At 49.4% G+C, this 105,635-nt stretch carries 97 protein-coding genes, 1 tRNA gene and 1 pseudogene; 65 read left to right on the top strand and 34 right to left on the bottom strand.

From position 1 onward, the window contains the following. Window positions 1-258: 258 nt before the first annotated feature. The 6 genes from RDO88_RS08110 (at window position 259) to RDO88_RS08085 (ending at window position 8,987) form a co-directional block, all read left to right on the top strand. Complete coding sequence (locus RDO88_RS08110) at window positions 259-3,510, top strand: SusC/RagA family TonB-linked outer membrane protein (protein ID WP_374043924.1); 3,252 nt, start codon at window positions 259-261, stop codon at window positions 3,508-3,510. A 26-nt stretch (window positions 3,511-3,536) separates the two neighbouring features. Further along, entirely contained in the window at window positions 3,537-5,300 is a 1,764-nt protein-coding gene (locus RDO88_RS08105; protein ID WP_307758890.1) for a RagB/SusD family nutrient uptake outer membrane protein, read from the top strand. Between the two features lie 231 nt (window positions 5,301-5,531). After that, window positions 5,532-6,137 carry a Holliday junction branch migration protein RuvA gene (gene ruvA / locus RDO88_RS08100; protein WP_307758889.1) on the top strand — a complete coding sequence of 202 codons (606 nt, stop codon included), beginning with the start codon at window positions 5,532-5,534 and terminating at the stop codon, window positions 6,135-6,137. Window positions 6,138-6,152: 15 nt separating this feature from the next. Next, complete coding sequence (locus RDO88_RS08095; protein WP_307758888.1) at window positions 6,153-7,139, top strand: DUF3843 family protein; 987 nt, start codon at window positions 6,153-6,155, stop codon at window positions 7,137-7,139. 34 nt (window positions 7,140-7,173) lie between these two features. After that, a complete protein-coding gene (locus tag RDO88_RS08090; RefSeq protein WP_307758887.1) occupies window positions 7,174-7,749 on the top strand; it encodes a Crp/Fnr family transcriptional regulator in 576 nt (191 codons plus the stop codon). 98 nt (window positions 7,750-7,847) lie between these two features. After that, on the top strand, window positions 7,848-8,987 hold the full coding sequence (locus RDO88_RS08085; protein ID WP_307758886.1) for an acyltransferase family protein: 1,140 nt from the start codon (window positions 7,848-7,850) through the stop codon (window positions 8,985-8,987). 147 nt (window positions 8,988-9,134) lie between these two features. Here the strand turns inward: RDO88_RS08085 and RDO88_RS08080 are convergent, their stop codons facing one another. Continuing rightward, window positions 9,135-10,298: a M24 family metallopeptidase gene (locus RDO88_RS08080; protein ID WP_307758885.1), complete on the bottom strand. Its 1,164-nt coding sequence runs from the start codon at window positions 10,296-10,298 to the stop codon at window positions 9,135-9,137. Window positions 10,299-10,499: 201 nt separating this feature from the next. Beyond that, window positions 10,500-11,837, bottom strand: a complete 1,338-nt coding sequence (gene gdhA, locus RDO88_RS08075; RefSeq protein WP_307758884.1) for an NADP-specific glutamate dehydrogenase — start codon at window positions 11,835-11,837, stop codon at window positions 10,500-10,502. 276 nt (window positions 11,838-12,113) lie between these two features. On the opposite strand from gdhA, the gene RDO88_RS08070 reads away from it, so the two are divergent. From RDO88_RS08070 to menA, 10 genes are all read left to right on the top strand, one after another. Continuing rightward, window positions 12,114-13,445 carry a zinc-dependent metalloproteinase lipoprotein gene (locus RDO88_RS08070; protein WP_307758883.1) on the top strand — a complete coding sequence of 444 codons (1,332 nt, stop codon included), beginning with the start codon at window positions 12,114-12,116 and terminating at the stop codon, window positions 13,443-13,445. Between the two features lie 125 nt (window positions 13,446-13,570). Next, complete coding sequence (locus RDO88_RS08065; protein ID WP_307758882.1) at window positions 13,571-16,537, top strand: PEP/pyruvate-binding domain-containing protein; 2,967 nt, start codon at window positions 13,571-13,573, stop codon at window positions 16,535-16,537. A 370-nt stretch (window positions 16,538-16,907) separates the two neighbouring features. Further along, window positions 16,908-17,681: a DUF4493 domain-containing protein gene (locus RDO88_RS08060; protein WP_307758881.1), complete on the top strand. Its 774-nt coding sequence runs from the start codon at window positions 16,908-16,910 to the stop codon at window positions 17,679-17,681. A 36-nt stretch (window positions 17,682-17,717) separates the two neighbouring features. After that, a complete protein-coding gene (locus RDO88_RS08055) occupies window positions 17,718-19,028 on the top strand; it encodes a DUF4493 domain-containing protein (RefSeq protein WP_307758880.1) in 1,311 nt (436 codons plus the stop codon). Between the two features lie 6 nt (window positions 19,029-19,034). Next, window positions 19,035-20,837: a PCMD domain-containing protein gene (locus tag RDO88_RS08050; protein ID WP_307758879.1), complete on the top strand. Its 1,803-nt coding sequence runs from the start codon at window positions 19,035-19,037 to the stop codon at window positions 20,835-20,837. 77 nt (window positions 20,838-20,914) lie between these two features. After that, window positions 20,915-21,766, top strand: coding sequence for a hypothetical protein (locus RDO88_RS08045; RefSeq protein ID WP_307758878.1), 852 nt, complete (start codon window positions 20,915-20,917; stop codon window positions 21,764-21,766). Between the two features lie 30 nt (window positions 21,767-21,796). After that, on the top strand, window positions 21,797-23,452 hold the full coding sequence (locus tag RDO88_RS08040) for a PCMD domain-containing protein (protein ID WP_307758877.1): 1,656 nt from the start codon (window positions 21,797-21,799) through the stop codon (window positions 23,450-23,452). A gap of 17 nt (window positions 23,453-23,469) precedes the next feature. Next, window positions 23,470-25,272: a DUF4493 domain-containing protein gene (locus RDO88_RS08035; RefSeq protein ID WP_307758876.1), complete on the top strand. Its 1,803-nt coding sequence runs from the start codon at window positions 23,470-23,472 to the stop codon at window positions 25,270-25,272. Between the two features lie 10 nt (window positions 25,273-25,282). Continuing rightward, window positions 25,283-26,077, top strand: a complete 795-nt coding sequence (locus RDO88_RS08030) for a DUF4493 domain-containing protein (protein ID WP_307758875.1) — start codon at window positions 25,283-25,285, stop codon at window positions 26,075-26,077. A gap of 30 nt (window positions 26,078-26,107) precedes the next feature. Next, on the top strand, window positions 26,108-27,010 hold the full coding sequence (menA, locus tag RDO88_RS08025; protein WP_307758874.1) for a 1,4-dihydroxy-2-naphthoate octaprenyltransferase: 903 nt from the start codon (window positions 26,108-26,110) through the stop codon (window positions 27,008-27,010). Between the two features lie 53 nt (window positions 27,011-27,063). On the opposite strand, the gene RDO88_RS08020 is transcribed toward menA, so the two are convergent. Continuing rightward, window positions 27,064-27,555 (bottom strand): YfcE family phosphodiesterase, encoded by a 492-nt coding sequence (locus RDO88_RS08020; protein ID WP_307758873.1) that lies wholly within the window; start codon window positions 27,553-27,555, stop codon window positions 27,064-27,066. Between the two features lie 117 nt (window positions 27,556-27,672). On the opposite strand from RDO88_RS08020, the gene RDO88_RS08015 reads away from it, so the two are divergent. The 7 genes from RDO88_RS08015 (at window position 27,673) to RDO88_RS07985 (ending at window position 37,263) form a co-directional block, all read left to right on the top strand. After that, a complete protein-coding gene (locus RDO88_RS08015) occupies window positions 27,673-29,736 on the top strand; it encodes an RNA degradosome polyphosphate kinase (protein ID WP_307758872.1) in 2,064 nt (687 codons plus the stop codon). An 83-nt stretch (window positions 29,737-29,819) separates the two neighbouring features. Then, entirely contained in the window at window positions 29,820-32,066 is a 2,247-nt protein-coding gene (locus tag RDO88_RS08010; RefSeq protein WP_307758871.1) for an inorganic phosphate transporter, read from the top strand. A 404-nt stretch (window positions 32,067-32,470) separates the two neighbouring features. Next, window positions 32,471-32,543 (top strand) — tRNA-Thr (locus RDO88_RS08005). 81 nt (window positions 32,544-32,624) lie between these two features. Next, a complete protein-coding gene (gene mltG / locus RDO88_RS08000; RefSeq protein WP_307758870.1) occupies window positions 32,625-33,656 on the top strand; it encodes an endolytic transglycosylase MltG in 1,032 nt (343 codons plus the stop codon). Window positions 33,657-33,729: 73 nt separating this feature from the next. Beyond that, window positions 33,730-35,322: a thiamine pyrophosphate-dependent enzyme gene (locus RDO88_RS07995; RefSeq protein ID WP_307758869.1), complete on the top strand. Its 1,593-nt coding sequence runs from the start codon at window positions 33,730-33,732 to the stop codon at window positions 35,320-35,322. Window positions 35,323-35,336: 14 nt separating this feature from the next. Continuing rightward, on the top strand, window positions 35,337-35,918 hold the full coding sequence (locus RDO88_RS07990) for an indolepyruvate oxidoreductase subunit beta (protein WP_307758868.1): 582 nt from the start codon (window positions 35,337-35,339) through the stop codon (window positions 35,916-35,918). A gap of 37 nt (window positions 35,919-35,955) precedes the next feature. Continuing rightward, complete coding sequence (locus RDO88_RS07985; RefSeq protein WP_307758867.1) at window positions 35,956-37,263, top strand: AMP-binding protein; 1,308 nt, start codon at window positions 35,956-35,958, stop codon at window positions 37,261-37,263. Between the two features lie 396 nt (window positions 37,264-37,659). Here the strand turns inward: RDO88_RS07985 and rplT are convergent, their stop codons facing one another. From rplT to RDO88_RS07905, 16 genes are all read right to left on the bottom strand, one after another. Beyond that, window positions 37,660-38,010: a 50S ribosomal protein L20 gene (rplT, locus tag RDO88_RS07980; protein ID WP_022020876.1), complete on the bottom strand. Its 351-nt coding sequence runs from the start codon at window positions 38,008-38,010 to the stop codon at window positions 37,660-37,662. Between the two features lie 101 nt (window positions 38,011-38,111). Continuing rightward, a complete protein-coding gene (gene rpmI, locus RDO88_RS07975) occupies window positions 38,112-38,309 on the bottom strand; it encodes a 50S ribosomal protein L35 (protein WP_004289895.1) in 198 nt (65 codons plus the stop codon). Window positions 38,310-38,374: 65 nt separating this feature from the next. Continuing rightward, window positions 38,375-38,977 carry a translation initiation factor IF-3 gene (gene infC, locus RDO88_RS07970; protein ID WP_004294850.1) on the bottom strand — a complete coding sequence of 201 codons (603 nt, stop codon included), beginning with the start codon at window positions 38,975-38,977 and terminating at the stop codon, window positions 38,375-38,377. A 119-nt stretch (window positions 38,978-39,096) separates the two neighbouring features. Then, the gene (thrS, locus tag RDO88_RS07965; protein ID WP_307758866.1) at window positions 39,097-41,037 is read right to left on the bottom strand and encodes a threonine--tRNA ligase; all 1,941 of its coding nucleotides are present in this window, start codon (window positions 41,035-41,037) and stop codon (window positions 39,097-39,099) included. 74 nt (window positions 41,038-41,111) lie between these two features. Beyond that, window positions 41,112-43,154: a tetratricopeptide repeat protein gene (locus RDO88_RS07960; RefSeq protein ID WP_307758865.1), complete on the bottom strand. Its 2,043-nt coding sequence runs from the start codon at window positions 43,152-43,154 to the stop codon at window positions 41,112-41,114. Window positions 43,155-43,163: 9 nt separating this feature from the next. Next, window positions 43,164-43,718, bottom strand: coding sequence for a peptide deformylase (gene def / locus RDO88_RS07955; RefSeq protein ID WP_307758864.1), 555 nt, complete (start codon window positions 43,716-43,718; stop codon window positions 43,164-43,166). Window positions 43,719-43,758: 40 nt separating this feature from the next. Further along, window positions 43,759-44,181 carry a Holliday junction resolvase RuvX gene (ruvX, locus tag RDO88_RS07950; protein WP_307758863.1) on the bottom strand — a complete coding sequence of 141 codons (423 nt, stop codon included), beginning with the start codon at window positions 44,179-44,181 and terminating at the stop codon, window positions 43,759-43,761. A 43-nt stretch (window positions 44,182-44,224) separates the two neighbouring features. Beyond that, on the bottom strand, window positions 44,225-45,190 hold the full coding sequence (locus tag RDO88_RS07945) for a PCMD domain-containing protein (RefSeq protein WP_374043926.1): 966 nt from the start codon (window positions 45,188-45,190) through the stop codon (window positions 44,225-44,227). A gap of 22 nt (window positions 45,191-45,212) precedes the next feature. Continuing rightward, complete coding sequence (locus RDO88_RS07940; RefSeq protein ID WP_307758862.1) at window positions 45,213-46,319, bottom strand: sulfotransferase; 1,107 nt, start codon at window positions 46,317-46,319, stop codon at window positions 45,213-45,215. A 140-nt stretch (window positions 46,320-46,459) separates the two neighbouring features. Beyond that, the gene (gene cysN, locus RDO88_RS07935; RefSeq protein WP_021847612.1) at window positions 46,460-47,920 is read right to left on the bottom strand and encodes a sulfate adenylyltransferase subunit CysN; all 1,461 of its coding nucleotides are present in this window, start codon (window positions 47,918-47,920) and stop codon (window positions 46,460-46,462) included. A 26-nt stretch (window positions 47,921-47,946) separates the two neighbouring features. Further along, window positions 47,947-48,858, bottom strand: a complete 912-nt coding sequence (gene cysD / locus RDO88_RS07930) for a sulfate adenylyltransferase subunit CysD (RefSeq protein WP_021847613.1) — start codon at window positions 48,856-48,858, stop codon at window positions 47,947-47,949. 9 nt (window positions 48,859-48,867) lie between these two features. Then, entirely contained in the window at window positions 48,868-49,470 is a 603-nt protein-coding gene (gene cysC / locus RDO88_RS07925) for an adenylyl-sulfate kinase (RefSeq protein ID WP_204968853.1), read from the bottom strand. 26 nt (window positions 49,471-49,496) lie between these two features. Continuing rightward, window positions 49,497-51,050 carry an SLC13 family permease gene (locus tag RDO88_RS07920; protein WP_307758895.1) on the bottom strand — a complete coding sequence of 518 codons (1,554 nt, stop codon included), beginning with the start codon at window positions 51,048-51,050 and terminating at the stop codon, window positions 49,497-49,499. Window positions 51,051-51,060: 10 nt separating this feature from the next. Beyond that, window positions 51,061-51,885 (bottom strand): 3'(2'),5'-bisphosphate nucleotidase CysQ, encoded by an 825-nt coding sequence (gene cysQ / locus RDO88_RS07915; protein ID WP_307758861.1) that lies wholly within the window; start codon window positions 51,883-51,885, stop codon window positions 51,061-51,063. A gap of 178 nt (window positions 51,886-52,063) precedes the next feature. Beyond that, window positions 52,064-52,567 (bottom strand): SPOR domain-containing protein, encoded by a 504-nt coding sequence (locus tag RDO88_RS07910; RefSeq protein ID WP_307758894.1) that lies wholly within the window; start codon window positions 52,565-52,567, stop codon window positions 52,064-52,066. 33 nt (window positions 52,568-52,600) lie between these two features. Next, complete coding sequence (locus tag RDO88_RS07905; RefSeq protein ID WP_374043923.1) at window positions 52,601-53,017, bottom strand: lipocalin-like domain-containing protein; 417 nt, start codon at window positions 53,015-53,017, stop codon at window positions 52,601-52,603. A gap of 182 nt (window positions 53,018-53,199) precedes the next feature. Here RDO88_RS07905 and RDO88_RS07900 point away from each other — a divergent pair, with 182 nt between their 5' ends. From RDO88_RS07900 to RDO88_RS07890, 3 genes are read left to right on the top strand one after another with little or no spacing between them, the layout of a single operon-like run. Continuing rightward, entirely contained in the window at window positions 53,200-53,409 is a 210-nt protein-coding gene (locus RDO88_RS07900) for a YtxH domain-containing protein (protein ID WP_307758859.1), read from the top strand. A 35-nt stretch (window positions 53,410-53,444) separates the two neighbouring features. After that, complete coding sequence (locus RDO88_RS07895) at window positions 53,445-53,828, top strand: phage holin family protein (protein WP_307758858.1); 384 nt, start codon at window positions 53,445-53,447, stop codon at window positions 53,826-53,828. After that, window positions 53,818-54,069 (top strand): hypothetical protein, encoded by a 252-nt coding sequence (locus tag RDO88_RS07890; RefSeq protein ID WP_307758857.1) that lies wholly within the window; start codon window positions 53,818-53,820, stop codon window positions 54,067-54,069. Before RDO88_RS07895 ends, RDO88_RS07890 begins: the two co-directional genes overlap by 11 nt. 74 nt (window positions 54,070-54,143) lie before the next feature. Here RDO88_RS07890 and RDO88_RS07885 read toward each other — a convergent pair whose 3' ends face one another. Continuing rightward, window positions 54,144-55,115 (bottom strand): type I phosphomannose isomerase catalytic subunit, encoded by a 972-nt coding sequence (locus RDO88_RS07885; RefSeq protein WP_307758856.1) that lies wholly within the window; start codon window positions 55,113-55,115, stop codon window positions 54,144-54,146. 218 nt (window positions 55,116-55,333) lie between these two features. Here RDO88_RS07885 and RDO88_RS07880 point away from each other — a divergent pair, with 218 nt between their 5' ends. The 11 genes from RDO88_RS07880 (at window position 55,334) to RDO88_RS07830 (ending at window position 65,240) form a co-directional block, all read left to right on the top strand. Further along, on the top strand, window positions 55,334-56,431 hold the full coding sequence (locus RDO88_RS07880) for an aldose epimerase family protein (RefSeq protein ID WP_374043925.1): 1,098 nt from the start codon (window positions 55,334-55,336) through the stop codon (window positions 56,429-56,431). A 38-nt stretch (window positions 56,432-56,469) separates the two neighbouring features. Next, window positions 56,470-57,780 (top strand): MFS transporter, encoded by a 1,311-nt coding sequence (locus RDO88_RS07875; RefSeq protein ID WP_307758855.1) that lies wholly within the window; start codon window positions 56,470-56,472, stop codon window positions 57,778-57,780. 70 nt (window positions 57,781-57,850) lie between these two features. Beyond that, entirely contained in the window at window positions 57,851-59,005 is a 1,155-nt protein-coding gene (gene galK, locus RDO88_RS07870) for a galactokinase (protein ID WP_307758854.1), read from the top strand. Between the two features lie 180 nt (window positions 59,006-59,185). Further along, entirely contained in the window at window positions 59,186-61,195 is a 2,010-nt protein-coding gene (locus tag RDO88_RS07865) for a transketolase C-terminal domain-containing protein (RefSeq protein ID WP_307758853.1), read from the top strand. Window positions 61,196-61,200: 5 nt separating this feature from the next. Next, complete coding sequence (rpiB, locus tag RDO88_RS07860) at window positions 61,201-61,638, top strand: ribose 5-phosphate isomerase B (RefSeq protein ID WP_307758852.1); 438 nt, start codon at window positions 61,201-61,203, stop codon at window positions 61,636-61,638. Window positions 61,639-62,096: 458 nt separating this feature from the next. Next, window positions 62,097-62,372, top strand: a complete 276-nt coding sequence (locus RDO88_RS07855) for a tetratricopeptide repeat protein (protein WP_307758851.1) — start codon at window positions 62,097-62,099, stop codon at window positions 62,370-62,372. 18 nt (window positions 62,373-62,390) lie between these two features. Next, window positions 62,391-62,618: a 4Fe-4S binding protein gene (locus tag RDO88_RS07850; protein ID WP_307758850.1), complete on the top strand. Its 228-nt coding sequence runs from the start codon at window positions 62,391-62,393 to the stop codon at window positions 62,616-62,618. A 15-nt stretch (window positions 62,619-62,633) separates the two neighbouring features. Further along, entirely contained in the window at window positions 62,634-63,722 is a 1,089-nt protein-coding gene (locus RDO88_RS07845; RefSeq protein WP_307758849.1) for a 3-methyl-2-oxobutanoate dehydrogenase subunit VorB, read from the top strand. A gap of 12 nt (window positions 63,723-63,734) precedes the next feature. After that, window positions 63,735-63,902: a hypothetical protein gene (locus tag RDO88_RS07840; protein WP_307758848.1), complete on the top strand. Its 168-nt coding sequence runs from the start codon at window positions 63,735-63,737 to the stop codon at window positions 63,900-63,902. Window positions 63,903-63,914: 12 nt separating this feature from the next. Beyond that, window positions 63,915-64,676 (top strand): thiamine pyrophosphate-dependent enzyme, encoded by a 762-nt coding sequence (locus RDO88_RS07835; protein WP_307758847.1) that lies wholly within the window; start codon window positions 63,915-63,917, stop codon window positions 64,674-64,676. A gap of 21 nt (window positions 64,677-64,697) precedes the next feature. Further along, complete coding sequence (locus RDO88_RS07830) at window positions 64,698-65,240, top strand: 2-oxoacid:acceptor oxidoreductase family protein (RefSeq protein ID WP_307758846.1); 543 nt, start codon at window positions 64,698-64,700, stop codon at window positions 65,238-65,240. Between the two features lie 75 nt (window positions 65,241-65,315). Here RDO88_RS07830 and RDO88_RS07825 read toward each other — a convergent pair whose 3' ends face one another. From RDO88_RS07825 to RDO88_RS07815, 3 genes are all read right to left on the bottom strand, one after another. Then, complete coding sequence (locus tag RDO88_RS07825) at window positions 65,316-66,293, bottom strand: hypothetical protein (protein ID WP_307758845.1); 978 nt, start codon at window positions 66,291-66,293, stop codon at window positions 65,316-65,318. A 76-nt stretch (window positions 66,294-66,369) separates the two neighbouring features. Then, the gene (locus RDO88_RS07820) at window positions 66,370-67,023 is read right to left on the bottom strand and encodes a response regulator (protein WP_307758844.1); all 654 of its coding nucleotides are present in this window, start codon (window positions 67,021-67,023) and stop codon (window positions 66,370-66,372) included. Between the two features lie 110 nt (window positions 67,024-67,133). After that, window positions 67,134-69,050, bottom strand: coding sequence for a tetratricopeptide repeat protein (locus tag RDO88_RS07815; protein ID WP_307758843.1), 1,917 nt, complete (start codon window positions 69,048-69,050; stop codon window positions 67,134-67,136). Between the two features lie 500 nt (window positions 69,051-69,550). On the opposite strand from RDO88_RS07815, the gene RDO88_RS07810 reads away from it, so the two are divergent. Beyond that, on the top strand, window positions 69,551-71,686 hold the full coding sequence (locus RDO88_RS07810) for a putative porin (protein ID WP_307758842.1): 2,136 nt from the start codon (window positions 69,551-69,553) through the stop codon (window positions 71,684-71,686). Between the two features lie 36 nt (window positions 71,687-71,722). After that, window positions 71,723-72,553 (top strand): transporter substrate-binding domain-containing protein, encoded by an 831-nt coding sequence (locus RDO88_RS07805; protein ID WP_307758841.1) that lies wholly within the window; start codon window positions 71,723-71,725, stop codon window positions 72,551-72,553. 12 nt (window positions 72,554-72,565) lie between these two features. Here RDO88_RS07805 and RDO88_RS07800 read toward each other — a convergent pair whose 3' ends face one another. Continuing rightward, window positions 72,566-74,482, bottom strand: coding sequence for an NAD(+) synthase (locus RDO88_RS07800; protein ID WP_307758840.1), 1,917 nt, complete (start codon window positions 74,480-74,482; stop codon window positions 72,566-72,568). Between the two features lie 148 nt (window positions 74,483-74,630). Between RDO88_RS07800 and RDO88_RS07795 the strand changes: the two genes are divergently transcribed. From RDO88_RS07795 to RDO88_RS07770, 6 genes are all read left to right on the top strand, one after another. Further along, the gene (locus RDO88_RS07795; protein ID WP_307758839.1) at window positions 74,631-75,047 is read left to right on the top strand and encodes a transcriptional repressor; all 417 of its coding nucleotides are present in this window, start codon (window positions 74,631-74,633) and stop codon (window positions 75,045-75,047) included. A 54-nt stretch (window positions 75,048-75,101) separates the two neighbouring features. Next, entirely contained in the window at window positions 75,102-75,659 is a 558-nt protein-coding gene (locus tag RDO88_RS07790; protein ID WP_021847577.1) for an NADH peroxidase, read from the top strand. A gap of 334 nt (window positions 75,660-75,993) precedes the next feature. Next, window positions 75,994-76,512 (top strand): sigma-70 family RNA polymerase sigma factor, encoded by a 519-nt coding sequence (locus tag RDO88_RS07785; protein ID WP_307758838.1) that lies wholly within the window; start codon window positions 75,994-75,996, stop codon window positions 76,510-76,512. Then, the gene (locus RDO88_RS07780; RefSeq protein WP_307758837.1) at window positions 76,509-76,970 is read left to right on the top strand and encodes a hypothetical protein; all 462 of its coding nucleotides are present in this window, start codon (window positions 76,509-76,511) and stop codon (window positions 76,968-76,970) included. The genes RDO88_RS07785 and RDO88_RS07780 overlap by 4 nt, the downstream gene beginning before the upstream one ends. Window positions 76,971-76,976: 6 nt before the next feature. Then, window positions 76,977-77,450 (top strand): DUF6108 family protein, encoded by a 474-nt coding sequence (locus RDO88_RS07775; protein ID WP_307758836.1) that lies wholly within the window; start codon window positions 76,977-76,979, stop codon window positions 77,448-77,450. Window positions 77,451-77,519: 69 nt separating this feature from the next. Then, window positions 77,520-78,455 carry a hypothetical protein gene (locus tag RDO88_RS07770; RefSeq protein WP_307758835.1) on the top strand — a complete coding sequence of 312 codons (936 nt, stop codon included), beginning with the start codon at window positions 77,520-77,522 and terminating at the stop codon, window positions 78,453-78,455. Between the two features lie 93 nt (window positions 78,456-78,548). Here RDO88_RS07770 and RDO88_RS07765 read toward each other — a convergent pair whose 3' ends face one another. Next, window positions 78,549-80,237: an outer membrane protein transport protein gene (locus RDO88_RS07765; protein ID WP_307758834.1), complete on the bottom strand. Its 1,689-nt coding sequence runs from the start codon at window positions 80,235-80,237 to the stop codon at window positions 78,549-78,551. A 39-nt stretch (window positions 80,238-80,276) separates the two neighbouring features. After that, window positions 80,277-81,635 carry a hypothetical protein gene (locus RDO88_RS07760; RefSeq protein WP_307758833.1) on the bottom strand — a complete coding sequence of 453 codons (1,359 nt, stop codon included), beginning with the start codon at window positions 81,633-81,635 and terminating at the stop codon, window positions 80,277-80,279. A gap of 226 nt (window positions 81,636-81,861) precedes the next feature. Here RDO88_RS07760 and prmA point away from each other — a divergent pair, with 226 nt between their 5' ends. Further along, window positions 81,862-82,710, top strand: coding sequence for a 50S ribosomal protein L11 methyltransferase (gene prmA, locus RDO88_RS07755; RefSeq protein ID WP_307758832.1), 849 nt, complete (start codon window positions 81,862-81,864; stop codon window positions 82,708-82,710). A gap of 60 nt (window positions 82,711-82,770) precedes the next feature. Here prmA and RDO88_RS07750 read toward each other — a convergent pair whose 3' ends face one another. Next, window positions 82,771-83,649 carry a GH25 family lysozyme gene (locus tag RDO88_RS07750; protein ID WP_307758831.1) on the bottom strand — a complete coding sequence of 293 codons (879 nt, stop codon included), beginning with the start codon at window positions 83,647-83,649 and terminating at the stop codon, window positions 82,771-82,773. Window positions 83,650-83,941: 292 nt separating this feature from the next. Here RDO88_RS07750 and RDO88_RS07745 point away from each other — a divergent pair, with 292 nt between their 5' ends. The 5 genes from RDO88_RS07745 to RDO88_RS07725 all read left to right on the top strand — a co-directional run bounded on the left by RDO88_RS07745 (window position 83,942) and on the right by RDO88_RS07725 (window position 86,968). Then, the gene (locus RDO88_RS07745) at window positions 83,942-84,211 is read left to right on the top strand and encodes a hypothetical protein (RefSeq protein ID WP_307758830.1); all 270 of its coding nucleotides are present in this window, start codon (window positions 83,942-83,944) and stop codon (window positions 84,209-84,211) included. Window positions 84,212-84,224: 13 nt separating this feature from the next. Then, a complete protein-coding gene (locus RDO88_RS07740; RefSeq protein WP_307758829.1) occupies window positions 84,225-84,779 on the top strand; it encodes a 1-acyl-sn-glycerol-3-phosphate acyltransferase in 555 nt (184 codons plus the stop codon). 106 nt (window positions 84,780-84,885) lie between these two features. Beyond that, on the top strand, window positions 84,886-85,662 hold the full coding sequence (locus RDO88_RS07735; RefSeq protein ID WP_307758828.1) for an amidohydrolase: 777 nt from the start codon (window positions 84,886-84,888) through the stop codon (window positions 85,660-85,662). 64 nt (window positions 85,663-85,726) lie between these two features. After that, window positions 85,727-86,620 (top strand): helix-turn-helix domain-containing protein, encoded by an 894-nt coding sequence (locus tag RDO88_RS07730; RefSeq protein ID WP_307758827.1) that lies wholly within the window; start codon window positions 85,727-85,729, stop codon window positions 86,618-86,620. 15 nt (window positions 86,621-86,635) lie between these two features. Continuing rightward, the gene (locus RDO88_RS07725) at window positions 86,636-86,968 is read left to right on the top strand and encodes a nitrous oxide-stimulated promoter family protein (protein WP_307758826.1); all 333 of its coding nucleotides are present in this window, start codon (window positions 86,636-86,638) and stop codon (window positions 86,966-86,968) included. Between the two features lie 2 nt (window positions 86,969-86,970). On the opposite strand, the gene RDO88_RS07720 is transcribed toward RDO88_RS07725, so the two are convergent. Beyond that, window positions 86,971-87,177: a hypothetical protein gene (locus RDO88_RS07720; RefSeq protein WP_307758825.1), complete on the bottom strand. Its 207-nt coding sequence runs from the start codon at window positions 87,175-87,177 to the stop codon at window positions 86,971-86,973. A 9-nt stretch (window positions 87,178-87,186) separates the two neighbouring features. Then, a complete protein-coding gene (locus tag RDO88_RS07715; protein ID WP_307758824.1) occupies window positions 87,187-87,651 on the bottom strand; it encodes a MaoC/PaaZ C-terminal domain-containing protein in 465 nt (154 codons plus the stop codon). Window positions 87,652-87,799: 148 nt separating this feature from the next. On the opposite strand from RDO88_RS07715, the gene RDO88_RS07710 reads away from it, so the two are divergent. Together RDO88_RS07710 and RDO88_RS07705 are read left to right on the top strand one after the other, a co-directional pair. Beyond that, complete coding sequence (locus tag RDO88_RS07710) at window positions 87,800-88,531, top strand: SDR family NAD(P)-dependent oxidoreductase (protein ID WP_307758823.1); 732 nt, start codon at window positions 87,800-87,802, stop codon at window positions 88,529-88,531. Between the two features lie 36 nt (window positions 88,532-88,567). Beyond that, window positions 88,568-89,548 carry a transglycosylase SLT domain-containing protein gene (locus RDO88_RS07705; protein ID WP_307758892.1) on the top strand — a complete coding sequence of 327 codons (981 nt, stop codon included), beginning with the start codon at window positions 88,568-88,570 and terminating at the stop codon, window positions 89,546-89,548. 6 nt (window positions 89,549-89,554) lie between these two features. On the opposite strand, the gene RDO88_RS07700 is transcribed toward RDO88_RS07705, so the two are convergent. From RDO88_RS07700 to RDO88_RS07690, 3 genes are all read right to left on the bottom strand, one after another. Beyond that, entirely contained in the window at window positions 89,555-90,331 is a 777-nt protein-coding gene (locus RDO88_RS07700) for a TIGR03915 family putative DNA repair protein (RefSeq protein WP_307758822.1), read from the bottom strand. A 9-nt stretch (window positions 90,332-90,340) separates the two neighbouring features. Further along, the gene (locus RDO88_RS07695; RefSeq protein ID WP_307758821.1) at window positions 90,341-93,601 is read right to left on the bottom strand and encodes a S41 family peptidase; all 3,261 of its coding nucleotides are present in this window, start codon (window positions 93,599-93,601) and stop codon (window positions 90,341-90,343) included. Between the two features lie 110 nt (window positions 93,602-93,711). Continuing rightward, window positions 93,712-94,974, bottom strand: a complete 1,263-nt coding sequence (locus RDO88_RS07690) for a putative DNA modification/repair radical SAM protein (RefSeq protein WP_307758820.1) — start codon at window positions 94,972-94,974, stop codon at window positions 93,712-93,714. Between the two features lie 584 nt (window positions 94,975-95,558). Here RDO88_RS07690 and RDO88_RS07685 point away from each other — a divergent pair. The 7 genes from RDO88_RS07685 to RDO88_RS07655 all read left to right on the top strand — a co-directional run bounded on the left by RDO88_RS07685 (window position 95,559) and on the right by RDO88_RS07655 (window position 100,519). After that, a complete protein-coding gene (locus RDO88_RS07685) occupies window positions 95,559-95,765 on the top strand; it encodes a helix-turn-helix transcriptional regulator (protein WP_022019739.1) in 207 nt (68 codons plus the stop codon). Next, complete coding sequence (locus RDO88_RS07680; RefSeq protein WP_022019740.1) at window positions 95,762-96,100, top strand: HipA N-terminal domain-containing protein; 339 nt, start codon at window positions 95,762-95,764, stop codon at window positions 96,098-96,100. The genes RDO88_RS07685 and RDO88_RS07680 overlap by 4 nt, the downstream gene beginning before the upstream one ends. Next, window positions 96,093-97,025 (top strand): HipA domain-containing protein, encoded by a 933-nt coding sequence (locus tag RDO88_RS07675; protein WP_307758819.1) that lies wholly within the window; start codon window positions 96,093-96,095, stop codon window positions 97,023-97,025. Before RDO88_RS07680 ends, RDO88_RS07675 begins: the two co-directional genes overlap by 8 nt. Before the next feature lie 66 nt (window positions 97,026-97,091). Next, the gene (locus tag RDO88_RS07670; protein ID WP_022019742.1) at window positions 97,092-97,607 is read left to right on the top strand and encodes a very short patch repair endonuclease; all 516 of its coding nucleotides are present in this window, start codon (window positions 97,092-97,094) and stop codon (window positions 97,605-97,607) included. 180 nt (window positions 97,608-97,787) lie between these two features. Continuing rightward, window positions 97,788-98,027: a helix-turn-helix domain-containing protein gene (locus tag RDO88_RS07665; RefSeq protein WP_307758818.1), complete on the top strand. Its 240-nt coding sequence runs from the start codon at window positions 97,788-97,790 to the stop codon at window positions 98,025-98,027. A gap of 82 nt (window positions 98,028-98,109) precedes the next feature. Continuing rightward, window positions 98,110-99,456 carry a DNA (cytosine-5-)-methyltransferase gene (locus tag RDO88_RS07660; RefSeq protein WP_307758817.1) on the top strand — a complete coding sequence of 449 codons (1,347 nt, stop codon included), beginning with the start codon at window positions 98,110-98,112 and terminating at the stop codon, window positions 99,454-99,456. Beyond that, window positions 99,437-100,519 (top strand): HpaII family restriction endonuclease, encoded by a 1,083-nt coding sequence (locus tag RDO88_RS07655; protein ID WP_307758816.1) that lies wholly within the window; start codon window positions 99,437-99,439, stop codon window positions 100,517-100,519. The genes RDO88_RS07660 and RDO88_RS07655 overlap by 20 nt, the downstream gene beginning before the upstream one ends. A 162-nt stretch (window positions 100,520-100,681) precedes the next feature. Here RDO88_RS07655 and RDO88_RS07650 read toward each other — a convergent pair whose 3' ends face one another. Together RDO88_RS07650 and RDO88_RS07645 are read right to left on the bottom strand one after the other, a co-directional pair. Next, entirely contained in the window at window positions 100,682-100,777 is a 96-nt protein-coding gene (locus RDO88_RS07650) for a smalltalk protein (protein WP_154673570.1), read from the bottom strand. A gap of 158 nt (window positions 100,778-100,935) precedes the next feature. Next, window positions 100,936-101,430, bottom strand: coding sequence for a DNA-binding protein (locus RDO88_RS07645; protein WP_307758815.1), 495 nt, complete (start codon window positions 101,428-101,430; stop codon window positions 100,936-100,938). 688 nt (window positions 101,431-102,118) lie between these two features. Here RDO88_RS07645 and RDO88_RS07640 point away from each other — a divergent pair. The 5 genes and pseudogenes from RDO88_RS07640 to RDO88_RS07620 form a co-directional block, all read left to right on the top strand. Further along, window positions 102,119-103,408: a hypothetical protein gene (locus tag RDO88_RS07640; protein ID WP_307758814.1), complete on the top strand. Its 1,290-nt coding sequence runs from the start codon at window positions 102,119-102,121 to the stop codon at window positions 103,406-103,408. A gap of 7 nt (window positions 103,409-103,415) precedes the next feature. Continuing rightward, window positions 103,416-103,877, top strand: coding sequence for a hypothetical protein (locus RDO88_RS07635; RefSeq protein ID WP_307758813.1), 462 nt, complete (start codon window positions 103,416-103,418; stop codon window positions 103,875-103,877). 200 nt (window positions 103,878-104,077) lie between these two features. Next, on the top strand, window positions 104,078-104,356 hold the full coding sequence (locus RDO88_RS07630; RefSeq protein ID WP_072544931.1) for a hypothetical protein: 279 nt from the start codon (window positions 104,078-104,080) through the stop codon (window positions 104,354-104,356). A gap of 212 nt (window positions 104,357-104,568) precedes the next feature. Beyond that, complete coding sequence (locus tag RDO88_RS07625; protein WP_307758812.1) at window positions 104,569-104,958, top strand: hypothetical protein; 390 nt, start codon at window positions 104,569-104,571, stop codon at window positions 104,956-104,958. Window positions 104,959-105,052: 94 nt separating this feature from the next. Further along, window positions 105,053-105,635: pseudogene (locus RDO88_RS07620) on the top strand (hypothetical protein); the annotation flags it as partial.

Raw genomic sequence — 105,635 nt, 5'->3', positions numbered from 1 at the left:
TCTTCATGCTTAACCATTCGTTTTTGACAACATTTCAATGACCTCTTTAGTGTTTCCGAACCAGCTTTTGCCGGTTCTATTGTTTAACTTTTAATCTTTCGGTAAAAATTTACCGAAGTATTGTTTGTTTTATATCCAAAAATTATTATATTTGCAAAACCATTGGAGCTGATTCTATGAAAGCCTAGCGCAACCTTTGGAAAATTTATCTGTAAGAAACCTTAAATAGACTTTTATAAACATTTAAATTTTAAACTTATGTTAAACCGATTAAAGTCAATTAGTATGATGCTGCTTCTGTTAGGATTTTCTTCAGGAGTAGCCTATGCGGTCGGCGACCCAAGCGTGACCGATGTAAAAATCACTCAACAGAATGGTAAATGTACCGGTATTGTCAAAGATGCTACAGGAGAAACCATCATTGGTGCCTCTGTTTTGGTAAAAGGTACCTCCAATGGTGCCATAACAGGACTTGACGGTGATTTCACCTTAAACAATGTAAAGCATGGAGATGTCATTCAGATTTCATTCATCGGCTATGTAACTCAAGAAATCACTTGGAATGGACAACTTATCAATGTAATTCTCAAAGAAGACTCCCAGACTCTGGAAGAAGTGGTTGTTGTGGGATACGGTACCCAAAAAAAGGTAAACCTGACGGGTGCTGTAGCGGCAGTTGACGGTGAAGTATTGGAAAGCCGCCCCATCACCAATATCGGACAAGGATTACAGGGTGTAGTTCCTAACCTGAACGTTACAGTTTCAGGAGCTCCCGGACAAGGTTCTTCATTCAATGTACGTGGTACAACTTCTATCAACGGTGGTTCTCCGTTGGTACTGGTAGACAACGTGCAGATGGACCCCAACCTGGTAAACCCTGAAGATGTAGCTTCAATCTCTGTATTGAAAGATGCCGCTTCGGCTGCCATCTATGGTGCACGTGCCGCCTATGGCGTAATCTTGATTACCACCAAGAGCGGAAAGAAAAACACCAAGCCGCAGATTTCATTCAGTGCCAGTGGTTATTGGAGTTCACCGGCTGTACAGATGCACAATGTAAGCACCATGGATTACCTGACATGGCGCGATATTGCTTATCAAAATGGTGGCGGTAGCGGTTCATTGGCTACTCCTGCATTGTGGAAGTACGCCGAGGCATACGCAAACGGTACTTATAAATATACAGAATTCTTTGACGAATCACTGAGTGCCAACCAATGGCAGTATTGCGGTAGTACAGACTGGTTCAATGAGTTGTATAGAACCAGCTTCTCCCAGCAATACAATGTATCGATGAACGGCGGTGACGACAAGACTACCTATTATGTATCATTGGGCTTTGCCGACCAGACCGGTTTGCTGAAGATGATGGACGACAAGTACCGCAAGTTCAATGCCAACATCAGCGTATCTTCACAATTGACCAAATGGCTGAAAGTTTCCGGTAAGATCATGCATACCTATTCACTGGAAGACCACCCCACCGGCAGTGCCAATTCGGGTATTACAGCTTACGGCGGTATGTTGAAAAACGACTTGAGCCCGCTGATGCCTGTCAGCCACTCACACACCGGCCGCCTGGTACGTCAGGAAGGAGCTGCTCCCATCAATGACGAAGAACTGGGTATCAAGACAAATGGAAACTATGTCTATGTAGAAGAAAACCAGCATTATTACGCAGGTCAGGGTGGATATACCAACCCGTATGCAGTAGCCCAACAGGGAGGTACGAGCGAATACAAGACCAATGACTTGTGGATGACCGGAGCCGTACAAATCACCCCGCTGGAAGGACTGGTTATCAATGCCGACTATACATTCAACTTCTATAACCAAGGTACACAAGCTGTTGGAAAGGAATTTTATGAAATGAGAGCTGTAGCTGGTACAGAACTCGTATACCCTTGGACTACACCAAGTTATGTTCGGTTTGGCAACAGTGAGGATTACTACAATTCACTGAACCTGTTTGCTGAATACAGCAAGAGCTTCAATGATGCACACAACTTCAAGCTGACTGTAGGTTACAACCAGGAATACAAGCACAACAAATATTTTTACGGACAACGAAACGAACTCATATCCAGTTCTGTACCCGATATGGATATGGCAACCGGTGAAAAATATGTTGGTTCCAGCGAAACACACTGGGGTATCCAAGGTTATTTTGCCCGCTTGAACTACAACTATAAAGACCGTTATCTGTTCGAATTCAACGGACGATATGATGGTTCTTCGAAGTTCCCCAAAGGTGATCGTTTTGCTTTCTTCCCCTCATTCTCAGGCGCATGGCGTATTTCACAAGAAAACTTCTGGAGTCCGTTGAGCAACTGGTGGGACGACATGAAGATCCGTGCTTCTTACGGTACTTTGGGTAACCAGGCATTATCAAACAACTTCTCTTATCTGCCACTTTACGGAACAGGCGAATCAAGCTGGCTGCTCAACGGTAAAACGCATCAGGTAGTCAATCCTTATACTACACTGGTAGCCAGCAACTATACTTGGGAAACCGTCAAGCAGTTGAATCTAGGTTTCGATGCCGCTTTCTTAAATAACCGACTGACTACAAGTTTCGACTGGTATATCCGTGATACAGAAGATATGCTTACACCTGCTGACGAATTGCCAAGTGTAATCGGTGCTTCTCTTAGTAATATGAACAATGGTTCAATGCGCACCAAGGGCTGGGAAATCTCTCTCGGATGGAACGACCGTCTGGATAACGGTTTCTCTTATTGGGCCAAGCTTTCTTTGTCCGATTATCAAGCGGAAATCACAGCCTACAACGGCAACAAAGCACAAAAATTCAGTGGCTATTATGTAGGAAAGAAAATCGGTGAAATCTGGGGATTGACTTCATACGGCTTGTTCCAAAGCTATGAAGAAATAGAAAACTCTCTGTCACAAACCGGTCTGCAGGCCACTGACTATCGTCCGGGTGACGTTAAATACGAAGATATGAACGGCGACGGTAAACTGGCATGGTGCTCAGAGACACTGGATGATCCGGGTGACAAGACCATCATTGGTAACAATACGCCGCGCTACAACTTCGGTCTGACACTGGGTGGTGAATACAAGAACTTTGACTTGCAACTGTTCCTGCAGGGTACACTGAAACGTGACTATGCAGTAGGTGGTGCCCAGTTCTGGGGCTTTACCACCCAGTGGGATGTACCTTATCAGGCTTCTTTGGACTACTGGACAGAAGACAATACCGACGCTTACTTCCCGGCTCCGGACTGGAATAAATGGATTAACCGCGAAGTCAGCACACGTTACCTGCAGAATGCTGCATACTGCCGTCTGAAGAACGTTACACTTGGATACTCGTTGCCGAAATCCCTGTTGGCCAAAGTGGGTATCTCCAAGCTGAGACTCTACATTCAGGGCGAAAATCTGTTGACTTTCACCAAGCTGCATGATGCATTCGACCCCGAGACATTGAACAACCTGACCTACCCGATTTCAAAGAAAATCTCCATCGGTCTGAACCTGACACTCTAATTTCTAACAACTAAAACAATAAAAATATGAAACTGAAATATATATGGGCATTAGTCGGTGTGATGGGGCTTAATACCTCTTGCAATGACATCATTGACATTTCACCGATAGATAGTTTTACCGACGAATCCTATTGGAGATCGGTAGACGACCTTGAAAAGTACGCTAACCGCTTCTATACCAATTTGGGTGGAGCAGGCGTTGACGGAGATACTCAAAGTGACAACCGTGTAACAACGAGTTACAATACGTGGCTTTTCAACGAATACCTCGTTGAGAATGCAAGTGATTGGGATTGGACCAACATCCGTAATCTGAACTTCTTCATGACCCGCTACCAACGTGTATCAGGTACAGAAACTGATATCAACGAGCAGGTAGCCAAAGTCCGTTTCTTCCGCGCATTGGATTACTTCGGAAAGATTAAAACCTACGGAGATGTACCTTGGTATGAGAAAGACCTGAATACCGGCGATACAGAAGAATTGTACAAAGACCGTGATCCACGCGACTATGTACTCCAGAAAGTGATCGAAGACCTGGAATTTGCCATTACATGGTTGCCTGAACGTGAAGCGGCCGAAGAATGCGGACTCCACAAAGACGTTGCCCGCACACTGCTGAGCCGCGTGTGTCTATACTATGGTACATACAAGAAATATCATAACGAGACAGACGGAACAATATCCAGTACAGACTTGTTGCAGAAAGCAGTTGAAATGTGTGAAGCGATAATGAAGACCGGACGCTATGATATCGTGAAAGGTAGTAATTCAGGCGCAAGCATGGTTCCCGATGACGGATATCCGATGGACTATCAGAACCAATTTGTACAAGAAAGCTTAGAGGGTAACAAAGAAGCTATCCTGTATCGCGCTTACGTAAGTGGTGTGGTAACACACAATGCCGGACGTAGTAACGGATGCGGTTATTCTAAAGACTTCGCAGAATCATTCCTGTGCAAGGATGGAAAACCTATAGGTCTGAGCAATCTTTACCAAGGTGATGAGACACTGGATGACGAGATGATGAACCGCGATCCGCGTATGTACCAGATTATTGACAACATCCATCGCCCCTATACCATCCAGAGTGACGGAACAAAAGAATACAATCATGCGTACAATGACATCCATGCTTCCGGTCCGGACGTATCATCAGCAGGCAGTGTAACAGGATATGCCAATGTGAAGTGGACTTCGGCCAATCCTGACCAATGGACAGCCAATGCCGGTACTTTCGATTGGTTCATTTATCGTTATGCCGAAGTTTTGCTCAACTATGTAGAAGCTAAATATGAACTGGGACAATGCACCCAGGATGTACTCGACAAGACCATCAACAAACTGCGTGACCGAGTTGACATGCCTCATCTGACCGTAGAAGTAGGTTTTGTAGACCCCAATGCACCGGATTACGGTTATGAAGTTACCCCATTACTGAACGAGATACGCCGCGAACGACGTATTGAATTGGTTGGTGAGGGCTTCCGCTACGACGACATCATCCGTTGGAAAGCTACCAAGCTGTTCGAAAATCCGAAGACTTTCCTCGGTATGCGTGTAACCGATAAAGTGATTGCCTTGTATCAGGAAGGAACATTCGGCGGTGAGAAAGGTCGTGCACTGATTGAATACGAAGGAAAGACTTATATCCGCCCCTATGCCAAATCATTGAATGACCCGGGCCGTGTATGGACTGACGATGACAAGCGTTTCTTGAGCCCGCTGTCGAAGAATGTTCTTCTGATCAATCCGAATCTGAAACAGAATCCGGGTTGGAGTGAATAAAAAAAGACAAGCAGCATTCAGTCTCACTAAAAAGTGAGACGAACGCTTCCCCAATAAAAGGGTAGTGTATCAAAACAAAAGCTTTTGCATAAGTTTTGATGCACTACCTTTTTTATTTTAAACAGAAAAGACAAACAGACAACAAACAGACAACAGTTTTTTCATAAGCAATCCATATCCCGAGGATATTTCGTACATTTGCAGTCAACAACGAGTAAAACCTTTAAGTTTATGATAGAATACCTCCGGGGCGAACTGGCCGAACTCAGTCCGGCAACCGCCGTCATCGACTGCAACGGTGTAGGCTACCTGGCCAGTATCTCACTCAACACTTATTCGGCCATTCAGGGCAAGAAGTCCTGCAAGCTATACGTCTACGAAGCCATCCGTGAAGACGCCTACCAACTCTACGGATTTGCCGACAAGCAGGAACGCGAACTCTTCCTGCTGCTTATCTCCGTATCAGGTATCGGCGGAAATACGGCCCGTATGATACTCTCGGCCCTGTCACCATCCGAGCTCATTAACATCATCAGTACGGAAAACGCCAACCTGCTGAAGACAGTGAAAGGCATCGGGCTGAAGACTGCCCAGCGCATCATCGTGGACCTGAAGGACAAAATCAAGACAGGGGCCGTGGCTGCCGCCATGGGAGTCGAACCGGGCCTGCCGCTCCAGACAGCTGCCAGCAACGAAGTTATGGACGAAGCCGTAGCCGCCCTTACCATGCTGGGGTTTGCACAGGCTGCCTCGCAGAAAGTGGTACTGGCCATCCTCAAGGAAACCCCTGACGCCCCGGTGGAGCAAGTCATCAAACTGGCTTTAAAAAGACTTTAAAGTGTATTTAAACGCATGAAAACGACTTCTGTCTATATGAAACGCTGGCTGGAAGCAAACGGCCGTACACAGGTGCTGCCCGGAGATGCCTGGTACCTGAGCTTCGCCAATGAGACGCTACCCCTCATTACAGCCTCCCCGCTGTTTGCCGGCAGTACCACTGAAAAGAGAACTGCGGCAGCCGTGAACATTACCCTCTACTTTCAGGATGCCATTGCCCAAACAGGAGGCTGGAAGGTATTCACGACCCATTACGGCAAGATGTACGGACATCCGCTGCCGTTTTATGCCTGCGACGGATACATTGAGGACGAAATCAACCGGGACGATGTATGCTTTCTACTGTGGAAAAATCTGTCCGAAACATACCCTGCTTTTCGTTTCCAGAATCCGTATGACGGGATTCTCCTGACACTGGCCGGGCAACTCTACGACCGGATGGATGCCCTCTTTGAAGAAGCACCCATCAATGATGTCCCCTCACCGGAGGGATGGGTCATGGACCTCAGCCTGCTGGAAACGCCTGCCACCTCCTTGCCCGAGGTTACGCCCAGCTCCCGCCTGACCAAAGACGTGGAACGCTGCCTGCAATATAGCCACGGACACCCCCTACTCTATTTTGCCACGTACGAAACGTTGCGCAACTTTCTCATCGGCACACTGGAATGGCAAGACCACCCCGACGGCATACTGGCCGAACTGAAAGAAGAAAAGGATTTCGTAATCTACGCCAACGCCAAAGGTATGCTGCTCGCTCCCGGGGTAGCCTCCTGCTTCTTCGACTCCCGCAATCCGGCCTATAACGCCGCAGCTGCCTCGGTCAAAGGTTATGAGTTGTTCTGCCTGCCCGGCCGTTGTCCATTCGACCTGCTGAAGTATGGCATGTGCCACAACCTCCTGCCCGACGCGACCCTTCCTTTTGACGGAGGACGGGAAGTGCTGCAGCAGAATTGGGACTTCATCGCCCGTTACTTTTTGGGAGAATATTACGAAGGAGACTAAAAAACAAATACCAAAACACAGCAAACATAGCCCAATGACAAACATCATAGAAAAAATGAGAGCCGCTTATCCGGTGTCCGATGAAAGCATCCGGCTGTTGAAAGAACAACTGACCCTCTGCCACTTCCCCAAAAGATACCGGTTGATAGAAGCAGACAAATACTGCAAGGCTGCCTACTTCATAGAAAAAGGCATGACACGCTCTTTCTGGCTGGTCAACGGCGAAGAAATAACAACATCTTTTTCGTGTGAAGGAGGCATTGTCTTCAGCATGGACGAACTATATTACGGAAAACTCAGCGAAGAGTATGTGGAAACATTGGAAGAAGTAACCGCCTACCGGATATCGCTTACCAGCCTGCTCCACCTGTTCCAGACCAACATCGAACTGGCCAACTGGGGACGTGTAATCCATCAGGATGAATACCGACGGCTGCACCGTTCCCACAAGGAACGGCTCACACTGGCAGCCAAGGAACGGTATGAGGCTTTTCAGGAACAGTTTCCCCAAGTATGCCAAAGGGCACAGTTGGGCTATATCGCTTCCTACTTAGGAATAACCCTTCCCACACTCAGCCGCATCCGAAAGAACAGAAAAACATCCCAATAAGCTCATTTTTTGTTACAGGACAATTTTTTCCATAGTGAATCGGCGTAACTTTGCGCCATTATTAACCGGACAAAAGGTCCTAAACAACAAAAAATGCCATGACAAAAGTTTCTTCCGCCGCTTTCAGCGACACCAAACCCCATTATGAGCTACTTGACGGGCTGAGAGGAGTAGCCGCCCTGCTGGTCGTGTTCTACCATATCTTCGAAGGTCTGTCCTTTGCTGCCGGGGGTACCCTCATTACCGTCATCAACCACGGTTATTTGGCCGTAGACTTTTTCTTCATCCTGTCCGGTTTCGTCATCGGTTATGCTTACGACGACCGCTTGGGCAAAAGCATGAGTCTGGGCAACTTCTTCAAGCGTCGACTGATTCGACTTCACCCGATGATTGTAATGGGAGCTGTGCTGGGTGTGGTATTTTATCTGTTGCAAGGCTCGGTGCAATGGGACGGCACCCACATCAGCCTTTCACTGGTGATGCTTGCCCTGCTCTGTGCCATGTTCTTCATTCCGGCCGCCCCGGGAGCCTGTTATGACATACGCGGCAACGGCGAAATGTTTCCGCTGAACGGGCCGAGCTGGTCGCTCTTCTTCGAATACATCGGTAACATCCTCTATGCGCTCTTCATCCACCGCCTGAGCAACAAGATGCTGGCCCTGCTGACTGTCCTGTCGGGAGTAGGTTTGGCCTGGTTCGCCCTGTTCGACGTGGTGGGATACGGCATGATCGGTGTAGGATGGACACTGGATGGCGCCAACTTCCTGGGCGGACTGCTGCGCATGCTCTTCCCCTTCACACTGGGTATGCTGCTTTCGCGCCACTTCAAGCCCGTCAAAATCAAGGGGGCTTTCTGGATCTGTACAGCCGTGTTACTCGTACTGTTCTGCGTTCCTTATATAGAAGGTAAAGAGGGTGTCTGCCTGAACGGTCTGTACGAAGTGTTCTGCATCTTCCTCGTGTTCCCGCTGCTGGTGTGGCTGGCCGCTTCCGGAAAGACGACGGACAAACATTCCACCCGGATATGCCGGTTTGCAGGCGACATCTCCTACCCGCTCTACGCCGTCCACTACCCCGTGATGTATCTGTTCTACTCCTGGCTGATCGAACACAAATACTATACGTTCGGCGAAGTGTGGCCCACGGCTCTCACCGTCTATGCAGGCAGCATCCTGCTGGCCTGGCTCTGCCTGAAACTTTATGACGAGCCTGTGCGCCGGTGGTTGAGCAAAAAGTGAGCTTCCACCAACCACTCTGACGCAGTACTTTCTCAGAGTGTCATGCAGTGCTTCCTCAGAGTGTAAGGAAGCACTGCATGAGAGGGTAACGAAGCACAGCATCAGCAGCTCACGAAGCACTGCATGACATTCCCAAACAACCGCTTGTCAAAGCTCGATGATTTCTTCGGGAGCGGTAGTCAGCTTCTCCAAACCTTCGGCCGTCACTACCCAGGAATTCTCGATACCCAGCGGGCCGACTCCCGGCAATACGATTTTCGGCTCGAGGGCAAAGACCATACCCGGTTCCAGCTCCTGGCGGATACGAGGAGCGATAACAGGCGCCTCGTTAATCTCCAGCCCGATACCATGACCGATGAACTTCGCCTTCTGCCCTACTCCCATGAAATAGTCGGCAAAACCGGCCTTCGTCACCATCTCAATGGCCTTGTTGTACAAGTCCTCGCAGATGACGCCCGGCTTGGCCATGGACGATACGGCTTCCTGTATCTCCAGACAGGTCTGATGGGCAGCATAGGCCTGTTCGCTCAGCTTGCCAATGGAATATACACGGCTCATGTCACACATATAGCCATAAAAGTTGCCTCCCATGTCCACCATCAGACTTTGCCCCGGCTGCAAAAGCGTACCATTGGCACCGCCTGGCAGAGAGGGGTCCAACCCTTCACCACCCAAAGCAAAATCGTAGGGCGAAGGCGTGGCTGCATTGTCACCGGCCAGCAGACTGCCCATGAATATCTCCATACTCTGTCCGAACACACGGAAGATACCCAAGCAACCTTCCAGACGCATCAGACGCTCAATCTCAACGGAAAGCTGCAGGTCGGTCATACCGGGCTTGTAGACTGTGGGGATCTGCCCGTAAGCCTTGGCATGGGCAGCACCCGAACGACGGAAAAACTCAATCTCCATCTCGGTCTTTGTGGTGCGCGCCTGGCGTATCAGCGAAGAGCCGCATGACACCACTTCCGCTTCGGGAAAACAGGCGGCCAGCCGGTTGTATTCCTTGAAAGACAGTTCGTCACCTTCGAGCATCAGTTTTTGGGGCAAAGGCAACCCACATGCCTGAATCAGTTCCGGCAACTGCTCGGGTTTACGAATTGGCATAATGTGCTCACCTTCAATCGTATTGGGACGCTTCACGAACAAACGGGCGAAATCGTTCAACGGCAGATACAGATAGCCGCTGACCACACGTCCGTAAGTATAAATCAAATTCACATTACACGCGATAAGGGCAGCATCAATTCCCTGCTGGGCCATCAACACACGAATTTTATCGCGTCTTTGTTTCAATTCTGGAAATAACATTTTCTTTGTCGTTTATGGTTTTGCCTGCAAAGGTAGCATTTTAGGAATTAAGCATCAAGTCCCGGACGTCAAGTTGTCTTTCCGGGCAGACAGATTCGATGAAAATACCTACAAACAGGTAGAAAAAAACTGCCCCGTACCTTCGCAGGCACAGGGCAGTATAAACCACAAATACAAATACAACTAAACAAAGTTTCTCTCTTAAATTATACCTTGTCCCATCATGGCATGGGCAACTTTCATGAAACCGGCAATATTGGCGCCCTTCACGTAGTTGATGTAGCCATCGGGTTCTGTACCATACTTCACGCACTGTTCGTGGATGCCGTGCATGATGGCATGCAACTTCTCGTCCACTTCGGCAGCGCTCCAGCTAAGGTGCATGGCATTCTGCGACATTTCCAGTCCGCTGGTAGCCACACCACCTGCATTGACAGCCTTGCCCGGCGCATACATCATCTTGTGTTCGATGAAGAGGTCAATAGCCTCCGGCGTACATCCCATATTCGAGATTTCGCCTACACAGAGCACATTGTTGTCTATCAGATGACGGGCATCGTCACCGTTCAATTCATTCTGGGTTGCACACGGCAGCGCAATGTCCACCTTCACTTCCCAAGGACGTTTTCCGGCCACGAATGTAGCACCCAGGAACTGTTCGGCATACGGAGCTACGATATCGTTACCCGATGCACGGAGTTCCAGCATATAATCGATCTTCTCGCCACTGATACCGTCGGGATCATAAATGTAGCCGTCCGGACCAGAGATGGTTACCACCTTGGCACCCAGTTCAGTAGCCTTGGTAGCGGCACCCCATGCCACGTTTCCGAAACCAGAGATGGCCACCGTCTTACCCTTGATATCTATACCCTTGGTCTGCAACATCTGGTTTACGAAATACAGACCACCGAAACCGGTAGCCTCGGGACGAATCAGCGAACCGCCGAACTCCAGTCCCTTACCGGTAAAGGTACCTGTAAACTCACGGGTCAGTTTCTTGTACATACCGAACATATAGCCCACTTCACGGCCGCCTACACCGATATCACCGGCAGGAACATCCATATCGGGACCTACATGACGCCACAACTCCAACATAAAGGCCTGGCAGAAACGCATGATTTCAGCGTCGCTCTTGCCGCGCGGAGAGAAGTCCGAACCTCCCTTGCCGCCACCCATAGGCAACGTCGTCAGGGCATTCTTGAACGTCTGTTCAAATCCCAGGAACTTCAAGATAGACAGATTGACTGAAGCATGGAAACGAATACCGCCTTTGTACGGACCAATGGCATTGTTGAACTGTACGCGATAGCCCAAGTTGGTCTGAACCTCGCCCTTGTCGTCTACCCAAGTGACACGGAATGTGAAGATACGGTCGGGTTCCACCAGACGCTCGATAATCTTAGCCTTCTCGAATTCAGGATGCTGATTATAGATATCTTCGATAGAAAGAAGCACTTCCTTTACGGCTTGAAGATATTCAGACTCGCCGGGATGTTTTGCCTCCAGAGAGGCCATAATACGTTCAATATTCATAATATTACGTTTTAGAAGGTTTATCAATGGATTCCTTTCTCTTGCCGGCAGACAATTTGTCAACCAACAACACTGCAAATATAGTGATTCTTTTCAAACCACCTAAACTTTTTAGCGAAAAAATAAGCAAATAATAATAAAATGTCATTTCGATATCCTATAAGTAAAGATTATAAAAAGAAAATGCCACCGATATGATAAGAATTCAGATTTTATTCATATTTTTGCATTTATGACTTTAACATACCATTTTACATTTAACCAGTTTATCCAGACATGAAAACAAGATTGACTTATCTATTGACTGCTCTCTTCTGCCTGATATTGGCAAGTTGCAGTAGCGACGAACCCGTTTTCACCCTGTCGCAAGACAAATTCACCGATGTTCCCCCCGAAGGGAAAACCCTTTCCCTCCAGATTGAAACTGCCGGCGAATGGACAGCTACCAGCCTCAATAAAGACTGGTGTACCGTTTCACCCGGAAAAGGTACGGGCAACGCCACCATCACGATAGAAGTTGCAGGTAACATTGCCAAGGACCGTACCGGCACAGTGACCATCTACTGCAACGGCGCCCAAACCAACATCAGCATCACACAAAAAGCCCTTCCCGAAGGAGAGGAACTGACCTACAGAATCCCTGTCATCTTCCACGTATTATATAAGGATAAAAACGACCCGCACCAATACATTAGTGCCAACCGCATCAAGCAGGTATTGGACAAAGTGAACCAATATTACGACGGAAAGACTATTGCGACCGGTGGCGATGCAGGTCAGGACATCAACCTCGAATTCTATCTGCCCGAAACAGATGCTCAAGGCAATACGCTGGAAATACCGGGAGTAGAATACATTACTTGGGATGAAATGCCCATCGATTGCGAGAATTTCATGCAAAGCTCAAGCGAGAAAATCAAGAACCTGCTTTGGGACATGAACAAGTATATCAACATCATGCTCTATAACTTTACCCAAGTGGGAGATGGAGGCATCATCCTGGGCATCTCACACCTGCCCTTGTCTACACAGGGCAAGAACTACCTGGAAGGACTGCAAGCCGTGGAATACACCCACATGGATAACTCCAATCTGGGATATCCGCAATGCGTATCCATCAACAGCCTGTATTTTGACCAGGACACTCCCAGCGGCGGCTACAACTCGGGGGACGCCAATGTAACCCTTGCCCATGAACTGGGACACTACCTGGGCCTGCACCACGCCTTCAACGAAGACGATGATCCCAACGCCGACTCGGACTATTGTACAGACACCAAGCCCTACAACCGCGACATCTACCAAAACACAACAATGATTGAAGCCTACCGTGCCTATATGAAAAGTGGGAACTTCGCCGATCTGCTGCCCGGATTCGAACGTGTCAACAGCCTGGATCCTGACGATACTTTCACTTCCTACAATCTGATGGACTACGAAATCAGCTATGCAGACCGCTTCAGCCTGAACCAAAGGGAACGCATGCGCCACGTACTGGAATACAGCCCGCTGATTCCCGGACCCAAAAAGACTGCAAGCACACGCAGCGTCGCCCCTCAAGGTGTGCTCGACATACCTATTATATATAAGGTGTGCTATAAGCACTGATGCAGACAACGAACCGCAAGTAAGAGGATGCCTCAACAAAAGGGAGAGGCATCCTCTTTTTTTGTAACCGCACTTGCATATCCCAAGAAAAAACACGAATTTTGCCTTACTAATTTTGGAAAAACATGCTCAGCAAACTGAAACTCAATCTGCTTTATCTGAAAGATACGCAGTTCGCCAACCTGATGACCCGCCGTATCTTCAACGTGCTCCTGATAGCCAACCCCTATGATGCCTTCATGTTGGAAGACGACGGGCGCATCGACGAGAAGATATTCAACGAATACACCTCCCTGTCCCTGCGCTACCCGCCCCGCTTCACCCAGGTGAGCACCTGCGACGAGGCCCTGGCCCAGCTGAAGAACATGACCTACGACCTCATCATCTGCATGCCCGGCACGGGCGACAACGAAGGTTTCGACGTAGCCCGCACCATCAAGGCCGCCTGGCCCAGCATCCCCATGGTCATCCTGACACCCTTCAGCCACGGCATCACCAAGCGCATCGCCAACGAAGACCTCAGTGCCTTCGAGTACGTGTTCTGCTGGTTGGGCAACACAGACCTGCTGGTATCCATCATCAAGCTGATAGAAGACAAGATGAACCTGGAGCACGACGTCAAGGAAGTGGGCGTACAGGCCATCCTGCTGGTGGAAGACAGCATCCGCTTCTACTCATCCCTGCTGCCCAACCTCTACAAATTCGTACTGAAGCAGAGCCAGGAGTTCAGTACCGAAGCGCTGAATGCCCACCAGCGCACGCTGCGCATGCGCGGACGCCCCAAAATCGTGCTGGCCCGCACCTACGACGAGGCCATCTCCATCTACAGCAAGTATAAGAACAACATACTGGGTGTGGTGACCGACGTCCGCTTTCCCCGCACCGAACGCGGTGAGAAGGACGGTCTGGCAGGTATCCGACTCTGTGCCGCCATCCGCAAGGAAGACCCCTTCGTGCCGCTCATCATCCAGTCGTCCGAAACAGAAAACATGACCTATGCCAACAAATACGGAGCCGCCTTCATCGACAAGAACTCCAAGAAGATGGACGTGGACCTGCGCCGTATCGTTTCGGACAACTTCGGTTTCGGCGACTTCATCTTCCGTAATCCCGACACGATGGAAGAAATAGCCCGTGTGAAGAACCTCAAGGAGCTGCAGAACATTCTGTTTGCCGTCCCCTCGGAGTCGTTCCTCTACCATATCAGCCGAAACCACATCAGCCGCTGGCTCTACTCGCGCGCCATGTTCCCCATCGCCGAGTTCCTGAAGCCCATCACGTGGAACACACTCCAGGACGTGGATGCCCACCGCCAGATTATCTTCGAAGCCATCGTCAAATACCGCAAGATGAAGAATCAGGGCGTGGTGGCCGTCTTCAAGCGCGACCGCTTCGACCGCTACTCCAACTTTGCCCGCATCGGCGAAGGTTCGCTGGGAGGCAAAGGCCGTGGTCTGGCCTTCATCGACAACCTGGTGAAACGCCATCCCGAATTCGAGGAGTTCGACAACGCCCGTGTAGCCATCCCCAAGACCGTGGTGCTCTGTACCGACGTGTTCGACGAGTTTATGGACACCAACAATCTTTATCAGGTAGCCTTGTCGGACGCAGACGACCATACCATCCTGCGCTATTTCCTCAAGGCCAAGCTGCCCGACCGCCTGGTGGAAGACTTCTTCACCTTCTTCGACGTGGTGAAGTCGCCCATCGCCGTGCGCTCGTCGTCACTGCTCGAAGACTCACACTACCAGCCCTTCGCCGGCATCTACAACACGTATATGATACCCTATCTGGACGACAAGTACGAGATGCTCCGCATGCTGAGCGACGCCATCAAGGGTGTCTATGCCTCGGTATATTTCCGCGACTCCAAGGCCTACATGCAGGCCACGAGCAACGTCATCGACCAGGAGAAGATGGCTGTCATCCTGCAGGAAGTGGTGGGCAATCAGTACGGTCCCCGCTTCTATCCCAGCATGTCGGGTGTGGCACGTTCGCTCAACTATTATCCCCTGGGCGACGAGAAGGCCGAAGAAGGAATCGTCAACCTGGCCCTCGGACTGGGCAAGTACATCGTGGACGGCGGACTGACACTCCGCTTCTCGCCCTACCACCCCAACAAAGTATTGCAGACCAGCGAGATGGAGATAGCCCTGCGCGAGACACAGACCCGGTTCTACGCCCTCGACCTGAGCAACTCCGGCCACGACTTCTCCATCGACGACGGCTTCAACCTGCTGAAACTGCATGTCAAGGAAGCCGAGAAGGACGGGGCCCTCAACTACATCGCCTCGACCTACGACCCCTACGACCAGATTATCCGCGACGGCCTGTATCCGGGCGGACGCAAGGTCATCACTTTTGCCAACATCCTGCAGCACGACGTCTTCCCCCTGCCGCGCCTCCTGCAGCTGGCCCTGAAATATGGGCAGGAAGAGATGCGCCGGCCCGTAGAAATCGAGTTTGCCGCCACAATGAGCCGCGAGAAAGACAAGACGGGCACCTTCTACCTGCTGCAGATACGCCCCATCGTGGACAACAACGCCGTACTCGACGAAGACCTTGCCGCCATCCCCGACGAACGCCTGCTGCTTCGCTCCAACAACTCGCTGGGGCACGGCATCATGAACGACCTCTACGACATCGTCTACGTGAAAACCGACCACTACAGCGCATCGAACAACCAGAAGATTGCCTGGGAGATAGAGAAGCTAAACCAGCAGTTCCTGGACGAGGGACGCAACTACGTACTGGTAGGCCCCGGCCGCTGGGGCAGCAGTGACACGTGGCTGGGCATTCCCGTGAAGTGGCCCCACATCAGCGCGGCCCGCGTCATCGTGGAAGCCGGCCTGACCAACTACCGCGTAGACCCCAGCCAGGGCACCCACTTCTTCCAGAACCTGACGTCGTTCGGCGTGGGCTATTTCACCATCAACGCCTACATGAACGACGGCATCTACAACCAGGACTTCCTCAACGCACAGCCCGCCCTGCACGAAACGGAGTACCTGCGCCACATCCGCTTCGACCGCCCCATGACCGTCAAGATGGACGGCAAGAAGAAGCAGGGCGTCGTGATGATGCCGGAATAAAGCTTTCCTCCGCCCGTTTCCTCCCAGTGGAAACGGGCGTTACCTGTACTTGGGAACAACTGTTCCCCATAGTAGGAAACGCGCGTTACCCTTGAAGGGAACGGGCGTTACCCTTTAAAGGAAACAACCGTTCCCTTCAAAGGTAACAACCTTAACCCTTCGTATCGAGCTGTCGCAACTTTCAGTCTATTGTTCATTCTTTCCACCGTCCTTCTTTCCTATATCTTAAAAAAGAAACAGCCCTTGCAGGTTATTTTGTCCCTTTTAGCCTCAAATTCTTAAAAAAAGAACCTTTCTTCCTAAAAAAAGGACTTGCAGCATTTCGGGAAAAGTCGTTACTTTGCATCGGATTTTTATAGAAAAGACAAATATGAATACGAAATTGACGTTAGCGACATTGATTCTGAGTATCAGCGTGATACTTGGTTCCTGCGCTTCACAAAACGACGAGCCCGCCTTATCCGAAGGAACTGGTACAATTACTTTGGGCGTTTCCACCAGTACAGCCTTTACCAAAGCTGTCGACGAAAGTTCTTATAGCAACGTGGACAACTACACCGTACAGATATTGAACGATGCAGGAACTCCCGTAAAGGAATTCCTCTACTCGGAGAGAGAAGAGAAAATCACCCTGAGCAACGGTTCATACACCCTCAAGGCGTTCTATGGCACCGAGAGTAATGCTTCACGGGAAAGTTTCTATGTGGTGGGAAACACTAGTTTTCAGGTCAACGGCGAACCCGTTCAAGCTGTTGCAGTGACCTGTCAGCCTACCTGCGGAAAGGTAAAAGCCACTTTCGCGTCCAATATGGACGAATATTTCAGCGACTACTCGATTGTGTACGAAACCGCCGCACTGAAAGCCGCCGGCAGTACAGCCGTATGGGCCAAAGGAGACAAAGACCCCTGGTATCTGAAAGTTGACAATGCAGGCGAAACAGTAACCGCCACCATTCAATGTACCCGTTTGAGCGACAACAAAACGGCAACGGTGGAAAGGACATATACCCTGGCTCCCAACAAGTCGTGGACGCTCAACATTGCGCCCGCCGACGACAACGGCAGCTTGGGCATTGAAATCACGGTCGACGAAACGACTGACGATGAAACAATAGACATCGAAGTTCCTGCCGACTGGGTATAATCGTATATATAACAGATGTAAGAATCACACAAAATTATGAAACCTCTACATACATTCCTTTTAGGCACGGCCGCCATACTCAGTCTGGCATCGTGCGAACTGAAAAACGAGCTTTCAGGCAGTTTGGTGAACAAAGAAGATACCGGCGCCATAGAGCTGGGTGTCAGCGTGAAACAACCGGTATCGCAGACACGCGCAGACGCCAGTGAAATTGATACCAATACATATCCCGTCGTTATCCAGGGTACCAGCGACGGAGTGACGGATGTTATATACGAATACAACACGCTGTCCGAAATGCCGGCCAGCATTACCGTGCCGGTGGGACAATATACCATCTCCTCGCACACTCCGGGTACGCTGGAAAAACAGATGGCTACCCCCTACTATGCCGGCAGTACCGACCTCACGGTCAGCAAAGACATTGCCAGCAAAGCCGACATCGTATGCCGCATGGCCAACAGCCGCATCCAGTTGAACTATGGCGAAGACTTCAAGGAAGCCTTCAGCGAATGGACCATCACGATAGACGATGGCGGAGAGATGGCCATGGCGTTTACCCAAGACGAGCTGGAAGCTGCACCCGTCTATTGGGCATTCTCGGAGAATGCAACGGCCATTACGGTTAACATCCGGGCTAAAACCACAACCGGAAACACTGTAACCGACCGTCGTGTGTTCAAAAAAAGCGATGCTTCTGAAAATTACGAAGAGGTAGGCGACGTTTTCACAGGAGGAGATGCCTTGGAAATCAATATGGGTACCGTAACATCTTCTACGGGCGAACTGGAAGGTATTGACATCAGCACCAACATTACTTTTGAAGACAGCAACGAATCGGTAGAAATACCGACCATCGATCCGGAAGAGCCGACTGACCCCAGTGAACCGGGAGAAGGAGGAGAAGGGACAGAAGGTGCAGTGACTTTGAATCTGCCCGCAGACGTCACCTACTCCATCAGTGCAGGCGATGCACCAGCCAGTGCAGATGCCTATATTGCCTCCGAAGCTGGACTCGACAAGATTATCGTAACCATTACAGCCGGTAACGATGCTTTCCAAGCAATCTTGGTGGATCTGACAATGGACGGTCAAAGCTTCCTTGCCGAAAATGGAGGGGTGGATTTGATTGACAATGCCGACTTTGGAAACCTCGTTTCAACTGTAGGAAGTCAGGCACCAACAGATGGTACAAAAGAATACACCTTCCCGATTGGGGCATTCTTCACCTTCCTTGACATGACAGGTGCTACTGATCCAGGAAAATCCCACGAATTTCATATTACCGTAACCGATAAGAACGGAGAAACAGCCAATGGTGTGTTTAAAGTAACCATAAATGAATAAAAGGTCATGAAAAAAATATATTTATCCCTTATGATACTGCTGGCTCTAATGTCAGTAGTATCCTGTCAGCAAGAAGATTGGGAAAGTAATGTCGGTTACCTGCGTATCGAAGTAGGTACCAATGCGTATGTAGACACGAAAGCCATACCCGAGAACTACAATCCCCAGCAGATTGCCGTACAAATAGTAAACAGCAAAGGAGAAGTGGTAGAAAGTACCGACGACTGGGAGACGCTGAAAGGAACGCAGCTCCGTCTGGCCCCCGGCCAATATACCGTCAACGCTTCGTCCAACGGTTTCGACGGCTCTGAGTCGGGTTTCGATGTTCCCTACTATGCAGGAAGCCAGCAGATCACCGTAGAAACCGGCAAAGAAGTGACAGCCAACATCACCTGCACGCTGGCCAATGTAAAGGTAACCGTAAACTACGATGAGTCTTTCCAGAAGTTTGCCTCAGCCACTACGACTGTATCCTCAGCCTTGGAAGGCGTAGCGGCCCTGGACTTTGTGATGGGCAGCGAACTGAAGCCGGGTTATTTCCCGGTGGGCAACCTGACAGTGACCGTCAACGTAACCAACCAAGCCGGAGAACAACATTCACAAAGTACCTCCATCGCCGATGTAAAGGCCCGCAAGCACTACATCCTGAACTTCAAGGTGGCAGACGCAGGCTCCATTGAGAAGCCTACCATTTCCATCAATGGAGAAGAAATCATTTTCACCTTTACATTTGATGTTTCGACAGAGGCCAGCACCCAACTGGAAGCACAACCGGCCAACGCTTGGAGCAACTTTGCATATTTGGAAGGTGGCGTAGCATCATCCGAAGGGGAAATCGATCCGGCAGCCATGCGTTTCGAATACAAGACTACAGATACAGAAGAATGGCAAACCTGTAGTGCAACTTACAAGAATGAAAGCCAAAAGTACACAGCTACACTTACAGGCCTGACACCCGCTACCCAATATAATTATCGCCTTGTTTACGAAAAAGATGGAAGCGCTTATGCTAGCGATATCGTCACATTTACAACGGAAGATGCCCAAACGTTACCGAATGGTAACATGGACAATTGGTACAAGAGCGGTAAGACATGGTATCCTGTAACAGAAAACGAATATAACATCAATGGTTCTTTCTGGGATTCAAGTAATCCGGGTACTACCACAGGAGCCGGTGCATTGGTCAACGTAAACCCAACCCAAGGGAATAGTACCACGGTACATACAGCTGGCGGTCAATCGGCAGAACTGAAATCACAATATGCCAGTGCTTTCGGCATCGGTAAATTTGCAGCAGCCAGTCTTTATACCGGTAAGTTCAACAGTCTGGTGGGCACCAATGGTGCCAAGATAGACTTCGGACAAAAGTTTACAGCACGTCCTATAGGTCTGCACGGATGGTTCCATTATACCAACGGCAAAATAGATTACCGAGGAAATAATACCCCGGAAGGAGTGGCAGAAATAGGAAGTGATGACCTCTGTTCCATCTATATGGCCATAGCCAAGGCACCTCACCAACTTGACAATACGAACTTATCTACATTCTTTGACCTTGAGAATGATGAGAATATCATTGCCTACGGAGAACTGCCCGATGCAGAAGCAGTTTCCACCAACGGTGAATGGAAAGAGTTTACAATTACCATGAAGTATAAAGACATCACGCCACTTGCGGAATACTATCTGATTATTGTATGTTCATCCAGCAAGTATGGCGACTACTTCACCGGCAGTACGGGTAGTACGATGTATATTGACGACCTGGAACTGGTTTACGGGCAGCCTACTACCGCTCAAGAATAATGTAAGATTATAACCCCAACCGGAAGAGCAAGGACTATACTTTGCTCTTCCGGTTATACTTGTTTATAGAAGACCTTATGCAAAAACTGTTGCTATTCATATTATTGTTTGCCTTTGGCAACACCATTTGCGTACAAGCCTCAGGTATGCAACCCGAAGAGCTTTTGTCAGATACCACCTTAACAGAAAATCAGACTTCCACAGCATCCATTACGGAGAAGATTGTCGGAAAGAAGAAAAGAAAAAGAGTGGAACGCCCCGAACGTATTGACCGCGGCATCATGCAGGCCGTTTTCATTCCCAAAGGGCAATGGCTGGCAGGAGGAACCGTTTCCTACTCCGAACACGAAGAAAACAACCTGAACTTCCTCGTCATCAAGAATGTTGAAGCCCTGGGATATACTTTCAATGTAAGCCCATACGTAGGCTATTTTTTCAAGGATAATATGGCCGCCGGTCTGCGCTTCGGTTACAACCGCACCTATCTGGATATGGCCAACTTCGAACTGAACCTGGGTGAGGACTTCAACATCAACCTCAAAGACTTATATTATCTGGAACACGAATACCAAGTATCAGGCTTCCTGCGTACCTACATGCCCATCGGCAAAAGCAAAATCTTCGGCCTCTTCAACGAATTGCGCTTGACGTATGCCTACGGCGTCGGCAAAAACTCAACAGGGTCGAATACCGAATATGACGGTACTTATGAACAGGCTCACAACCTCCAGATAGGTATTGCTCCAGGTATGAGCGCATTCGTGACAAACTGGTCGGCTGTAGAAGTTTCAGTCGGTGTAATGGGATATAATTTCAAATGGCAGAATCAGAAAACCAACCAGATAGAAACCGGTACCAGAAGGACCTCATCGGGTAATTTCAAGATCAACTTGTTTTCCATCAACATTGGCATGACCTTTTACTTGTAAAATATCCCATAAACAAGAATTCGTAAGAATATGACAAATAAAATACTATATTACCTCTTTTGCCTTCTGCTGGTAACCGCCTGCAAGATTGAGAACGATATTCCCTACCCGATTGTGGATGGCAGCATCCAGACCTTTGAAGTAGAGGGACAATGCGATGCCAACGGAAACAGCAGTACGCAAACCACCATCAACAAAAACGATCGTACCATCTCACTCTACGTAAACGATACGGTGGACATCACTGAACTGCGCATCACCAAACTGACCGTTACCAACGACGCTACACTGGTCATCGATTCAACATTATGCAGCAACTACAGCAAGTTTCCTACCGCAGGTTTTGAATCACTGGAATCCCTTCCCGTATCAACCGACACCAGAGTCGACTTCTCCCAATCGGTACAGATGACGCTACGAACCTATCAGGACTATGTTTGGAAGATTGATGTCCAGCAGATTATCAACCGTGAGATAGAAGTGGAACAACAGCAAAAAGTTATCATAGACGAAATCAACCACAACGTGATTATCTATGTGGCTCCCGACCAGTCGCTAAGTCAGGTCAAAGTAAAGACATTCAATCTGGGCGGCACACACGGCAGCGTAGTTCCTGACCCGACCGAAACCGAAACCTTCAACTTTTCCCAACCGGTAGTATTCCAGGTAACCCAAGGATGGGAAGCACCAGAGACCTATACGGAATGGACTGTTTATGTATACCAATCGGAAGAAGAAATGAGTAACGAAGCCAGTGTCTTTGCCAGAGCTACCAGCGCAAGCCTTTCGGGAAACATTCAAAGCGGAAAACGACCGACCATCACCTACAAAAAAGAAACAGACAACGATTGGAATACTGTAGCAGATACAGAAATCGAAGTCAAAGGCACCAGCTATACAGCCGACATACAGGGACTGGAACCGGGTACCAATTATCAATATACCATTCAGATAAGCGGATCAGAGGATTATACCAGTACATTTACCACAGCACCGGCCACTCCGCTGACCGACGGGAGCTTTGACAACTGGCACCAGGTAGACAAGCTCTGGAACCCTTGGTTTTCGGGAGGAGAATCCTTTTGGGACACCGGAAACAAGGGAGCTGTCACCATCAGCGACAGCAACTCCATCCCAACCGAGGAAACCTGCAACGGAAGTGGTCTGGCAGCCTCTCTCGAATCGAAATATCTGGTCCTCAAGTTTGCGGCAGGCAATATTTTCACCGGCAGCTATGTGAAGACCGTAGGTACCAACGGTGTACTGAGTTTCGGACGGGAATTTTCTTCATTCCCTTCCAAACTGCGCATCAACTATAAATATACGTCGGCCACCATTGACAAAGTGGGCGAAGATGCTTTCACCTATCTGAAGGGACAACCCGACTCCTGCCACATTTATATCGCCCTGACCGATTGGGACGAACCACGGGAAATACGCACGCGCCCCAGCGAACGCCAACTGTTCGATAAAACAGACTCCCAGATCATTGCCTACGCAGAACTGATACAAGGATCATCCAACTCCAATTATCAGCAAAAAGATCTGGTGTTGGACTATCGCTATACAAACCGCACCCCAAAATATATTGTAGTTGTAGCTACAGCCAGCAAATACGGAGATTATTTCACTGGAGGTGTAGGGAGTAAACTGCTGATTGATAATTTTGAACTGATATACGAATAGAGATAAACCAAACCTATATGAACAAGATCATACACAAAGTCCTGACATTGATCACCCTTTGCGGAATGATGGCAGGCTGCTCCGGCGAATCCCTCATCCAGGAATACGGAGAAGGAACCGGCTGCCTATACCTGACATTGGGGAGTGTGGATGTAGAGCTTTCTTCCATGACCAGAGCAGAAACAAGCTCCCTTCCCGAAGAACTCATCCCGCAAGCAGAAGACTTCATGATTGACATCCAGATGGGTAATGAATCTGTGGAGGGTTTTCCCAAGAAATACAGTGAACTGACAACTGAAGGCGTCGAGCTGACGGCCGGTGGCTATACGGTAACCGCTTATTGCGGCGATAACAATCCGATACAAGCTACGCCCTACTTCTCCACATCTGTCCAGGTTCAGATTTTACCCGGAAAGGCGACGGAAACGACCCTCAATGCCGTTTTGGCAAACGCCATGCTAACGCCTGCCGTAAGCGAGAGTCTGCAAAACCATTATAAAGAATGGGCACTGACCATCAAGGTTGGAAACGCTTCTGAGACACTGGCGAACAACGAAAAAACAAATGACTATCTGTTCGTACAGGCCGGACAGCCGGTAAACGCAGTGTTCGAGGGAACAAACATATTGGGGAAAGAGACTTCGCATGAATGGGTAGTCGTTTCTCCGGCTGTTGCACAGACGAAGTATGTGATTCAATGTGATCCGGATATTCCTATATTTTCATTTGGGCTGAATGCTGTAACTGAACACACAGCCGACCAGTCCGGCTATGTAAACGGTACAAAAGTGTCACTGTCCTTTGGTGATTTATCCAATGTTCCTCTCACTTTAATCACAAATTGGAAAGCTACATTGGTCAATGAAGCAGGTGAAGTGGTACGCAGTTATAACACCAGCGATTTCAGCAGTACAGGAGAAATGGCGATAGAAAACGACTGGCCTTACCTGCCGCAGGGAAATTATACATTAAAATATAGTTATACCATCGACGGGAATGAGGTTAGTGAAGAGGCAACGGCGACCGAAGCAAAAACAATCACGATGCCTCTGCCAACTTTCAATGCCAAAGTTTCCGCTCAAACCAGCTATTCCGTATTTCAATCGCAGGGAGCGGCAGCTGCAAACGAAACAGATGGCTCTGGTATCTTTAATATCTCCCTGACCACAAATATCGCTCCAGATATTCTTGATAATGAAAAATATGCGGATTTATTAAATGCCACCTATTCATTGGATAGCGGAGAAAGCTCGACAGAAAAATCACCGGTGTTTCAAAACCTTCCATGGGGAAAACGGACTTTGACTGCTTCAGCCTCATTTGATGGCAGTAACAATTCAACTTCATCGGTAGAGTGTGAGGTGACGGGAATACCGTATTATATCAGCTTTAATGGAAATGCAAATCCCGAAAACTGGACTTTAAGCAATAATGGTAAATGTGGTGATAGACTTGTTTTAAAAAGAGGAGATGCTTATGCGCTTTCCCCTAAATTTTATATCACATTAGATAAAGATATAGACGTAAGTGTGACTTTGAATGCGTATGCGTATGGAGGAACAATCTATAGTTCATATAAACCTACCGTATCAATTCATCCTTCAGAAATTGGGCAAAACTCTTCTGTTATCACAACTTTATCGGGATCGAACTTACTTCCAGGAGGTGGTGCCACATATCATGATATAAGTACAACTTTTACGTTAACCAATACTATCGGTAAAGTGTGCATTTATACACAAGGAAATGGATCAAGTTGGTCTGTTGGAGTAGGTGACATGGGAGTTGTTTGTGACCATTTTTCCGTACAATATAAATAAGAATTAAATTATGACTATACATAACCTATACATCATCTCCCTAATAGGCCTGCTATCGTTCGTCGCCTGTACGAACGAAGACAGCCCTATACAGAACGAAGGAACCGGTGAAATCCGTTTCGCTGTAATGGATACGACGGGCGTAGAAATTCCTACCAAATCGTCACTCTATTTCGACGAGGAAGATATTAAAGAATTCCGGGTTAGCCTCAAGCGAGGAGATACCCCCCTCTTCACCAACAAGAGATATGGCGACATTGCAGGCACGACCTTTACCTGCACGGCCAGTCCGGATTACGTACTGACGGCAGAAAACTGTATGGAAGCCGAAGCAGAAAGCGCGAATCAAAGCTGGGGGCAAGTGCGTGTATACGGAGAAGAGGCTTTTGCAGTTACCGCCAATGAATCGAAAACCGTGACAGTGAACTGCGGCATGGCAAACTCGTCTGTAGAAGTGGATTTCAGCAACTTTATAGAAAGCACGTTCCCCACCTACTCCATCGAGCTGCACGCAACCGATGCGCCTGACCGGTCTCTTACCCTCGACCAAAGCAATTACCAATATAGAAAAGCCTATTTCAATGTAAGCGAAACGGGAAGGGAATTGTCATATACCGTCAACCTACCTTCTCCATATAAGGGACCTTACAACGGGACACTGGCCTTATCTCCCTCCAAATGCTATACCCTTTCGGTTAAAGTAAAAGGTGATACGACCAGTACGACTGTTACACTGGGCGTTACGGTGGACGGGACCCTGCTCGAAGAAATACCCCTGACGGAGAAAATCAATCCATATCAGTAAATCCACCCTCAATCAAAGCCATAACGACTTATGCGCCCCAACTCTCCCCGAGCCTGGCTCCTTGCCACCCGCCCCAAGACACTGACGGCTGCCCTCATTCCTGTAATGCTAGGCAGTGCGCTGGCCTTTGCCGACCGACACTTCCAAACGGAAGAAGCTGTATTGTGTCTGTTATTTGCCTGCTTGATGCAGGTAGCGGCCAATTTCATCAACGACCTGTTCGACTTCCGGAAGGGCAGCGACCGCAGTGACCGCCTCGGCCCCCAACGGGCCTGTGCAGAAGGATGGATTACGCCACATGCCATGACTATCGGCATCGGCGTCGTGCTGACCTTGGCCTGTGCATGCGGACTCGGTGCGTTGTACTTTGCCTGGGGAAGTCTGCCGCACGGCGGATGGGAACTGGTAGGGCTGGGAGTATTGTGTCTGTTGTTTGCGTTTCTCTACACCACCGTGCTCTCCTACAAAGGTTGGGGTGACGTGCTGGTACTGATGTTCTTCGGCTTTGTACCAGTGGGCGGGACTTATTATGTACAAGCAGGACAGATGAATTGGGACGTATGCCTGCTGTCGCTCGTTTCGGGACTGGTCATCGACACATTGCTGATAGTAAACAATTACAGGGACCGCGAACAGGACCTCGTCAGCGGCAAGCAGACATTGGTCGTAAAATACGGAGAACGGTTTGGAGCCAACATATATCTGGCTTTGGGACTGGCAGCCGTCTGCCTCTGCGCCGGCCTTATCGTTACCGCCCGACTCACGTGGCTGGAGTTCATCTGGGCACCCTGCATCTACCTGTATCTGCACATACTGACCTGGCGAAAGATGATACAAATAAGAAAAGGTAAGGAACTGAACAGGATACTGGGAGAAACCTCGCGCAACATGCTGCTCATGGGATTGCTGCTCTGCGCCGCCCTCCTCTCGTAAGGCCGCATCTTTTTTCTCCAACTGGGAAAAAAGATTTTCCCAACCGGAAAAAATTATCCGGCCAGCTCTACGACCTCCAAGTCCTTAAAGACGCCACCTTCGATAACAAAACGAACCAGGGTACGTACTTTATGAAAACCATATTTACCTGCCGCACCGGGATTGATGTGAAGCAAGTCGAGTGTCTTGTCATACTTTACCTTCAGAATATGCGAATGGCCGCTGATGAATAACTTGGGTGGCCGTGTAAGGATGCTGCCAGCTATCGACGGATCGTATTTGCCGGGGTATCCGCCAATATGCTTCATCAGCACTTCTGCCCCCTCCACCCGAAAACGGAGAGTCTGCGGATAGAGACGACGAATGTCCTGCCCGTCGATATTGCCATACACGGCACGGAAAGGCCGAAAAGCAGCCAGCCGTTCGGCAACCTCCAACGAGCCGATGTCACCGGCATGCCAGATTTCGTCGCACGGCTCAAAGTATTGCAAGTATTTCTCGTCCCAATATCCATGTGTATCGGACAACAGACCTATTTTTATCATCTTTTCATTTGTTTTTGTGTACAAAGGTAAGTACATTTGTCCTACATTCGCCAAAGGGGTCGGAATAAGTTAACATAATTACACCTATCCCACTCCTTTTGCCCTTAATCTACAATTATGGAATATCAATACTTCAAACGTGACATCAGCTGGCTGTCTTTCAACTATCGCGTCCTGCTCGAGGCGGACGACGATACGCTGCCGTTATACGAACGCATCAACTTCATCTCCATCTACTCGTCCAACCTCGAGGAATTCTACAAGGTACGTGTAGCCGACCACAAGGCCATCGCTACCGGCAAGACTCCCGAAGACGAGGAGAGTGTACAGTCGGCCATCGAACTGGTGGATGAAATCAATAATGAAGTAAACCGCCAGCTGGAGGACCGTATCCGAATCTACGAAACAAAGATATTGCCTGCTCTTCGCAAACACCACATCATTTTCTACCAGAATCAGGAAGTGGAACCTTTCCATCAAGAATTCATCCGCCGCTTCTTTCTGGAAGAGATATTCCCCTATCTGGCGCCGGTACCGGTGACCAAAGACCGCATCATCTCCTTTCTACGCGACAACCGCCTGTATCTGGCCGTGCGCCTCTATCGCAAAACAGAAGGAGAAAGCGAAGAATGCGTTCCCGAATACTTTGTGATGAAACTGCCCTACAGCAAGGTACCCCGTTTCATCGAATTGCCCAAAGAAGGAAAGGACTACTACCTGATGTTCATCGAAGACATCATCAAGGCCAACCTGCAAACCATTTTCCCCGGCTATCGGGTGGACAGCAGCTACTGCATCAAGATATCGCGCGACGCCGATATCCTGATAGATGACGCCACAAGCAGCAACGAAATCATCGAACAGCTGAAAACGAAAGTCAAAAAACGGAAAACGGGTGCCGTATGCCGTTTTGTCTACGACCGTGCCATGCCGCACGATTTTCTGGAATTTCTTGTTGACGCTTATCGGATAGACCGCAACGAGCTGGTGCCGGGCGACAAGCATCTCAATCTGGAGGACCTGCGTCACCTGCCCAATCCGAACCCGAACCTGCCCTCCATCCAAAAACCGCAACCGATGAAACTGACTTGTCTGGACGAACGTGAGTCAATATTCGATTACGTGGCAAAACAGGACCTGCTACTGCACTATCCCTATCACTCATTCGAACACTTCATCCATTTCCTCTATGAGGCCGTACACGAACCGACGGTCAAAGAAATCATGGTAACACAATATCGTGTGGCTGAGAACTCGGCGGTCATCAATACACTGATAGCTGCCGCACAAAACGGCAAGAAGGTGACCGTATTCGTAGAACTGAAAGCCCGATTCGATGAAGAGAACAACCTGGCTACAGCCGCCATGATGGAAGAAGCCGGCATCCGCATCATCTACAGCCTGCCCAAACTGAAGGTACACGCCAAGGTGGCCTTGGTGTTGCGCAAGGATGAAGAAGGGCACAAACTTCGCAGTTATGCCTACATCAGTACTGGAAATTTCAATGAGAAGACTGCCACTCTTTATGCCGACTGTGGCCTGTTCACCTGCAATCCGGTTATTGTAAACGACCTGCATACCCTTTTCCGTACTCTGAAGGGCAAACTGACCAACCCCACCTTCCACCGACTGCTGGTGGCACGCTTCAACCTGATACCCGAACTGAACAAACTGATTGACCAGGAAATCGCATTGGCACAGGCTGGAAGAGGCGGACGAATCATCCTGAAAATGAATGCTCTGCAAGATCCTGTCATGATAGGAAGACTTTACGAAGCTTCGGAAGCGGGAGTGGAGATAGACCTTATCGTACGAGGCATCTGTTGCCTCATACCCGGCCAACCCTACAGCCGCCACATCCGCATCACCCGTATCGTAGACACGTTTCTGGAACATGCGCGCGTCTGGTATTTCGGCAACGGAGGCAAGCCCCGTCTTTTCCTGGGGTCGCCCGACTGGATGCGCCGCAACCTGTACCGGCGCATAGAGGCTGTAGTACCTGTGCTCGACGAAAAACTGAAACAGGAGCTCACCGATATGCTCACAATCCAACTGGCCGACCGGCGAAAAGCCTGTTTTGTGGATGGAGAACTGCACAACTGCTGGAAATCAGCCCATCCGCAACGCGAAGAAGTACGCGCACAATATGCTTTCTACGAATATCTGAAGAGACGATTGTAACACGATTGTAACATGTATGACAATCACTTGTAACACAAACACCCGTTCTTTGCAAACGGAAATAAAATACACATTTATTGAATATGGAAACAATCTATTTAGGAATCGTTCTCTTCCTGTTCGTCCTCGCAATCTTCGATCTTGTGGTGGGCGTAAGCAACGATGCCGTCAACTTTCTGAACTCCGCCATCGGAGCCAAAGCGGCATCCTTCAAGACCATCATCTTCATTGCCGGTGTGGGCGTCTTTATCGGTGCGGCACTGAGCAACGGTATGATGGACATAGCCCGACATGGCATCTACCAGCCGCAGCACTTCTACTTTGCGGAAATCATGTGCATCCTGCTGGCTGTAATGCTGACAGACGTCGTACTGCTCGACGTATTCAACACGATGGGTATGCCAACCTCGACCACTGTCTCGATGGTATTCGAACTGCTGGGCGGTACGTTTGCACTGGCACTTATCAAGGTCTACAGCAGTGAAGGTACTTTAGGATTGGGCGACCTGATCAATACAGACAAAGCTCTGTCCGTCATCATGGCCATCTTTGTCTCCGTAGCCATAGCCTTCTTTTTCGGTATGCTGGTACAATGGCTGGCACGTATCGTATTCTCCTTCAATTACAAGAAAAACATGAAGTACAGCATCGGAATCTTCGGCGGTATCGCGGCTACGAGTATCATTTACTTCATGCTGATCAAGGGTCTGAAGGACAGCTCATTCATGACTGCCGAATACAAAGACTGGATACACAACAACACCTGGATGCTGATAGGAGCTTTCTTCGTGTTCTTCACCATTCTGATGCAGATTCTTCATATCTGCAAGGTCAACGTTTTCAAAGTTGTAGTATTGCTGGGAACCTTTGCGCTGGCACTGGCTTTTGCCGGTAACGACCTAGTAAACTTTATCGGTGTTCCCCTTGCCGGATATTCTTCGTTCATGGACTACACGGCCAACGGACAAGCTGCCGGCGCCGACGGTTACCTGATGACTTCCCTGTTAGGACCGGCCAAAACTCCCTGGTATTTTCTCTTCGGCTCAGGAGCCATTATGGTAATAGCCCTTGCCACTTCGAAAAAGGCACACAACGTTATCAAAACCTCGGTTGATCTTTCACGTCAGGATGAAGGAGAGGAAAACTTCGGAAGCACGCCGATTGCCCGTACATTGGTGCGTTTCAGCCTGACACTGGCCAACGGCATTTCCAAGGTTACTCCTGAAAGTACCAAACGTTGGATTGACACCCGTTTCCGCAAGGACGAAGCAATCATAGCCGACGGTGCCGCATTCGACCTTGTACGCGCATCAGTCAACTTGGTTCTGGCAGGTCTGCTCATTGCACTGGGTACGTCATTGAAACTTCCTCTCTCCACAACCTATGTCACATTCATGGTTGCCATGGGTACCTCACTGGCCGACCGTGCCTGGGGACGTGACTCTGCCGTATTCCGCATTACAGGTGTGCTGAGCGTCATTGGAGGATGGTTCATCACTGCCGGAGCGGCCTTTACCATCTGTTTCTTCGTGGCACTCGTCATCTATTATGGAGGTACAACCGCCATTGTTGTGCTCATTGCACTGGCTGTTTTCATGCTCATCCGCAGCCAAGTGATGTACAAGAAACGGAAAGAAAAAGAAAAAGGAAGCGAGACTCTGAAGCAATTGCTGAGCAGTACGGACAACAACGAAGTGTTGAAACTGCTGCAAGTCCACACACGCGAAGAGCTGGGCAAGGTTCTGGCTTTCACAGAAGAGAATTTCGAACGGACATCAACCTCCTTCCTGCATGAAAATCTGCGCGGCCTGCGCCGTTCCATGGGAGCCGTGAAGTTTGAAAAACAGCTCATCAAGCAAATGAAACGTACAGGCACATTGGCCATGAGCCACCTGGACAACAATACCATCTTGGAAAAAGGTCTTTACTACTATCAAGGCAACGACTTTGCCAGCGAACTGGTATATAGCGTAGGCCGTCTGTGCGAACCCTGTCTGGAGCATGTAGACAACAATTTTGTACCGCTCGACGCCATCCAGAAGGGTGAGTTTGCCGACGTTACAGAAGACATAACCTATCTGCTCCAGGTATGCCGCAACCGCATTACGAACAACGACTACGAAGGCATGGAAGCCGATATCCGCAAAGCCAACGAGCTGAACGGCCAACTGGCTCACCTGAAACGTGAAGAGCTTCAACGCATCCAAAGCCATACAGGCAGCATCAAGGTCAGCATGGTATACCTGACCATGGTACAAGAAGCACAAAACGTGGTGACCTATGCAAGCAATCTGCTGAAAGTAAGCCGCAAGTTCCAGGCAGAAGAATAAAAGTCACTATACAGAATGCAAATGCCCAGACTGAAGAATGGTGAAAAACGCCTTCAGTCTGGGCATTGGTGCTTCCATTCGATCAACAGCAATATGAATCAGAAGTCTAAATTTAAGTTTCAATCATCTATTATACAAAACAGTATCTTATCCAGTGTCGGAAAGAATTCCACAAACCTCATTATTCCTACTTGAGACTTTTGATATATTTATGCCTTCTGCATTTTTGTACATAATAAACTACTTCAAAAGGGTGACATGAGAACCAAAAGTTTTGAATTCTATATCAAAGATATTCAGCAGATTAAAGTACACCTATAAAAATAAAACAAAAAAAACAGCCTAAATGTTTTGGATATCCAAATAAAGCTGTACCTTTGCACGCCGTAAGCCAATCGGGACACGCCGATATAGCTCAGTTGGTAGAGCAACGCATTCGTAACGCGTAGGTCGCCGGTTCAAGTCCGGCTATCGGCTCAGAGAAAGAGATACTGATTACAGTATCTCTTTTTTCTTTTGGAACAAATTACTACATTTGCCATAAAAATATGGACTTTCATGAACAATAAAAAGAAACTTCTCATCATATTATGTATCCTGCTGGTAATAGGAAGTTGTTGCGCAGGGATAGTATATCATTTGATTTTTGCGCCACAATTCCATCCGCAAACAAAAGTCTACATCTATATAGACAGAGATGACAACATCGATTCGGTCTATCATAAGCTGAAAGTTACAGCATCTCCCGGCAGGATGTCAGGGCTATACTGGATGGCCCGATTGAAACAATATCCGGAGCACATTCATACCGGCCGTTATGCCATCTATCCGAAAGACAATGTATACCACGTATTCAGCCGATTGTCCAGAGGACATCAAGAGCCTATCAACCTCGTAATAGGAAGTGTGCGCACTTTAGACAAGCTGGCACGAAACGTAAGCAGGCAAATCATGGCTGATTCCATCGAAATAATGCAAGGATTATCAGACTCCGCCTATTGGGAAAAACAAGGATATACCCCAAAAACGCTGCCAGCTCTCTTCATTCCCAACACCTATCAGGTATATTGGGATATGAGTGCCGATGATTTCTTCAAACGAATGGTGAAAGAGCATAACCGCTTTTGGAACAAACACAGACTGGCACAGGCAGACTCTTTAGGAATGATTCCGGCACAAGTCATCACACTGGCCTCTATTGTAGAAGAAGAGACTAACAATGCCCAAGAGAAAGCTACAGTGGCAGGACTATACATAAACCGCCTGCGTGCCGGAATCCCTCTACAGGCTGACCCGACCGTCAAGTTTGCCTGGCAAGACTTCAGTCTGCGAAGAATCAGCAACGCACATCTTGAAATAGACTCTCCTTACAACACTTATCGGTATGCAGGCCTTCCGCCAGGCCCCATACGTATCCCTACTCCTGCCGGTATCGATGCCGTTCTGAACTATGAACACCACAAATATTTATATATGTGTGCCAAAGAGGATTTCTCGGGAACACACAATTTTGCATCAACCTACGCGGAACACATGCAGAATGCCAGAAAATACAGGAATGCACTGAACAAAAGAAAGATTTTTAAATAGATTTGATAAAATAAGAGTAAAAGCTTATATTTGCCTCCGTATAACCGAATCCAAACAAAATACGAAGAAAGATATGAGCAAACAACTACTCCTCGGTGACGAAGCAGTCGCCCAAGCGGCACTCGACGCAGGCTTGTCGGGTGTCTATGCCTATCCAGGTACTCCTTCAACGGAAATAACAGAATACATTCAGGCTGCACCGGAAACAGCAGAACGTAACATACACAACCATTGGTGCAGCAATGAAAAAACGGCAATGGAAGCCGCCTTGGGCATGTCGTTTGCCGGCAAACGTTCGCTGGTCTGTATGAAACACGTTGGAATGAACGTTGCGGCAGACTGTTTCATCAACTCGGCCATTACCGGCGTAAAAGGCGGCATGATAGTGGTTGCCGCAGATGACCCCAGTATGCACTCCTCACAAAACGAACAAGACAGCCGTTTCTATGGTGACTTCGCGCTGATACCCATGTATGAACCCAGTAACCAGCAAGAGGCATACGACATGATATACAACGGATTTAAATTTTCTGAAGAGATGGGCGAACCCATCCTGTTCCGCATCGTGACCCGCCTGGCACATTCCCGTTCTGGTGTAGAAAGAAAAACGGCACAACCCCAAAACCCTCTTTCGTTCAGTAAAGATCCACGTCAGTTCATCCTGCTGCCCGGCAATGCCCGCAAACGCTACAAAGCCCTACTCCAGCAACAAGAAGTCTTTGTACAAGCATCGGAAAATTCACCCTACAATCAATATATAGAAGGAAACAATAAGAAAATGGGTATCATAGCTTGTGGAATCGGCTACAATTATCTGATGGAAAACTATCCGGAAGGTTGTGAATACCCTGTATTGAAAATAGGCCAATATCCCCTTCCCAAGAAACAACTGATGAAACTGGTAGAAGAGTGTGACGAATTTCTGGTTTTGGAAGACGGACAGCCTTTCGTCGAAAAACAATTGAAAGGTTATTTGGGACTGGGCGTTCACGTAAAAGGAAGACTGGACGGCACATTATCGACCGATGGCGAACTGACCCCGGACAGTGTTGCCCATGCTTTGGGCAAAGACAACCGGCCAACATTCCAAACTCCCGCATTGGTAGAAATGAGACCACCTGCATTATGCGAAGGATGTGGACATCGTGACATGTACACCGTATTGACCCAAGTCTTGAAGGAAGAATATCCAACACACAAAGTATTCAGCGACATAGGTTGCTACACACTGGGAGCGAATGCACCTTTCCATGCCATCAATTCGTGTGTCGACATGGGAGCTTCCATTACGATGGCCAAAGGAGCAGCCGACTCAGGTTTGCATCCGGCCGTTGCCGTAATCGGTGATTCAACCTTCACACATTCGGGCATGACAGGCTTGCTGGATTGTGTAAACGAAAACGCCAACGTCACCATTGTTATTTCCGACAATGAAACCACCGCCATGACCGGCGGACAAGATTCGGCAGGTACAGGACGTTTGGAAAGTATCTGTCAGGGAATTGGCGTTACCCCCGAGCATATCCGTGTAGTAGTTCCCCTGAAAAAGAACTATGAAGAGATGAAACAAGTAATCCGCGAGGAAATTAATTACAAAGGTGTGTCAGTCATCATTCCCCGAAGAGAATGCATCCAAACGTTGGCACGTAAAAAACGTAACAAATAAAATCAAGAACAGCCATGAAGAAAGATATTATTTTGTCGGGTGTGGGAGGACAAGGCATCCTCTCAATAGCCACCGTTATCGGACAAGCCGCACTTAAATCAGGATTGTATATGAAACAAGCCGAAGTGCATGGGATGAGCCAGCGTGGAGGTGATGTACAATCCAATCTGCGTATAAGCGACCAGCCTATCGCATCCGATCTTATCCCTACAGGGAAATGTGACATCATTCTCTCACTGGAACCTATGGAAGCTCTGCGTTATCTGCCATACCTCAGCCCTGAAGGATGGCTCATTACTAATGAGACTCCGTTTGTCAATATACCAAATTATCCTACAGAAGAGAACCTCAGAGCAGAGCTGAATAAGCTGCCGCACAAAATCATACTCAACGTAAATGAGGTGGCCAAGCAAACAGGTTCTCTGCGAGTAGCCAACATTGTCCTTCTGGGAGCCACAATTCCTTTCTTAGGAATAGATTACGAAATCATGCAAGACAGCGTCCGGGAGATTTTCCAACGAAAAGGAGAAGACATTGTAGCTTTAAATCTCAAAGCATTGGCTGCCGGCAAGGAAATTGCAGAAAAAAGTATCTGATTCCAACTAATTGAAAGAACCAATAACCATTACAACCATGAATAGCAAATACTGGGAAGAAGACATAGAAACCATGCCACGCGAAAGGCTTCGTGAGTTGCAATTGCAAAAATTAAGGAAGACAATCGGCATCGCAGCTCATTCCCCTTTCTATAAGAAAATGTTTCAAGAACATGGCATTACAGCAGAAAGTATCCGGACACTGGACGACATCCGTAAGATACCATTTACGACCAAAGCAGATATGCGGGCCAATTATCCATTTGGATTGGTAGCTGGAGATATGCGGGAAGATGGAGTACGTATCCACTCATCAAGTGGAACGACAGGTACGCCAACCGTTATCGTACACTCCCAACACGATTTGGACTCTTGGGCCAACCTAGTGGCACGATGTCTGTATATGGTAGGAATTCGCAAAACAGATGTTTTCCAAAACAGTTCGGGCTATGGAATGTTTACTGGAGGATTAGGATTCCAATATGGAGCAGAACGATTGGGGGCATTAACGGTACCTGCCGCTGCCGGTAATAGTAAACGTCAAATAAAGTTTATCACAGATTTCCATACAACGGCTCTACACGCTATTCCCAGTTATGCTATTCGCTTGGCAGAAGTTTTCCAATCGGAAGGAATTGACCCTACTTCCACTAGTCTGAAGACATTGGTTATAGGTGCAGAACCTCATACAGACGAACAACGCAAAAAGATTGAACGTATGTTGGGCGTAAAAGCCTACAACAGTTTCGGTATGACGGAAATGAACGGACCGGGGGTAGCATTTGAATGTACAGAACAAAATGGCATGCACTTCTGGGAAGACTGCTATCTGGTTGAAATTATAAATCCTGAAACTGGTGAACCTGTACCTGACGGAGAAGTAGGCGAACTGGTACTAACAACTCTCGACCGTGAAATGATGCCGTTGATACGCTACCGCACACGTGACCTGACACGCATCCTGCCTGGAGAATGTCCATGCGGACGAACACATATACGTATCGACCGCATCAAAGGTCGCAGTGATGACATGTTCATCATCAAAGGCGTCAATATTTTCCCTATGCAGGTAGAGAAAATATTAGTACAATTCCCAGAACTGGGAAGCAATTACCTCATAACATTGGATACCATCGACAATCAAGATGAGATGATTGTGGAAGTAGAACTCAGCGACTTATCGACCGACAGCTACATCGAACTAGAGAAGATTCGAAAAGAAATCACCCGTCAGCTCAAGGACGAAATCCTGGTAACCCCTAAAGTTAAGCTGGTAAAAAAAGGTTCGCTGCCACAGAGTGAGGGAAAAGCTGTAAGAGTAAAAGATTTAAGAAATAACAAGTAAGCAGGTACCATTCCGTTCGTTTCTTTCCAAAGGAGACGAACGGAGGGACTTGAAATATACAAAAAGAGGGTACGTCTATTTTGACATACCCTCTTTTTGTATAGAAAGCCGCACCGATGATGTGATGAAACTCCGATAGACATGATTTGAGTGCTCGTCCTCTTTGTAATCCACCGACTCAAAGGTTACCCCGAAGGGCGTGGCCCGCCATTGAGAACTGAAGCTTGTCTCGGTATTTCGTATAATTTGATGAGTTTCCCGATCCAATCAATGCGGCTATTATTTTCTACACCAAAGGTAAGAAGATTATATGAAAGAAACAAGGAAAAATAAAAAAAAGTGCCGGAAACTTATATAAGTCCGGCACTTTCATAAATCTTCAGCTATTTAGATAGCTTATGCTGCTTTAGCCTTAGCAACGATAGCCTTGAATGCTTCGGGATGATTTACAGCCAAATCGGCCAAAACTTTACGATTGATTTCAATTCCAGCCTTATGCAAAGCACCCATCAGCTTAGAATAAGACAAACCTTCCAAACGTGCAGCAGCATTGATACGCTGAATCCACAATGCACGGAAGTTTCTCTTCTTGGCCTTACGGTCACGGAACGCATACGTCAAACCTTTCTCCCAAGTATTCTTGGCAACGGTCCAAACGTTCTTTCTTGCACCAAAGTAACCTCTGGTCAATTTCAAAATTTTCTTTCTTCTTGCTTTAGAAGCAACATGATTTACTGATCTTGGCATAGTTTTACTTGTTTTTGAATGTTAGCGCCAGTGCTTCACGCAGCGGACTTAAAGCTAATGCATTCGGTTAATAACTTTAATAATACTTCTTACGCTTTTGATTACTTCATAGCTAAGAGTTCCTTAACCTGGCTCACATTCGTTATATCAACGGTTGTAGAGTAACACAGATTTCTCTTTTGCTTCTTAGTTTTCTTAGTCAAAATGTGACTGTGAAAAGCGTGCTTTCTTTTGATTTTACCTGTTCCGGTAAGAGTAAATCTCTTTTTAGAACCGGAGTTAGTCTTCATCTTTGGCATCTTACTTATTTTTTAATTATTTAATTATATGGCAACGCACTATACCTGTGGCGTTACTCATTTCTTTAGTCTTCGCTTTGTTCTTCAGCCGGAGCAGCTTTTGAAGCCTCTGCCGGTTTCGGTGCAGCAGGTTTCTTGGGAGCAGCGCTCTTTTTCGGAGAAAGCTGAATAGTCATTCTCTTTCCTTCCAGAATCGGCATCTGATCTACTTTTGCATAGTCTTCCAAATCATTGGCAAAGCGCAACAGCAAAACCTCTCCCTGCTCCTTGAATAAGATAGAACGACCTTTAAAGAACACGTATGCCTTTACTTTGTCTCCATCTTCCAAAAAGCCTTTGGCATGCTTCAACTTGAAGTTATAGTCATGGTCGTCCGTTTGGGGACCGAAACGAATTTCCTTCACGTTTACTTTCACCTGCTTCGCCTTTTGTTCCTTCTGACGCTTCTTTAACTGATAAAGAAATTTAGAGTAATCAATAATACGACAAACAGGGGGTTGTGCATTTGGAGAAATCTCTACGAGATCCGCTTCCATCTCCTCGGCCATCTTTAAGGCCTGAGCTATCGGATATACTTTAGGTTCCACTTCATCGCCCACAATGCGGACTTCTTTGGCACGGATTTGCTCATTAATCCGATGTTGCCCTTTTAAGCTGTCATTCTTCATTAAATAACGTTTACTTCCAGTTTGTTTCTTGTTTATTACTACCAAATTATTTTTTTGTTAAGTAAAAGCGGTCTTTAGAACATCGTATGTATGCTATGCTTTTACAATTGGGCGCAAAGTTACCATTTATTTATCATATTTTGAACTTCTTCGTTCACTTTTTTAGCAAATTCTTCAAATTTCATGGTTCCCTGGTCGCCTTCGCCTTGTTTGCGGACGGAAACTTCTCTGTTTTCAGCCTCTTTCTCACCTACAATCAGCATATAGGGAATACGTTTCATTTCGTTATCACGAATCTTACGTCCGATCTTTTCGTTACGTTCATCCACAATGGCGCGAACATCGTATCTCTTCAGATAGTCTTTCACTTCCTGGGCATAGTCATTGAATTTCTCACTGATAGGCAGGATAGCTACTTGATCAGGAGTCAGCCACAACGGGAATTTACCGGCTGTATGCTCGATAAGTACGGCAACGAAACGTTCCATAGAACCGAACGGCGCACGATGAATCATTACCGGACGGTGCTTCTGGTTGTCAGCTCCCGTATATTCCAGCTGGAAGCGTTCGGGCAAGTTATAGTCTACTTGGATGGTTCCCAACTGCCAACGGCGACCGATAGCGTCTTTCACCATAAAGTCCAGCTTAGGACCATAGAAAGCTGCTTCACCATACTCAACTTTAGCTTTCAGCCCCTTTTCTTCACAAGCCTCGATAATGGCCTGTTCCGCCTTTTCCCAGTTTTCATCGCTACCGATATACTTTTCGCGGTTCACTTTATCGCGCAAAGAAATCTGTGCTTCGAAATTCTCAAAATGCATGGACTGGAACACAATCGAGATTATGTCCATCACACGCAGGAATTCATCCTTCACCTGATCGGGACGGCAGAAGATATGCGCATCATCTTGCGTGAAACTACGGACACGAGTCAACCCATGAAGCTCGCCACTCTGTTCGTAACGGCAAACCGTACCGAACTCTGCCAAGCGCAAAGGCAGATCTTTATAAGAACGGGGAGAGTTCTTGTAAATCATACAGTGATGAGGGCAGTTCATCGGCTTCAGGAAGTACTCCTCACCTTCTTCCGGCGTATGGATGGGCTGGAACGAATCTTTACCATATTTGGCATAGTGTCCGGAAGTGATATATAACAACTTATTTCCAATAGGCGGACACATCACTTCCTGATAATCGTAACGTGCCTGAATACGACGCAAGAACTCTTGCAGACGGATACGCAATGCGGCACCCTTCGGCAACCACATCGGAAGTCCCTTGCCTACCGTATCGGAGAACATGAACAAATCCATCTCCTTGCCAATTTTACGATGGTCGCGTTTCTTGGCTTCTTCCAGCAGCACAAGATATTCATCCAACATCTTCTTCTTCGGGAAAGTGATACCATAGATACGGGTCATCATCTTGCGGTCTTCCTGTCCACGCCAATAAGCGCCGGCAACAGAAGTCAGCTTAATGGCTTTGATAGGAGCAGTTGTCATCAAATGAGGACCGCGGCAAAGATCCGTAAATGCTCCTTGCGTATAAGTAGTAATGTGACCATCCTCCAATTCGGATATCAGTTCACATTTGTATGTTTCACCACGGTCACCAAACATCTTCAAGGCATCGGCTTTCGAAATGTCCTGACGAACAACAGCCTCTTTCTTGGCTACCAGTTCTGCCATTTTCTTCTCGATAGCGGGAAGATCGGCCTCCTTAATCGGAGTCTCACCCGGATCGACATCGTAATAAAAACCATTCTCAATAGCCGGACCGATACCAAACTGGATACCTGGATAAAGTTCCTGCAAAGCCTCGGCCAGCAAGTGGGCGCTGGTATGCCAAAAGGCATGTTTACCCTGCTCATCCTCCCATTTATAAAGGACGAAATCAGCGTCCTGCTGAATGGGGCGTCCCAAATCATAGGTTTCACCATTCACACCACAAGCCAAGACTTCTTGAGCCAGTCTTGAGCTAATACTTTCTGCAATTTGCAGTCCTGTCACTCCTTCGTTATATTCACGAACAGAGCCGTCTGGAAAAGTTATCTTTATCATAATGTTATGTATTTCGAATTCTGAACGCAAAAATAAAGATTTATTTTCTAAAATCACTCATTTCACAAAAAATGTTATTCGCGGACATCTGTAAAACGCTTGATAATGTTATAGGCCGAAACAATACCCAATTCGCCTGCCTTACTCAAATCCAAGATCCCCTGCTTGTTGTTCCCCAGGAAGATGTGTGTCAAGCCACGATTGAAGTAAGCTTCCGCAAATTCCGGATCTAACTCAAGGGCCTTATTATAATCTTCAAGGGCCGCACGATAATCTTTCAAGGCCGACGAGACATTTCCACGGTTGTAGTAACCATAAACGAAATCGGGTACCAACTCGATTACCTTATCCAAATCCTTCTTGACCACCTCATAATCGACTCCACTCACTTCCTTCCGGCCATCGTTCGACGACAAGGAAGTGGAAGAAGAATTTTCCTCTGACATGGCCTCAGCCTTTTTGTATTCGAGTTGTTTGCAACGCACCAACGCACGCATGAAATAAGCTGGGAAAAATTCACCGTCCAAAAGAATACTTTGTGTAAAGTCTTCTATCGAGCTGTCAAAATCCTGCACCAAATAAAAATCCATACCACGGGCAAAGCGTTTCAAAGCGTCCTGCGGATGAGCTACAATGTCCGACGTATGAGAATCTATCAATGCAAAGTGATATTTCACCTGTTCTTCGGTCAGCGGAGCCTCCATATTGGTAATCCGCAAAGGCTTTGGCAAGCGTTTTGCAAGGTTCAAAGCATCGATTGCCTTGTAGAAATGCACCGTTTTCTTCACCTCGCTGATTTTCTCGTAATAAGTCAAGGCATACATAGGCTCCAACTTGACTACCACATTGCGATCCTGCACACGGCCGCGATAATCACTCGTGTAGCGTTGTGTATTCTCTGAATCGTCGGCTATCACGATTTTCCGATAGTTTTCCATATTCTTGTCCGACTTCTTACGCGTCTTTTCCTCGCCAGCTTCGCCGTCACCCGCATCGGCCAGATCCTTCTGACTGCTACTCTGCTTGTTGTTCAGACGATCCAACTGTGCCTGCATCAACTTGAATTCATCTTGTTCGGCTCCCTTTCGGTCACCAATCTTCCGACGCGCTTCGGCACGATAGTGATATCCAGTCAGGAAGTTCGGATACTGTTCAATTACCTTCGAATAATCTTCAATGGCACCTTGATAATTTCCTGTCTGCGCACGCAACAAACCACGGTTGAAGGTAGCCATCATATTGTCCGGCTCCATCTTCAGCACAAAGTCGAAATCTTCAATAGCCCGGTTGTCGTCGCCGACCTGCGCACGAAGCAAACCTCGGTTGTAATGGCCGATAAAGTTATTGGGATCAATATCCAGAGCCAAATCATAGTCTTGCATGGCGCCACGAAGATTGTTCTGGTGGAAACGAGCCAAAGCACGATTGATGTAATTTCCTGCATTCTTGATACTCAGTCGGATAGCCTGGTTCAAGTCTTCTTCGGCCGACTTATAGTCCTTCAACTGGAGTTTCACCAACGCGCGTGCGCTCCAAGCATCGGCATCATAACGGTCCAGTTCCAGCGCCTTATCAAAATCGCGCAAGGCACCAACGGTATCTTTCTGTTGCAGATTCACCTCGCCCCTCATCAGATAGGCGCGTGTATAGCGGGGAGAGATGGACAGCAGTTTCTCCAGATCGTCTTCGGCCGCCGTATAGTCCTTCTTCTGCATGTGGCAAAGGGTCAGATTATGCCACAAGACCAGATTTTCAGGATCGTACTTCAAAGCCGCCCGATAGTCTTCAATGGCTCCATCAAAATTGTTCTGACGGATACGAGCCAGTCCTCTTATCTGATAGGCACCGACCACAAAAGGGTTACGTCGGATAGCTTCATCACAATCGGCCTCAGCTCCCTGATAGTCGTCGAGATTGATTTTGGCCAATCCACGGAAAAAATAAGGTTCGTACAAATAAGGCTTGGCGCTGATTACCTGATTGAAATACTGAATGGAAAGTACATAATCCTCGAAATACAATGCATTCCGGGCAATCATCATCACACGCTCCGTATTGATTTGGGCACACAAACACGCCGGCCACAACAGTATAGCTATCAGTAATCTCCTTATCATTTTCAACCCTTATTTCACGGTCTTCACCTTGTATGTACAATGAGCCTTTCCCTTGAGCAAGGCATTCAGTTTTCCTTTAATCATCTGCTTGCGCAAAGCCGACAAATGGTCGATGAACATTTTTCCCTCCAGATGGTCGAACTCATGCTGCATGACACGGGCCAGATATCCCTCGACTTCTTCTTCGTACTCCTTGAAATCCTCGTCCATGTACTTCACACGGATTTTGTCGCCACGCTTCACACTCTCATGAATGCCAGGCAAACTCAAGCAGCCTTCTTCCATCGATACTTCCTGGCCCGACACCTCTATGATATGAGGATTGATATAGGCCTTGCGGAATCCCTTGAATTCGGGCAAGTCATCGGACAAGACATCCAGATTGATTACAACCACACGGATAGGAAGTCCGATCTGAGGAGCAGCCAACCCTACTCCATCCGCACGATCCATCGTTTCGAACATATTTGCAATCAGTTCTTTCAGTTCAGGATACTCGGGGGTAATGTCTTCGGCAACTTTTCTCAAGACAGGTTGCCCGTATGTATAAATGGGTAAAATCATAATTCTATTCCTTTATTATATTACGTTGTTCAGTCTAAGTTTATCTCATCAGGCTTCGGTTCTCCAGGTAACTCTGCAGGATGATGGTGGCACTGATTTCATCGACCAGCGCCTTGTTCTGCCTGTCTTTCTTCTTCAGACCGGCCTCAAGCATGGTACGATGGGCCAGGACGGATGTAAACCGTTCGTCTACGTACTCCACCGGCATGTCAGGCAACTTCCTCTGCAAGGAGCGGACAAACGGCTCTATACGTTTCATGTTCTCCGAAGCCTCGTTGTTCATCTGTTTGGGAAGCCCCACCAGAATACGTTCGACTGGTTCTTTGGACACATAGTCAAGGATAAAGGCCAGCAACTCGTGTGTAGGCACCGTCGTCAGCCCGTTCGCTATCAGTTGCAGGGTATCGGTCACAGCAATCCCCGTGCGCTTCTTTCCATAATCTATAGCCAATAGTCTTCCCATATTCGGGCACAAAAATACAACTTTAATTGTTTCTGCCAAACAATCAGTAGATGAGTTTCACATTATCTATCCAAAGCGAATTGCCGGGCGAACCGATATAGGCACCTCCGTGGCTGGAGGTAAACTGAAGTACCATGTGGGTAGGTACGTCGTCTTCCGTTCCCCATGCCACCTCATGGATAGGTACGCTTTCACCCTTGCTGTTCATGGCATAACGCTCCTCTACCTGCAGGCGCATCATGTGGGCCTTGTAGTTGGGGTTACCCGTAATGTCGCCATACATGATGTCGTACGTAGCATTGTTTTTCCAATCAGGAGTAGTGGCATAATAACGCACCACCATCGTACCTACACGCTTGGCATAGATGTTGCCGTCCTTGTCTTCCCAACGCTTCTGCAACAACAGGATGGCGGCAGGGAAGTCTTTTCCATCAACATCGGTTATGCGACTGAAGCCTGTTGCACGGATACGTTTCTCGCGGTCGGACATCTTGACCTTGTAGTCGAACTGGATAGCTACCGGCTTCTTGGTGAAAGGGATGCCCGAGTTCAACATTTTCTGCGGGTTTTGCGTCCCTTTGATAGGTTCGTGCACGTCGCCCAAGAATACTGAACCTGCCGCAAGCACCGTGATGTTCACCAAACCGAAGACCTTGACACTCTCCATACGCGTATCAAGACGGGCACAGTAGCCGTCGCCTCTCTTCTCAGGAAATACAGAAGTGTTGGTTTTGGTGATACCTGCCACCTTGGCCATGACATTGGAAGTGGCCCAAGGGGAACCTCCCATATTGGTGTAGGGTTCGTCGCCTACGATGGTCTTTGTGGGGCCGATGGCATAGACATGCTTGGTAGCTCCACCGATAATACCTGATTCCTTAATCTGACGGTCCACCCACTGGTCCATATCCCCAAAAGCGATAGGCTCGGCATGAGGCTGGGCCATAGCCACCCCACTCCACAACGAGGCAATGGCAATCGCCATATATAATACAAATTTTCTACACATCATCTTTTTACCTTTTTCCTATTTATAACTCATATTTCCACTGCTCCAATGCAAAGCCCCAGTTCTCCTGAACCAAGTGCACCGTGCGGTCATCATACTTGTACTTGTTCTTCTTGTATCCCTTCTTGCCTCCCACATATTTCTCGATGTCGGCGCGAGCTTCCGCAAAGCCAGGGATGGACAATGCCTGATAAATATGCTCCGTCATACCCATAGCGTCGGCCTCGAAGTCCTCGAACTTCACCTCAATCAGGTTGCCGGCAGGGATACAACTCTTGTCGGCCTCGTACTTGTGATACAACTTGGCGTAGATGGAAAGGATGTTCTTTTCCAGCTCTTCGTTGCTGATGTCCTGAAGCTTCAAGGGCTGGATGGTATTGGTGAAGAAGCTGCGCGTACTCTCGAACACCGTATAGGGATTGCGCATCAGGTAGATAAACTTGGCGTTGGGGAACATCTTGACCAGCTCTTTCACGCGGCCCGTGTGGGGAGGGTTCTTGCTCAAGAACTGGGTGCCGTGCGTATTCCACAAGGATATCTTGATGAGTTTCACAAAGACTTCCTCGAACACCTTCAGTTCTTCGTCCGTAATGTCTTCGAAGAGGAGGTACTTGTCGGCATACTCCTGCATGTGCTTGGGCAGGAACCAGAAGTTGTAATAGGTGTAGGGCATCATGTTGGCCAGCGCGAACTCCTCTTCCTGAGGCAGGTCAACGGCCAGCTCCATGTTGTCGGTCGGACGCTTGTCGGGCATCAGCCAACTCATGTTCTTCTTGAAGAAGGGCTGCCCCCACATCATCAGGTGTGGAAAAACGGTCTGATAGGTGGTATTGTAGCCGAAGTGCTTGTCGCACGAAAAGACGTTGTGCACAAACGTCGTACCACTCCGCCAATGTCCCAAGATGAACACAGGGTCATGCTCCAACGGCTTGTCAGCCAGCAGTTTTTCGTATTTTCTGTCCTGCAACGACACCAGCGTGGAGAGCAGGCGGCACACGGCCTTCGTCAGCCGATACTTCCCTTTGTAGGAAGCGTCGATGGTGCGGCCGGCGGTTATCTGGTTGAAGGTTTTCCAATCGGCTCCCACCAGCGTATTGATGGGGAGCTTGCTAAATTCTAATAAACCCATATCTTTTTCTCAAATATTCACTCTGTTTTTTACTTCCGATACCATGCCTTGGAGAAAGCAATGTTTTCTCCACAAGAAAACAGCCTTTTCTCCAAGGGAAAGCATCCTTTTATTTTGTGCTACTCGGAGGAGCGTTTTCCTCATTTCACCACTTTCACGCCCAACCCCTGGCGTTCGAGCTCCTTCACGGCCTTCTCTATCGCCTCGTAATGTTCGGGAGCGATGCCCAGCTTCACAAGGTCGAGCACGGGCAATTCTTCGCCCTGATGCATATCCTTGCTCTCCACGCGGTCGATAATCATGCCGACGGCGCTGGTGTTGTTGGTGATAGGGTCAATCAGGATGAACGAACCCGTCGCCTTGTTCTGCTTGTAAGGGTCGAAGAACAATTCCTTGGCCGTGGTGAATACCACGCGAGCAATCTGGTTGAGCTGCATGGGGAGTGTCTCCCGCGTCAGCTTGCCATTCTCCAAAGAGAGGTGCTCCATGGTGTTGACATCCACCTTGTACTTGATGGTGTCGATATGCGTACGGCTCAAGTTGGTAGTTTGCTTGATGAAGAAGGACTTGTTGGCGTCCATCGGCTCCTCGTCCATCCACACGAGCATGGCCTCGAAGTTGCGGTCTTCCATCGGCAGGTTGTCGGGATGTACCAGCATCTCGCCTCTGGACACGTCAATCTCGTCTTCCAAAGTCAGCGTTACCGACTGGGGCGGGAAGGCATAATCCAACTCACCGTCGTAGGTCACGATGCTCTTGATGCGCGACTTCTTGCGTGAAGGCAATGCCATCACTTCATCGCCTTTGCGGATGACGCCCGAAGCGACCTTGCCACAGAAACCACGGAAGTCGAGGTTGGGGCGAAGTACGTATTGGACGGGGAAGCGGAAGTCGTTGAAGTTGTGGTCGTTGTCAATGTGGACGGTCTCCAGAAAGTCGAGCAGCGACGTACCTTTATACCAAGGTGTACGCTCCGACTTGGTCACCACGTTGTCGCCGTCGAGTGCAGACAAGGGGATGCAAGTCACATCGGGGATGCCCAACGGAGCGACAAATTCCTTGTAAACGGATACAATCTCGTTAAAACGCTCCTCGGAGAAATCCACCAAGTCCATCTTGTTCACGGCCAAAACGACGTGCTTGATACCCAGCAGAGATACCAGGAAGGTGTGTCTACGCGTCTGGGTGATGACACCCGTACGTGCATCCACGAGGATAATGGCCAGGTTGGCCGTCGAGCCGCCCGTAATCATGTTGCGCGTATATTGCTCGTGCCCCGGCGTGTCGGCAATGATGAACTTGCGGTTGTTGGTCGAGAAGTAGCGGTAGGCCACGTCGATGGTGATACCCTGCTCGCGTTCGGCTTTCAATCCGTCCAGCAGAAGGGCGTAGTCGATGTGATCGCCGGCGTTACCCATACGCTTGCTGTCGCGCTCCAAGGCGTCCAGCTGGTCTTCATACAATTTCTTGCTATCGAACAACAGGCGTCCTATCAGGGTGGACTTACCGTCGTCCACCGACCCTGCCGTCAGAAAGCGAAGCAAGTCTTTCTGTTCATCCTTGTCCAGAAAGGCCTTTATATCCAATTTATTGTTGTCCATTGTCTTCAAAATCCTTAATCGTTCGTTTAAAAATATCCTTCACGCTTCTTCTGCTCCATGCTGGCTTCCTGGTCGAAATCGATGACACGCGTGGTGCGTTCGCTCTTGGTAGTGGTCATCATCTCCTCCACAATCTTTTCGATGGTGTCGGCTTCGCTCTCCACGGCGCCTGTCAACGGCCAGCAGCCCAAGGTGCGGAAACGCACCATACGCATCTGTATCTTGTCGCGGTACTGCTCGGGCAGGCGGTCGTCATCGGCCATAATCAGATTGCCGTCTATCTCCACGCAAGGTCTTTCCTTGGCAAAGTAGAGCGGCACGATGGGGATATTCTCCAGGCGGATGTATTGCCAGATGTCCAGTTCCGTCCAGTTACTCAAAGGGAATACGCGGATGCTCTCGCCCTTGTGGACACGTGCGTTGTAGATGTCCCACAACTCAGGACGCTGGTTCTTGGGGTCCCATTGGTGGAAACGGTCGCGGAAAGAGAAGATACGTTCCTTGGCACGCGACTTTTCCTCGTCACGACGGGCGCCACCGAAGGCGGCATCGAACTTATACTTGTCGAGTGCGTGGAGCAGAGCCTGTGTCTTCATCAGGTCGGTATGCACCTTGCTGCCATGCGTAAAGGGGCCTACCCCCGCCTTGAAGGCTTCCATATTGCTCTCTACAATCAGGTTCCATCCGTATTTCTTGGCATATTCGTCGCGGAACTGAATCATTTCCTTAAACTTCCACTTGGAGTCGATGTGCATCAAGGGGAAGGGCACCTTGCCCGGATAGAAGGCCTTTTCGGCCAGACGCACCATCACGGACGAGTCCTTGCCGATGCTATAGAGCATCACAGGATTCTCGAACTCGGCCGCCACCTCACGAATGATATGAATGGACTCGGCTTCGAGTTCCTTCAAATGACTAAGTTTGTACTCTTCTTTCATCTTTCTATCTTATTTCTTCTGAATTCTGGGTAATATGAGTTCTAACAGTTTGTGAACGGATTCTTCCAAGGAAAGCACCGACGTGTCGAGCGTCAACGCAGGATGTTCAGGCGCTTCGAAAGGAGCGGAAATACCCGTAAAGTTCTTGATTTCGCCCCGACGCGCCTTGGCATAAAGGCCTTTCACGTCGCGACGTTCGCATTCCTCAATGGGAGTGCTGACATATACTTCCACAAAATCGTCCCTGCCGATGATATCGGCCGCCATCTCGCGGATGTCGTTGCTGGGGCTGATGAAGGCGGCAATGGTGATAATGCCTGTATCAACAAAGAGTTTGGACACTTCGGCTATGCGACGGATATTCTCCACACGGTCGGCTTCGGAAAAACCCAAGTTGTTATTGATGCCGCTACGGATGTTGTCTCCGTCCAAGATGCGGCACAGAAGTCCACGCTGATGCAGCTCGCGCTCCAAAGCGATGGCAATGGTACTCTTGCCCGAACCGCTCAGCCCTGTGAACCACACCATCAGGCTGTGTTGCCCCAACAAGGCTTCCTTGTCGCTTCGCGTCATCATTCGGTCAAATATCGGATATATGTTGTTATTTTCCATTCTTCTTATTCTTATATATTATACATTTAAAAAGGCCAGATTACAGGTATCAGAAAGACAGATATCAGGAAGGTAATGATGTTCAACGGCAGCCCGATACGAACAAAATCCGTGAACTTATAGTTACCGATACCTTGCACAATCAAGTTTGTCTGATAGCCGATGGGGGTAGAGAAACTGGCGGAAGCCGCCATACAAATCACCACAAAGAACGGCACAGGACTTACACCCAACTGTGTAGAAATGGAGAGCGCCAAGGGGAAAGCCAAAGCCGCCGCCGCGTTGTTCGTGATAAGTTCCGTGAACAGATTGGTAATGATAAACACGGCCGCCAGCAAGACATGAGGTCCGTAATGGTCGCTCAAGCCAATGATGTATTTGGCTACCATATCGGCCACACCCGAATTGACCATCGCCTTGCTGATAGCGAAGGCGCAGGCAATGGTAATAAGTACATCCCAAGAGATGTATTTGGTATATTTCCGCGCAGGGAAAATCTTCGTCCACGCCATGATGATGGTTGTTATCGAAACGAAGAAGAACATATCCAGCTGCATATTGGGGACAGCTTCCTTCACGAAAGGAAGTTCTCCGATGGTGGCGCCGGCAATCATCAACACCAGCAAGGCCAAAGCCAGCCAACGTTTACCTCGTCCGGGCACAGGCTCATTATCCTTGCCATTGGCCAGCATGACAAAAACTGAAGACTCGCCCCACGTCTGGATAAACGAATCGTCTGCCATCACTACCAGCGTATCGCCTTCACGCAAATAACGGTTTTCAAGATTCTCTGTGATACTTTGTCCACCCCTTTTGATTTCCTTCACTTCAGCGCCATAATGACGTTTGAAATTGAAGTCCTTCAACCGTTTGTTGATACCAGGGAAACGAGGTCCCAAAACGGCTTCCACCCGATGCAGATTCCCTTTTTCCTCCGTATCTTCCTCCACTTCCGCTGAATCCTTACGGACATCGGGCAACAATTTCGACGAAAAAATGAACAAATAAAGAATTCCTGCAATAGCTATAAAAATACCGACCTTACCCAATTCAAACATTGTAAACCCTTCATAACCGGCTTCCAATATCATGCCATGTACCACCAGATTGGTCGAAGTACCAATCAGGGTACAGATACCTCCCAAAATAGTAACGTATGACAAGGGAATAAGAAACTTCGTGGCCGGCAGCTTGACCGAATCGGCCCACCGCTTGATGATGGGAGCAAAGATTACTACTACAGGCGTATTGTTCAGAAAGGCAGAAATGAAAGAAATGGTTGGCAACATACGAAGCTGGGCCTTGAAAACCGTTGTTTTCTTCTGAGGCAGCAACTTCTTGATCAGCTGCCCCAAAGCACCCGACTGGCGGATACCCTCACTGACTAGATAAAGCAAAGCGACCGTTATCATACCTTTGTTGCTGAACCCTTCCAACATCTCTTTCGGAGTCAGAATACCAGCACACAAAAACAAGACCACGACCGAAAACAACACCATGCCCGGACGCATCTTGTCGAGTATCAAGGCGGCTACCATGCCTACCAATCCCAATAATACAAGTACAATCTCAAAAGTCATCATCCAGTCTTCATTTATGTCCGACACGCTTCGGCTCTACAATGAACCATGGATTCAGCAAGTCTTCCTTATTATAACTCAATGGTACATCCATTCCTGCCCGATAGACCTCCATACCAGCAGCACGCGCAATGGCATGTCCTGCAGCCGTGTCCCACTCCATTGTTGGGGCAAAACGCGGATAAACATCTGCTACTCCTTCGGCCACCAGGCATATCTTGATGGAACTTCCACTCGAAATCAATTCTACATTCGGATGAACGGTTTTGGCTTCTTCTACAAACCGTTCCGTCTCGGGCGTTGAGTGCGAACGCGAAGCGACAATCACATATTTATCATGTTCCGCTTCAATCGGCAAACGAACAGCCTTTGCAATCAATTCCTCCAATGAAGCGTCTCCACGCGATGTTACATCCGTCAATTTATAAGCGCCCAATCCTTCCATGGCAAAATAAAGGATATGCTTCACTGGCAAGTAAATAACGCCCATGCAGGGAATAGAATTTTGTACGAAAGCGATATTGACGGTAAATTCACCATTACGTTTGATAAACTCCTTCGTTCCGTCCAACGGGTCGACAATCCACAATTCTTGCCACGCCCTACGTTCCTCATACGATTTCGATTTACCCTCTTCACTCAAAACAGGATACGGAGTATCAGCCAACAGGCTACAAATGACTTCATGTGCCGCACGGTCAGCAATGGTCAAGGGAGAATTATCCGCTTTCTTTTCAACTTGAAAATCAGAATTCGGATCATTATAAATGGAAAGGATTTTCTCACCAGCTGCCAAAGCAGCATCGATAGCCTTCAATATGTATTTCTGCTCCATACTATTTTTAGAAAATGTGAGGCGTAAAATTAAAAACTATTTCCCTGAAAAAAGTTTTCAACTTTCGTTTTATAACTTCTTTTAAACGAAATTCACTCTTTGAGAAACGATAAAAGGCAGCGGCATCTACGCCACCACCTTTTTATTTATTTTCTCATGCAAATGCAGGCATGCCGCATCAGTTAATGCGATACAGCAGCCACGCTCCCTGAAAGTCTTTTCTGTTGGGATATTTGGCCTTGAAAGCATCACGTGCACTGGCAGCAGAAGCTCTGTCATGATAGGTACTTACAATTACACGATACATGGCAATTTCTGCATTGAAGGCTACCGTTGCATTATATCCTTCCTTATCAAGGAAATTCTTCAAGTTTTCTGCATTTGCTTTTACAGAAAAACTACCGGCTACTACATTATAGTCTTTCAAATCAGAACCAGATACAACCGAAACCTTCTCTTCACGTACACCAGCCTGTGCACTTTCCACTACCTTCGGAGCTTCTACCGGTGCACTTACCACAGGAGCAGCTTCTTCAACCACAGTTGCTTCCTGCGTTGTTTCAGCCAATTCCTGCTTCTTTGCATTTTCATACGCTTTTTTATAAGCACTTTCACTTGACTTACAAGACGAGAATGCCAGTGCCACGCAAACACCCACTCCCAATACTGCAAATTTTTTCATTTTCATATCGTTTTTAAAGTTTATAATTGTCAATCAATAACTACGAAAAACATAAATTGTATCATGATAGTTCAATCTGATTCTATCAGAATTCAACTCCTCAACCTTAAAAGTCCGGGCATCATTCTCCCATCCGAACCATTTTTGATAAGTATAGTCGTCCACTTCAGGTTGCCACAGATGGATGGTAATTTCATCATTTTCCTCCTCATAATATCCATACATCGAACGGTATCCACCATCGGTACCCATATAATAAGTAAGGAACGAACCTTTCTGAAATCCATAAAATACACTGTCCACCTTAGTAGTAGTCCCATCCGGATACTGATACTCACGCAACTGCCACTTCCCTACCCAAGGAGAATCCCCTCCATTCATACAGGAAATGCAGCAAAACAAGACTATACAAAGCGACAAAATATTTATACTTTTCTTCAGTCCTTTCATACGTTTCTCTATAATTAGCGACAAAAGTACACCTAACCAATTATCCGACGCCATCCATAGCCGTTAAATATATTTAAAACACAGAAGATACCTCCGAAAAGAACAATATTTCCAACTAAAAAAGAAGTGAAAATAAAAGTATATTTGTAGTTTTGCAGATAAACCATAAAAATATAGATATTATGAAAGGATTAAATGTTTTGGCCGCCTTTTTAGGCGGAGCCGCCATCGGCGCCACTTTAGGTATTCTGTTTGCTCCCGAAAAAGGAGAAGACACTCGTGCTAAAATAGCAGATATTCTGCGTAAAAAGGGTATCCGTCTGAACAGAAACGAAATGGAAGATCTGGTAGACGAAATTGCAGCAGAAATCAAAAACGAACCTGCTGAATAAGTAAGAATGTAAAAATCAAATAAAACAGAGCTACAATGTTTGCCAATGACCAAAGTATAGAAACAATTCAGCAGCTGTTTGTTGAAGTCAAGAAATATATAAGTCTTCAAAAACGGTATACCCAACTGGAAATAGCAGAAAAACTGACTATTCTTTTATCTACCCTCATACTGGTGCTGATAGTCATTATCTTAAGCATGGTGGCTCTGTTTTATTTATCCTTTACGATAGCTTATTGGCTTGCGCCTGTACTGGGAAGTGTCGTTGCCAGTTTTGCCTTGATTACGGCTTTTATCATATTATTGGCCATCCTAATCATTACCTTCCGCCAAAAATTCATCATCAACCCCATGGCCAAATTTATCGCAAGCCTATTTATTCAGGAATCTAATAATAAAGAAGAAAACCATGAATCCTAAAAACGACCTCCCCGTCACTTTGGACGAAATCCGTGCCTTGAAAGAGAAAGCACTACAGGATGTCAGACAACAAAAAAAAGTCGTGAATGCCACTACACGAAAGTTGTTCGCTCCGCTTGCGCCTGCCGCCAACAAAGACAATGTCATCATGAGAGCTTTTCACACAGGCATGGCTGCCTTCGACGGAGTCATGATTGGCATACGCCTCATCAAGAAGTTCCAAAAAGCATTCAGAAGATAGGTTTCAACAAAAACAGACGCCACATAAAAATCATGCAGCGCCTGTCACCATTTATTTATTGAAATACAAAAACATCAGACATAAGCTTCCAGTAGCTTCACTTTTCCGTCAGGTATAATATTGACGGATTGCGTAACAGCAGGGAAAAGTACCGTCTCACCCGCACATACAGTAATTTCATTCTGCATGTCGTCCGTCATACGACAGGAACCTTCGATACAGACAAAAATCACAAAAGAATCGAGTTCCGAATAATCGCATGTAATTTCCTCCGTCATGTCATACAAGGACACAGAAAAATAAGGAGTCGTCAGAATCTCTACTGGTTCATTAGGAGTAGCTTCATATTCCGTTCTGAAATCATCTTGTACATCGGCAAAATTAATCGCATCCAGTGCCTGGCTGACATGCAACTCGCGAAGTTTACCATCTTTATCTTTTCTGTTGTAGTCATAAATCCGGTAAGTAACATCCGATGATTGCTGCACCTCTACTACAAAAGCGCCGGCGCCAATACCATGAACGCGACCAGCAGGTACATAGAACACATCACCTGGTTGGATGGCACACGTCTGAAGCACTTCATCGAAAGTGCCATTATGTACGCGTTCCTTATATTCTTTTGGAGTAATCTGCCGTGAAAAGCCAGATATCAACGTAGCACCTTCATCGGCAGAAACCACATACCACATTTCATTCTTGCCAAAACTGTTATGCCTCTTCTTGGCCAGTTCATCACCTGGATGAACTTGGATGGACAATTTCTGGCGGGCATCGATAAACTTGACCAACAAAGGGAATTTATTCCCGAAACGGGCATAGTTAGCTTCACCAACCAATTCCTCACGATATCGGCGTACCATTTCAGGAAGAGTAAGCCCTTTATCGGAACCATTGGCCACAACCGATTCGCTGCCTTCTACCGCAGATACCTCCCAACTTTCACCGACGTTGGGTAAAGTTTCATTCAAATGTTTGAAAGGAATAATCTTGTCGCCTCCCCAAAGCGTCTGCTTCAGGACAGGCTCAAATTTCAAAGGATACATTTAATAATTTGTTATGTTAAAAAATAGTTTTTCATATAGTATACTCTATAAAAGCGCTATTTCCACCTCATCGAGCACGGGCACATTCTCCCTACTTCATGCACAAAGCTGCGGTTAAGCAATTTTATGGCGACAAACATACAAAAATTATTTGTGATTGCTTGGGAGAACAAAAGAAATTCTGTTTATTTGCAAGAAATTTAATGAATACCATGGATATGACAACGTCTAATATTTACGAAAGTAACCTTTCAGGACTGGAAAGGAAAAACTTTCAAAAAGAAGTGAACAACAAAAAAACAGACCTGTTTTTCCTGAAAAACAAGCAGGGTATGGAAGTGGCAGTAACCAATTATGGATGTGCCATCCTTTCGATTATGGTACCGGACAAAGAAGGTAAATATGCCAATGTCATATTAGGACATGACAGTATCGACCATGTCATAAACAGTCCGGAGCCATTCCTCAGTACAACAATCGGCCGTTATGGTAACCGAATAGCCAAAGGACACTTTACATTGTACGGTGAAGAGCATCAGCTCACCATCAACAATGGCCCCAATTCACTCCACGGCGGTCCTACAGGATTCCACGCCAGAGTATGGGATGCAGTACAACCCAATCCGGCAACCATCATCTTCAACTACACTTCTGCTGATGGCGAAGAAGGTTTTCCTGGAAAATTGGAAGTAGAAATGACCTATCGCCTTGAAGAAGAAATCAACGCATTGGTTATCGAATACCGTGCAACAACCGATAAGGCTACGGTTGTCAATCTGACAAATCATGGTTTCTTCAATCTGGCCGGCATTGCCAACCCTACTCCTACTGTTCTTGATCAAACAATTACCATCAACGCAGACTTCTATGTTCCTATCGATGAAGTTTCCATTCCTACAGGAGAAATATTAAAGGTTGAAGGAACTCCTATGGATTTCCGTACCCCTCACACCATCGGCGAACGAATTGACGAACCATTCCAGCAGTTGGTTCACGGAGCAGGTTATGACCATTGTTATGTACTGAACAAAACTGAAGCCGGCGAACTGAGCTTAGCAGCAACCTGCAGTGATCCGGCCAGCGGACGTCTTATGGAAGTTTATACAACCGAAAATGGCGTTCAGCTCTATACAGGTAACTGGCTCAACGGCTTTACAGGAGCACATGGAGCAACATTCCCTGCCAGAAGTGCAGTATGTTTCGAAGCTCAATGTTTCCCTGACACACCCAACAAAACACATTTCCCATCAGCCATCCTGCTTCCTGGTGATGAATACCAACAGGTGACAATTTACAAATTCGGAATTGCAGAATAAATTAATCAACCTCTTTATAAACACTAAAAACTAAAAAAATGACACAACAACAAAAGAACGGTAACATTATTGCCATCATTACTATGATTTTCCTTTTTGGTATGATTGCATTTGTTACGAATCTCGCAGCCCCGATGGGGATTGTATTAAAGAATCAATTTTCCGTATCCAATGCTTTAGGTATGTTGGGTAACTTAGGAAACTTCATTGCCTACGCAGTAATGGGTATCCCCAGCGGTATTCTTTTAACCAGAGTCGGTTACAAGAAAACAGCTCTCATTGCAGTTGCTATCGGATTTGTCGGCGTAGGAGTACAATATCTTTCCGGCCATGCCAGTCCATCATCAGCATTTGCCGTTTACTTGTGCGGAGCTTTCATTTCAGGTTTTTCCATGTGTTTGCTCAATACGGTAGTAAACCCGATGTTGAACAAGTTGGGTGGTGAAGGTAACAAGGGTAACCAGCTCATCCAAGTTGGTGGTTCGTTCAACTCTGTCATGGCAACCATCACCCCGATGTTTGTAGGTATTCTCATTGCCGGTTCAGTAGAAAAAGCTACCATTTCACAGATCTTCCCTGTAATGTATACCGCAATGGCCGTATTTGCTTTTGCATTCTTTGTACTCTTGTTCGTCAACATCCCTGAACCCAGCCAAACTAAATCGACTGAATCTATCGGTACCTTAATGAAAGGTGCACTGAAGTTTCGTCACTTTGTATTGGGAGCCATCGCCATTTTTGTATACGTAGGTGTTGAAGTTGGTGTACCGGGTACATTGAACCTGTTCCTCACCGACCCTGTTGAGAAAGGTGGTGCAGGTATTTCATCCACCATCTCTGGATTTGTTGTAGGAACATATTGGTTACTGATGTTGGTAGGTCGTCTGGCCGGAGCATCGTTGGGTGCCAAGATTTCAAGTCGTGTCATGATGATTTTCACTTCAGGCTTGGGATTGATTTTAGTATTGTTGGCTATCTTCTCTTCCACAGAAACTTTGGTAAACCTGCCCGTATTGCAGCAGGGTGAAACAGGAGGTCTTTCATTTGGTATGGCCGAAGTGCCTGTCAACGCCATGTATCTGGTACTGGTAGGTCTGTGTACCTCCATCATGTGGGGCGGTATCTTCAATTTGGCAGTCGAAGGTTTAGGCAAATATCTGGCAGCAGCTTCTGGCTTGTTCATGGTATTGGTATGCGGTGGCGGTATCCTGCCCGTTATCCAGGGATGGCTGGCCGACGTTGCCGGATTTATGAACAGCTATTGGGTTATCATCATAGCTTTAGCCTATCTGCTTTATTACGGCCTTATCGGTTGCAAGAATGTCAACAAGGACATTCCTGTAGATTAAATAAAGAAGACTTTAATACAAAAGAAATAACAGGTAATTTTTATTATTCACCTAATAAATTATAAGTATCATGGATATAGAACACGTAAGAAGTCGTTTCATCAAACATTTTGACGGAACAACAGGAGCTGTATATGCATCTCCGGGTCGTATCAACCTCATTGGTGAACATACCGACTATAATGGTGGATTTGTATTTCCCGGAGCTATCGACAAGGGAATGATTGCTGAAATCAAGCCCAATGGAACCAACATAGTAAAAGCTTACTCCATTGACCTGAAGGATTATGTGGAATTTGGCTTGAATGAAGAAGACGCTCCGCGCGCCAGCTGGGCCCGTTACATTTTCGGTGTATGTCGCGAAATGATCAAACGTGGTGTAGAAGTCAAGGGATTCAATACTGCTTTTGCAGGTGATGTACCTCTCGGCGCCGGCATGTCATCTTCTGCAGCATTAGAGAGTACGTATGCATATGCGCTGAACGACCTCTTCGGTGACAATAAGATTGATAAATTCGAACTTGCCAAGGTAGGACAAGCTACGGAACACAATTATTGCGGTGTCAACTGTGGTATCATGGACCAGTTCGCGTCTGTATTTGGCAAGAAAGGAAGCCTTATCCGCCTGGACTGCCGTTCCTTGGAATACCAGTACTTCCCCTTCGATCCGAAAGGATATCGCCTCGTATTGGTTGATTCGGTAGTAAAACACGAATTGGCTTCATCGGCCTACAACAAGCGTCGCCAGAGCTGTGAAGCTGTCGTTGCAGCCATTCAAAAGAATCATCCTCATGTAGAATTCCTTCGCGATTGTACCATGGAAATGCTTGAAGCTGTAAAGGCCGACGTTTCAGAAGAAGACTACAAACGCGCAGAATATGTCATCGAAGAAATCCAACGCGTACTCGACGTTTGCGATGCTCTCGAAAAAGGTGATTATGAAACCGTCGGACAGAAGATGTACGAGACCCACCATGGCATGAGCAAACTCTACGAAGTAAGCTGTGAGGAACTGGACTTCCTAAACGATCTAGCCTTCGATTGTGGTGTAACAGGATCACGAGTAATGGGTGGCGGTTTCGGTGGATGTACCATCAATCTGGTTAAAGATGAACTATACAGCACTTTTGTAGAAAAGGCAAAAGAAGAATTCAAGAACAAGTTCGGTAGAAGCCCGAAGATTTACGATGTAGTCATCGGAGACGGCGCTCGCCGACTGGAATAAGAGTTCCGGATTTCATCTGTATACAAAACCCAATCCCCTTCTCCAGACTTTACTGGAGAAGGGGATTTTTTCATATTTATCCCTCATACAGTAAAAAAGACAGGCAATCACGATGGATATTCACGCATAAAAGCCTATCTTTGTCCTATGAATAGAGCTAATCCTTTAAACTGTTAAAACATGAACGATAACAAGCTAATGAACCGCGCGGCAGACAATATCCGCATTCTTGCCGCCTCCATGGTAGAGAAAGCCAAGTCGGGACACCCCGGCGGCGCAATGGGCGGTGCCGACTTTGTAAACGTATTGTTTTCTGAATTTCTGATATACGATCCCGAAAGACCCGCATGGGAAGGTCGTGACCGTTTCTTTCTTGACCCAGGTCACATGTCTCCCATGCTCTATGCGCAATTAGCCCTGACAGGTAAGTTCACAATCGACGAACTGAAAGAATTCCGCCAATGGGGAAGCCCCACACCCGGACATCCTGAACGCGACATTATGCGTGGTATCGAAAACACTTCAGGTCCTCTGGGGCAAGGACATACTTTTGCGGTAGGTGCCGCAATCGCAGCCAAATTCCTGAAAGCACGCTTCGGAGAAGTCATGAACCAAACCATCTATGCTTTTATTTCCGATGGTGGCGTACAGGAAGAAATCTCACAAGGCAGCGGCCGCATTGCCGGCACCTTGGGACTTGACAATCTGATCATGTTCTACGATGCCAATGATATACAGCTTTCAACTGAAACCAAAGAGGTTACAACCGAAGATACAGCCAAGAAATATGAAGCGTGGGGATGGAAGGTCATCACCATCGACGGCAACAACCCTGACGAAATCCGCAAGGCACTGGTTGAAGCAAAAGCTGAAGACGAACGCCCCACCCTCATTATCGGACACACAGTAATGGGTAAAGGAGCACGCAGAGCAGACGGAAGCAGCTATGAATCCTGCTGCGCCACCCATGGCGCTCCTCTCGGCGGCGATGCCTACATCAATACTATAAAGAATCTGAATGGTGATCCTGAAAATCCGTTCGTCATTTTCCCTGAAGTAGCCGAACTCTATGCCCGTCGCGCCGAAGAACTGCGTAAGATTGTAGCCGAACGCTATGCAGCCAAGGCTCAGTGGGCCAAGGAAAATCCCGAACTGGCAGCCAAACTCGAAGATTTCTTCTCCGGGAAGATTCCCCCGATTGACTGGAACAGTATCACGCAAAAGCCGGATGTCGCTACACGTGCCGCATCGGCCATTGTATTGGGACTGCTGGCTACAAAGGTAGAAAACATGGTTGTCTCATCTGCCGATCTTTCCAACTCCGATAAAACAGACGGCTTCCTCAAAAAGACACATGCCTTCCAGAAAGGTGACTTCAGCGGAGCCTTCCTTCAAGCCGGTGTTTCCGAACTTACCATGGCATGCTGCTGCATCGGCATGGCACTGCATGGCGGTGTCATCCCTGCCTGCGGTACATTCTTCGTATTCTCCGACTATATGAAACCTGCCATCCGCATGGCTGCTCTGATGGAAGTGCCTATCAAATTCATCTGGAGCCACGATGCATTCCGTGTAGGTGAAGACGGACCGACTCACGAACCCGTAGAGCAAGAAGCCCAAATCCGTCTGATGGAAAAACTGAAGAACCATAAAGGACACAATTCCATGCTGGTACTCCGCCCTGCCGATGTCGAAGAGACAACCGAAGCTTGGCGTCTGGCAATGGAAAATACAGCCACTCCTACGGCTCTCATCCTTTCCAGACAAAACATTACCAACCTGCCTGCCGGCAACGACTATACACAAACCGCCCGTGGTGCCTATATTGTGACCGGCTCCGACGAGAATCCCGATGTTGTGTTGGTAGCATCCGGTTCCGAAGTTTCAACATTGGTTGCCGGAGCTGCACTGCTCCGGAAAGATGGTATCCGTGTACGTATTGTATCGGCCCCATCCGAAGGACTTTTCCGCAGCCAGCCCAAGGATTATCAGGAGAGTATCATTCCTACCGGAGCCAAGGTGTTCGGTCTCACGGCAGGACTTCCCGTCACACTTGAAGGACTCGTAGGAGCTCATGGCAAAGTATGGGGCCTTCCGTCATTCGGTTATTCGGCACCATACAAAGTTCTGGACGAAAAGCTGGGCTTCACCGCCGAAAACGTTTACAAACAAGTTAAAGAAATGATTTGAACGACATGAAAACAATAGGTTTAGCATCCGACCACGCAGGCTTCGAACTGAAGCAATACGTGAAGCAATGGCTTGACGCCCGCGGCTGGTCCTACAAAGACTTCGGTACCTACACCGCCGAAAGCTGTGATTATCCTGACTTCGCCCATCCGTTGGCACGGGCCGTTGAAGCAGGTGAGTGTTATCCGGGCATTGCCATCTGTGGCAGTGGTGAAGGAATAGGAATGACACTGAACAAGCACCAGGGGATACGTGCCGCCTTGTGCTGGATACCGGAGATAGCCCACCTGTCCCGCCAGCACAACGATGCCAACGTACTCGTCATGCCCGGCCGTTTCATCACTCCCGAAGAAGCCGACCGCATCATGACCGAGTTCTTCGCCACTCCCTTCGAAGGCGGACGACACCAGAAGCGGATAGACAAGATTCCTGTCAGAGAATAGGAATCGGCTCAACCCCATAACCCAAAGTGCGGGTGACTGTGTGACATCTTTGTCGATACGGTCACCCGCATTATTTTTCTGATGTGTACAAAGCCACTGGCATACCGCAATCCGACAAGGGGGGGGGGACACATTGGCCAAAGCACTGCAAAAGCTTTGCAGAAACACTGCAAAGTACTTGCAGAAACACTGCAAACGTTTTGCAGAGAAACTGCAAACGCTTTGCAGAGAAGTTGCAGACAAGATGCAGCAACATTACAGACCGCCTGAACTATAAATACCGCCCTACACATCACACAATTGTATCATCCTCCCTACCCCTCAAAAAATCACTTACAAAGCATCCGACCCTCACCTTGCTTGAGAAGAACCGCAGCATTTTCTTATTTTTCACACATAAGATGACCATTGTCCAAGATAAAAAGCTATCTTTGTAAGCCGAACCAAGGAATTGAAAAATGGAAAAGCTGGATCTCGTCAAAGAATACATCAGCCAAGGAAAAGTGGAAGAGGCCTGCCAGGAACTGGACGTCTTCCTTCAGACTTCTGAAACGAATCTCGATGAAGCCTATTACCTCTATGGCAACGCACGACGAAAACAAGGGAACTGGCAGCAGGCACTCAACAACTATCGCCGCGCCATGGACATCAATCCGGACAGCCCTGCCCGACACGCCTACGCGATGGTAATGGACATACTCAACTTCTATAACAAGGACATGTATAATCAATAACTATAAGGAATGTAAATTATGGCAAAAATCAAAGGAGCAATTGTAGTGGACACCGAGCGTTGCAAAGGGTGCAACTTGTGTGTCGTGGCTTGTCCCCTCCACGTGATAGCCCTCACCAAGGAGGTGAACATCAAAGGATATAATTATGCACACCAGATACTGGAGGATACTTGCAACGGCTGTACGTCGTGCGCTACGGTCTGCCCCGACGGATGTATCTCGGTTTATAAAGTTAAAGTCGAATAAAAACAATAGAGCAATATGGCAGAAGAAGTAGTTTTAATGAAAGGGAACGAAGCCATCGCCCACGCCGCCATCCGCTGCGGTGTCGACGGATACTTCGGCTACCCGATTACTCCCCAATCGGAAGTACTGGAAACTCTGGCCGAACTGAAGCCTTGGGAAACTACCGGCATGGTAGTGCTGCAGGCCGAAAGTGAAGTGGCCGCTATCAATATGGTGTACGGCGGTGCCGGAAGTGGAAAGATGGTAATGACTTCATCATCCAGCCCCGGCGTCAGCCTGAAACAGGAAGGCATCTCTTATCTGGCAGGTGCCGAATTGCCCTGCCTCATCGTAAACGTTATGCGCGGAGGTCCCGGCTTGGGTACCATCCAGCCCAGCCAGGCCGACTATTTCCAAACCGTGAAAGGTGGCGGACACGGTGACTACCGCCTCATCGCACTGGCTCCAGCATCGGTACAGGAAATGGCCGACTTCGTAGGACTGGCCTTCGAACTGGCTTTCAAATACCGCAATCCGGCCATCATCCTGGCCGACGGCGTCATCGGACAGATGATGGAGAAAGTGGTGCTGCCGCCTGCCAAACCACGCCGCACAGAAGCCGAAGTCATTGCCCAATGTCCTTGGGCAAGTACGGGCAAGACCAAGGACCGCAAGCCCAACATCATCACTTCGCTCGAACTGAAACCCGAAGAAATGGAAAAGAACAACCTCCGTTTCCAGGCCAAGTACCGCCAGATAGAGGAGAACGAAGTCCGTTTCGAAGAAATTAACTGCGAAGATGCCGACTACCTGATTGTAGCCTTCGGCTCCATGGCACGCATCGGACAGAAAGCCATGGAACTGGCCCGCGAAGAAGGTTTCAAAGTGGGTATTCTGCGCCCCATTACCCTCTGGCCCTTCCCCACAAAGGCCATTGCCGCCTATGCCGACAAGGTAAAAGGCATGCTGGTTACCGAACTGAATGCCGGACAGATGATTGAAGATGTCCGCCTGGCCGTCAACGGAAAGGTACGTGTCGAGCACTTCGGCCGTCTAGGAGGTATCGTCCCCGATCCGGACGAAATCGTTGCAGCCCTGAAGGAAAAGATAATCGTCAAAGAATAACACATTCGACTGATGGAAACGGATAAAATAAGAAGCGTACTGAACATCATCTTTCTCATACTGGCTGTAGCCGCCGTCATCACTTATTTCGTGTCCGACGACTTCATGGATTTCGTCTATGTATGTGCGGCAGCCATTTTCTTCAAGGTGATGGAATTCTTCGTACGATTTAACAGATAAGGAGGAGCAATTATGACAAAAGAAGATATCATCAAACCTGAAAACCTGGTTTACAAGAAACCGACGCTGATGAACGACAACCCGATGCACTATTGCCCGGGCTGCAGCCATGGCGTAGTACACAAGCTCATCGCCGAAGTCATTGAGGAAATGGGCATGGAAGACAAAGCAATCGGCATCTCGCCCGTAGGATGTGCCGTCTTTATTTACAACTATCTGGACATCGACTGGCAGGAAGCTGCCCACGGACGCGCACCCGCACTGGCCACTGCCATCAAGCGCCTCTGGCCGGACCGCCTCGTCTTCACTTATCAGGGCGACGGCGACTTGGCCTGCATCGGTACGGCGGAAACCATCCATGCCCTGAACCGTGGCGAAAACATCACCATCATCTTCATCAACAACGCCATCTATGGTATGACCGGCGGGCAGATGGCTCCCACCACACTGGTTGGCATGAAAACCGCTACTTGTCCCTACGGCCGCGATGTACACTTGCATGGCTACCCGCTGAAGATGGCCGACATTGCCGCCCAACTAGAAGGTACGGCCTACGTTACCCGCCAAAGCGTACACACTGTTCCTGCCATCCGCAAGGCCAAGAAAGCTATCCGCAAAGCTTTCGAAAACTCCATGGCAGGCAAAGGCAGCAATCTGGTAGAAATCGTCTCCACCTGCAACTCGGGCTGGAAGATGACACCTGCCGCAGCCAACAAATGGATGGAAGAAAACATGTTCCCCTTCTACCCTCTTGGCGATTTAAAAGACAAATAACCCTTTAGCACATCAATTCTTATGAAAGAAGAAATCATTATAGCAGGATTCGGCGGACAAGGAGTATTGTCCATGGGAAAGATTCTGGCCTATTCCGGACTGATGGAAGGCAAGGAAGTCACTTGGATGCCCGCCTATGGCCCCGAACAGCGAGGCGGAACGGCCAATGTGACCGTCATCGTGAGTGACGAGAAAATATCGTCCCCCATTCTCAGCAGATACGATGCCGCCATCATCCTCAACCAGCCTTCACTGGAAAAGTTTGAAAGTAAAGTAAAACCCGGTGGAGTACTTATCTATGACGGATATGGCATTATCAATCCGCCTACACGCAAGGATATCCACGTTTATCGCATCGACGCCATGGATGCAGCCAACGAAATGAACAATGCCAAGGCCTTCAACATGATTGTATTGGGCGGACTGCTCAAAATCAAGCCGATGGTCACACTGGAAAATGTCATCAAGGGGCTGAAAAAGACCCTTCCTGAGCGCCATCACCATCTCATCCCGATGAACGAGGAAGCTATTAAAAAAGGAATGGAACTTATCAAAGAAGTTTGATAAAAGTCCAAAAGAAATCCCCCTGGAGATACCTTCAGGGGGATTTCTTTTATTTGTTTTTCAAGTTTCGGAGCCTTATTGATAGGGACATACACCTGTGTCGCGCATCTTACAACGTGAATTCGTAATTTTACAGATGCCAGTTCCGTTTATTACGTCATCCGTCAGATTGTCACAAGTCACCTTATAACGGTCTCTGCCACTACCACCCGTATTGGCAAAAACAATTTTCAGAATCAGATAAAGTACCAACAATACCAACACTATCACTATCACCAGCCAAGTAAGGGTAAAAACAGCATAGGTAGTGAACAACATATAAGTATACATCCACTTTAAACGTTTCCTATCCTGTGGCGCAGCCTTGTACACGCGAAACACGATATATGCCAGAAAGAGGAGAAACGAAACAAAAAACAGACCAAAAATGAAATCTTCATTTTCTCTGCCGAAAAATTGGGATACTACTCCCAAGACACCCAAAGCACATCCTACAATATAATAGGTTATAGATTGTGGTACAACATCAACTCCCGAAATGTCACGTAAACGACTGGGTACAAACTGATTCCACTTGGTCAAAGACAGCAGGACTGCCACAAAAGACATGATCACGACAACCATCCAACCTCCGGAAAGAGCTACAAAATTCAAAAAAAGATCGTAAAACAAGCGCCACTTGCCAGCCCTACGATCATCCTCTTTACCAAACATGCGAACACGACGTATAATCCGGTATACCGGATAAGCCAAACCAGCCAAAAGGAACAATGAAACGAACAAAGCAAACTGATTGTCAGTCAACTGTTTGTCCGAATAGAACGGCATAGTGACAATTACTCCCACCATAGCCATTACCCACTCTAAAATCATCGTGATACACAATGTCTTGACATCTTTAAACCGAACAGTCGTCACAATCTCCTTACCGGCTTTGCTGTTGAACCAGCCCTTCACCTTTTCAAACCGTAAAAAGAAAATGAATGCAAACACCAGTCCTGCCCAGAAAAAGATCTGGAAGAACAAAAATAATCCCGTCAACGCAGTAATCATAAAAAAAGATATTATAGGTTATACAAATAATTCAACGACAGCTCACAGAAAGAACTATCTGTTTTCTCCAGCCGCTTCAACACTTTCGTATGGGAATTATCCCCTTGGCAATGGCCGTCATAATGAGGTCGGCCACATTACGCGCCCCCAGTTTATCGAGCAGATGCCTCCGGTGTGTATCGACCGTATTGGTAGACACACAAAGCTCGCGCGCTATCTCCTGTGTATTCTTTCCTTCCGAAATGCGTTTCAAGACATCCAGTTCACGCAGAGTCAAATCTTCCGGACGCTTTTCTTCCACCCGTTTCATCTGTCCCCGTATATGGTCGGCAAACGGACAATAATAAGTACCGCCTGCCAATACCTGACGGATAGCTTCTGTTATTTTACTGGAATCAGTAGATTTGAACAAAATGCCTTCCACTCCACTTTGAAGCAAGTTCTTGACATACCAGATTTCTTCGTGCATGGTATTTACCAGAATGCGGGCACGGGGATCCCGCCCACGCAAGGTCGCTATGAGGTCCATGCCGGAAACATCGGGCAGTTCCATATCCAATACAAAAAGGTCGAAATGCTGTGAAGCAGTCAGCAGCTCCACTTCGCGTCCCGAAGAAGCCGTACACACATTCTTTATCTCCGGAAGAGAGCACTCAACAATGCGCTTCAACCCCTGCAATACCAAATCGTGGTCATCAATCAGCAGAATCCGTATATCTCTTTCTTTCATCAGCCTTCTTTATACCTGTCTTGTTATGATAGTGCAAAGAAAAGCCATTTATCCTTATTCCGCATCATCAAAAATAGTGATTTTAACACCTATGTTGTAAAAAAACGAAATTAAACGGCCAATGGGACATCCAACGTTATCTGCTGCCAGCCATCTTCATTTTTCAGGACGAACGTTGCTCCTATCGACTTGACCCGCTCGCCTGTCGTACTCAGCCCGATACCATTCCCCAGCTTCGCTTCCGACGGACAAGGCTTGCCCCGATAGGCGATACGCAAAGTCAGCATACGCTCCGAAAGGTACAGATGAAGGTCAATCCGGCTGGCTCCAGCGTGTTTCAAAATATTGGAAAGCAGTTCCTGCAGAATACGGTAGACCTCATAAGCACAGTCCTCGGGCACACTGTCCCATTCACGCCCCTCTGCATCGGACGAAAACGTCCATTCGGCAGACTGCGTATCGAGCAAACGGGTCACATAGTCTTCAATCACCTCTTTCAAGGTGACACGCTGGAACTGTGGCGGCATCAGTTCATGAGAAATACAGCGTACATCGTTGCGCACCTTCTCAAGCATAGACCTTACCTCTTCTTTCCCCTCATCAGTCAGCGGAAGGCTTTGCATCTGCATGCTGATACCCAGCAGATCGTTGCACACACCGTCGTGCAGTTCCTTGGCCAAACGTTTCCGTTCGCGCTCCAGCCCTTCAATAAAATGTTGTGCCAGCTTCAACTCTTCCTCTTTCTTCAGACGGCGGCGGCGCAACACGTACCACACGCCCCATACCAGAATAACGGCCACCGCCACTACAGACACAATTCCCAGCTGCATGATACGGTTCTGCTGTTGCAAGTGCTGTTCGTTCAGACGGGCTATCTCCAGTTCCTTTTCCTTCGTATCATATTTTACGGTCAGTTCGGACAACTCGGCCTCAATCTGTGCCCCATGCAGACTGTCGGCCGCACTCATGGCACGTTCGTAATAGTCGGATGCCTGCGCATAGTCCTTCAGCTTCTGATTATTACGGGCCATGCTCAAATAGAGTTTGTCCAACGGCACGGCCATATTGACATCCTTCAACCCCAACAGCCGATGTTGGATGTCCAGGCTCTCGCGATAGCGCCCCATGGTGGTATATACATCAAACAATTTCTCATAATAGCCCAATACTTCGGTCGAATTTTCCGGCAGGACAGCCAGGAGCGGTTCCGCCCGGGCCACACACTTCATCAGTTCCGCCCGATTTCCCAAACGCCCGTAAGTACCGGCCAGATACGTCAGGCACCGCAAGACGAAAGCAGGTTTCTGCTGCCGTTCCGCCATATCCAAAGCCTGACGGATGGCCTGTATGCCGTCTTCTTCCTTGCCGCAAAGTCCCAGAATGACTCCCGCGGTAGAAGCCGCATGAATCACCATATCCATGTCACCGCACGTCGGTACAACCTCCATCGCACGACGGACATAAACTTCGGCCTCATCCAGGCGTGAGGTGTTGGCATATAGAACAGCAATGTTTGTCAGCAATTGTGTACGCGCACCGCTTTCGTCGGGTTTTGTGACGTCCAGCAGGTCGAGGGCACGGTTATAATAGGCCAAAGCCGAATCGGGCATGGACATCCTCCTGTAACACACACCCACCGACGCCAAGAGGCTCGCCTGCTCCTCAATCTCCCAATGCAGCCTCTCAGCCTCGCTCATGGCTTTTCTGAAAACCGTCATGGCTTCGTCCATACGTCCTTCATCCTCAAAGGTCACCGCCAAATTGACGAGCAGCACCAGATAAGGTTCCGCCTTTTTCCGGTCGGCATATTTCAGTCCTTCTTCACAATAATGGCACGTACTGTCCACGTCGCGGTAGGCATAATACTCCGTCAAACAACAATAAGCCGCCGCAATGCTGTCGCGGTCCGCACCGGCCCATGCGCGCGACAAGGCTTTCCGACAGTCTGTCAGCTCCGGGTCTTCCGTCTGCCCCCACACCGTAGACAGAGGCAGCAGCAGGCAAACCCACAAAATCAATCGTTTCATAAACTGCGAATAATGGTTAGGGTGCTGCAAAGATAAGAAAGTCAGGGCAAACTCCAAGCATACAGACGGCCTTCTTCATCGGGCAAGCCGAACAATACATACCTGCCTGTCCCTGATGGGGAAAGAAGGAAAAGACCCGTAAGGTTTTACCCTTGAAAGCATAAGATGCCGTGTCGTGATGCACAAGATGCCATCTTATGTTGCACAAGATGCCATCTCATGCTGCACAAGATGGCATCTCATGTTGTATAAGATGGCATCTTATGCAAAGTATCATTGAAACCTATACAGACCCGGATTATACCTTGTGCCCCGCAAGCCGGGATTTGGAAATGGGAAAAATGGATAAATCACATCTGAAACAAGTTTCAATATTTTGTTCTCCTCTCACCTTTCACTATCTTTTCATAAGACAGGATGCGGTTCGGGATAAAAAATATCTGAAACAAGTTTCAATATTTTGTTCTCCTCTCACCTTTCACTATCTTTGCCGCATGAAAATGAAACGAATCATACTGACATACATACTGCTTTGTGTGCTGGGAGCAGGCCTGGTACGAGCGCAGCAAACCCTTACTCCAGTCGGGGGGCAGACCCTGCGTGACCAGTACGGCAACCAGATAGACCCGGCCACGCAACCGGACAACTTGAACGACAGCACCAATGTAGACATCCAAAGCCTGCCGCCCAAACTCTACATGTGGCAACTGGAAGAACGGCTGGGAGAGCGCACCATCATCCCTGCCGATACAGCCAACCTGAATTTCCAGAACACCAATCTGGTGGAGGGTATGGAAGGGCATTACAATTATCTGGGCAATCTGGGCAGCCCGCGTATGTCACGCCTGTTCTTCGAACGGACCGATTATGGACACACCATGTTCATGACTCCCTTCTCGAGTTTCTATTTCCGCCCGAGCGACTTCAAGTTTACCAACAGTAACATTCCTTTCACCAATCTGACCTATTACAAGGCAGGCAGCAAGCAGAACGGTGAAGAACGTTTCAAGTCCTATTTCTCGGTAAATGCCAACAAACGGCTGGCCTTTGGCTTCAACATCGACTACCTGTACGGACGAGGCTACTACGCCAATCAGTCGACAGCCCATTTCAACGGAGGTGTTTTTGCCAGTTACATCGGCGAAAAGTATCAGATGCAGGCCATCTACAACAACTTCTTTCTGAAGATGAACGAAAACGGCGGTATCACAGACGACCGCTACATCACCCGACCGGAAGAAGTGGCAGAAACCGGCGGAAGTTCCTACATTCCCGTCAATCTGGAAGAAACCTCGAACCGCAACCACAATTTCTACGTACACCTGACTCACCGCTACCGGCTGGGATTCACACGCGAAACAACCGAAATCGTGGAGACCAAAGACGAGGCTCTCCGCCGCAAGGCGCTGCGCGACAGTACCGCCATCCCAACAGATACCATACAGACGGAAGAATTTGTACCGGTAACCAGCTTTATCCATACGTTCCACATCGAACGTTCCAGCCGCCGCTTCCGTTCGGGTGCCGAAGCAACCGGCGAAAACAGTCTCTACGAAAACACCTACCTGCAGGAAGGCATGAGTAACGACAGTACCGTGGCCCTGAGCGTGAAGAACGTCTTGGGCATTTCGCTGCTCGAAGGTTTCAACAAATATGCCAAGGCTGGACTGACGGCATACGCCTCCCATCAGGTGAGCCGCTATAACCTGATGAATCTCACCCCGGGAAGTACGACAACAGATCCGAACGGACAGACCGTCACAACCTATCTGCCCAACCAGATATTTACCGAACACGAAGTATATGTAGGCGGTGAACTGGCCAAACGGAAAGGAACATTGTTGCACTACCGTGCCAACGGTGAAGTGGGGCTGGCCGGAAAGGCAGTCGGGCAGTTCCGTGTAGACGGCGACCTGGACCTGAACTTCCGACTGGGCAAGGATACCGTCAATTTCTTCGCACGCGGTTATGTAAGCAATACACTCCCTTCTTTCTACATGCGCCATTACCATTCCAACCACTATGCATGGGACAACGACTTGAGTAAAGAGTTCCGCACACGGGTAGAAGGCGAACTGAACATCGACCGCTGGCGCACCAACCTGAAAGCCGGTGTGGAAAATATCAAAAACTATACCTACCTCAACTCCAGTGCCCTGCCACAGCAGCACAGCGGCAGCATTCAGGTGATATCGGCCATGCTGAAGCAAAACTTCAAGTTGGGCATCCTGCATCTGGACAACGAAGTGACGTGGCAGAAGTCGAGCAACGAGTCCGTACTGCCTTTGCCCGACCTTTCGCTCTACCACAACCTCTATATGCTGACCCGTCTGTTCAAGAAGGTGCTCACCGTACAGCTGGGTGCCGACGTGCGTTACTTCACCGAATACAATGCTCCTGCCTACCAGCCGGCTCTCCAGCAGTTCCACCTGCAACGTGAAGACGATCAGGTAAAGATAGGCGGTTATCCCATTGTCAACGTGTATGCCAACCTGCACCTGAAGCGCACGCGCATCTTCGTGATGATGTATCACATCAATTCAGGTATGGGCAACCGCAACTCATTCCTCGTCCCCCACTACCCCATCAATTCACGCCTGCTGAAAATCGGGGTTTCGTGGAACTTCTACGATTAATTGCATCTCATTCGTTCCATCTGCCTTATCCCAGCCATGACAAACAAACTTCATAGCAAAATCTGGAAATACGTAGCCGTAGCTCTGGCAGGCTCGCTTGTCACCACTTCCCTGCTGCAGCGGGAAGAGGTTCCTGACACGGCTGCAGCACGCGACTATGCCGACATTGCTGCCGAGGGTACTCTGCGTGCAGCACTGGAATACAATGCCATCAGCTTTTATGTAGACGACGACACACTGGCCGGTTTCGACTACGAACTGATCGAGATGTTCGCCCGCGACCATGGTCTTCAGGTAGCCATCACTCCTGAAATGGGCTTCGAACAACGGCTGGAAGGTCTGGACGCCGGGAAGTATGATCTGATAGCCAACGGCATTCTGGCCACCAGCCCGCTGAAAGATTCCCTGCTGCTCACCGTGCCCATCGCCCTGACCAAGGAAGTACTGGTACAGCGCAAGGCTACGTCGCCGGACGACCCGATGTTCATCCGCACCCAGCTCTCACTGGCCAAGCGCACCGTACATGTAGTCAAAGGTTCGCCTTCCATCCTCCGCATCCGCAACCTGGGCGACGAGATAGCCGATACCATCTATATTAAAGAGGTGGAGAAATACGGCCCCGAGCAACTGATAGCCATGGTGGCCCACGGCGACATCGACTATGCCGTATGCGACGAGAACATAGCCCGCGCCGCTGCCGACAGCATGCCACAAATAGACATCTCGACCGACATCAGCTTCACGCAATTCTATTCGTGGGCAGTAAGCAAAAAGTCGCCTGCCCTGCTCGACAGTCTCAACGCATGGCTCGAAGACTTCAAACAGGGCAGGGAATATCAGAAAATCTATCAGAAATACTATAAATAGAACGGCTGCCGGCTAACATTCCTTGAGCCATGCTTCGGACGAAGCGTCGCTCGGCATGCGCCAGTCACCTCGCGGACTGAGGGAAACGCTGCCCACTTTCGGTCCGTCGGGCAGGCAGGAGCGTTTGAACTGCTGGTTGAAGAAACGCCGCAGGAAAGTCTGCAACCATTTCCGGATGGTCTCTTCGTCGTACACCCCTTTAAAAGTTCTTGCCGCCAGATAGAAGATCTTCGACGGGCGGAACCCTCCGCGCAGGAAATGATAAAGAAAGAAGTCGTGCAATTCGTAAGGACCTACCAAGTCCTCGGTTATCTGACTGATGTTGCCGTTCTCGTCGGCCGGTATCAGCTCGGGGCTGATGGGAGTATCCACAATGTCGAGCAGCGTGCGGCGCGATGTCTCGTCCATACCGTTTTCGGCCACCCACTTCACCAGATGTTTTACCAACGTCTTGGGCACACTGGCATTCACACCATACATGGACATGTGATCGCCGTTGTACGTAGCCCATCCCAAAGCCAGTTCCGAAAGGTCGCCCGTACCGATGACCAGTCCCCACGTCTGGTTGGCAATGTCCATCAGAATCTGCGTACGCTCGCGCGCCTGCGAGTTTTCGTACACCACGTCGTGCACCGCTGCATCGTGACCGATGTCCTCGAAGTGCTGCAGGCAGGCCTTCCTGATGCTGACCTCGCGTACCGTCACACCGAGCGACGTCATCAGGTCGATTGCATTGGTATAGGTGCGGTCCGTCGTACCGAAACCGGGCATCGTCACACCGACAATTCCCTTGCGCGGCCATCCCAGCTTGTCGAACGTCTTGACACAGACCAGCAGCGCCAATGTCGAATCGAGTCCGCCAGAAATACCTACCACCGCACTCTTGGCCTTGGTATGCGTCAGGCGTTGCGCCAGTCCGGCTACCTGAATGGAAAAGATTTCCTCGCAACGTTCATCCAGCGTGGGTCCCTGCGGAACAAACGGATGCGGATCGTAAGTACGTGTCAAGCTCAGCTCACGGCTGTTGACCAGCTCCGTCGATATTCTGACCGCAGCCTCGGGAGCCACCCGCCTGCGGCAGGCAGCGAAGGTCGTGTTCACCCGGCGTTCCGTACGCAGAAATTCCACATCGATTTCGCTCACTACCAGCTGTTCTTCCAGCGAGAACCGCTCACTGGCTGCCAGCAATGTACCGTTCTCATAAATCAAACCGTTACCGGCAAACACGACATCGGTAGTCGATTCGCCAAACCCGCACGAGCTGAACACATATCCGGCCAGGCAACGGGCCGACTGCTGGCTCAGGAGTGAACGCAGGTAGGCATGCTTACCTATAGCCTCATTGTCGGCCGAAAGGTTAAAGATGATTTCCGCTCCCTGCAAGGCCAGAGACGAACTGGGTGGAACAGCCGCCCACACGTCTTCGCATATCTCGATGCCGAAAGTGGTGTCGGAGGTTTCGAAAAGCAAGTCATCGCCCATCGGCACTACCTGCCCACACAACCGTACCGACCGTGCCGATACATCGGAAGCCGATACAAACCAGCGCATCTCGTAGAATTCCTTGTAATTGGGCAGATAGGTCTTTGGCACGACACCCAATACCCGCCCCTTCTGGATGACAACCGCCGCATTCAGCAGCTGTCCTTCACAGACGACAGGCATGCCCACAATGGAAATGATGTCCAGCTGACGCGTCGTATTGAGCACCTGCATCAGCCCCAGCTCGGCTTCTTCCAGCAGAAGCTGCTGGGCAAACAGGTCGCCACAGGTATAGCCGGTGATACACAATTCCGGAAAAGCAATGATCTGCACACCTTTTCCGTCGGCAATGATGATTTCCTTCTCTATCTGTCCGGCGTTGAACTTACAGTCGGCCACATGGACACGGGGCACGGCTGCCGCCACTTTCACATATCCGTAATTCATATCCTAAAAAGTTTAACTACCGCAAAAATAAACCAATTTATCAATATGACCACGAAAAAAACGGGAAAACCTTTGGTAAATAGAAAGAAGTGACTATCTTTGCATCGGAATTAAAAATGTAATCATTACAACTTTGAAAAGAGCGAATATGGATGTTATTGAACGTTTGCAAAGCCACAGCATAAAGCCATCGGTACAGCGGATAGCCATCATGCAATATCTGATGGACCACCATACGCATCCTACCGTGGACGAAATCTACACGGCACTCGCTCCGGGTATGCCTACCCTGTCGAAAACAACGGTGTACAACACCCTGAAGTTGCTCGACGAGCATGCCGCTATCCAGACACTCACCATCGACGGACGAAATACCTGCTACGACGGCGACACCGCGCCACATGCCCATTTCCTCTGCAAGGTGTGCAACAAAGTGTACGATCTGCCTTGTCCGGACGGGCTCTCGGCCGAAGGCTGTACAGAGGTGGAAGGCCACGAAATACAGGAAATTCACTTATATTATAGAGGTGTCTGCAAACATTGTAAGGAAGAAAATTGTTATTGATTGAAACAATAAAAAGATAAGACTAATTAATTCAAACTAAAAAACTGAGTAAAAATGAAAAAGTTTAGATGTACAGTATGCGGTTACGTTTACGAAGGCGATGCCGCTCCCGAGAAGTGCCCCTTGTGTAAAGCTCCTGCCAGCAAGTTTGTTGAAGTGGAAGAAGCCGTAGCCGGCGGTCCTCTGACTTTCGCTGACGAGCACGTAATCGGCGTAGCCAAAGGTTGCGACGACGAAATGATTAAAGACCTGAACAACCACTTCATGGGCGAATGCACCGAAGTAGGTATGTACCTTGCCATGAGCCGCCAGGCCGACCGTGAAGGTTATCCCGAAGTAGCCGAAGCCTTCAAGCGTTATGCTTGGGAAGAAGCTGAGCACGCTGCCAAGTTTGCCGAACTGCTGGGCGACTGTGTATGGGATACCAAGACCAACCTGGAGAAGCGTATGAACGCCGAAAGTGGTGCTTGCGAAGACAAGAAGCGCATCGCTACCCGTGCCAAGGCTCTGAACCTGGATGCCATCCACGATACAGTTCACGAAATGGCTAAGGACGAAGCCCGTCACGGCAAAGGTTTCGAGGGTCTGTACAACCGCTACTTCAAGAAATAAGATTCTGAATATTCCCTGAACAAAGAGAGGATGTATCGCCAGAAGATACATCCTCTCTTCTTTTTTGCCCCTGCCGTTTCATCACCTCCCCACAAAACACTTTCTCACCCTCTCACGCAGTGCTTTGTCACCTCCTCACGAAGCACTTCGTCACACCCTCATGAAGCACTGTGTCGCAACCTCACGAAGCACCGTGTCGCAAGTCCATAAAGCACTGTCTCGTAGTGTCTTCAGGAACGGGTTCCCCGGAGCAACGCATTATTTTTGTCTTTTCTCCCATTTTTTTGCACCTTTGATGTCACGTTTGGCCTTTCCGAACGTCCTATAGGTGTAAATGGAACTCAAAGAATTCAAAACAACCGTCCTGCCGCTCCGTCCCAAACTGCTGAACTATGCACGCAAGCTGACCGAGAGCCCGGAGGATGCCGAAGATGCCGTACAGGAGGTACTGCTCAAGCTGTGGAACAACCGGCTGGAGTTGGACCAGTACCGAAGCATCGAGGCATTCGCCATGACCCTGACGCACCATGTCTGCATAGACTTGTGGCGGCGCAGCAGGGACAACAGTTCCATCGACCGGTTGCAGACCGAAGCCGACGGCCGCACACCAGACCATCTGCTTGAGCTGAAGGATGAAGCAAGGCTGATACGGGCCATCATCGATTCGCTGCCCCCGCTCCAACGCACCATTATGCGGATGAAAGACGTGGAGGAATACGAGAGCGAAGAGATTGCCCAGATTACCGGATGCAGTGCCGAGGCCATACGCAGCAACCTGTCGAGAGCACGAAAGAAAGTGAGGGATATATACCTGCAAACCATACAAGAACGTAAAAGGAGGAAACAGTCATGAAGACGGAAGAACTGCTTGAAAAATATTTCGACGGACAGACTACCTGCGAGGAAGAACGCGAATTGCGCCGTTTCTTCGCCTCGGACCAGGTACCCGAACACCTGGAGGTGTACCGCCCGCTCTTTGCCTGTATCGACCGGGAAGTCGAAGCCTTCCAGCAAATGCAGAAGGAAGAGAGCACTCCGGCCACACATCCGGCAGGTATCCGCAAATCTACCCGCCTGTACCGTCTGTACTATCTGACCACAGGCATTGCCGCCGCTCTGCTGCTCTGCATCGGCATCGCCGGCCTGCTGCCCCACGTCACACCCGCCCGTACCGGTTATGCCATCATCGACGGACACTACTGCGACGACCCGAAACTGGTACAGGCCAAGGCACTGGAAGCCCTGCAGAACGTGGGCTTCACCGACGAAGAACTGAAAGAAACCATCACACTACCCAACCTATTACCCTAAAGCATCATGAAGACAAGAGAAAACATCGCATACCGCCGCCTCGTCGGCATCTTGCTGCTGACCCTCTGCTTCGGTCTCACCGCATACGCCCAGGAGGGCCTGCAGATAGCCACCTTGTTCGAGAAATACAAGGACGAGAAAAACGTCACCTACGTGGAACTGAACGGAAGCATCCTACGCTCCTACCGCATGACGGCCTACAAGAGCCTGGTCTTTGAACAGGTAACTCCCTACAAACAGGAAATCGTGCAATGCCTCAAGCAGGCTGTTGACACCCATCAGGTACAGAAAACGCAGGAGGTGAACGAAAGCGGCGAACTGCGCAGCGCCTACTATCGCTTGAGCCGTGCTACCCGGAAGGGCAAGAAAGTGAATCGCTACATCCTCTACAAAGTCGGCAAGGAAGACAAGGCCACCCTGGTCTATATCGAGGGTCCGCTGGACGAGGACGAACTGATGGAAATGCTGTATAAACAATGAACAATGTATAATGAAGAATGAACAATTATCACTAATCACTAATCGCTAACCACTAACCGTTATATAAACATGAAAACAAAGACTATCCTCACAGCCGGCTGCCTGATACTGGCCACCGTCTGTACACAAGCCCAACAAACCACCGAACCCAAACGAGAGAAAGCCATCGTCGAAACGCAGGGCGACTCCATCATTATCCTGAGAGGAAAGGGAGACATGCGCATCAGGCTCTACGAACAGCAGACAGAAGACGACGAGCAGAAAGAAGTGGAAATCTTCGAAGGTGTATATCTGGAGAAGGTGGACGCCGACAGCCGGACCTTCCTCGACGCCCTTCCTTTCATCCCCAAAAAGAAGAAAGACAACCAATATGAGGCCCACGTCTCAGGAGTATTCGTGGGGTTCTCTCGCCTGGCAGACAACTTTATGGGCTTCGGTGCCAGCCCCAAGGCGCACCTCGACCTGTCGGAATCGTGGGAATTTGGTTTCAATGTCCTCGCTGCCTCTCACAACTTCAAGAAGAACCCGCACTGGGGCGTCAACATCGGTCTGAGCTGGGGTTACCGTTCGTTCAGCTTCGACGGCGACCTTGCCTTGTTGAAACAGGACGGAAGCAGCTACTTCCAGAACGGGCAGGACATGCAACCCGAAGGCAGCGACGCCTCAACTCCCTACTACAGCGACAGCCGCCTGCGCCATTTCTTCTTCCGTATCCCCGTACAGCTTGAGTGGCAGCAGCGTTGGAACAAGGGGCTCGTATTCTTCAACTTCGGCCCCGAATTTGAGATACGCCACGGGGTGAAGTCCTTCAGCCATGTAAACGGCGGCAAGAAACAGACCGTGGGCAAAGGCATGTATGTACGTCCCGTCGGAGCCAACCTCCTGCTTCAGGCCGGATATGGCAACCTCGGCGTTTACCTCCGCTACTCCATGAACACGATGTTCCAAGGTGGTAAAGGTCCCGACGTATCGCCCTACTCCTTCGGTATCGCCTGGTATTGGTAAAAAGCCCCCGACAGTACCTATGAAAAAAGAGGTCGTCTCAAAAAGCACGTATCTTTCTTTTTGAGACGACCTCTTTCTTTATACTATTGTATATCAAAAACGTATGCCTAATGTCATCAACACCTGGCTGCGGCTGAATTTCACCTTTGCAGGTTCCGAAAGAAGTTCTTTATAAGTTACATTTCCTGAATTGTCCATTTCACTATAGGCAAATGGATAGAAGTCAGCCTTTTGTGAAGTCAACTTATATGCCAAGTCTGCATAAAACAATGAACCCCGATAACCGATACCCAATGTATAGTTGTTCTGTGATTTCAAATTCATGAAATCCGTATCGGTTCGGATTGAATTGACAGGCAAAGCCTTGATAGCCTCATCCTTATAGGCAGAAGTCACCATATTGTAACCGGCACGAAGTGAGAACTGGGGAATCACTTTATACTCAGCTCCCACACGCAGCGTATGTACACCTTGCAAAAAATTCTGGGTCTGACGGTTTTCAAACTGCATAGCCATTCCATCGGGATAATTGAACTTGATATTCGAATAATCCTGATATTCGTATTCCGCTCCCAGTGCCAAACTACTGCCTACAGTATAACCCAAACTTACATTATACGTCCACGGCGTCTTCATCTGATATTCCATCTTCATGTCTCCACCATCCAAGTAATCATAGCTTCTGATTACTTGTTCCGAGAAATCTGAAGTCAGAATAGCCGATGTACTATGCGTCAGCTTATAGAATATCGGCGTATGAAAAGCCAATCCGACACGCAACGGTGAGTATTCAAACGGGCGGAAAATAGCACCGAACTTGAAGTCAACCCCCGCTCCGCTGATGTTATTGTGACTCTCAAGCATATATCCCGTACCATCACGTCCCTGGCTGTCTTCATTATATAAGGTATACTTGTTATAATTCAAATCATAGGCACCGACCGTTACTCCCAAATACACACGGTCATTCAAGTTGAAGGATACATTGAAATCATATTGGTCCAATCCGCCGCTTTCATGAGAACCGTACTCGCGAAGATAAGGCAAATCACCGGCTACCGTCGTATAAAAACCATAATCCTCGTATGCCAACCTGTTCGGTTTTCCATCCGGACCGACAGGATCGAAAGTCAAATTGTTATCCTTATCAATATAATATTGGTTACCGTCAGCATCCTGGTGCAAATAATCAGTTCTCTGGTCCGTTATGCTGGGTGATACAAGAAAACCTTCCCATCCCAATGCAGAAAGCCAACCAATATCCGGATCATCAAAAATGGCACTGTTATTCCAATACTCAGGCCCCAGTCCGTCTGTCATACCCGCAACCTGAAACAATTGGGATTGTCCCTGCAAGTCGCCAGCCATCATCATATTGCGGTTGAAAGTCTTTGCCTTGTGATAATTGAAGCCAAAATTCACATACCGCAACGTAGTCCGGTTACCAATCTTTGTAGAAAAGACAAGACCAATATTATCAAAGTTCCAACGATTCTTCGAAGCCGAATAGGTATTCCCCAAATAACCGGCATCGGCATTCAAAGCCGAATAACCGAAAGAAAACATCGCATCGTTACTCCGATAAATACCGATACCGGCCGGATTGGTTCCCATTGTTGAAATGTCACCTCCCAACGCACTCATAGCACCACCCATACCTACGAAACGGGCCGTACCATTCAAATCTTTGGCTGTAAAATCGGCAGCATCATAGATTGTCTGTGCATGCGTCTGTGTCCATGCCAACAAGGCTACAGACATTCCTATTATCAGTTTCTTCATATTTTCCATCTATTAAAATCTACAAACTTGTCAATTGTGTTATCTTCTACGGCTGGAACCTCCACCCGAACGAACGGCACTTCCACCACCCGATGAACGAGTACTGCTACTGCCACCGGAAGAGAAAGAAGAACGGCTAGTAGTCGTAGAACGGTTCGTATTAAAACTACGCGAACTGTTATTGTTGTCAGTATTAAAGGTACTGCGTCTTGACGATGACTGATAAGTTCGTGAAGGTGAAGTGGAACTTCCACGGTTATAGGTAGCTGAACCTCCACTCCGACTCGAACCGGTCGCGCCATTGATTCTTACACCTGAAGTCCGGCTACCGCTACTATAAGAATCACTCCGTGTACTGCTGGGTCTCGTATAAGTGCTGCGACGCGCATCGGTCGACCTGGTACGGACAGCAGAACCCGACCCTTGACGGGTAGAAGTAGTCGTACGAGTACCTACCACACGTCCGGTAGAAGTACCGGCTGTACGTCTGGCCTGCTGAGAAGTACGCTGACTTGTTGCAGGACGAGTAGTCGCACCGCCACGAACTGTAGTAGTACCCGAAGATATTCTGGATGATGAAGACACGTTACGCGTGCCATAAGAGCGGCGTGTAGTATACGTGTCGCGCGAAGCCCAGTAACCGGGTCCCGGATGATGCCAGCCCGGATAGTAGTGCGGATGGTGGTAATAGGGCCATCCCCAGCCACCGTACCAGCCTCCCCAGCCGGCATACCATCCACCGTACCAGCCGCTATACCAGCCGCTCCATCCCCAGTTCCATCCGTAGTAAGGCCAGCCCCAACCCCAGCCAAAGGAGTTATAGCGCCAATCCCACCACAGGCGGTTGCTGAATGTAGGGAATGCATAGGCATACAGCCCGTCGGTATAGACGTTCCAGTCCCACGAGTTCAAGCCATAGACCACATCCCAATAGAGCGGGCTGCTGATGCTGATGGCATAGCGCGGATTGCGGAAGCGGATGATGCGCATGGCATATTCATAGTCGTCCTGCGAACCATCGAATCCGTTCACCCACTCACCGTCGGGGTCGGGCACGGCTTTTTCTTCAATGTAGAGGGTATCTTCGTTCTGCGAGAAGTTATACTCCTTCGCGTCGTAGCGGCGGTTGTACTCGTCCACGTCGCGCACGTTGCCCTTCTTGTCCTTCACCACGACGGTGGTTGTCGTACCCGAGTTGGTACAAACCACAGGCTTCTGCGTCTCTACCACAATCACGTTCTCGGGAGCTTTCCGGACGGCCTGCTCCTCGGTCTTTTCGGTCTTCTCTTCGGCCTTCTTCTTCGAGGGTACATAATAGAGGTCGTCCACCACACTCTGTGCCGCGAGTGTCCACGGGAGGCACAGGGCTAAAAGTGATAAAAAAACAATCTTCTTCATATATCTGTCAGTTTATAGTTTACAAACGATTCTACCTTTCGGTACTGCAAAAATAGTGCCTCAGTTCCATTTTTCCCAAAGATTTTCCCCTTGCCTTTATAGGGATTTCCCTAAATCGGCCTATCTTTGCAGACAGAGGCTTTTGCCAACCTCATTCAAAGATATAACAAATTGTGCGACGGGATGCCACTGCGCCCCCGCATTTTAACAAAACCCCATTAAAACAATGAAATATTTAGAATTCACCTTCCACACCCAGCCCTGCACGGAGACAGCCAACGACGTGCTCTGTGCCGTCTTGGGCGAAGTGGGCTTCGAAAGCTTTGTAGAGCAGCCCGACGGCCTTGCTGCTTACATCCAGAAGGACCTGTACGACGAAGATGCCGTGCGGCAGGCAGTAGACGACTTCCCCCTGCCCGACACGACCGTGACCTACAGCTATGTGGAAGCCGAAGACAAGGACTGGAACGAGGAGTGGGAGAAGAATTTCTTCCAGCCCATCGTGATAGGCGACCGTTGTGTGGTTCACAGCACTTTCCACCACGACGTGCCACAGGTACCCTACGACATCGTCATCAATCCGCAGATGGCTTTCGGTACGGGTCATCACGAAACAACGAGCCTCATCATCGGCGAACTGCTGGACAGCGACCTGCAAGGCAAGTCGGTGCTAGACATGGGTTGCGGCACCTCCATCCTGGCCATCCTGGCACGCATGCGCGGCGCCGCCCGTTGTACCGCGGTGGACATCGACGACTGGTGTGTCCGCAATTCGCTGGAGAACATCACCCTGAACCACCTGGACAGCATCGACGTCTATCAGGGCGACGCCTCGTCGCTGGCCGACAAGGGACCTTTCGACGTGGTGATAGCCAACATCAACCGCAACATCCTGCTGGCCGACATGAAGCACTACACCGCCCGCATGAACCCCGGCGCCACCCTGCTGATGAGCGGCTTCTATACCGATGACATCGCCGCCATCCGTTCCGAAGCCGAAAGCCTCGGCCTGACGTTTGTAGAATACAGGGAGAAGAACCGCTGGGCAACGGTCAAGTTTGAATTGAAAAATTGATAATTGATAATTTAAAAATGAAGAAGCCATAATTTTCAATTCTCCATTCTCCATTTTCAATTATTTCAGTAAAAGTGAATCGAGCTGGGCCTGCGTGCCGTTGAACACGTTCAGGTCCACCTCTTTCTCGATGCCGGGCACGGTACCCACATCCGTATGCTGCCAAAAGTGCCACGGCCCGCGGTAGCGCACGGAATCTACGTAATAGTGGGCTATCCAGTAGGGATAGGCATCGAATTGCGGATCGTCCAGATAACGCATCTTGAATTTGTAGGAAGTATAGAGGATGGGCTTCACGCCATAGTGGGCCTCCACGCGGTCGAGCCACGTCTTGACGCAGGCCTGCAGTTCGTCCTTGTCTTTCTTGCCCGTCGTCTCCACATCGAGCACAGGAGGCAGGTCGCCCGCCGTGAGCGGCACGGTACGGATGAAAAAATCTGCCTGCTTCAGCGCATCGGTACGTGGCAGGAAGTAATGGTAAGCCCCGCGGATGAAACGGTAGGCCCTGGCCGAATCGAAATTCTGGCGGAACGTGTCGTCCTGATGGTCGCCGCCCTCGGTGGCCTTCATGAAGATGAAGCGGATGGGAAACTCGCCTGCCCGATGCTCCGCCAGACGGGGCCAGTCGATGCGCCCCTGATAGTGCGACATGTCCACCCCGTGCACTTCGAAGTCGCAGGGCATGCACACGCCGTACCCCTTCAACCCGTAACAGGGTTTCCAGCGGTAGGCATAAGGACGGATGAAGAACCAGTAGAAACCGGCCGAAAAAACGACAACGATGCAGAAGGCCAGCACGTTGCGCACCCACACGGGCATGGTACGTTCTTCCGCCTGCCGCCTGTTTCGGGCAGACTTGCCTCGCGGAGCAGCCGTGCGGCGGCGTACGGGTTTCTTTGTTTTGCCGTCGGTTTTCTTTCTTTGGGATGGTTCGGTCATAGCGTCGTTCTGAAATCGCGTGCAAAGTTAGCAGTTTTCCGAGACATTAGTCAGCTGGAGATTTTTTTTTGAACAACTGGGAAAAATATTTTTCCCGACTGGAGAAAAAAGCCGCCCTGAACAAGCCACGGAAAGCAATGCTTTGCCGAAGGCAACACAGTCTTTTCTTCCCGACAAAGCAATGCTTTTTCCACGAGGAAACAGAAAAAAACCCCCGCCGCTTGCCTTATCGCAAATAAAGCACTATCTTTAGCCCGAAAATCTAACTGATCTAACTTAAAAACGAAAGATTATGGCAAGTAGAAAAGCATTGAAGAAAAGTGTGAACTATATCGCAGGTGAACTCTTCACCGAGTGTCTGGTCAACAAACTATATGTTCCCGGTACCGATCCGCAGAAAGCCGACAACCTGATGGCCGATGTCCTGAAGATGCAGGATGAATTCGTGAGCCGCATCAGCCACACCGAACCGGGCAACGTGAAGGGCTTCTACAAGAAGTTCCGTGCGGACTTCAACGCACAGGTGAACGAGATTGTGGACCGCATGGGCCAGCTGAAGTAACCGCGACGGAGGAATGAAACAGCAGCTCTGCCGTTTTATCTACCACCGCCTGCTGGGCTGGAAAACGGTCGTCACGGTGCCCTTCCACGAGAAGTGTGTCATCTGTGCCGCCCCCCACACCTCCAACTGGGACCTGCTCATCGGCAAGCTCTTCTATGGCTCGCTGGGACGCAATGCCAGTTTCATGATGAAGAAGGAGTGGTTCTTCTTCCCGCTCAACCTGGTGTTCAAGGCCATGGGAGGCATCCCTGTGAACCGCGGCAAGAAGAATTCGCTGGTCGACCAGATGGCCCGCCGCTTTGCCGAAAGCAAGCAGTTCAACCTGGCCATCACGCCCGAAGGTACCCGCAAGGCCAACTCCGAGTGGAAGAAAGGTTTCTACTACATCGCCCTGCAGGCCCGTGTGCCCATCATGCTCTTCGGGATAGACTATCCGTCGAAGACCATCACATGTACCCGAAGCCTTGTGCCGACGGGCGACATCGAGAAGGATATGCGCGAAATAAAACTCTACTTCAAGCAGTTCAGAGGCCGCCATCCTGAAAACTTCTCCGTCGGTGAGGTCTGAGAAGCATCGAGAATTTACTTATTTTCGGACACGGATTGCACGGATGGTTCACAGATACCTTGTGAATCTTTCCATGCAATCCGTTTCTTTCTATACCCAAACAACCATGCGCATCACCCTGATACAAACCGACATCGCCTGGGAAGACAAGCAGGAGAACCTGCGCCGCCTGCAACGGCACCTCGAAGAACTGAAGGGACAGACGGACCTTGTGGTCTTGCCCGAAACCTTCACGACCGGCTTCAGCATGAACGCCGAACGCCTGGCCGAACCGCTTTCGGGGCCTACCGTCGGCCTTCTGCGGCAATGGGCTTCGCAATATGCCACCGCCCTGGCCGGCAGCTTCATTGCCCGCCACGACGACGGCAGCTGCCGCAACCGCTTCTTCTTCCTCACGCCCGAGGGAGAGGCCACCTATTACGACAAGCGTCACCTCTTCCGCATGGGGCACGAAAACGAATGCTTCGCCGCAGGCAGCGAACGCCCCATCATCCACTACCGCGGTTTCCGCATCCTGCCGCAAGTGTGCTACGACCTGCGCTTCCCCGTGTGGAGCCGCAACGTGGGCAACGAATACGACCTGGCTCTCTACGTGGCCTGCTGGCCCTCTGCTCGCCGCCACGTGTGGGATGTGCTGCTCCAGGCACGCGCCATGGAGAACCAATGCTACGTGTGTGGCGTCAATCGTACGGGTACGGACGGCAACCGCATCGCCCACGACGGAGGCAGTGCCCTCTACTCACCCAAAGGCGAACGTCTGGCTTCCCTGCCCGACGGACAGGAAGGCAGGGCTACCGTCAGTATCGACCTGGCTCCGCTACAACACCTGCGCGAGAAATTTCCGGTGGCTGCCGATGCCGACGCCTTTGTTTTACAGAAATAATGTGTATTTTTGCTGTACGAAAAACAGGAGGCCAGCTACCTGTCCGCATAATTTGTATACGCACATGGAAGAAATTGTAAAATTGGATACAGTAGAACAATACAACCAGCTCTTCGGCCTGAAAAGCCAACATCCGCTGGTCAGTGTCGTCGACCTGAACGAGGCGACCCGCTTCCCCTCGCACGTCACCATGAACTATGGCGTCTACGCCCTTTTCCTGAAACAGACCCGTTGCGGCGACATCCGCTACGGCCGTCAGACCTACGACTATCAGGAAGGTACCGTGACCAGCTTTGCCCCCGGTCAGGTTGTCGAGGTGCAGATGGAAGAACGCCCGAAGGCACAGGGTATCCTGTTCCACCCCGACCTGATCCGAGGCACGGCGCTGGGACGTGAAATCAGGCATTACTCCTTCTTCTCCTACAGCTCCAGCGAAGCGCTCCACTTGTCCGAAACCGAGAAAGGCATCTTCACCGACTGTCTGGACAAGATACGCCTGGAGGTGGAGCGCCCGGCCGACCGCCACAGCAAGCGGCTCATCGTGCGCAACATCGAACTGCTGCTCGATTACTGCATGCGTTTCTACGAACGCCAGTTCACCACCCGTTCGGCTGTCAATAAAAACGTCCTCAACAAATTCGAAGACCTGCTGGACGGTTACTTCCTGAACCACCTGGCTCAGGAACAAGGCCTGCCCACCGTGCGCTATTTTGCCGACAAGGTATGCCTCTCGCCCAACTACTTCGGCGACCTCATCAAAAAGGAAACGGGCAAGTCGCCCCAGGAATACATACAGGACAAAATCATCGACCTCTCCAAAGAAATGATAGCAGGCACGGACAAGACGGTGAGCCAGATTGCCTACGAACTGGGCTTCCAATATTCCCAGCACTTCAACCGTCTGTTCAAGAAACACGTGGGTCACACCCCCTGCGAATACCGCCGCAACCTGGCCTAAACGGACGAAAGCCCTATGAATGCCCGCCGCCATTCTTCCTGCCCGACACGCATCGAACGCGAAAAGCAAACCGTCGAGCAGATGATACGTCTATATTGCCGCCACAAGGAAGGCCACAGAAAACTGTGTCCTTCTTGTCGCGAATTGTTGGCCTATGCCCATGCACGCCTGTCCCGTTGCCGCTTCGGCGAAGGGAAACCCACCTGCCGCCTCTGCCCCATCCATTGCTACAAGCCGGAGATGAAGGAACGGATGCGCCTCGTGATGCGCTATGCAGGGCCGCGCATGCTGCTCTACCACCCGATAGCCGCCCTGCGGCACCTGTGGCAGGAGCATGCCAAAAGATAAGATCAATACTTCACCAGCCGTTTGGGGCTGCCATGCCACGAACAACCCAGACACCACACCTCAGACAGGTCATAGCCCTCCAGCGATGCCGTTTCGTCCTTCAGCACTATCTCGCCCTTGTCCGTTACATAAACCGGCAGACGGTTACCCTGCGCATCTTTTACGCAGAAGATACCTACCTTGCATTGCGGGCAAAGCATCTTTTTCATATTCCGATATCAATTGAAATAGTAGAGGAAAACGGCCACACCCTCGAGCGCTTTCTTCTTCTCACCCTCGATTTCGATGGCAAACTTGATTTCGGCCTTGGCTACACCACGCAGGTTGGTCAGCGACTGCATCGAAGCGACCAGACGGATGCTCTGACCCGACAAAACGGCCTGACCGAACTTCATCTTCTCGATGCCGTAGTTGATCATCATCTTCAGGTTGTTCACCTCGATAATCTGGTTCCACAAATAGGGAAGCATAGACAGGGTGAGGTAGCCATGCACGATGGTGCTCTTGAAGGGGCTCTCCACCTTGGCGCGCTCAGTGTCCACATGTATCCACTGATGATCCAGCGTAGCGTCGGCAAAGAGGTTGATGCGCTCCTGCGGAATCTGTACATACTCCGATACACCAATCTGCTGGCCTACCAGCTTCTCGAATTCTTCATACGAATTAATAATCACTTTTTCCATAGATGTTACTCTTTTTTTGTTCAATAGCATTTGTTTTGAGCAGACAAATATCGCACTTTCCCGACAAATGGCAAAGATTTTAACCAAGCTTATACCGTCGTTTCAGCAGGAATTGGCTATATTTGCCATTAAATCCAACAAAAAGAACATGAAAAGAGCCATCATCATAGGAGCCACTTCGGGCATCGGGCAGGAAGTGGCACGCATCTGGGCCTCAAGAGGCTGGAAGCTGGGCATCGCCGGCCGTCGCGAGGAAGTGCTCCTGCGCTTTCAGGCCGGTTATCCCGCCGGGCAGGTGGAAGTGCAACCGCTGGACGTGACCCATGACGACGCTCCCCAACGCCTGGACGAGCTCATCGCGCGGCTGGGCGGCATGGATTTCTTCTTCCTCAGTTCGGGCATCGGCTCGCAGAACCTGGAGCTGCAACCCGCCGTCGAACTGGCCACCGCCGCAACCAATACCGTCGGCTTCATCCGCCTGACGACCTCCGCCTTCCATTACTTCAAGGCACACGGAGGCGGCCACATCGCCGTCATCAGCTCCATTGCCGGCACCAAGGGATTGGGCTCTGCCCCTGCCTATTCGGCCACCAAGCGTTTCCAGAACACCTACATCGAAGCGCTCGATCAGCTGGCCCGCATGCAGAAACTACCCATCCGCTTCACCGACATCCGCCCCGGCTTCGTGGCCACGGATTTGCTGAAGGGCGGCCGCTACCCCATGCTGATGCAGGCACCACGTGTGGCAACCCACATCGTGAAGGCCATTGACCGCCGGCAGCCGGTAGCCGTCATCGACGGGCGCTACCGCTTGCTCGTCTTCTTCTGGCGGATCATCCCCCGATGGCTGTGGGTGCGCCTGCCTGTCAGAAACCGATAAATGAACAAGAAACAAACATAAACCCCAATGACCGATATGAAAAAGAACTTCATCCGACCGATACTGGCCTCGACGGCCACCCTTTGCATCGGCATCTCCCTGCCCTTCCTGCTGGGAAATGCCCGCTTCAATCCCGAGCAGAACTCCGTGCGCAGCGACGTATCCCACTTCACCGCCTCGCCCTCCGTCCCCGACCAGGTGACCTTCGCCGGGCAAACCATCCGCATGGACCGCTATGACCACCGCGAACGTATGGATCGCGAACTGATGGCTTTCACCTACATGCACTCGTCCACCATGCTCTCGCTGAAGCGCGCCAACCGCTACTTCCCCGTCATCGAACCCATCCTGAAGGAATGTGGCGTACCCGATGACTTCAAGTATCTGGCCGTCATCGAAAGCAGCCTGAACCACCTGGCTAAGTCGCCCGCCGGAGCCGCCGGCATGTGGCAGTTCATGCAAGCCTCGGGGCGCGAATACGGATTGGAAGTGAACCAGAACATCGACGAGCGCTACAACCTCGAGAAAGCCACCCGCGCCGCCTGCAAGTACCTCAAGGCCTCGTATGCCAAGTATGGCAACTGGCTCTGCGTGGCCGCCGCCTACAACGCCGGCCAGGGACGCATCACCCAGCAGCTCCAGCGGCAGATGGTCGACCAGGCCGCCGACCTGTGGCTGGTCGAGGAAACCTCGCGCTACATGTTCCGCCTGCTGGCCGCCAAGGCAGTCTTCACCGACCCGCAACGCTATGGCTTCATGCTGAAGCGCGAACAGCTCTATCCGCCCGTTGCCTGCACCACGGTGACCGTCACCAAGGGCATAGAAAACCTGGCTCAGTTCGCCAAAAGCAAAGGCATCACCTACGCCCAGCTCAAGGACTTCAACCCCTGGCTGCGCGACACCTCGCTGATGAACAAGAGCGGACGAACCTATGTGCTGAAGATTCCTACCCGCGCGGGCATGCACTACGACCCCAAGAAGACTGTACCCCACAACCGCCGCTGGGTCATCGACTGACGCTCCTCACTCCTGCTTCTCCGTCAGGTACTTCCAGTAGCGCACGGGCATGTCCTGACGGTGCTTGCGCGGGTTCCACCGCTCCTTGATGCAGATGGCCTTGAAGTATGTCTTCCACAGCTGTTGGAAGAGGCGTTCGTCCTTGTCCATCAGTTCCTCGTCCAGGCGTCCGTCCACCAGACGGACGACAGGGCTGTCGTCGGCAAAGGTGACGTGCCTCACCTCCTGCCCGTCGAAGTAAAAGCCATAGCCGCGCCCCACGTCGTACACCACCCAACGCTGGTCGCCCAGGCGGTCGCGGAAGTGGTCGATCACCAGCGGCAGGGCATTCTTTTCGGGCTCCACGGCGGCAAAGTAGGTACCATCGGCTGCCTTCTGAAAGCGGATGAACTGAATGAGGTGCCACCGCTCCCCACTCACCCGCTTCCACATGCGCGCAAACGCCAGCACATCGGGGTCGGCAAAGTTCGTCTCGATGGATCGGGGCGCGTCGACCACCTTGCGGATGTAGCGGAAGATCACCATCGGCGTCTCCGCCTCCTCGGCCAGCCAGCACTGGGTCAGGCAGCGCAAAGCACCCGCCGACAACTTCTTCTGCACCCCTTTCCACACCCTTTCTGCCTTCACTGTATCGGTTACCACCGTGAACACTTCGTCATGGAAAAGTGGAAGCGGCTCACCCTCCACCGACAGGACATCGGGGAAGGTGCGCCGCGAATAGGCCTCGAAGACGGCCGTCAACAGGCCGTCGAAGGTATTGTCAAACTGAAAAATAATCTGCATGAACGCCGCTTACTGTTTGTCCAGCTGCTTCAGCATCTCCTCAACGGCACGCTCCAGCTGGGTATCCTCGCCACGCAGTTGCGACTCGGGCGAATTGTAGACCTCGATGTCGGGTTGCAACTGGTGATTCTCCAGATACTGGCCGTTCTCGTCCTTCACACCCACCTGCGGAATGCCGAAGACGAGCGACGGATCGAGCTGGCGCTCCCACCACACGGCGGTCATCGTGCCCGGCACAGGCGCACCGATGAGCTTGCCCAAGCCCAACGTCTTGTAAACCACGGGGAAGCCATGGGCGTTCGAATAGTTGTTCTCGCACACCAGTACGCACGAAGGCTTCAGCCAGCGGTTGAAGGGGTCGCTGCCGATGTACTGTCCGCGCGGCTCGAAGCGTTGGTATTCCTTGCCACTGAGCAACACGGCCAAGTCTTCGTGCAGCCATCCGCCGCCGTTGTGGCGCACGTCCACGATGACGGCCTCCTTGTTGCGGCAACGCCCCAGCAGTTCGGAGTAGACCTCGCGGAAGCTCTGGCTGTCCATACCCTTGACGTGCACATAACCCAGGCGTCCGCCTGACAGGCGGTCCACCATCTCACGCCGCTGCTCCACCCAACGTTTGTAGAGGAGACCCGAAACGGCACCCGGCGATACAGGCTTCACCTGCTCGTCGAAGCGCTTGCCTGTGGCGGGGTCGTACACGGAGAGCATGACACGCTTGCCCACCTTGCCGGCCAGCAACGGGAAGTAATCCTCGCCGGCCTTCACCGGCTGTCCGTCTATCTGCTCGATGATGCAGCCGGCCTTCACGCGGCAACCAGCCTTGGACAGTGGCCCCTGCTTCAGCACTTCGGCCACCTTGAGGCCGTCGCCTTGATACTGTTCGTCGAAGAAGACACCCAGCTCGGCCACCGTCGGCGCCGACATCGGCGCGCTGTAGCGTGCACCCGTGTGCGAACCGTTCAGCTCGCCCAGCAGTTCGGACAGCATCTCCTGAAAGTCGTAGTTGTTGTTGATATGCGGCAGGTAGCGTTCGTAGGCCTTGCGATAGCCTTCCCAGTCGACACCATGCAGGTCGGGGTCATAGAACTTGTCCTTCACCTGGCGCCAGGCGTGGTCGAAGATGTAAGCACGCTCCTCGGCCGGGCGGTAATGGAAGTCGGCGGCAAAGCTCACACCCGTCACCTTGCTCTCGCCCACGGTGATTTTCTTGATGGCTCCGCCAGAGAGCAGGTAGATGTACTTGCCGTCCTTGTCGATGGACATGCTGCCGCCACCCACGTTCTTGATGAGCAGCTTGGTAGAGTTCTCGCGGAAGTTGCGCTCCCACAAGTCGAAGCCGCCCTCGAAAGCCGCGCAGTAGTACAACTTGTCGCCCTTGGGCGTCAGTACGGCATCACCCATGTGCGAGGAGTTGATGGTGAGGCGCTTGACGCGGTCCTTGCGGTTCTCCAGGTCGAAGACGAGGGGTTCCACGGCTTCGTCTTCCTTCCCGTCCTTGTCGGCCTTCTTCTTGTCTTTTTTCTTGTCCTTATCCTCTTTTCTGTCCTTTTCCTTGGCTTCCTTCTCCTCCTTTTCAGCCTCTTCCAGCAGGGCGAACTCTTCTTTGGAGAGGTTAAACTTGTCGTAGGCCTCGGCGTCGAAGAACATGATGTACACGTCGTCCTCCGCCCCCCAGCTGCCATGGCTGCGATAGCCGGCGCGGTCGGACGACCAGATCATGGCCTTGCCGCCCAACACCCACTTGGGGTTGTCGTCGGAGTATCCGCTCTCGGTCAGGTTGGTCATCTCACCGCTACCGTCGGCCTTCACCAGCACGATGTCGGTGTTGTTCCATCCGCCCACGCTGATGTACTTGGCCAGGAACCAGCGGCTGTCGGGCGACCACTGGTAGGTCTGGTCGCCGTCGGAGTAAGAGTAGTTGTACTTGCCGTCGAGCACCGTCCGCACCTGGCGCGACTTCAGGTTGATGACGCGCAGCGTGGTGCGGTCTTCGAGGAAGGCCACTTCCTTGCCGTCGGGCGAGAAGGTGGGTTGGAAGGACGTGCGTCCCGAAACCACCAGCGGCTCCTCCTCCACACTGACGGCGTAGGTGAAGAGCTTCTCGTCCTTGTCGGTGAGGCGCGCCAGGTAGACACCCCACACGCCGTCGCGTTCGGCCGAGTAAACCAGCGAACGGCCGTCGGGGCTGAAGCTCAGGTCGCGCTCCTGCTGGGGCGTGTCGGTGATGCGGCGGGTGGTTTCATACTCCATCGAGGTGACGTAGACGTCGCCATGCACGATGAAGGCCACCTCCTTGCCGCCGGGCGACACGGCAATGTCTCTTGCCCCGCTGCGCAACAGCTGGTTCACCACGTCGCGCTCCAGGCGGTCGGACACGATGGAGACGGGCACCTTCCGCGGGCTTTCGCCCTCGCGCAGGGTGTAGAGCTCGCCGTCGTAGGTGTAGCACATCAAGCCGTCGGCCGCCACGCTGAGCGAGCGCACGGGGTGGGTGGTGTGGTGCGTCAGCTGGCGTTTCGCCGAGCCGTCGGTCGCTGCCTTCCACACGTTGAAGCTGCCGCTCTCCTCGCTCAGGTAGTAGAAGGAGCGGCCGTCGGCCGACCACACGGGTTCGCGGTCTTCGCCGTCAAAGCGGGTGATCTTCTGATAGGTGCGCTCTCCGTCGAGGGTGCACAGCCAGATGTCTTTCGTGATGGACGAGCGGTGGTGCTTGCGCCAAGGGTCCTCATACCCCTTCTGATCCTGATAGAGCAGGCGGCTGCCGTCACGGCTGACCGAGAGTTCCTGCATGGCCAGCGACGAGAAGAGCACAGGGCGTCCGCCCTTGGTGCCCACCGCATAGATCTGCGGGAAGAGGGACGAGGGGAACTGGCTGTCCTTCACGTCGGGACGGATGGAGGCAGTAAAGAGTATTGTCTCATTGTCCTTGAAGGTCTCGGGATATTCGTTGCCCGAGTGGGTGGTGAGGCGTCGGGGCGTTCCTCCCTCACGAGCCATCAGATAGACGTCGAAGCTGCCTTCGCGGTCGGAGGCAAAGGCGATGTAGCGACCGTCGGGCGACCACACGGGGCGTGTGTCGTGACGCGGGTTCGTGGTGAGCTGTACAGCCCGTCCACCTTCGGCAGGCACGGTGTAGATGTCACCTTTGTAGGTGAAGGCTATCTCCCGTCCGTCGGGCGACAAGGCGGGGTAACGCAGCCACAGAGGCGCGTCTTCTGCCTGAACCCACAGCGAGCAACAGGCAAAAAGGGGTAACAGAAGTTTTTTCATAAATCAATAGATGGTAAACGAATTGTTATCAGGCTTCGAAAATACGCATTTTATTCCAATCGGCCGCACAAATGGGACACTTCTTTCAGGTTTCCCTGCTTCGGCCGCCCCTAACCGCCGAAATCCAGCGTCAGCTGTCCGTCGTCGCCGCCCTTCGCCTTGCGCTTCACCAGCAAGCGGCGCACGCCCTGTGGCGTCAACTCGTTCACCGTCAGCATGGGCAGTTCGCTGCAGGTGATGAAGTATTGCGCCTTCTTCATCACCGCCCCCATCTTCTTCAGCTGGTAGTAACCCAGCCGCCCGAAGCGGCGCGAAGCCACGATGAGGCGGGCAGACTTCACTCCTATGCCCGGCACGCGGAGCAGCATCTCGTAGTCGGCCCTGTTCACATCGACAGGAAACTGCTCGGGGTGGCGCAAGGCCCATGCCAGCTTGGGGTCCACCTCGAGGTCGAGGTCGGGATAGGCATCGTCCACAATCTCGTCCACCCGGAACTGGTAGAAGCGCATCAGCCAGTCGGCCTGGTAGAGGCGGTTCTCGCGCACCAGCGGCGGCTGCTTCAGGGCGGGCAGACGCGGGTCGTAGGCATTGACGGACACGTAACCCGAGTAGTAGACGCGGCGCATGGTGGGTTGGCTGTAGAGGGCCGACGACAGGCGCAGGATGTCCTTGTCCGTCTCCGCCGTGGCGCCCACAATCATCTGCGTGCTCTGCCCCGCGGGCACGAAGCGCGGCGCATGGCGGAACTTCTTCCGCTCCTCTCGGTTCTCCAGCACCCCCTGGCGGATGTAGCGCATGGGGGCGTACACGCTGCGGTGGTCCTTCTCGGGCGCCAGCAGCTTCAGGTTCTCCTCCTTGGGTATCTCGATGTTCACGCTCAGGCGGTCGGCATAGAGCCCCGCCTCGTGCACCAGCTCCTGGGAGGCGCCGGGGATGCTCTTCAGGTGGATGTATCCGTTGAAGCGGTGCACCGTCCGCAGGTCCTTGGCCACGCGCACCAGCCGCTCCATGGTGTAGTCGGGGTTGCGCACCACGCCGCTGCTCAGGAAGAGCCCCTCGATGTAGTTGCGGCGGTAGAACTCCATGGTGAGCTCCACCAGCTCGGTCACCGACAGCGTGGCGCGCGGTATGTCGTTGCTGCGGCGGTTGATGCAGTAGGCACAATCGTAGATGCAATAGTTGGTGAGCATCACCTTGAGCAGGGAGATGCACCGCCCGTCTTCGGCAAAGCTGTGGCAGATGCCCACGCCACCCACCGTGTTGCCCACCATGCCCGCCTTGCCCCGCCGCACGGTGCCGCTCGACGAGCACGACACGTCGTACTTGGCCGACTCGGCCAACACCTTCAGTTTATGGAGCACATTTTCGTTCATCGTTTGCAGGGATAGGAGTTGTGGGGACAAAGGTAATGAGAATCGGGTGGTTTCGGGTCAGTGGGAGGAGGATTTTTTTTGCGGAAAAACAACTATTTCCGAAGGAGACCTTGACACCCTGTCACGCATTTTTTCAACTTATTATAGAGGCGTGTTCCGCGTGACATGGTTAATGCATTTAACCATTGCTCTCCCCCGCGCGCGTAAGGGTTGCGTATATAGGTGTCAGGGTGTCACATTCCCGCCCCCAACTACCTACATTAGCGCCGTAACTATGGACTTTAGCGCGCTAACTATGGACTTTGGGAAACGTAAACAACCTGTCTGCCCGATGTGGACAACCTGTCTGGAGGATATACACAGGCAGCAGGCAGGAAATGCAGGTTCTGTTCGAACGCCTCATTTTTACCCAAGAACACAGAAAAACGGCATCTGCATAATTTTCTTTTGCGGTTCAAAATTCCATCAGATTATACCCTTTCTGATATAATATCGTGTATGAACAAATAAATTATACCCTTTGTGGTATAATATTAAATAAATACATTAACTTTGTACCCGAAAAGGTATAAAGGAAGAACTTTATGAATCATCTCCCTACTATAGTCAAGATGTTGAGAAAGCAGTACAATCTGACGCAAGAAGAACTGTCGTTGAAATCGGGTGTAGGATTGCGTTTTGTACGCGACCTTGAGCAAGGCAAGGAAACGTTGAGGCTTGATAAAGTAAATCAACTTCTTGACTTCTTCAATTATGAAATGGTTGCCACTCCCAAAACCGATCATCAATGAGACAAGCCCGTATATTTTATAAAGACCTGTTGGCTGGAATTCTGACAGAAAATGATGCCGGATATGAGTTCCGCTATTTGCCGGAGTATCTTTCTTTGGAAACGGCAAAGGCTGTCAGCCTGACATTGCCTTTGCAGGAAAAAGCATACACAAGTCCCGTGCTATTTCCTTTTTTTGACGGCTTGATTCCCGAAGGATGGTTGCTGGACGTTGCGTTGAGGAATACAGACATCAGCATTCTTGACCGGATGTCGTTGTTGCTGGCCTGCTGCAAGGATTGTATCGGAGCTGTAAGTGTTGTCCCTATTGAAGGAAAGGAGGAAAGACATGTGTAATTGTTTATATTGTTATCGCCCGCTTCGAAAAGGAGAAAAAGATATGCATCCGGCTTGCGTCAGAAAGTTCTTCGGAACAAGCACGTTGCCCGTTCTTGACTATACGACAGAACAACTTGACCAACTTGCCCTGCAAATCATTCAAGACCAAACTTCCTTGACCGGTGTCCAACCGAAATTGTCCTTACATTTGAATGAACACGAAGGCAGCAGACGATTGACTATTGTAGGACTATGGGGCAGTTATATATGTAAGCCCCAAACCTCACACTACACAATGATGCCCGAGGTAGAGGATTTGACGATGCACCTTGCAGAAGTGGCACATATTGATGTGGTTCCCCACACGTTAATGCGTATGGCAGACGGAACGCTTTGTTACCTTACCCGCCGGATAGACAGGACTCCTTCCGGAGAAAAGATTGCCATGGAAGACATGTGCCAATTGACAGAACGACAAACGGAACATAAGTACAAAAGCAGTTACGAGCGTATCGGCAAGACCATCCTGAAATACTCGTCTTTACCCAAAATGGACGTCACCAATTTCTTTGAGTTGGTACTTTTCTCATGGCTGACCGGAAATAACGATATGCATTTGAAGAACTTCTCCCTATATGAAGCTGCAGATAAGATACGTCTGACGCCAGCTTATGACTTGCTGAACGCAGCTATTATCAACCCCAAGGATAATGAAGAACTGGCATTGACATTGAATGGCCGGAAGAATAAGCTACAAAGGGAAGATTTTATTAAAACCGCAGCCAATCTAAGTATAGAAAATATCATTGTAGAACGACTGATAAATAAACATATCAAACTATTACCCAGGTTTGAAGCGGTCATTCAAAACTCTTTTTTAAATACTGAATTAAAAGAAAAGTATGACGAATTGTTGAGAGAACGGCTTGGCAGACTTTCGTAAAAGGAACTTTGAAACCAAGCAGAAGCATCCGTAAGTTTGCATCCTGTTGAAAAACCCTATCACCGCATGGCAGACAAGCTGACACCCGAACAGCGGCACAAGTGCATGTCCAGCATCCGCAGCCGTAACACCAAGCCCGAGGTCCTGGTGCGCAAATACCTGTTTGCCCAAGGATTCCGCTTCCGCATCAACGTCCGCCGCCTGCCCGGCACCCCCGACATCGTGCTCCGCAAGTACCGCACCGTCATCTTCGTGAACGGCTGCTTCTGGCATGGTCATGAAGGCTGCCGCTACTTTGTCCTTCCCAAGACCCGTACCGACTTCTGGCAAGCCAAAATTGAGCGCAACCGCGAACGCGACCTTGCCGAACGCCTCCAGCTGCGCCGCATGGGTTGGCACGTCATCCAGGTGTGGGAGTGCCAGCTCAAACCCAAGAACCGCGAACTTACCTTGCAGGGGCTTGCCCTTACGTTGAACCATATTTTCCTTCAGAACTGTTCCGTCTCCAAGGCGAAACCTTATGGAGAGCAGGAAGAAGGTGACGGCATGTCGATGGCGGCAGAGGAGAAAAGCGAATACTGACCATCTCCCCGCAAATTACCCACCCCTGTCAACAATCAGACAAATCTATCAGATTATTTCCTCTCCAACTTTTCTTTTCAAGACACCTACGATAACCCCTCGCGAGCAAAATGTGCACAATAGGCCGTTGTCTTAAACTAACAATAGGCCGATATTTGCAAAATAAACAACAGCAATATTATGTGCATCAGAAAGCAATTCGGAACAGCAATCATAAAGTTAAGAAAAGAGCGCGGCCTGTCGCAGGAACGCTTTGCCTTCGAAGCAGGCATAGACAGACGCTACATGAGCGACATCGAGAACGGTCGCCGCAATGTTTCACTGGACATCATCGAACGTATCGGCAACAATTTGAATCTGCCGTTGAGTGAGCTGTTCAGAGTGGTTGAACAAATTAAAGGAGAAAAAGAACACCTCTAAAGCCTATACTTACATTTACTAAGAGCAAATTCACATAGCCAATAACTGCCTGGTGTAAAACCTGCAAAATACCCAATAAATCATGAATAAAAACATTAGTTTTTCCTTGTTTGATTTTTGTAAAAAACAAGCAGGCAAGATAGAAATATATGGAAAAGAGACCATCGATGAAGAAGGAAATATTATCCCATTTATTGAACAAGCCGCATATATCACCCACTATCTGCTATTAAAAGATTCAACTGTCAACATACCTTATGAAAATAAAGCAAAAGACATTTTAAACCTATGGTATGAGTTTATAAAAGGGGATAAAACGTCTTCTAACAATACAGAAAAAGAAGGACTGTTGTCAGAAACATCTACAACTTTACAGCACTACCTTTTTCCTGATTTATACCAAGCTCCTTTTAAGGCTCCTCAAAAACCTAAATTCACATTTATAGATTTATTTGCAGGTATTGGAGGTTTTCGAATGGCACTACAAAATCTTGGTGGCGAATGTGTATTCTCTTCAGAATGGGATGAGCAAGCCAAAAAAACCTATTATGTCAATTATGGTGATGTACCTTTCGGAGACATCACAAAAGAAACTACAAAAAATAAAATCCCAAAAAAATTTGACATATTATGTGCTGGTTTTCCCTGTCAAGCTTTTTCGTTAGCAGGAAAACGATTGGGATTCGAAGAAACAAGAGGAACCCTTTTCTTCGATGTTGCAGAAATACTCCGCAGACATCAGCCTAAAGCTTTTTTTCTTGAAAACGTAAAAGGACTTGCTATACATGACAAGGGACGTACATTGAAAACTATACTAAACACACTGGATGAAGTTGGTTATATTGTACCTGATCCTCAAATTATAAACGCAATGTATTTTGGTGTTCCTCAACACCGGGAACGAATATATATTGTTGGTTTCCGTAAAGATTTGGGAATAAAAAAAGAAGACTACAATTATCCAGAGCAAAATGAAGTTACTAAAAAATGGATAGATGTTAGGGAAGAACAACCCGTCCCTGCAAAATACTATCTCTCCACACAATACATTAACACACTCATCAATCATAAAGCCAGACATGCGTCCAAAGGAAACGGATTTGGTTATGACATTATACCAGATGACGGTATCGCCCATGCACTTGTTGTCGGAGGTATGGGACGTGAATCCAACATCGTCATAGACTTTAGACAAACAGATTTGACTCCAACCACAAGAATCAAAGGTGAAGTCAACAAACAAGGTTGGAGAAAGATGACCCCCAGAGAATGGGCTCGTCTACAAGGCTATCCAGACAATTTTAAAATAGTAGTTGCAGATGCTTCCGCCTATAAACAATTTGGCAACAGCGTAGCTGTACCCGCTATACAAGCCACTGCTGAACAAATTCTTAATACATTAGACAAATATGGCATTATCAGGAAATAAAGGAGAATGGAGCGAAATTTATGCACTGTTTCGTCTTCTTGGTGAAGGGAAAATTCATGCAGGGGATGCCAACATGAACAAACTGGAATTGTATTATCCCATCCTCAACATCATTAGAGAAGAATCCAAAAGATATGAATATAAACCCAATATCCAGAAACATATTGTCATAATCAATGAAGAAGGAACAGAAATAACCCGTATCCCCATGAATAAATTCATTGAGGAATCAATGAATCTTTTACAAAATATTAAAGCAGCCCGAAAACCAGCTTTTGAAATTCCCGATGCAGAGATTTTCATGAATTCAATCGGCTGTACAAAACTTAAAGCTCCATCAAGAGACAAATCTGACATTCATATTGTCATTCATGATTTGCGGACAAACATGACTCCTTTACTCGGATTCAGTATAAAGTCACAATTAGGTAAAGCCTCAACCCTACTCAATCCAGGCGAAACAACCAATATACTCTACCGAGTAGAAGGGTACGAACTCTCTGACGAACAAATTATCTCCATCAATAGCATTGAGGATCACCTGCCCAGAATGAAAGCAATCTATGAATCAGGATGTTACCTACAATACGAGAATATGATACATGAAACTTTCAAGAACAATCTTTTGTTTCTTGACAGTAGCATGCCACAATTTATCGCAGATTGTCTTCTTATATCAAGCTTACCTGATTCAACATTGCAAATACATGAAATTGTAGAAAAAGTGGCAGAAAAGAATCCGCTACACTTCACAGGAAGAAACGTACAGACATTCTATGAGCATAAGATGAAAGTCTTATTGATAGACGTAGCGCTTGGTATGACACCAGCTAAAGAATGGAATGGTCGCTATGATGCCAACGGGGGATATATTGTTGTAAGAAAAGATGGAGAAATCGTTTGCTATCATTTCTATAATCGAAATGATATCGAAGATTATCTATATTACAACACCCGTTTTGACCGAGCAAGTAGAGGAAGATACAATTTTGGAAGTCTGTTTCGTGATAAAGACGGAAAAGTATATATCAAGCTAAACTTACAAATCAGATTCATAAAGTAAGTCTATTGACTGACAATATTACAAATTCTCAAAATCCGTTCAAAAACAAATCACCCGCTCCTCATCCTTTTTGTTATGCAAGGTTCACGAGGTGGCGGGTGCTTTTTTTATTTCGGAATTCAAATTTTCAGAGTTCAGAAATCAGAAATCAAATCTGAATCTTTACAAGCAGCTGGTAACGCCCAGCGTAGTTCCAATGGCGGTCAGGATGGTGACCAGCGTCTGGATGATGGTTTTCCAAATAGTTTTCTTGTCCATGTTTTTTTAGTGGTTAGTGATTAACGGTTAGTGGTTAGTGGTGAGCGGTTGGTGGCGTTGATTAGTGGTCAGTGATTAGTGGTTAGTGGTGAGCATACTAACCGCTAACCGTTCATCGCTCACCGCTAAATCTCCACCGTTCCCCGCTCACCGCTGTGTTACAACGGGCTCTCGTCCTGTCCGTCGCCGCCGCTGCCGCCGGGTTCGGGCTCCGTGCCGTCGTCCGTCAGCGTGCCGCCGGCGGTGTAGACGGCCAGCTCGGTGACGCGGGTGCACTTGCGCAGCTCGGTGTTGCTCCAGTTCTTGGTGTTGCGCACGTTCAGGTGGACGCCGGTGATGAGACTCGTGTCCCAGGCGTCGGCCGTGTCGGCACCCTTCGAGGAGATGCCCACGGAGAAGAGGCCCAGGTCGCCCAGGCGGACGGACTTGCCGTCGAGCACCAGCTCCTTGAGGCACGAGAGCATGTCGATGAGCACGCCGTGGATGACGCCGCGGGAGTAGGGCGAGTTGTGTTCCGAAATGTGGGTGACGAAGTCTTCGAATTCCACCGTGCGGTCCTGCACGGCGCGGGCGTACCACTTGGCGGGTGCGTCGGGGTTCTGAGGCGACTTGGCCTGATAACGTCTGTACTTCAATGTTCCGATTGTTGACATAGCTTTGTTGTTTTAAATTTGTGTTTGGTTAATTGGGAATGGATAATTGAGAATTGATAATTGATAGTGCCCCGGCCGCTGGCTCATTATCCATTTTCCATTGTCTATTATCCATTGACGAAGGCAAAGATAAGGGGTATTCTCCGGCCGGCCAAAAAATTCGGGCCGCTGGGAAGTGAAAACATGTTAACGGATTATAGAATTGCGTTAATAAAAATAATGCGTTGATTTACAGGTAGTAAAACGGTGTTTTCGCGCGCGGAAGACACTGTTTTCTGTTGTCGAAGACAAAAAGGACTTCAAAAGGAGACAGATGCCCAGACATCTGAAATGAGATTTCACTTACTGTTGAACTGTTGACTGTTGAACGTTGAATCTTCATCGCTCTGCCTGCATTCAACAGTCAACAGTCAACAGTTCAACAGTAAGCTAAAATGAGAAAAAAAGTGTGACCTCAAATTTTATATTATATATATATTTATATATATAATATAACTTATTTTCGGTATCTCGCAAATTGATTTTGGGTTACTGTTGAACTGTTGACTGTTGAATGTTGAATGTAAAAAAAGAAAGCCGATAAAATAAGCCCGACATTCGTCTTTATTACAATAAAATCGTTATTTTTGTAATCGTTACCTGTTGGCATGTGCAGAGAGAATAAAAGAAAATTCAAAATAAAAACGATATGAAAAAATACCAGTTATACCGCCCCCTGTTGTATCAAGACCGCCGTTCGATTGACGAATTTATCAAGGAAGACCCCATGTGGGAGGAGCTGTACCGCCTTTATCTGCAAATGGAAAAAAAGCAGTACAGGGACCATATGGAAAAACTCATGAAAACAATCGAGCTGGACACATTCAATACACTCCGTTTCTTCTGCGTATGTATTATGATGGATTCCCATTGGGACGAAGATTTCAAAGGAAACTATATACGCGAACTGGAGACAACACCGGGTGTGAAAACCGATGTATGCCTCTCGCTGGCTTATGTTGTGTTCAAACTAATGAAAAATCCACCATCAAATATTGGCCGCCTTCTGCATGAACTGGAATCGCCACTAAAGTCAAAACTGGATCTGTGCAAGAAGGAATTTGTCTTGGCAAGCATTTATTTGGAACAAAAGGAATATAAATGGAAGACTTGGCAGATAGACCTTTGTCCAGGCGCCGTCAAACCTGCCTCTCTGCCGCACAGCGAGGAATGGTGGAAGATGGCAACCAACTTTTTCACACAAGACGACTTATATGTCATGCTCAACTTTTGGCCCGACCCGGACGACAAACTGGCGGTACTGGATCGGATGCAGGAGGCCGGAGCTATGAAGGCTGACTGTCTGGAGATACACACCCGTCTCATGGAACTGAAAAAAACAAATGCAGTACACCCATTCGGTGAAAATCTTACGCTTTTTGCTTCTGACATACTCAACATATGGAATGAGTGTCAGCGTGTATGGGAGCACTACGGGCTACTGCAAGCCCCCGAAACGACTTCGAATCGCCTGCCCGACGAAGAGAAAGCCCAGCTGGAGAAAACACTGACCGCCACCGCCCTGGAAGTGAAACGACTGCTCAAGGAGAACCAAGCACTGGATGCGGCCAAAAAGCAACTGGAAAGCCAGAACAAAGCCCTGCAAGCCGAACTGGAAGCCCTGCGGACAAAGAACAGCAAGCCGGCGGCAGGCACACCTTCCGAACCGGAGGAACTCGCGAGCCTGGTGGACAAGGCACTGGAGCTGGGCGACGAGAAAAGCCTGAAAGAGCTGGTGGTGTGGCTCACGAGCATGGAGGGGGCGGAACGCGCGAAGGCTCAGACAAAACGCGTCGTGCAGCGGCTGAAGGACCTGAAAGTCCCCGTACCCCACACACAGTACAACTACTACGAAGGCGCCAACCACATCAGCGGAAACCAGATAAAGGGTGTCAGCATCGGCACGACGCCCGCCAACCGAACTTTAACCCAAGAATGACAACGATATGGAAGACAACAAACAGAAACAGACGGAAGTGAAGAACTTCTACGGCGGCATCTACTTCGACCGCTGCCAGATGACGGACATCAAGTTCCAAACCATCGTGCAGGGCGACATGCACGTGCAGGCGACGGAGGATGAAGAAAGAGACGAGGCTTTTGCCACACAGGAGGAGCAAGACGTACCACCCCAGCTACAGACGCAAGAAGCGGAGGCCTTGCTGAAGAAACTGGCAGCTGCCGGCATCGTGGACGCCGGCTGGCAGCCGCTTTCGCTCTCGAACCCCGAGAAAGGCGTACTGGCCTCTCTGCTGGCCGACCGACTGGAGATAGGCAACCGCTGGAAGTTCTTCGGCCGCCTGTGGGGCATGAATCCCGAAACCCTCCGCACGGCCTTCAACAAGGGAATGGACCAACACCGCACAGCCGACTTCATGGAACGGGTGAAGAACGCGCTGAAAGGATGACCTAAAAAAAGTACGAGAACAAAAAACCTATAAATCAGACAATTACAACCATCCGTACCCACTACGCGTACCCACTACGTAGTGGGTAAATCTCATATCCATCCGCTAACTTTGCTCCTGCAATCAAGGGAAAAACAACCCCTTGGTTGCGGGAGCTTTTCGTATTGGGAGCTTCCAACCCGAAAAAACAAAAAACGAATATGAAGCAATTAATGAAAGTCGTAGCGCAGGGCGAACCCTTCGCCGTGCAGAGCCAGAAGGCCGAAAGCGGACAGGTGATGAAGTGCAACATCGTGTTGCAGGAAGTGGGCGGCAAGTACGAGGACACGTATGTGGCAGCCATGCTGGGGCAGCTGGCCTCGTGCAAGTTTTATGCAGGCGAGCTGGTGTATGCCGTCCTCCGCTTCCAGACGCGCGAGTACAACGGGCAGATGTTTCAGGATATTCTGGCGGTGGAAATCGTGAAGATGAACGGTTAACGGTTAGCGGTTAGCGGTGAACGGTTAACGGTTAGTATGCTCACCGCTCACCACTAACCACTAACCACTAACCACTAACCACTAACCGCTACGATACATTTTTCAATTATCCATTATCAATTAACCAACTGAGTGGAGCGAGGTGAAGGAATCTCCAGGAGAGCAATGCGGCCGCGTTTCTCGCTTCTTTCCCTCCCAAAATCACTCAATTTATGCGAAAGAATATTTTCATCGAAGACGTCCGTATGGACACACAGACGGCCTTCCTGGCCAACGGCAACATCAACATTTATCCCTGTTCGTGGGAAGTGGAGAAAGCACCCATCACGCCCGACGGACGGGCCTCCTACAAGGGACGCATCACGGTGGAGGAGGACGGACGCACACGCGTAAGCCCCTACAACATGGGGACAGGACCACGTTACATCGACCTCTTTGCCACAGAGCATTGCCGGGTGATGATGACCCAGCGCGGCCAGATCATCGAGAAATGGAGCTTCCGACCCTCGCTGACCTCCGACGACATCCGCGCCCTGCGCGCCCTGGAGGGACGCCGAATCGACGCCTACTATGCCAGCCGCAAACTGGAGACGAGATGGTGAATCAATGGAGAATGGAGAATGGAAAATGGATAATTGAGAATGAAGAAATAATTATCAATTATCCATTATCAATTGTCAATTAAAGATTTTTTCAATGAAGAATATGACGAACATTTTTACTTGTATCGGACGGGGGCATGGTGCTCCCGCCCTTCCGGCCACCCGCCAGGAGTGGGAGGCCATGCGCCGCGAGCCTTGGCTGGCGGAGATGTGTCGCCGCATCGAGGCGGGCGACGAGAAACTGAAACGGCGGCTGCCCATCTGGACGCCTCATTGTGCCGCCTTCCGAGACAACCACCGTGCGGCGGCGGACGCATTGAAGCCCCTGCCGCGACTGATGCTGGACTTCGACGAGAAAGGACATTCGGCCGAGATACTGGAGCGGTCGCTGGCCTTGCAGAAAGAGGGCAAATGGCAGGTACTGCTGGTGGAGGAGTCGGTGAGGCGCGGCACGCACGTGCTCATCGTCCTGCCCGACAGCATGACGCCGCAGGAGGCGCAGCAACGCTTCTCGGCCGACGTGGGCTTTCGGGCGGACGGCGCGCTGAAGGACGTGAGCCGCTGCATCTACATGGTGCCCGAGGACCATACGCTGTATGTGGACGAGGAAAGGCTGTTTGGAAATGAAGAATTAAGAATGAAGAATGAAGAATTGGCTGCCGCCCCCAAACCCTCCG

It is taken from the genome of uncultured Mediterranea sp. (assembly GCF_902493215.1).
Lineage (GTDB): Bacteria > Bacteroidota > Bacteroidia > Bacteroidales > Bacteroidaceae > Bacteroides.
This window is presented reverse-complemented; position numbering and strand designations above follow the sequence as displayed.

Coding starts and splice junctions, on each gene's coding strand:
- RDO88_RS08015 (WP_307758872.1), top strand. CDS start 27,673: ATGGAATATCAATACTTCAAACGTGACATCAGCTGGCTGTCTTTCAAC.
- RDO88_RS07675 (WP_307758819.1), top strand. CDS start 96,093: ATGTGTAATTGTTTATATTGTTATCGCCCGCTTCGAAAAGGAGAAAAA.
- RDO88_RS07990 (WP_307758868.1), top strand. CDS start 35,337: ATGAAGAAAGATATTATTTTGTCGGGTGTGGGAGGACAAGGCATCCTC.
- mltG (WP_307758870.1), top strand. CDS start 32,625: ATGAACAATAAAAAGAAACTTCTCATCATATTATGTATCCTGCTGGTA.
- RDO88_RS07840 (WP_307758848.1), top strand. CDS start 63,735: ATGGAAACGGATAAAATAAGAAGCGTACTGAACATCATCTTTCTCATA.
- RDO88_RS07895 (WP_307758858.1), top strand. CDS start 53,445: ATGTTTGCCAATGACCAAAGTATAGAAACAATTCAGCAGCTGTTTGTT.
- RDO88_RS08105 (WP_307758890.1), top strand. CDS start 3,537: ATGAAACTGAAATATATATGGGCATTAGTCGGTGTGATGGGGCTTAAT.
- RDO88_RS07820 (WP_307758844.1), bottom strand. CDS start 67,023: ATGAAAGAAAGAGATATACGGATTCTGCTGATTGATGACCACGATTTG.
- RDO88_RS07695 (WP_307758821.1), bottom strand. CDS start 93,601: ATGAAAAAACTTCTGTTACCCCTTTTTGCCTGTTGCTCGCTGTGGGTT.
- RDO88_RS07765 (WP_307758834.1), bottom strand. CDS start 80,237: ATGAAGAAACTGATAATAGGAATGTCTGTAGCCTTGTTGGCATGGACA.
- def (WP_307758864.1), bottom strand. CDS start 43,718: ATGATTTTACCCATTTATACATACGGGCAACCTGTCTTGAGAAAAGTT.
- RDO88_RS07665 (WP_307758818.1), top strand. CDS start 97,788: ATGTGCATCAGAAAGCAATTCGGAACAGCAATCATAAAGTTAAGAAAA.
- RDO88_RS08020 (WP_307758873.1), bottom strand. CDS start 27,555: ATGATAAAAATAGGTCTGTTGTCCGATACACATGGATATTGGGACGAG.
- ruvX (WP_307758863.1), bottom strand. CDS start 44,181: ATGGGAAGACTATTGGCTATAGATTATGGAAAGAAGCGCACGGGGATT.
- RDO88_RS07800 (WP_307758840.1), bottom strand. CDS start 74,482: ATGAATTACGGATATGTGAAAGTGGCGGCAGCCGTGCCCCGTGTCCAT.
- RDO88_RS07645 (WP_307758815.1), bottom strand. CDS start 101,430: ATGTCAACAATCGGAACATTGAAGTACAGACGTTATCAGGCCAAGTCG.
- RDO88_RS08050 (WP_307758879.1), top strand. CDS start 19,035: ATGAAAAAAATATATTTATCCCTTATGATACTGCTGGCTCTAATGTCA.
- rpmI (WP_004289895.1), bottom strand. CDS start 38,309: ATGCCAAAGATGAAGACTAACTCCGGTTCTAAAAAGAGATTTACTCTT.
- RDO88_RS08010 (WP_307758871.1), top strand. CDS start 29,820: ATGGAAACAATCTATTTAGGAATCGTTCTCTTCCTGTTCGTCCTCGCA.
- RDO88_RS07835 (WP_307758847.1), top strand. CDS start 63,915: ATGACAAAAGAAGATATCATCAAACCTGAAAACCTGGTTTACAAGAAA.
- cysD (WP_021847613.1), bottom strand. CDS start 48,858: ATGAAAGAAGAGTACAAACTTAGTCATTTGAAGGAACTCGAAGCCGAG.
- cysC (WP_204968853.1), bottom strand. CDS start 49,470: ATGGAAAATAACAACATATATCCGATATTTGACCGAATGATGACGCGA.
- RDO88_RS08095 (WP_307758888.1), top strand. CDS start 6,153: ATGAAAACGACTTCTGTCTATATGAAACGCTGGCTGGAAGCAAACGGC.
- RDO88_RS07685 (WP_022019739.1), top strand. CDS start 95,559: ATGAATCATCTCCCTACTATAGTCAAGATGTTGAGAAAGCAGTACAAT.
- RDO88_RS07640 (WP_307758814.1), top strand. CDS start 102,119: ATGAAAAAATACCAGTTATACCGCCCCCTGTTGTATCAAGACCGCCGT.
- RDO88_RS07920 (WP_307758895.1), bottom strand. CDS start 51,050: ATGACTTTTGAGATTGTACTTGTATTATTGGGATTGGTAGGCATGGTA.
- RDO88_RS07775 (WP_307758836.1), top strand. CDS start 76,977: ATGAAGACAAGAGAAAACATCGCATACCGCCGCCTCGTCGGCATCTTG.
- RDO88_RS08060 (WP_307758881.1), top strand. CDS start 16,908: ATGAATACGAAATTGACGTTAGCGACATTGATTCTGAGTATCAGCGTG.
- rpiB (WP_307758852.1), top strand. CDS start 61,201: ATGAAAACAATAGGTTTAGCATCCGACCACGCAGGCTTCGAACTGAAG.
- gdhA (WP_307758884.1), bottom strand. CDS start 11,837: ATGAATATTGAACGTATTATGGCCTCTCTGGAGGCAAAACATCCCGGC.
- RDO88_RS07785 (WP_307758838.1), top strand. CDS start 75,994: ATGGAACTCAAAGAATTCAAAACAACCGTCCTGCCGCTCCGTCCCAAA.
- RDO88_RS07995 (WP_307758869.1), top strand. CDS start 33,730: ATGAGCAAACAACTACTCCTCGGTGACGAAGCAGTCGCCCAAGCGGCA.
- RDO88_RS07780 (WP_307758837.1), top strand. CDS start 76,509: ATGAAGACGGAAGAACTGCTTGAAAAATATTTCGACGGACAGACTACC.
- RDO88_RS07745 (WP_307758830.1), top strand. CDS start 83,942: ATGGCAAGTAGAAAAGCATTGAAGAAAAGTGTGAACTATATCGCAGGT.
- cysQ (WP_307758861.1), bottom strand. CDS start 51,885: ATGGAGCAGAAATACATATTGAAGGCTATCGATGCTGCTTTGGCAGCT.
- RDO88_RS07960 (WP_307758865.1), bottom strand. CDS start 43,154: ATGATAAGGAGATTACTGATAGCTATACTGTTGTGGCCGGCGTGTTTG.
- RDO88_RS08065 (WP_307758882.1), top strand. CDS start 13,571: ATGCTCAGCAAACTGAAACTCAATCTGCTTTATCTGAAAGATACGCAG.
- RDO88_RS08035 (WP_307758876.1), top strand. CDS start 23,470: ATGAACAAGATCATACACAAAGTCCTGACATTGATCACCCTTTGCGGA.
- RDO88_RS08090 (WP_307758887.1), top strand. CDS start 7,174: ATGACAAACATCATAGAAAAAATGAGAGCCGCTTATCCGGTGTCCGAT.
- RDO88_RS07770 (WP_307758835.1), top strand. CDS start 77,520: ATGAAAACAAAGACTATCCTCACAGCCGGCTGCCTGATACTGGCCACC.
- RDO88_RS08110 (WP_374043924.1), top strand. CDS start 259: ATGTTAAACCGATTAAAGTCAATTAGTATGATGCTGCTTCTGTTAGGA.
- RDO88_RS07940 (WP_307758862.1), bottom strand. CDS start 46,319: ATGGGTTTATTAGAATTTAGCAAGCTCCCCATCAATACGCTGGTGGGA.
- RDO88_RS07690 (WP_307758820.1), bottom strand. CDS start 94,974: ATGAACGAAAATGTGCTCCATAAACTGAAGGTGTTGGCCGAGTCGGCC.
- RDO88_RS07910 (WP_307758894.1), bottom strand. CDS start 52,567: ATGAAAAAATTTGCAGTATTGGGAGTGGGTGTTTGCGTGGCACTGGCA.
- RDO88_RS07705 (WP_307758892.1), top strand. CDS start 88,568: ATGAAAAAGAACTTCATCCGACCGATACTGGCCTCGACGGCCACCCTT.
- RDO88_RS07795 (WP_307758839.1), top strand. CDS start 74,631: ATGGATGTTATTGAACGTTTGCAAAGCCACAGCATAAAGCCATCGGTA.
- RDO88_RS07720 (WP_307758825.1), bottom strand. CDS start 87,177: ATGAAAAAGATGCTTTGCCCGCAATGCAAGGTAGGTATCTTCTGCGTA.
- RDO88_RS07945 (WP_374043926.1), bottom strand. CDS start 45,190: ATGTGTAGAAAATTTGTATTATATATGGCGATTGCCATTGCCTCGTTG.
- RDO88_RS07850 (WP_307758850.1), top strand. CDS start 62,391: ATGGCAAAAATCAAAGGAGCAATTGTAGTGGACACCGAGCGTTGCAAA.
- RDO88_RS07650 (WP_154673570.1), bottom strand. CDS start 100,777: ATGGACAAGAAAACTATTTGGAAAACCATCATCCAGACGCTGGTCACC.
- cysN (WP_021847612.1), bottom strand. CDS start 47,920: ATGGACAACAATAAATTGGATATAAAGGCCTTTCTGGACAAGGATGAA.
- RDO88_RS07730 (WP_307758827.1), top strand. CDS start 85,727: ATGGAAGAAATTGTAAAATTGGATACAGTAGAACAATACAACCAGCTC.
- RDO88_RS07760 (WP_307758833.1), bottom strand. CDS start 81,635: ATGAAGAAGATTGTTTTTTTATCACTTTTAGCCCTGTGCCTCCCGTGG.
- RDO88_RS08080 (WP_307758885.1), bottom strand. CDS start 10,298: ATGTTATTTCCAGAATTGAAACAAAGACGCGATAAAATTCGTGTGTTG.
- prmA (WP_307758832.1), top strand. CDS start 81,862: ATGAAATATTTAGAATTCACCTTCCACACCCAGCCCTGCACGGAGACA.
- RDO88_RS07790 (WP_021847577.1), top strand. CDS start 75,102: ATGAAAAAGTTTAGATGTACAGTATGCGGTTACGTTTACGAAGGCGAT.
- RDO88_RS07855 (WP_307758851.1), top strand. CDS start 62,097: ATGGAAAAGCTGGATCTCGTCAAAGAATACATCAGCCAAGGAAAAGTG.
- RDO88_RS07725 (WP_307758826.1), top strand. CDS start 86,636: ATGAATGCCCGCCGCCATTCTTCCTGCCCGACACGCATCGAACGCGAA.
- RDO88_RS08040 (WP_307758877.1), top strand. CDS start 21,797: ATGACAAATAAAATACTATATTACCTCTTTTGCCTTCTGCTGGTAACC.
- RDO88_RS07875 (WP_307758855.1), top strand. CDS start 56,470: ATGACACAACAACAAAAGAACGGTAACATTATTGCCATCATTACTATG.
- RDO88_RS07655 (WP_307758816.1), top strand. CDS start 99,437: ATGGCATTATCAGGAAATAAAGGAGAATGGAGCGAAATTTATGCACTG.
- RDO88_RS07880 (WP_374043925.1), top strand. CDS start 55,334: ATGACAACGTCTAATATTTACGAAAGTAACCTTTCAGGACTGGAAAGG.
- RDO88_RS07625 (WP_307758812.1), top strand. CDS start 104,569: ATGCGAAAGAATATTTTCATCGAAGACGTCCGTATGGACACACAGACG.
- RDO88_RS08085 (WP_307758886.1), top strand. CDS start 7,848: ATGACAAAAGTTTCTTCCGCCGCTTTCAGCGACACCAAACCCCATTAT.
- RDO88_RS07810 (WP_307758842.1), top strand. CDS start 69,551: ATGAAACGAATCATACTGACATACATACTGCTTTGTGTGCTGGGAGCA.
- RDO88_RS07825 (WP_307758845.1), bottom strand. CDS start 66,293: ATGATTACTGCGTTGACGGGATTATTTTTGTTCTTCCAGATCTTTTTC.
- RDO88_RS07740 (WP_307758829.1), top strand. CDS start 84,225: ATGAAACAGCAGCTCTGCCGTTTTATCTACCACCGCCTGCTGGGCTGG.
- thrS (WP_307758866.1), bottom strand. CDS start 41,037: ATGATAAAGATAACTTTTCCAGACGGCTCTGTTCGTGAATATAACGAA.
- RDO88_RS07635 (WP_307758813.1), top strand. CDS start 103,416: ATGGAAGACAACAAACAGAAACAGACGGAAGTGAAGAACTTCTACGGC.
- menA (WP_307758874.1), top strand. CDS start 26,108: ATGCGCCCCAACTCTCCCCGAGCCTGGCTCCTTGCCACCCGCCCCAAG.
- RDO88_RS07815 (WP_307758843.1), bottom strand. CDS start 69,050: ATGAAACGATTGATTTTGTGGGTTTGCCTGCTGCTGCCTCTGTCTACG.
- RDO88_RS07710 (WP_307758823.1), top strand. CDS start 87,800: ATGAAAAGAGCCATCATCATAGGAGCCACTTCGGGCATCGGGCAGGAA.
- ruvA (WP_307758889.1), top strand. CDS start 5,532: ATGATAGAATACCTCCGGGGCGAACTGGCCGAACTCAGTCCGGCAACC.
- infC (WP_004294850.1), bottom strand. CDS start 38,977: ATGAAGAATGACAGCTTAAAAGGGCAACATCGGATTAATGAGCAAATC.
- RDO88_RS07905 (WP_374043923.1), bottom strand. CDS start 53,017: ATGAAAGGACTGAAGAAAAGTATAAATATTTTGTCGCTTTGTATAGTC.
- RDO88_RS07700 (WP_307758822.1), bottom strand. CDS start 90,331: ATGCAGATTATTTTTCAGTTTGACAATACCTTCGACGGCCTGTTGACG.
- RDO88_RS07750 (WP_307758831.1), bottom strand. CDS start 83,649: ATGACCGAACCATCCCAAAGAAAGAAAACCGACGGCAAAACAAAGAAA.
- galK (WP_307758854.1), top strand. CDS start 57,851: ATGGATATAGAACACGTAAGAAGTCGTTTCATCAAACATTTTGACGGA.
- RDO88_RS07865 (WP_307758853.1), top strand. CDS start 59,186: ATGAACGATAACAAGCTAATGAACCGCGCGGCAGACAATATCCGCATT.
- rplT (WP_022020876.1), bottom strand. CDS start 38,010: ATGCCAAGATCAGTAAATCATGTTGCTTCTAAAGCAAGAAGAAAGAAA.
- RDO88_RS07890 (WP_307758857.1), top strand. CDS start 53,818: ATGAATCCTAAAAACGACCTCCCCGTCACTTTGGACGAAATCCGTGCC.
- RDO88_RS08045 (WP_307758878.1), top strand. CDS start 20,915: ATGCAAAAACTGTTGCTATTCATATTATTGTTTGCCTTTGGCAACACC.
- RDO88_RS07900 (WP_307758859.1), top strand. CDS start 53,200: ATGAAAGGATTAAATGTTTTGGCCGCCTTTTTAGGCGGAGCCGCCATC.
- RDO88_RS07660 (WP_307758817.1), top strand. CDS start 98,110: ATGAATAAAAACATTAGTTTTTCCTTGTTTGATTTTTGTAAAAAACAA.
- RDO88_RS07680 (WP_022019740.1), top strand. CDS start 95,762: ATGAGACAAGCCCGTATATTTTATAAAGACCTGTTGGCTGGAATTCTG.
- RDO88_RS07670 (WP_022019742.1), top strand. CDS start 97,092: ATGGCAGACAAGCTGACACCCGAACAGCGGCACAAGTGCATGTCCAGC.
- RDO88_RS07845 (WP_307758849.1), top strand. CDS start 62,634: ATGGCAGAAGAAGTAGTTTTAATGAAAGGGAACGAAGCCATCGCCCAC.
- RDO88_RS07630 (WP_072544931.1), top strand. CDS start 104,078: ATGAAGCAATTAATGAAAGTCGTAGCGCAGGGCGAACCCTTCGCCGTG.
- RDO88_RS07715 (WP_307758824.1), bottom strand. CDS start 87,651: ATGGAAAAAGTGATTATTAATTCGTATGAAGAATTCGAGAAGCTGGTA.
- RDO88_RS08070 (WP_307758883.1), top strand. CDS start 12,114: ATGAAAACAAGATTGACTTATCTATTGACTGCTCTCTTCTGCCTGATA.
- RDO88_RS08055 (WP_307758880.1), top strand. CDS start 17,718: ATGAAACCTCTACATACATTCCTTTTAGGCACGGCCGCCATACTCAGT.
- RDO88_RS08030 (WP_307758875.1), top strand. CDS start 25,283: ATGACTATACATAACCTATACATCATCTCCCTAATAGGCCTGCTATCG.
- RDO88_RS07805 (WP_307758841.1), top strand. CDS start 71,723: ATGACAAACAAACTTCATAGCAAAATCTGGAAATACGTAGCCGTAGCT.
- RDO88_RS07985 (WP_307758867.1), top strand. CDS start 35,956: ATGAATAGCAAATACTGGGAAGAAGACATAGAAACCATGCCACGCGAA.
- RDO88_RS07885 (WP_307758856.1), bottom strand. CDS start 55,115: ATGTATCCTTTGAAATTTGAGCCTGTCCTGAAGCAGACGCTTTGGGGA.
- RDO88_RS07830 (WP_307758846.1), top strand. CDS start 64,698: ATGAAAGAAGAAATCATTATAGCAGGATTCGGCGGACAAGGAGTATTG.
- RDO88_RS07735 (WP_307758828.1), top strand. CDS start 84,886: ATGCGCATCACCCTGATACAAACCGACATCGCCTGGGAAGACAAGCAG.